We start from the raw sequence: 106,701 nt of genomic DNA, 5'->3' as shown, positions 1-106,701 counted from the left end.
GTAATCATCCATGAGAGATTACGGATTTTCACACAGCGACCGGATCGTTCAACCGATCATTTTTGTCTTAACTGATCGGCATTAGGCGCTGTTGCCGGGTTAATTTCATTGGATTTATCTAAAAGTAGTCAATTGCATCTATGCAGGGTATGGAGCACGCAACTTGCATAGCCTTTGGGCTTAATGTTTTAGCTCCCTCGCCGGCAGTAGGCCCGCGCGCACAGGAAACAGAATACCCATCCATTTTGAAAGCGGAATACATGATGGCTCTGTATTGCCAAGTACTATCAGAGCGGGTCTGGTCTCCACTTTGAGTTCCGATGCTGCAGAGAGGGATCATCGGCTGGGACATTCCTGAGGATGGGCCTATCCATTGAAGAACCTCTCCATCACTCGTGTCGTAGTTCTCGTAGGAAGGAAAATTATAACTATACCCCTTCCACATCACAGGTGGGTATTTGCTTGTGAAGGTGTTTTGTCCGGCGGCATTACGAATTACTAACCCGTATCCGGAAGCAGGCAACTCTGGAGAAAATCCGCACGAAACAATAACTATTTGCACGCCATTTACACTCCCACCAGAGGTTCCACCTGGCCCATATACCTCAATCCTGTTGTTGTCCCTGTTTAAATATAGTGACCTGTCACCCCCACTAAAGCGCACAAAGCATACATAAGATCCTTTACTTACAATGGATGAAGGAACACTCCAGCTTCCACTGATATTCACCACCGCACGATATGTAACAAATCCCAGCATCGTTGTATCATTCAGATTAAGGAAGTCAGAGCCATTTCTTATTCTGATGCCATACTGAGAGCTTCCCAGGGAAGCTCCTCCATCTACTGAAAACGTATCAACAAATCCGAATGCATTCTGTGATGTTTGCGCATCCTGATGCCCTCCTACATCAAACGTAAATACCCCCGACGAAGAAAGGCTGTAGCTTTTAACATAGAAAACCCGACTTGGACCGTTTATCCCGACAAACAATCTGACAAGATTCCTCGGAACTATAAGCTGTCTGGCACCAGGAGTAGGTTGTTTGACCTGCCTGGTTCTGTTCACTCCATTAAGCTCAAGATAGCCAAGGTATGAAATAAATCTCGATGAGCCATCAAGTATTATTTGCTTGCCACCATCATCAGGAGTTATTCGAATGCCGTAAACATCTGCCATCAGCTCAGTTTCCCTATGAAAGTCCTCTCAACTCCGCCTGTGTCATAGACGCCAAAGCCGTTGGAGTTCAGTCGTGATCCGCCTCCAATTCCACCGTTCCCGTTCAGTTCAAATGAACCATCATTGTTCATAATTGTTCCTGAACGTCCCGCAACATAGTTGGCGGAATACCACGAGCCAACCTTGGCAAGAGTTATGGATGCGTAGTTAATGAAGGCATCATTTATGAAAACCTGCCCATTTACCGTTGCGAATGCTAATTGATAGTTCCCAGCATTACTTCCTGTGTAAATCCCGAACTGATCTGCGTTAAATGCGAGAGTTGACTTGTATGAATTTCCGGATGGTTCAATCCCAATTGCCATGCCGGCCCCATAATAAACACCACTTCGGGTAACCCCCACCCTCAATGTATACGATGCTTTTGCAGTTCCATTATCGGTTACGGTTGCCGTCAGCTTTTCATTTACGGCAGCATTAAGATCGCCTATCTCTGCCTGAACCTGAGTTTCAAGCTGCGCCATAGCCTCTGACACTGTCGCAATAGTTGTCTTAACCACAACGATGTCAGACCTTACCTCTCCGTTTATTGCGAACTGGTGATCAACCGTAGCGTTGTTATCAAGCGCATTTTGAAGCATACCCTCAATATTGGTATCTATTGCGCCGGTCAGATTTTCGAATGTCTCAGAATTGCGAATAGCATCATCGATCAGTTCTATCATGCCGGGAATATCTGATGATGCCTGACCTGAAGCCTCGATAAATGGCGAAACACCAAAGGCATTTTTGGTGCGAACGTACATATAATAGGTCTTGTCAGCCTTGAGGCCATGCAGCGTCCACTGTGATGCCCTGCCGAGAAACTGAGCCTTATCCTCAACGGCTGAAATGCTGCTGGCTGGCACCTCGCCCGTGTACCAGAACTCAAAAGATGTGTCTGTTGTAGCGGTGACATTCATCACCGGCACTATGTCAGCGGAGAAGATGCCGGGCGTCCACTGAATGAAGGTCGGGGCTGATGGTGCGCCGATAACCAGGCTAACCTGCGTCTCAGCTCCCTTCATGCCGTTTTCATTGCGGCCGCGAACCCCAAGTGTATAGCTACCGGCATCCAGCCCGTAAAAGTCGTAGCGAAACTGATCTGTTTCGTACTGCGCTACAACCTTGCCGTCCAGGCTGTATACGTAGAGTTCGAAAACAATCTTTTTAGTCAGCGTCGCCGTTTCCCACGCCGCGGTGACCTGCACTGTTTCGCTGTTGACGTTGATGATGCGCAGGTTTTCGATATTGGGAACGCGATAGCCATTCAGCGTATCGTTTGGCGTTTCAAAGACAGCACCATCATCCACCACGGCCTGTTTATTGGGGTCGTGCAGCGTAGCTGAGATGCTGTAAACCGAATTGTTCTCATCTTCCGAAATGCCCATGATACGAAACAGCCGCGGCGCAACCTCCCCGGTTGTGATGACGAACACGGTGCCGTCACGAACCCACGAGGGCGTGGTTTTCAGCGTAATAACACGGCTGGCTACGCTGGCTATTTCATACTTAACAAATTTTCCATTTGAGCCCATCAGCGACATGCTGTCGCCGCCACCCACTAACTCTGACACGTCAGCGTCAACAGTGATGCTGCGGCCGGCATGAGACATGATGCGTCCGCCAAGGCGAGTAGCCGCATAGTTGTTGTCCATGACTTCAACCACGTCTCCGGGCATGAAGCGGATAGCTTCGCGCGCCATTTTGAACGTGATTTTCTTTGTCTCCCGCTTGCAGGTTTCCAGCATCCATTTGCCGGTTCTGAATGCCTGCCCGCGTGATGTAGAGCCAAATGCTTCAAGTGTCGTTTCGTTGTAGCCGTAGCGGTCAATCATCTCGTCGTCAGACACGTACTCCTTCACCTGAGACCACCCATTATTCGGGTCTGTCCATGAGACTATTACAGCGTTGAAGCGCTCAGAACGCTTCATAGAGCTATAGCTAAACAACCCATCTACCACGTTGGCGTTAGTAATTGAAGCGATCGGGTCCTGAGGGTTATCCAGCATCACAGAGAAGCGCATACCGTCCCAAAGCGCGATGCCGCGGAACATGCCTGCAATGTCATCCAGAAGGTCGCGCGCGCTCTTCTGCTCCGTTATATACGCATTCAGGGTAAAGCGCGGCTCTTTGCCGCCGTAGCCATCATCGACAAGCTGATCGCAAAACTGCGAAAGTACGTACAGGCTGCCATCGTCCACATCGATATAGCCTGCCCGCTTCGCCAGCCCATAACGGGTATTCTTCACCAGCGCACGGAACAGCCAGGCCGGGTTATTGGTCCATGCTGACTTAAATCCACCGGTCCAGATGCCGGAATAAGTCCGTGCGATCGGGTCGTAGTTATCCGGCACATCAACAATCAGGCCGCGCAGATGATAGGTGCGCGTGGGCGTGTCAGTGTACTGGTCGCGGTCAACCACACAGCCGGCAACCGCCGCATAGGGATACGACAGGTTGTCGTCAGTGATTTCGGTGTAGCTGTTCCAGACAGTGCCGTTATTAAGCAGATCGCTGTTACTGTCAGGCGTAACGCGGCGCAGGCGAATATCGAAAGGCTTGGTTTCAGGCGCGTCAAACAGGTGAGCTTCAAGATACTCACCAGACTGCTTTCCGGTAATTGTGACAGTCTTCTGAACCTGCCATGCACCATTACCCACGCGCGTCTCGATAACCATCGTCACAGAGGTTTCTTTCTGGTTTCCTTTGGTGTCCTGCTGTACGAGCGCTGAAACACCAATGTTCATGCGAATCCGATCAACATCGGTGTCAGTTACAGTGCGGACCAGCGGCGTGGCCTGGGTAACGTCAGTGTTAACCACGGTCGTTGCTTCGATCGTATTGAAGCCATTGATTGGCGTTTGCGTCGCCGTCCCCGGACGCCATGCTACGCTGACACCGTTGATGGTCGCATTGCCTGAAGAGTCGGTAACAGGCGTCTTGTTCAACATGAAAGAAGAAAGGTGGCTCTGGTCTACCGGTCCGTAGATCGGCCCTTCGCTGATAAGGTCAAGAACGCGGAGGAATTGCTTGGATTTGAGGTTGTCATCTAGAAGTTTAGGGGTGCTGCCACCGCCGCCGCCTGAGCCCATGCTGTCACCTTAGCTGATAGAAATATTCCAGTCCTGATTGTTCGTGGTATCGATGCCCAGGCTGATTACGTTTGAGCCAACCTCCATTTCCCCGAGCAATAACGGCACAGGCCTACCCTGCCCTATGCGGTTTTCTGCGCTGGTGAATGAGTTGTTGGTAATGGAATTGGTATCCTGGTCCGCTGATGACTTCGTTTTCATGTGCGATGTCATATAGAGCGAATACGCCACTGAGGCCACCGTGACGGCGACCATAATCCATACGGCTGCAACTGCAGAGATAGAGCCCTCAACTATGGGAACGAATAGCACCCGGGCGCCATCTTTAACGTGCCTGTTCATGTGGAGTTCGAGGGTATCAGCAGATACATCGCTTCCGTCGATGCGCATACGCAGCCGGGTTTGATAGAAGTCACGTTTGAATGCCGGGCACTGAGCCAGCAGCAGCCTTAAACCCTGCGCGGGCGTATCGACATTCAGAGAGATTTGGCGGAAATGTCGTCGTAAGGATCCGGCAAAACTAAATGTCAGCATGAACCCTCCGGAATGTGTGCTTCTTGTGATGTGCCAACTTTCCATTAACGCACCGATAGACAAGCGAGTCAGTGAACCCCTTGGCTCGGATATCCTTTGCACCTTTTAAGATGGTTACTTTGCCTGTTTTCATGCACGTGGCCACTACGTTGCCAATAAACCATCGGTGCTCTTCACCTGCTTTTAAATGCTTACCAGCTCGATTTAGGCCGGTAGAAAACGCGTGTCTTACATTTTCCTTAGGTGTAACCCATTCCAAATTCAGAGCGGAGTTATTCGATTTGACCCCATCGATGTGATTGACCTGCGGTTTCACATCAGCGCGAGTTATAAAAGCTTCAGCCACAAGGCGATGGACAAACTTCTTTGCTGCTTTGCCATAAATGCATAGCGTCACGTAGACGTATCCATCACTATCGACGTGCTGAGATAGGCACTTTTCTTTACCTGACCGCTTAACCAATCCCGCCGAAGAAACTTCATAAAACCCTTCATATCCCACTACTGGCAGCCAGGCCACCTTACTGTCCCTTTGCCATGAAATCGTCATATAAGCCTCTTAAATCAAGTTCACCGCTGCTTTCGTGTCTCCAGATGGAGTGAATGAGTGGAACGTGAATCTGGCGAAGTGGTTCGCGGCGGCTAAGCCGGCCGTGCACTTCGTGGTGCAGGATTGTGTTTTCCCCCAGCCAGATCATCGCGTGGCACGGGTCGCATTCCGGGAACGCACGGCGGATAATCACATCACCCGGCTGGATGTCATCGAAACCAACATCATGAAAGCCGTTAGCCGTCATGTTCTTCAGGTAGAGGTTTTCGCCACGCACCCACCAGCCGTTTGTCCGAACGAAGTCGGGCAAGTCAATGCCGCACAGATGATAGGCGTCGCGGAAGAGCGTGTAGCAGTCCATTTCACCGTGAACAAACCGGCGTCCAAGCAGGTGCGGTGCCGGGCGAAACTTTCGCAGCTTTCCGGCGCTGGCAAGCCACCAGTCTATGCCGGTCACCAGCTGGGCGGTGCGGTCAGCAGCTGAAAGCACCAGCTTCGCCTGCGGGTGTGAATGAAAAACGGCGGTGATTTCTCCCGCCGCTTCTGCTTCAAGCCAGTCTCTTTCGTCAATCCGGAAATTGCGCGCCGGGTAGGGATGCATGTTGCGGCATCGCCACAAACGATCGCCATCAATAATCAGCCCACACACCTCATCACTGGATGAGCCGGCATAAATCAGGCATTCGGATTCAATCATCAGGAAACCTTCGCTGAGCCGGGATAGCCGCCGTATGGCAGCGCGTTAGGCTTTGGAAAACGCATGCGGCAACCGCTGCGATGCTTTGAGCATTTGTCGCGCGACAGGTCGGATGTTGGATTATCTTTCTCGTCAGCGACCGGACCGCCTGAGTAGCCGCAGCCATCGCCGCGGTATACCCACTGGCACACATCCGCGAGAATGGTGCGCGCCGGGATGATGGCGTTATCACAGTCCACCGGCGTAGCAAGGTTGTAAGTGACCGTCTCAAACGTCTCTTCCGCCATTTCCTCAATGACGTATCGCGATACCGCCTCCATAGTCGGATCTGCTTCAGCGTTACCGTTCGGGAAGTTCACTGCATCCAGATGCTTAACCAGCACCTGCCGGCGCGTTACCACAGCACCAAGCGCATCATCAAAGTCATGGTTGATGCCCGTAATAAGGCCTGAAATGTTCGCAACCTTCATCGTCGGGCGCGAGTAAGTGCCCTCGGATTTAACTTCAAAGCCCTCTACGGCTATCGGATAAGCCGAGTAAGCGCGACCCTGCCAGATGACATCGTTGTAATAGCCGTTAGTACCAGCGTGGAAGCGGATCACATCGCCGCCGAAAGACTGCAGGTCTACTTCGAACAGGTCGAGCATCGCGCCAACACCGGCATCCACGCTTTCTATGATGAGTTCTGCTGGAATGTTTCGCATATTGCACCCATGAAAAAGGCCACCACGCGGCAGCCGAAGGATGATTACTGATCGAATATCAGGATGTTGCTGATTTACTGATAAGGATATGTTGAGTATTCAGCCCGTCCATGTTTGGGGCATGGGCGCTCATAGCAACGAGGGATGGCTGATTACCTCGGGAAGGAACGATATGAATACTGAACTTGGTGATTTACTTAACACCTATCAAAAGCAGATAACTGAAATCAGAACTCAGCAAATTGTTCAGGATACGCTGATAAAATCAATCATTAGCATAATGCCTGAAGAAATCAAAAGCCAAATACATAATCAGGTTAAAAATGCAATTGATGTGCAGCCTCGGGATGAGGGAGGTACAAAGCTTAAAACCATCGCCCAAGATTATCTTGAACGTGTTTTTCAAATAAAGTGACTGCTTTTTGTTGGCAGCGGGAGTATTCCGCTGCTTTTTTGAGGTCTGCGCCTAGCTTTTTACCTTTTTCAAAGTTTTTATTTAAACTCATGACTAACTCCATCCTTTTGATTGTTGTTGGCAGCTGACATAACTGCCTGCTCTGATGCCGCTATAAGTTGCTCTAGTTTCATATTTCTTTGCTATATTATCTCGGCACCTGCTCAAACGTCCCTGTTAGCTGATAAACGCTTCCGGTTTTCTGCATTGACCATGACCGGCATACATACAGCCCCTGAACGCCAGTATCAGATGGTGTCCAGTAGAACGACTCAACCGCCATGCGCGCCCTAAGAAACGCATCAGCAGCTTTAGCCACGTTTTGCCCGGCACATTTCGAATCGTCGTATCCGATGAACGTCAGCGAATATTTCCCCATAAGCGGGTTGATTCCTTTCACCTGACGTTGCTCATAGCCATCGCCCAACTTCACGACGGCTACATCAGGCGTGCGCTCGCCCGTGAATCCGGTTTGGGGGATCCATGTGAAAGTTTCTGGCATGGGATTTCCTGTTATTTGCGGGGGCCGAGGATTCCACCAGGTCGCGTCTGGTCTTTCATTTGATAGAGCGCAACCTGCTTCATCATGCCGGCCATTTTCTGCATGGTGGCGTCGTCGATGCCGTTGGTGGTCTGGATATGGAAATGCACTTCCTGATTAATAGCAGCGCCGCCACCCATCCCACTAAGGTCGCTATTACTGATAACCTTGCCGTTGTCTCCGGGAATCATGTACTGGCTACCATTACTGGCTTTAAAGATCTCAGGCTTGCCGCCCTCGCCCACACGATACATTGAGTTAGCGTTAACGGGGCCGCCGTGCTCGCGCATACCAGCCAGAGACATGGTCTGCGCTGCAGTCATTGCAGTTGAGTATCCAGCAAGGCCAGCAGCAGCAGCACCGCCAGAAGTTGCAATTGATGCAGCCATAGCCGCTGAGGAGAATGCGGCTAAAAGAGCCGCGGCTGAAGCTGCGCCAGTGGCCGTAGATGTCGCCAATGCCGCTGCTGCAGTTGCCTGATTAGCTGCTATAGCTGATTGTTGCGCAGCCTGACCCATGACTGCAGATTCAACCCACCTCACTCCCATCTCGACAAGACTACTGACCAGCCCGTTCAGCACAGCAGTTCCTAAGTTGGCAAAGGCTTCTGAAAGGCTTTGAGTACCGTTCAGCAGTCCTGTTATCGCATTTGTGGCTCCGCCACCGAGTGATTCAATCGCTGTTCCCAGCAGCTCGTTTGACTGATTCTGCGCTTTGTAGATTTGCCACTGTGCAGCAATGCGTTGCTGCTCATACTCTGTGTTGGCTGCATTACGTAGGGAAAGGCCTTGCTGTTCAGTGATGAGGCGCTGTTGTTCGAACTGCTGGATGAGAGCAAGTTTTTGCGCATTTTGGTTAGCTAATTGCTGAACTGGATCGACTGCGCCAACCGCCTCTTGCCCTGGCGATACTACTTGATCAGCCCGGATTTTAGCTATGTTAGCCTGATGCTGCTTTTCTAACTGTTCAGCAGTGGCGTCGGCCTGGTGCTGGGTAATTTTCTTGGCAGCTAAAGCCGTTTTCAGGTCTTCCAAATCTTGTTTATAGCTGGCATTTTCTCGCGTTTCAGGCAGAAGCTTTTCTGCTGCAGCCTGCGCTTTTATTGCGTTAGTAGTGTCCCATTTTTTCGCAGCGTACTGCCCTGCTAGCTGGATTTGCTGCTGTGTAGCGCCTTTTCCGAGAGACTGTTGCGCATTCAGGATTGCCTGTTCGCGGCTCAGCTTATTTGTTGATTCGGCTGAAATGTCTGCCTGCTGTTTTAAGTTGGCCAGCTTCTGCGCAATGCTTTCAGTCTGAGTTGAGCCTTTTTGTTGCTCAGACTTCAGTTTTTTCTGCGCTTCTGTGTTCCGGTAGGTTGCAGCTGCATCTTCCTGCATTTGCTTAACGTGCGGGTCATTATTTGCGAACCCGGAATCCTCAGCAGCGTATTGGGCCTGCAAGCGCGCTCTGGCCTCGCCCTGTAACTTTGACAATGCAAGGCTGCGTTCCGATTGCTTTATAAGGTTCTTCTGACCATCAGTTAAGTTATCTGTATTCTTTTTCAGCAGGTCTACATTGAACGCCGCATTTGCCGCTTCACGAGACAACGCAACGATCGGACCAAGCAATTCAGTAATTGCTTGCTGCCCCTCTTTTGTTGATGAAGTCATACCCTGCAGTTTCACGGCAAGCTCTTGAAGAGCCTGGGGTGATGGATTTTTGCTTAGGTCAGCTAACTGTTTAGCTAACTTAAAAGCTTCCTGATCGCTGATGCCTAGCTTAGATGATAGCGCGCCTACGGTATTAACAAAGGTCGACATCGTAGCTTGATTATTTACGCTGCTCTTACTCAGTTGCTCAAATGCTTCTTTGAAGTCTTCCGTTTTAATACCAGCTGCATCTAATGTTGTTGTCAGAAGTTTAACGCTTGCTGATCCCCCTGATAGCGCAGCTTTTGCTACATCTCCGAAGGAAAAGAATTCTGACGATGTATCGCTGATACTCTTACCAACTTTCGCCATGGCCTGATTGTATTCAAGCAAAACCTGGGTGCGCATGACTGTAGCAAGTTGTGAATTTGTCCGTGCTAGGTTTGCATACTGATTCGATAAAGCAGCAACGCCCGTCTGTGAGACCGTAATAACTTTATCCATGGAAGCGGCAGCATCCTTCAATGCATCCATAGCATTTTTGCCACCATTGAGAGAAGTGATAAGTGTACCTGCTACGACGGTACTTAGGGCAATAACCGCACCAACAATGGCTCCGCTGGGTCCGAAAGCTCCCGCCAATTGTGAACCCTGCTGGCTGAAGGCAACTAAAGCAGATTGACCGCCCTGCACCTGAACAATGAAATCTTGGACCTGATAACCAGCCTGTTGTATCTGCGATCGCCACGCTCCATGGCTTTTTGCACCCTGATCAGTGCTGTTTCGCATGTCAAAGAGCTTACCAGTCAAATCTCCAATCTTCTTTTTCTCTTCATCTGAAGCTGCTGAACCAGCTCGTAACTGCGCGGCAAGAATTGCCGCACTGCGGGCTCCGTTCTCTTGAGCTTCGTCGAGAATAGCAATCTGGTTACCTAAACCCTCAATAATTGATTCAGCGCGAGTAAATTCACCTGAAGCAGCTTTGGTATTACTGCCCGCAGAATGCATAGCATTTGCCATAGAATTCACTGAATCGATCAGTGTTTTCATGGCTGCGTTCATCTGAGTTAGCGTCATGCTGGCAGCGGTGGTATTCGTTGTGGATTGGGCTATTGCCGCAGCTACAGCAGAAACAGATGTGTTCAGTGTCTGCATAGAACTATCCATCGACTTCGCATGAGATGTGATTTGGTCGAGGTTAGATGCTGTAGATTTTGCCCCTCTTCCAAGTCCATCTATCGCTCTGCCAGTATTTTTTGCATTATCAGCCATATCGGATAAGGCAGACTCAGCAGCCTTTGTGCCAGAGAGAAGCGGAGCAATGTCGGCTCCCACCTCGTAATAAATTTCGCCAACTTTTTCAGACATCAGTTTCTCCAGGCGCAAAAAAACCCCGCCGGGGCGAGGTTATGTGATCAGTTTTGCTCTTAAATTTTAGATTTGCTGACCGCGTAAGATTCGACTTTGCCGTCATGTGTCTTAACTGTCAGCACCTTGGCATCCGCACCAAAAGCGCTTCCAATGCTATAGGTCCACATAAGCATCTCGTTGCCATCAGAATCAACGGTTGTCGTTGAGGGCTTTCCAAAATAGGAAATCACCTCCTGTTTGGTTGTCACACCCTTCTGCACATTAGCCAGCTTTGACTCATCGAAATTAGTGCCGGTGTAAACGCAGCCGGAAAGCAACACCGCAGCCACTGCACCCAAAATCAGCTTCTTCATATCCCTATCCCCATAAGTAACATTGGGCAAATCGTAGCATGGAGTGGGTGCAAGGTGGTGCAAACATCACACCCTGCCGGTTGCTCTCGCATGCTCGATCACGATATTTTGTCTTCACTGCTATCAACAACATGGAGAACTCATGCCAACCGTCAACAAACGCATCCAGCTTCAGTGCGCGCTCGACAATCTGGACGACGCCCAGGTAGAGATTGTTCAGCTCAAGATGGTGATAGGGTTAATCATCTCCAAGCTGCCGCCAGAGCAGAGAGAAGATATCATTTTTGAGCTGCGTGACTTCGGCCTGAGCAACAGCGCCCAAGAGTTCACTCAGTTCGTGGTTGAGTGAGAATTGGTCAGCGAATGGATATTGCAACCTCTCAAAAAGTGAAGTATCCACGAATAGCCAGATACCAGCCGTTCACGGTTGGTTCCAGCTGCATAATCCAGAAGCCAAGGGCTATCATGGCCAAACCCGCGCAAGTGTGGAGAAGCATGTTAAGCCAATACACTTCGTACCTGTCACTTCTGTGAACATGTTCTCGCCGGGATGTACCTTTGAATCGTAATGTGTAGACGCCTCGATGCAGAAAGAATGCGGCTTCAGTGAGAGTAATGATGCCACAGGCAAAAATGATAATGACAAGTATCCAGTCTTTAACGTCCATGATTTTCCCAGCAGGTCTCGCCTACCAACATTTTACGCCAACTGTATGCAAAACCATAAGCACTGATCATCTGTCAGGATGGGCGATAAAGCAAAGCCAGGTTAGGATAATTCCTAATCTGTCGCAGTGTAAACACAACTACCACAGATAGCCCTTTCTTAGCCCTAACAAGAGAACGCAAATAGTCTTTAAATGAGATAATATTATGGAAAATATTCAGAGTCTTGCAGAAGAGCAACCGCAAATGATTGAAAATAATAAAAAATATCTAGTATGGAACAATAAGGGTGGTGTTGGTAAAACGTTTCTGACATACAACCTTGCAATAGAATATGCGACTCTACACCCTGAAGAAGACGTTGTAGTAATCGACGCTTGTCCACAGTCCAATGTTTCAGAAATAATTCTTGGCGGCAATGGCACAGGTGAAGAAAACCTGAATTCTTTAAGAGATAAAAATGCCACTATCGCTGGATACATTAAGGAAAGATTCAGTCGATCACCGTTAAGTCGCATGGGCAATGAATCATCATATTTTGTTAAGGCCGCATCTGTAAACTCTAAAATGCCAGCAAATCTTTACCTTCTCCCGGGTGATGTAGATCTTGACATATGCTCTAGACTTATATCGCACATTGGGTCATCACCCGTAAAAGAGGCGTGGAAGAAAAGTCGCTCATTACTTGTCGACCTTATCGCTTCTTTCGAAGCAGACAAGGCCATATCAGAGAGACCTAAAACGTTCTTTATCGACTGTAACCCTAGCTTTGCAAGCTACACGGAGTTAGGTGTAGTTGCTTCAAACCGTATCATAATTCCTTGCACAGCTGATGCAGCTTCCATCCGTGGCATTAAGAACTTGGTTAAGCTTATCTTTGGGGTTTCAATAGATAACTCTGAACAAGATGAGATGTTCTTAGACTTCAATAAAGAAGCTAATCAGAACCAAATTTCACTTCCGAAATTGCATATTTTTGTTCAAAACAGATCTCGCTCAAATGAGAGCGATGCAGCGAAAGCCTTTAAATCTCATGCAGAAGAGATCAGAAGAATGACAACTGACCTTCTTACAGCGCATCCTAACCTTTTTACATCCGAGCAAATTGCTGAAAGAGTCATGAATGTCAAAGACGGAAATACTCTAGCGGCAATTATTAACCATGAGGGCTGCCCTCTCAGTAAACTTCAACATAAAAGCTATACGATTTATGGTATGGCGACCCAAGCGAACCGAGCACAAATTGAAGCTTTAGAAGCTGATGTTAACGGAGTGGTTGGCTGTTTATAAACAAACCGGCTACGGCCGGTTTTCTTTCACACTTTAGCCATTTTACTGGCCTTCTTAGCTAGATAATCCTCAGCCACAGCGTCATACTCTTCTTTGGTGAAGCCCTTCTGCTCGGGAAACTTCGCCGCCAGCAGCATCTGAAACTCCGTCATGGTCAGCTTTTCCGCCTCCTCGCGACTCATGCCGAGGTACGTACGCGCTGCGTTGATGTACTCGAAGGCATTGAATTCAGATGACGCCTGGCCGCCTTCATGGCGCTGCAGTTTCCTCACCTTTGCCTTGCCGATGATTCCATGCTGGATGAGTGACTGTGCGATAAGCACCATGTCACTGACTGGCATCAAGCCTTTCCGGTAGACGAATAGCCACTTGCCGGACTTTCCCGGTCTCAGCTCGCCAATCAAGGTGCTGATATCTTCATCGCAGCACGCCGCCAGCACATTCATAGCAGCGTATACAGCCTGCTTACTGGACTGCGGCCGGATCAGATAGCTTGCCAGCCAGGTTGGAATACCGCCAAAAGCCGCGACAGAGCGCCTCACCAGTGATGATTGCTCATCATTATGCAGGTCGTAAAATGCCTGAACTATCTCCTGCGGGTCGCCGATTCGCATCATGTTTGCGAATGATGGCCTGAAGAAATAGTCATCCTCACCCACTGTAATCAGGCATTCGCCTATCTCTTTTGCTGGGGCCATAGTTTCTCCAGAATCATTATCAAGGGCAGTCGCAACCGCCCTTTGTAATGGCTACGAGCCCGTCACTGTAACTGCGCAGGTAGCGGTGTATCCGCCATCAGTCGAAGTGAAGGTGATCGTCGCGGTGCCTGCGGCCACGGCAGTAACCAGGCCAGTGCTGCTTACCGTCGCCTTCGTTGCGTCTGATGTCGTCCATGTCCCGGTGCGATCGGTTGCATCGGTCGGCTGCACTGCGCCTGTCAGCTGACGAGTAGCGCCAACAGCAAGACTTGCAGTCGCTGGGGTCACGGTTACGCCAGTAGCAGGTACGGTTTCTTCAGTGTCGATAACCTGAATGGTGCTGGCATCGCCTACTTTGAACTCGGTGGTAAAGGTAACGATGTCATTAGTGCCGCCATCTGAACTAAGCGCCGTAACCACCATGTAGCCGATGAAGGTAATTTCGCCATACTCCATGCGCACCCAGATACCAGGCTGGCGACGCGCTTTTAGCTCACCTGCAAAGTATTTGATGAACCGGCCAACACCATACTGGTCCAGTTTGCCCTTTTTGCGCACTTCACCTTCAAAGCTGATGGTGAAATCTGAGTTTGTGATGATGCTTTCGACGAAGCCGCCGCCATCATCCGCGTCTGATGTAACTGTATTGGGCGAGAAGTCCCATCCTTTACTGGTGCCGGCGGCCAGTGCTTTCCATTCCGACTCCTGCGGCAGCACATCACTGCAGCCATCGGCTACTTCAAGCACAACCGCGCCACCGAACAAACGTTCGTTGCTGTTCTGGCAATCTGCCATGGGTAATTCCTCTTTGACGTTAATTAATCGCCGTGGGTGGCGACGAACTGAAGCCGATAGACAAGCCTGCCTTCGGTTGTGAGAACTGGCGCGGGGATGCCGCCGAGATTTTGCAGATAGCCGATGCAGTTGTCAGACATGGGGTTTTGCTGGACGTGTTCGATAATGGCCTGCACTGCTTCATCAACAGCTGCATTACCACCTTTGGCCCCGATGACATCAACGAGAACGTAATACTCAGCGCCAAGCTGGTTTTGCACTGCGCTGCCGCCATTCGGCCTGAACACCAGATACTTATCCGTTGCGGTGCCAGTATCGTTCCAAACGAGCAACTGCGTCTTAAACCCATCAGTCAGGCCGGCATCGGACAGATAATTGCGCACCCGCGTATGCATTGGGGGATTCAAAGCGCCATCTCCTTAGCGATAGCCGCGGTAATCGCCTCGCGCGAATCCTCAAATCCTTTCGTCAGAAATTCTTTTTGCGCCGTAGCGCGCCGGAAGTTCTGCGGGATGTTGGGGTCATGCACATAAACCGCATAATTGGCTGAATAGCCAACGCGGCCGGTAAGCCGGCTGCCGTTAACGCTCAGCTCGCGGTACTGGCTGTTAATCAGGGTAGACGTGTCGATTGGCGTGTAGAGCGCCGACTGTGATGAGCCGATAATCAACGCGCTTTGCAGTGCACGCACCGCTTTGCGCCCCTGAATATCCCCGATGAGCGCATCAAGATTACGCCTGGCCTGCTGGATGCCTCTGACTTTAACGCCCATGACTATACTCCGGTGATTATCGCGTAATCGTCTGCCGTGCGCTCAAAGGTGTCAGCGTAACGAATGGCCTGCATTACCTCATCAGCGCCGGCAGCAAGCGGGTCGGGGTTGGTAGATACACCAATCAGCAGGTAATCGCCGGTATCGGCCAGCGCATACTCTGTCCAGACGGTATTTTTCACCACCCTTTCCCCGCCGATATCAGCAAGACGTTTTGAAAGTCCGCCCTGATAGTCACAGGCAATAACGACAGGCGCTCCAAACACCGGATCGCCATAATCATTTGTTTCGCCTGAGCGCTTCCAGATGGTTGCCTGAGCGGTGTAAGACCAGCTGGCTAATGATGACATGTCATGGCCTCCAGCTGATTACAGTGGGCTTTTCAGCAGCAATGCGCGGACAGGTAATTACCCACTCACCGCTGCTGTTCACGTAGCCAGTCGTCTGCCGGCCGGTTGAAGTTTTCAGCCACACGCGGTCGAATGATTTGGGTGGTGTTGATGGAGACTGCCATTTCATTTTCGGCTCCCACACATGTACCCGCCTTTGCCAATCCAGATTCCTGCAAAGGCTTTCTGTCCTGGCTCAGGAGGTATCAACGCCGTTGCGCAGCCGAACTTATCCAGTCCGCGAAGCAGTGATAGCGAACCAGACCAGCGATCGGCAAAAGACTGATAGCGGAAAGACCTCGACGCACCAGATGGGGCTGACTGAGAGCTGATATAACGATCGCCCTGCCCCAGCCCCATCAGTCCTAACAGATACATCTGGATAAGAAGCGCCGTTGCCGCGGGGTAATGCGCGTCCAGGCATTCCTGAATGCTGTTTGCCTGCTCAACCAGTGCGTCAATAATGAAGTCAGGTAGCGCGATGCCAACAGACTCCAGATATTCTTTGGCCTGAGCCGTGGTTATCATGCGCACCTCAACAATCAGCCCTCCGCAGAGGGCATAAAAAAACCGCCATCGCGGCGGCTGTTATTCGGCAGGGAAAAGCTTCTCTAACTCGCCGTCTGGCAAAAGCTCTGCCAGCTTGTCAGCGCCGAGATTGCCTTTGTACTCGATGCCGAGTTCGTCGAGGCGTTTGGTGATCGCTGCTTTGCGCGCCTGTTTATCGGTGCTGGCATCAGGTGTCGCTGGAACCAGTTCAGCAGCAGCTTTATCCGAAAGCTTACGAACATGGGATTTCAGCGCCGGGTGAACCTTATCCAGTTGCACAACATCGCCCACTGCCACACCGTGCCACGGCTTAATTACTTCGTATTTCTCAGCCATGATTACTCCTTAAGCCAGATTGGCGCCGTAGACCACACCGGACAGGCCTTCGCCGTCCTTTTTAATCTGCAGGCCTTCAGCAGACATGATCTGGTTGTTGTAGTTGCTTTGTGGCATTGGGCGCGGAAGCGGAACAATACCGACAGCCATACCAATGAGCGGCGAAATGACGTCCTGACGGCGTTCATAGGCAAGGAATTCATTGCCGGTAAGCGCGTAAGTCATCTGGATAGATTCAGCCGGAATGAACTTAGCGATCGCATCCAGCACAGTGCCGCTCATCAGGGCATTGGTGCCACCGTTTACGTCAATGAGATATGGTTTTGAAAGGTTCGCCATGATTTCAGCGCTCAGCCAAAGCTTGCTGTAACGTGTAACTTTGTTACGACGAGCGTTGATGCCAAATGCACCAGTTGGGCCAAAGAACGCCAACGCTTGCGCCGGTGTTGCAGTGGTAAGGTCGATATTTGCACCACCCGCACCGCTTCCAAGATTGATCTTGGTCGTGTTGCGGTGATTTTTCATGCCCTGGGCTTTGTAGCCATCAACTGAAATAGAAGCATCGCCGTTCAGGTAGTAATTTACACGGCGCTTGTGAAACTTGCGCATCTTCGCACCCTGCGCATCTAGCAACATGTCGATGCCAACGGTGCTCAGGCCAGCGGCATGACGCCAGTTGACGCCGTAACCGGCAGTGAAAACCGGAATCGGGTCACCATCACTACCATAATCAGTGTGGTCGAAAGAGTATGGAGCCTGACCATCGATGCTGATCGACACGTCATCTGCGATGTCGCCAGATACGTTATAAAGCTTCGCGGTTTTGCCAATAGGCAGGATGGTTTGAACGGCCATCAGATCGTTGACGATTTCCATACCAATTTCTTGATCGCGCATCTGAATGACTTGGCGGTCAAGCTCTGCCCAAAACTCACGTGCAAAGCCGCCGACGGCATTCGCCGCCAGCATTTCAGGCGTCATACTGGAACGGTAAGCATTAACCATCATGTCGTGCTGCACGTTCCAGATGTTGCGGTTTGCCCAAAGCTCATTCCAGTGCCCGCGCAGTCGGCTGTTAGCAGCCAGTGTTTCAGCGGTAAAATACATTCTTATTCTCCTGATTAAGCGCCAGAGGCCGCGGCAACAGTGCCGACGCGCATACGTACGCGGATAAAATCGGTAGTGCTGGCGGCAATAGTCGCGTCATCCTGGCTGTAGCCGATAACCGAGTCGGTATCAGCAGTTGCCTTAGTGAACTGACCATTTGTGCCCAGCTTGATCGGGTCATCTTTGGCATAGGTGCCCGGCACGCAAAGCAGAGCCAGCTCGCGGCCTTCTTCTACGTAGTTACCCACGGCGGAATCACCGGCCGGCACAGCATCGGTGATGTTCAGGCCCTGATGGTATGCAACGTCGATGATGTAGAGACGACCAGCCAGCGCTGTAGCCTGCGCAAACTCATTGTCGTCGTTGATGACAGCCGCGGTGCCTGGCTGCAGAGCTGCTGCAGTAACGCGGGTTTCGGTCTTGTACAGAGACTGACCGTCGATGTTTACGCGACGATAACGTGCCATTAAGCAGCACCTCCAAAGTAAGCGGCCGGATCAGGTGCGCCGGTCACGGGTGGATTTTTGGCAGAGTTAGTGCCCAGCGGGGCCGCTTCACCGAGCGACTTAAACATCGCTTCCAGCGCTTCACCCTGCAGTGCGTTAGCCACGATTTCACCGTGCACCGCGGCAATAGCATCACGCTTGGTTTTCTCTTCTGCGCGAGAGTTAGCGGTAATGGTTTCAGACAGCTTGTCCTGGTTCGCCTGCAGCGCATCAACCTTGTCAGAGAGCGGCTTGATTGCCTTCTCGGTATTGGTCGCCACAGCCTCGCTAACCATGCTGCCGATCTGTTCCAGTTCTTCTTTGGTTAAAGGCATGTCGCCCTCCGTTTGGTGGTTTGTTGCAGGGGCATCCTGCGTTGTAAAAAGGGATTTAACTTTGTTGGCCACGATGGCTACCCATGACTCCTGACGGGTAACTTGTGCGCCGGCATCGTCAAAGGTGATTTTTCCGCCATCAGCGCTATAGCCATAAACCTGTGCGTCGCCGCCATTGCGGATTACGATCGCCTGCGAGTCAGTGAAGTCAGCAATCCACGCGTAATCGTCTGGTCCGGTTGCAAACTTGTCCCGGGCTGCCTGCTCTAGCCGGCGCTCGCGTCCGCGGTAGGACTCTCCAACCAGCGCGCCAGAATTACCCTTCAGCGATTGAGCCTGGTCAGCGTTAACCATGAGGCCGACGCCCTGCTCTGGCTGTGCAGCGCCGACCTCATGCAGCAGGATGGCGTCATGGTCCATTGCGTTAATCTTTGCGACCCACTCGATTCCCTGCGCCTGCTGCTCGGCGCTGGCTTCCAGCTGGTCTAGGAATACGGCAACGCTGGTATGAATCGGCGGAACATCTTCGCCGCGCTCTATAGCCGCCACGCGCTCTAGAAGCTCACGCCCGCCGGCGCTCTGATTGGCAACAGTGGTATCTACCCACTTTTCCGCATAGACGCGGTTGCCAGACTTCTTGACGTTGCGGTTCCATGCGCCGATGTGCCCGGCGTTGATACCCTCCGGGGAAAAAGCAGAAACAAATTTGCCGTCTACAGTGGGATGACCGAGTGGTGCCAGCGTGCCTTCCAGCCCCTGATAGTGAGCGTCTATTTCCGATTCCGGATACAGGCCGCCGTTCATCACAACGTTCGCCGGCAGGGTGTAACTTGGCAGCACCAGATGCGGGCGCCCGTTGTACGTTTCGCGACGAATAGCCTGACTGTTCACCTTCGTGGTGACATTGACCTGCATAGTCATGGTTATCTCTCGATTAAGCCGCGTGCTTGTGCCCGCAGCAGTGATGTGATTTGTTGGCAGCCATGCGCTTGCCCCATGTCCGGGCAAATTCTTTCCTGGCTATGTCGATTACAGATGAATTAAGTGGTGCGCCCTTCTCATCAACCAGAACGGTGACCTGAGCGCATTTGCAGTTGATAGCGTTGCCGTTGATGCTGTACCAGTCTCGTACCTCTTCCGAGGTGTAGAGCTTGCCGTGGCGCAGAGCGTGTGTCTGGCGCGTCGTGGGGCTAAGTGCTGAAAGGTGCAGCAGCATGACGTTAAGGCCGAGGTCATCACTCGCTGAGTCATGTTCATCCCAGCGAGCACGGCGAAGAGCGGTCGTTATCTCGGTCCGGGCAATGCGGGTAGCGCGCCCTTGTTCGATCCCGATCTGGTCACGAATACGTCGGGCCACTTCTTTCGGGTTTTGCCCCCGACCGATGCCGTCAGTCAGTACCCGTGACAGGTTCTGCTTAACATCAGCCGACAATCCTTTCATCTCTTCAAACGTGCGCGCCCTGACCAGCACCAGCCGATTCTGGTAGGCATCACTGAGAAGGATGTCCTGCACGCTTCCGCGATAAGCCTCATAGGCTGCCGACTGCTGAGCAAGGTTGGCAAATTCCTGCGCCGTGCCGCGCTGATACGACGGTGACACGTAATCCTGAAACAGCCACGGATTGAACTCTCCGCCCTGCAGCAGGATTTCATCCACGAGCGAATCGCCATTCTGCAACAGCATCGAAAGCAAGGTTGGGTCTAACTGGAAGGTGTAACGCTGGTTAACTGCAGGTTCTGCCGGGATGCGGTTGAGTAGTTCGATATAACGTGCGCTGATTTTCTTGAGGCGCTTGGCGTAATCGCGCATGGCACCGCGTTCAAGCCGGTCTACGCCGGTGGGGTCGAGTTTATTGGCCGGCAGTATCGCTGGCTTCGGCTTCCTCTTCAGTTTCGCCATCTTCCTCACCCTCCGGTAGTGGCTCACTGCCACCTGGCTCATATCCTGCAGCTACACGTATCTCATCGACCGTAAACACCTGCTCACCGGATGCCAGAGATGTCTGGTTGATGTTGCTCATCTTCACCGCGCTATCCAGCTTGTCAGATGGTGACTGCTCGTTGAGCTCATCCCAGACGATGCTGAACTTAACCACCGGCTTGATAATCTGCAGGTAGGTTAGCCTGTCGACCATGTCCTCAGCATCGAACGACAGGTCGCCGCGGCGTGACTGGCAGCGGCCGTTGAAGTAAATCTGGTCTTCCGTACTGGCGCGCTCACCTGACTGATTTCCGACGATGATTCGCGAGGGGATGTCTACAGAAGCACTGAATGTCTTCAGGTTTACGTCATAGGTCGGGGACGGGTCAGCAACCGCTGATACCAGCGGAGTAACAGTCGCGCCCTGCGTTGTCAGCGTGGTGTCATTGCCTCGGTTAACTTCTACCGCCACCTCATCAAACCGGGCCTGCAGTTCACTGGCGCTTACGCCATACAGCGAGGCCAGATTGTTAAAGTCGATTTCTTTGTCGAAGTTAATATTGAGCTGTCGCGCGGCGTTCTTCAGGAAAGACTCACCCGAACCCCCTTCGACTTTCTCCAGGCTAACGCAGGCGTTATAGCCGGGCTCAAGGAAGCCGATAGCATCATCAGACATGTCGCCGATAATCAGCACGCGGTCAGGATGGATGTTGCGTTGCGCCGTGCTACCATCAGAAAGCGACTCGGTGTACTGCCACATGGTGATGACGCCGGCATTGTCGCGACTGCCAACCTTCAGCGCACTGGCCCATACCGGTGAAAGTTTTTGTAGCGCCTTGCCTTTAACGACTGGCTGATCCCATGTTTTGCTGTCTTTGATGTGCAGCAGGATGCCAGCCCAGCGACCAACCAATCGACGCTTGTCAGCTTCGGCAAATGCTCGCCAGAAGCGATGGGTGAATACCTGATTGCTGGCTTTCTCCCAAGCAGTCAGGTCGCGCGATTCGTCTGACTGCTCACCCTCAATCACCTGCGGGTTAGTTTTCCAGCAGTTAGAAACCAGTTTGTTTACCGCGCCGTATGCAATGCCGCCGCGACGATACAGCTTATGCAGGTCGTCGAACGTCAGGTCATCTTTAAAGCCGTATTCGCACCATGCGCTCTCACGTTTAGCATCCAGCCCCATGCCGGGGTTGATAAGCATGGCGCGCGCACGGGCAAGCCTGACGTCATTCAGCGCGTGATTGACGGCTAGCATTAATTTGTCAGTCATGGTTTGTCCGTCGGTGGGTTATCTGCCTTGCAGGCGTTTCGGAATAATCATGCCCATTGGTTGAGCGCCACCCAATTCAGTGAGTGCGTAAACCATGGCATCGAGGCGATCGGGAGACTTTTTGGCAGTAGCTGGTACGTACTCCATTAACTGGTTTTCCAGTACATAGAGATTTCCACGGTTAGCCACTCGGCCTTGCTCATAGAGCGCGGATATTGGTTCAGCGCGGGCATACTTACCTTTGCTGGCATGAACACGAATAACGCGGCCCTTAAAGCCAGCATTACGCAAAGTTTCCTCTGCCATATCTCCGCCCTGGTTGGTTTCGATTACGATCGCATCGGCTTCATGCTCCTCGTAGGCAAACATAGTCTTTTTCGCCCAGCCAGCTGGTGAGAACTTGCCGCTATAATCCGCGTCCACAGTAAATTGCTTCTTATCGCCAGCCCCATAAGCGCTGGCAACAATAATCCCCGATTCATCGCTTTCTTCACTGTTGGTGGCCTGCGGGTCAATTGCGACGACTGTACGCACTTTCTCATGCTTGATATTGAGAGCATGTGACGCGCTGATCATCGCCTCAGTCCACAGCGCCCCTTCCGCATTGAAACGACGAGGCTTCTGCATGTACTGCGCTTCAGCTGTACGCCGGTGCGAGAACAGCGATACTCGATGCGTTTCGTTGTGCTTGAAGGGCCACAGCCAGCCATCAGGTAAGCCATGGTCGATCGGAATGGCGTGAGTGTTGTCCGGATACTGCTCTGAATAGCTCTGCGTGTTGTCTATCAGCACTGGCAGATTCAGGTGGTGCCACTTCTCACCGCTGCCGCCCCGGAGCAGATAGCCGCTCAAGTCGTAGTAGTGGATGCGCTGCATAATCACGATCATCGGCGTTGTTTCTATAGCCAGACGTGATTTGATGGTTTCGTTGAAGCGATTATTGACGCCATCGCGCACCGTTTCGCTGTAGGCATCGTCCGGCTTTACCGGGTCATCGATAATCAATGCACCCTGCCAGCCGGGCTCCATGTGTCCGGCACGAAAACCAGTTACCTGACCCGCTGCTGATGAAGCATAAACACCGCCGCCAAATTCGTTCCACCACATCGCCTTGCTGTCTGCGTCATCGCGCAATTCCATGGGCCACATGCTCTGATATGACTTCGACTTAATCATGCCGCGAGCGGTTGAGGAGTTCAGCAGTGCGAGGTTATGTGAATAGGACAGATGCATGAAGCGGGCGCGGTTGTTCAGGGCCAGCCCTCGCCCCATCATGTTGATGGTCGCCAACTCTGTTTTTGTGTAGCCAGGCGGAACGTTGATGATCAGCCGGTTGATCTCGCCAGCGATAACGCGATCGAGCGTCTGCTGTATGACTTTGTGGTGAGGTGCGACAATCATCTTGCCGCCAGTGCGCTGCTTAAAGAAGTATCTGGCGTAATACAGGCCATCCTCTTCACATTCTAAGCGGCGCGCATAGTTCTTCTGCTCAGCAGTCGTCATCCTCCAGCATCTCCCGCCGCGCAGCTTTGTATTCGTCTTTAGTCAGCGCCGTCACCTCAATTGGCCCACCGTTCTTACCGGTATGCTCATGGGCAGCTTGCTCTTTGAACGCCATAACGCTGATATGCTTTCCTAGTAGCTCGAGATTTTTTACCTTATCCGGCCACTTGATCTTCTTGAGGATATTCTCCATTGTCGTTTCATCAAAGTTGGTGACAGTGGTAAGGATATCCAGTCCACTCAGCGTGGTGCGCCAGACCTTCGGCCATTCGCTAACCATCTTCAGGCCGCCGTCATCTTTGAGGATGTCGAGCACGTCCATTTCGTCAATCTCAACCAGGCGACGCAACACGTAATCTGCGTTTACCTCTACCCTTTCGTTGCGCTCTGATTTAAGGTCAATGATGCGTTGCGCAATGTCAGGTTTTGACAGGTTTTCAGATCCGGTACGGTTTGCAGTCTTATCGCTGTACCCCGCCCGAATGGCCGCTTGCGTGGCGTTCAAATCGATGAGGTACTCGCGACAGAACATTTCTTGTTTGTCGGTGAGTGCCATTGCATTCCTTAAGGATATTGAATGTTAATTGATGGGCGCCCGAAATCAAAAAAGTCATTAATAACATGCTTTTGCGCACCTCCACTGATGTCCGCGCTAACATTTCTTTTTCATTTCTGGCAGAAAGCCGCTGAAACCCATAAAGAATACTGATAGTATCTTAAATGCGTGAGATCAATAGAGAAACGGTTTATGAACCCAAATTATTACTGGAGAAGCTTTCTAAAAGGCCTGTTTTATTATGTTATTGAAATGGCCGTATGGTTCATAGGTGGTAATTTTAATTATCAGCAGAATTTGTATTTCGTGCTTTTCGCAACGTTTAGCCTTTTTCTCTTTCCATTTGCCAAATATGTTCTCAAAGAAATGGCCATCTCAGTACTTGGCGAAAGATTTGTGACTAAGTGGATGTTTGGTGATGATGTTGGCACCCCAAAGATGACCGCGCTGCTTTCTTTGGTATGTATGATTCTTGCGATCCCGCTGGGATTAGGATGCCTCATCTACCATAGTCTATTCGGTAGAAAGGCACCCTATAGTTAAACCCTTACAAACTTGTGATGAAGTCGTTTACTTTTTTCATTAGGGCGTCATCAACCAGTGAAGAAGTAATTGCCGACAATAGCGCAAAACCAAAGATACCAAGCGGTGTAGCAGTCATAGCGGCAAAGGTGAACACTACCAGAGCTGTAGCCACTTTGCCTGCTGCAATAGCTTCCGCTTTATTAATCACCGCTCCCCATTGACCACTCTCTAAAGCTTTACGAATCTCATTTACCAAATCGCCGTAAGTGATTGCATCACTCACAAGGCCAAGTGATTTGCTATAAGCAAGCAGTCGGCTCGACATGATACTTTGGTCAAGCGAGGCTAAAGCGTTTGAAATTGCCTGACGGTCAGAAGCAGACATCTTAGCGTAGAGCCCCGCCCTTGACTGCTCGAACGCAGCTAAAGCTTGGTCATAATTTCGAATGGTTTTTCCAACCGCATTATTAGCCAGCTCATTAGCCATCTGACCAGCACGAGCACCGAACTTTGCAGTGAGGTCTTTAGTAAAATCAATCGTCATCTGAATGGACGATTGGTATTGCATAAATACCCTTACCAAATCAATAGCGCGTGGAATATGCTGTTTAACAATTTGGTCGGGCCTTTGACTTGTTCCGTGATAATATCCGCTCAAAGCACCAGTCAGAGAATTAGAATCTTTGTTTTTTACTGTGACGCGAATTGTTAAAGTAGGAAATCTAACATCGTACGCCTCAACCGAAGCATTTGCCTGAGGTCGATAGGTGATTGTTGGGTTAGTCTCCTTAACATTTACATTTCGTCCAGCTGCCCGGAATGTGGTGTCATTACCACCGTTCCCACTACTGGTTTTTAATTTATCACCTGTAATTGCTTGAGGACCAGTGCCTACAGCATGGGTTCCCTCAAAGGTCATTTCAACATTGCCGATGGTTTCTGTAATTGAACCGCTTCCCCACACCACGTTAACCGCACCAGCACCGCCACCAGAATTGCCACCACCATTGCCACCGCCGTTACCACGGGGGCTCTCTGAGCCTGGGTTAGACGATGGGCCATTTACTGTCATTGAACCTTGATCATTTGTTCCGCTCATACAATTCCTCTTTGACGTAAAATTCACCAAGAAAACACTGTATAAATAAACAGTGTTATTGAATTGTATAGCCCACACTTTACTTCTGCAATACTGTATAAGGTATTTATTTATATGATTTTTTCGGAATCATTGAGTTCACACGATCCAATAAAAAACCGCCCGAAGGCGGCTTATTTTTTATTCATTACTGCTTTTACCAAGTATATAGCCATCAATTTCTTCAACCTTCACTCGAAGAAATGCATTGTTCATGTCGGACATCCGTCCTGATCCATTATTCTGCGCAACATTCTTTAGGTGTAGAAAATTATTAGGAATTACATAACCATCTTGATCTTCATGCTTTTTGTAGAAAATATCTGCTGTTCCATTAAAGTAATTAGCAATAGATTCTACTAAAGATCCCTCTTGGTAAGAGCCAAAAGACTTAACTAAGCTTTCGTAGTAGGTTTTACCACTGATTATATCACCTGAAATCCACACGCCTTTTACCAGCAAAGTTATCCCCATTTCTACTCCATGAGAATTTGCTATATCTACGAAAAAAAGCAAATCAGCGTCACGGGGCTTGACTGACATTACCGCATCTAACTTTTTTTCATTTTCCATAACCGACTCCATTTCGCAAATGAAGCCATACAATATCCCTAAGATTATTCTTAGTGAAGTAAAATTAATCACTCCAGATTCACAGCGTGGCTAACCGCTATACCTTGTCGGAAAGATTCATCATCGGGCGCACTCTCAAATGCGCCCCGTGATGGTCACTTCGGCAGGCCCGGGATAGTGATTTGCCCATGCTGGTCGATTCGCTCGATTCGTGCCAGCAGTTGAGGTTTCTTCACTCTTCCCCAGCGGTTCAGTAATCGACCTGACATACTCGCCACGTCTTTCTCTTTCATGAACTCAAGCACAGCAGCGTTTCGCTCTGCCTCAAGGTTTGCGACCCCCTGACGAATCATGTCGGTCATCCAGTTGAAAGCGGCGATGTAAGCTTCTTTGAATGCCATTGCAGCCTTGCCGGTAAAGCTGAATACCAGCATCGTCCAGCCATCTCTGGTCATCTGGTAGAAAGGCTGCGGCTTACCGTTCTGTAACTCATTGTTTTCATGGCAAAGCGTAAAATTGCGCTCTGCAAACTCAGTTGAGCATTGACTGATAACGGCGCGAGTTTTGCGCAGCACGTCTTTATGATCTTTCCCAAACGCCAGCGCCACCTTGAAAGTATCAGTTGATGACTCTGCGCCGGTCAGGAATACCAGCTCACGAAAATCCATGCCATTGACTACTGTTGGATATATCATTGCGTTTACCTTTTAGAAAGTGAGCCTGTTCGCACAGAAAAGCCGCCCGAGAGAGGTCGCCACCTATAACGGCAATTCTCAGGCTCGCTTACTGAAAGACTCTCGTTGAGATGCGCTGCGACGCGCGGAGGGTTACTGCAGACGTAAAAAAAGCCACACCATTTCTGGCGCAGCTTTCAATCTTCACAGCTTAAATTATTTTTTGCGGACCGCGTGAGTACTACTTGAGGCACTGCTCTCTGATGTACTGCTGCAGGCCATCTATTTGCTTTCCGGCGAGCTCGATTCTGCTTCTGAGGGTGAAATAATCCCGTTCAGCGGAGTCAGTAAGTCCGGGGCTGGCTGCATCATCCACGCCGGTGGGGGTGGCGGATTGCTTCGTACAGGTCGCGTTGAGCTGCAGCCGGAGCTTGCCAGAAGCAACATCACGCTGAAGCTGATCGATAGTTGCCTGAGCACTGGCTAACTCCTTTGTGTATTTCGCATCAAGAGCAGCAACTGCACGCTGTCGCACCGTCATATCGTCGATGGTCGCATTGGCCAGTTTTAGATCGCCTGTCGCCTTGTCGCGCTGGGCCTTGTAGTCAATGGCATTGCCGCGGTAATACAGAGCAAATCCGCCGGCAGTGATAATGCCTATCAGCAGGCACAACATTAGAGCTGCGATGGCTTTAGATGTCATTTGGGCCATCCGCCAGGCAGAGTGAGCGCTCCATGTCGCGACGGTTCTGCAGCCCTTTCCACTTCATGCCGCCGGCATAGACCCATCGGCGCATTTCTTCACACGCGCCAGCCTGGTCACCGGAGTTAAGCCGCTTAAGCAGCGTCGATTTGGAAAAAGCAGAAGTGCCGACGTTGTAGGTGAAGCTGTAGAGAGCCGCGCGCTGGTATTCGTTCAGCTGAACTTTCACCAGGCCGTCGACCGCTTTCTTGACTGGCTGCAGATCCTGCATGAGCAGTCGGTCGCATTCTCTGTCGGTGTACTTCTTACCCTTAATGATATCGGTACCGGTGTGTCCATCGCAGACAGTCCACACGCCAGCGACATCTTTATAGGGCTCGTATACCCTGCCCTCTACGCCATCTTTACCGCCGAGGAATACCGTGGCGATCGCAATAGCGCCACCGCCCGCAACAGCTATCAGCTTATTGCGAAGGTTGCTGGAAATCGCCATGGACTAATCCTCATCGATGACAGGCGGCTCGGGCCAGCGCTGAAGCGCCTTAATCTGCGCGAGCGTAGCCTTACGCTTGTAATACCAGTTGATACAGAGCGTAATCAGCGCGACCACAATACCGGCCAGCACGCCAACAGCACTCCATTCATCGGGACTTAGTTTGGTTAGCAAACCATTGGCTATTGTCCCGGCAGATGCGCCGTATGCTGCGCCTGAAGCCAGTTTGCTCATATCAATCGCCATACACACCTCCCATTAGGTCGGTGCCGTCTGTAGTCGTAAGAAAAGTGCGCACATCCCGACACAGCAATGAGGGTCTGAATTAGTTTTGGGATGGCGCAAAAAGAAAAGGCCAGCTCTATAGCTGACCTTTGAATAATCTCGAGCACCCTAAAGCGCCTAGATATGTGATTTGATTGTGGAGCGACAGCACGGGGAGCATCGAACTCACCATCTGCTTCTACTTCTTGCAATATCCGCAGCAGCCGTTTTACTCGGTTAAACTACGATACTGTTCTCCACAGACTCAAAGATTACTAATTGTTCATTTTAACTTCAAGGTGCGTTCTGTGGAGAATCCTGAGGCATTCGAACCGAGGTCGCTTGGTTCGAAGCGAGAGATTCTTGGCCGTTATACAAATGAGCCTGAACGAAAAGGCCACTATCAATGCAGCGCCTAGTAAATCTTTATCTGCGGTGCCGGGTGCCTCCCGGTGAGATAGCAAACCCGAAAAAGTCCATCCCGTGCGACATATCAAGCTTTATGCTTATCCGGATTCCACCCCTCCGCATAGGGGGATTCACCGCATTAAGCCCATTATAATTAATAGGAATATTCTTAAGCAATAGCGTGTATAGCGCATCAGCCAGATCGCAGAAAAACAAAAGCCCCAATTTTAATGGGGCTTTCGGCCTGACATGATGAGAGGAATGATTGGACCGTTGAACAGATCACGCCAGGCGATAAATTTTTTATAAAAACAGTTTTGCCTTGTCAAGACCCTGCAAAAACCGATTCTTAAAAACAAAAAAGCCCTCGCAGCTGGTGAGGCCGCAGGGCTTTTTGATTATCACAAAGTGATGGAATTTGTTACCTGCTCAGTTCGCTTTTACGCCCCGAGCTTACGTGAAATATGCCAGGTAACATGCCCTTTGTCTTTAGCTATTTGTGCTCTATTTCTATTTAAGTAGCTAAATTAGGAATCTTCTTCTCCATTTCTCGCTTAATTGCGTAAAACATTTCTCCTTCGAGGATATCCAGCGCCCATTCTGTTCTGTTACGCCCCTCTTTGGTGCTCAAGCCGGTGTGGTAAATCAGGCATGAAGCAATATTTTGCGCGCTCTTGCGTTTGCAGTAGCGTAATCTGGCCATGTTGCGAATCGGATTATCGCGGCCAAACGTTTTCACCATGACGGCCTCAACGAAAGCAGCATCATCAGATTCTTTGGCGAGAGCGATGATGTTGCTTGTTGAGGTTTGAGGCATCAGCAGGTCACGTGCTTTGCGGAATAACTCCTCCCCGCGCAGACCTTCACAGTGAAGCTCTGACACGATTTTCTCAATCTGCTTACCCTTCTGTTCGCTCCATTCGCAGCGCATCATCAGGCGGCCAATGACATTCACCTCGCCGCGGTCATAATCTTCACCGCCGAGGTGCTGGCCCCACAAGGTGAGCAGGTGCCGAATCCATGCCTGTTGCGATCGGTTAATAGTTTTCCATCCTGTGCCGAAAAGCCGGCGCATATCCGCAGCGCTACGAACACCGGCAAGCCTGACGATTTGCTGAAAGTCTCGTTCAATGCGCATGTTTCATCCCCATGATTTTTGCTGTGTGCTTGATGATTCGGTAATCGACCGGGAAGGTATTGCGCGTTCTATACATACGTAGCCTGAGCCACTTCTCTCTGAGGTAATCGGTCATGCTGCCCCCATCTCTGTAATGATGATTTCCAGCCTGCCGCCTTTGACCACTTCGCAGCGAACCATGCGCACGTCATCAATCAGGCTGTCGTCTGCTATGACGCCTGAATGGGTGAGCGAGTCGAGTGGTGCTTTGAAGAGGTTGTCGAGGTCACGCCGGGCGCGTGTAGGTGGATATGCGAGAATTTTTACTTTTAGCCGGCCGGCCAGTTGGTATTGCTGATTTGCTTCGGTGATTTGCTGAGTTACTGCTGCTGTGTATTCCCTTCCCTTTATGCTTTTAATCTTTCGCCCGCGGAACACTGAGAAGAGATGGTTGTTACCGGGTGGCCATGGTAGCTCGATTCGATATTCGTTCATCGCTTCACCTTTCCCTCCCGGAGTAATTCGCTTTGCGTCCTGATTACCCCTTCCAGGTGAGCAATGCGCGCTTCAGTGACATCGCAGCGCCGGGTGCGCCTGTCAATCTCATCATGACAAGCCGAACATGCCCATGCGCCAAACAGGTCGTCTGGCTTCATTCCAGTACCGCAAATTCCAACCATTCGATAGTGCGCCAGAACGACCGTCTCCGGGTTGCCGTTGCAGATTCCCGGCAGCCGAACCTGACATTCTCTGCCGCGGGCTTCATTTCGTAGCCTACCCATGTGTCAGCTCCTTCTGTTGCTCGTTTTCGTGCTGGAAGTCGTGGCCGTCGATTGGCATTAACCAATGGGCCGGACATAGACAGTAGTCATCAAGGACCTTTCCATTACCAAGCGTCACAAAAATCCTTTCGTTATGTATTAACCAGCGCCCTTTTCGTGCATTGCGCATCCTAAATCCTGTTGGGAGCGCTATCGATTCTTCGGGGCTTACGTATCGCAAGGTGTCAACCTGAAGCCGTAAAAGCTCTGTTGGCCCGGCAATAAAAATTGCGTTACCACCTGCTTTTAACTCAGCCATCATCTTCTCCTGTCATGTCGTACGCCGGATCGGCTAGCAGCCAGAAGTCGAGTCACTCGCTGCAGGCATATACTTCCGATGGCTTGAGAGCCATTCCACAGCCAGCGTACGCCAAAGCAGACGGCTCGCCAGCGCCAGTAGGCTGATTTGATTGCAAGTTTTTTTTCATGCTCTTCCCACTCCAGATCGCATTGGCATTCTTCGCAGCTAATTGAGTACCAGTATTTATCTTCACTGGTGAGGATGGTGTGGCAGCGAATGCAGCGCTCATTAGGCATTCTGTTTATCCTTAATTTTTTGGTATTCCGAGTCATGCGGGACGGTCAAGGCTAAACCGAACTGCGCACACCAATGCTCAACCTGATTTAGAAAGAAGTGCATCTCTCCTGTATCGAGGCTGGATGTGTGGCGTGGTTCGTAGGTGGTGGACTTGTCGCCGGTCACGAAGTCGGTATAGGTAACTTCTTCACAGCCGAGGTAAGTGCGCTTCAGGTTGCGCTTCACCCATTCTGGCGTTGCGTCAGAGCGGCCGGATTTGATGAGGTATTCGCTGATTTCACCAAACCACATATGGATAAGGCTGTTTTGTGAGAGGCTTCGTTTTTCTTTCCACGGCTTGAGGGTAAGTCGGTAGCATTCGCCAGATTCGAGCAGATTAAGGATTTGTTGCCCAATGGCGGTGAGGTTAGATTTATGTAGGCGTATGCCCTCTTTGGGTATTTGCATTAGCGTAACCTCGTTCTGTTTCCCTTTTAAACTCAGAGTCGACTATCAGGTCATGGGCTTCGCGGGCTAGTAGGTCAATGGCGCGAAGATGAGACTGGAATTTCTCGGGCGTCAGACCCTCAACCTTTGCCAGATTGATAATCGATTCGGTCAGGTTGCGAGCCTGCCGCAGTAACGGCGTTTCGATGTAGAGCTGAATAACTTGTGTCATGATGCACTCCGTTTCGCCTTCAGTGTGGCACGCAGCAGAGCCACACCTTCAAGTGCCTTTGCGCTGGATGATGGGATGGATAGCTTGAGCAGCTGCTTGCGCGGCTCGGGGATCTGCTCGCCGACCTCAATACGCTGGGACATTTTGCGAAGCTCTGAACGACACTTCACACGTAGCTCTGACTCGCTGAGGTTATAGTCGCGCATCATGCTGTAGAGGCCTGTGACCATCCAGTATTCAGCGTTGCTCTGCCAGGGGTATTGTTCTGCTGACGCATAGTCACCGCGTTTGGCGCAGTACGTCATGACAAGCGAATACAGCGAGTCTTCATCCGGCAGGCCTGCAGCCAGGGATGCGCCCTTCTTGCACCAAGCGATAAATTCACCAGGCGATGGCAGGAACGGTGAACCGCTGGCGCGCGCCTCTCGCATGCCGGCCGAAAGCTGCTGCCGGTTATGGATGCCGTTCTCAGCAAAGGCGGCGACCCACTGTCGCTTTGCTGCTGCTTCATCGCTCGGGTTCTTCCAGGCTGTGCTGACCGATGCCGGGAATACCTGCTTCAGGTTGGAGAACAGCGCGTCTACCAGCCTTTCCACGTCTTCGTGAACTCCACGGTCAACCGGCTGCGGGCCGTCTCCTGCTATGCGAGCCAGAGCGCCAGCATCACGGTTATGAACTGCTGATACGAGATTTCTCATAGGAATTCATTCTCCCAGGATTCGCGGCTGTTCCAGTGCTTGGCGGGTTGCTGTGGCACGGTCTGCCGGTTTCGCCCTGGCTGACTCATCTGCGCCCGGAGCGTGTCCCACTTGGCGCGGAGTTTTGCAGGGCTGAGGATATTGGTCTGCCAGAAGTGATCGGCGTTAGCCCACTTGAAGGTTTCGCAGATATCGTGATGCGTTGCCTCAAGGGCTCCTCTCATCAGGCGGATGTCGTTAGCCCAAGCGGGCCAGTTGGGTTGTTTTGCAGTCGGGGTGACCATCTGCACTTTGCTGAATATCCACTCTGCAGCCTTAAGGTCATCCGCAGTTCCCCACTTATCGCCTCTCGGTGAATGGGTTGCTGCCTCAGTACGAATATGCGGAAGGTTCTTCAGGGTGAGGTCGGAGGATTCGCCAGAATTCTCTGACGTATGTTTAATGTCTTTCTTGTCTTTTGTAATAGTGTCTTTTGTGTGTCCCTGTTTTGGTGACACCTCTGTCACCGCTTTGGTGACACTTTTTGTCACTGATTTGGTGACAGTGACACCGTCTTGGTGACACTCTGGAATTTTCCAGTCAGCGAGGTTCTTGTTTGGGCCGATTAACATGCCCTCCCGGACAAGAACACACATCTGAATTAATTCGTTTTTTGCCTTGTTCACCTTCTGTCTTGGCAGTCTGGTGAGTTGGCTAATCTGGCTGTCAGCAATGCGATCCATCTTTTTGTTGAAGCCGTATGTTTTCCGGCAAACAGCATGCGCAACCTTCGCCTGATTCCTGGTCAAGTTGGCCCCTATCAGCTCTTCGTACAGCTCGTTTGCCAGACGAGTATATCCATCGTCTGTGTCTGCCACGCGTTGCTCCACGGCCCTGAGAGCGGGCCTGATTGGTGTTACGTTTGATAGGGCAAGGCTCATGTTGCCTCCCCGTGCTCTGTTGTATCACCCAGCACCCAGCGCAATGCAGCGGCATAATCGCCGGTAGCTTCAGCCAGGGCTTTCGTGATTTCTCTGCGAGTCTTCATGCGTGGCTTGTCTGTGCCCATAACCTGGCGCTGCCTGCGGGATTTTTCATGCCCTGTGGCACCTTCTCCTGCCAACTGCAGTTGCGCTACTTTTTCACGCTGCTCATCGGGAGGGAGGTCGGCCAGCTGGCGCGCGGTGGTGGCATTGATAACACCCGACTCGACTGCTTGCTGAACCGCCTGGGTACATTCCAGAAGAGCCAAAGTGTCACGGACGGTTTTAACCGTGCACCCGAACATCAGCGCAAGGTCTTCTTCGTCATGCCCGCGGTCGAGATGACCGGACATTTTCTTGGCCCGGCCAAGAGGCGTATCAGCCTGCCGGATCTCGTTCTCGCTGTCGCGATAACCAGACATTCGAACGGCAGATCCACGTTTAACGACGCCAGGAACCTGTAGTGGCTCTTTGCCCTCGGCCAGCAATCTGATATTCGCTTCAAGGGTATGACGAACCCGCTGGCGACCTGCGACAACACAGGTCAGTCCCGTTTCGGGATCTTTCCACACCATGATCGGCTGAAGAACGCCGTATTCCATAATGTTCAGCACCATCGACTCTTCGAGTGGAAGGTGAATGCGTTCATCGTAAAGTGGATGAGATATATCGGTGATGAGATGCAGTGATTCCGGCACAAACATCAGCAAGTTTGTCTGGCCGCTAGCGCCGTATGCATCTTTTGAAGATTTAGCCATGGGCTGCGGCCCCTTTTATTGAAATTACTGTGTATTTGGACATATAATTACCCCTGTGATTTGATCCAGTCATTTCGCATCAGGCCTCAAAGCTGTTAGCGCAGCTCGGGGCTTTTTCTTTGGTGAGAATGTTCGCCACCTGTCTGGCTAAGTGCGCCATCTCGTCATCGACGACACCCCATTCCAGCACCGCAAGCAGCATTGAGAACTTCGGCAGCCAGTCGCGTTTCCAGCGGCTTATCTGCGCTTTATCGACGCCCATTGCAGCGGCAGTCTTCTCTGTGCCAATCAGTGCGATCTTGTTGAGTAAGGCGCTTTCAATTCTCATCGCCTCGTTGCGTTTGTTTGCGCGTTCCATTTCGTAGAATTCCTTTGTTGAATAAGTAATTGCGCGACAGCCGTATGGCGGTCACGTAGTTGAATCGTTTGTTTGATTTGCTCGCTTTTCAGCGACGTAGGACTGTATGTCCGTTTTTAGAGAGCGGTTAATAATCAAGCAGCGAGAAGATTTTTACGGCTTAAATCCAATAAATCCTTAGCCTGAATTTTCCCGTTGGAAATCTCTTGAATTGTTAATGCGTATTGTGTTTTCCCAAAAAATTCTGTCTTGGGGAGAAATCCGTTTTTAAGCCACTTATAGACGGCCCTTTCACTGACTCCGCAAGCCTTAGCTACTTCGGGAATGCCGATAAATTTGATCGGCTCATCTAGGTTATGCATGGGCCTTCCTCTTTCGTACTTTCAGTACGCATATTAGATGAACTGAAAGTTTTTGCAACTGGTTTACTATCGTACTCATGGTTCAAAGAGATAAATTGCGCGAAGAATTTTCCAAGAGGCTGGCGCAGGCCTCACGCCGTGCAAAGTTAGATGAGCATGGTCGTGGAATAGCCATCGCAAGAGCGCTTGGCGTCACATCTAAAGCAGTCAGCAAATGGTTCAATGCTGAGGCTATGCCACGGCAAGATAAAATGAATGAGCTTGCTAATTATCTGGATGTGAGTCCCTTTTGGTTACAGCATGGTGCTGTTGGTCTGCATGCCGACTCTTTAAAGAGTAAATATGAGGGCGAAAAGTCCAACGACGATAATAAAGGGATTGCTACAAACATCTCTAACCCAATCCCCTACTCCCGTGGAGTGCGATATCCAGTCTTGAGTAGGGTGCAGGCCGGCGCGTGGGCTGAAGCGTGCGAACCCTATACTCTTAAAGATATCGACTTATGGCTTGAGTCTGACGCGCATACACAAGGCGATGCGTTCTGGCTTGAAGTTGAAGGCGATTCAATGACCGCCCCCATGGGTCTCAGTATTCCTGAAGGTACGTTTGTACTGTTTGATACCGGGCGCGAAGCAGTGAATGGAAGCTTGGTTGTGGCAAAACTCACTGACGACAACGAAGCTACTTTCAAGAAGCTCATCATCGACGGCAGCCAAAAGTATCTCAAAGGCCTAAACCCACAATGGCCGATGGTACCGGTTAATGGAAACTGCAAGGTAATAGGTGTAGCGATCGAGACGAAGATGCGGCTTGTTTAAGGCTCGACAGCAGGAGGAGACTTTTAGCTAAGGAGATGGCATGTCAGTTTTTGCGAAGATAGCGATTCCAATGTTCTGCATTGCGTTCGCGATGTTCTATTTAGCACGCAAGAAGCGGGACAAAAATTACCTTATACCTGGATTTGTTCTATTCTCTGCTGGATTAGTGAATGCTGTAATCGCGATTACTTTATGAGCAATAAACTAGCGCTACTATTCATGCGAGAACGACTAAACCTTAGTCCTTGGGAGCCGACACCCATTGAGGGTCTTCGCCGAATCGCAGATAAATGCAGGCGGGACGAAATCGCAGAGATACACATCAGATTACGGTATTTTCAGGCAGAGAGAGAGATGACGCCCGAATGGGATGGCGACACTCAGGACGACATCTGGAAAACTAGTCATGAACTCCGTCAGATACTCAAGCTGATACCTAAAAACTAAGAGCCCGCCAGCGAGCGGGCTTTCTTATGCATGAAATTATTTCTCTAGTAAATTCAACCCCATAAACCAAATGTACGATATTTGATTAATATTTCGTACCTATGGTACTTGATTTAATCGTACTTTAGGTTCAATATCATCCGTATCAGCAGGACGCTGGCGCAATACGAAACGGATAGCACGCTCTTTTTACAACGGTGACGGATCACCTACGTGGCTGAAAAGCCAGTTAGTACCAAAGCGTGAGTTTTGGGATGGGGAATTGCAGCCCACCGAGGCAAGCCGAAGATAAGCACCGGCAACCATCGCCAAAATTCACTCAGGAGGTATCTATGACACGCAGAACTCAATTCACTGGTTCAGCTGCAGGTCGTCGCCGGGAACGTCGTGCGCACCTCCAGAGCGAAGTCAGCAGCAGTTCAGAGGTAATGCACCGCCCTATTCCAAATCGTGTGGCGCTGCAGTGCAAACGACCAGCAGCAGATCGCGTTGTGAAAGCAGTCGACACAGAGACCGAGTATCATAAGCAGATTCTGGCGGGTGCGGCGAAGTATGTGGGAGGAGATATTGAAAGCGGGGTTTGTATGCCAAAAGTATTTCTTTATCAGGCTGGTTTTAGGAGCAGTAGAAAGGATTCAGTGCACACCACTAAATGAAGAAAGAGTTCGGGAGGGGTCGCCACCCCTTATTCTCCCTTACGATCTATTTAAGCGAATACCTGATAGATAAGCCAAGCAAACATCACTAGGTGATAGATAGCCTGTAAAAGCATAATCGTCATGTTTAACCCCTTTAGTTAGGGGCAAGGTCTTTCCAGTGACCCATCCGGTATAACTCGCGCTGGAAACCCTCCTTCCAGAGGAATTGCCAAGTGAAGGTCGAAGTGTTGGCCACCCCGCGAGCTATACTTTCTTCGAGTTCGCTGTTTTAACTATTAAGTTAAAACTGTTGACTTCGAATAAAGGCATACGGACGTTTCTTCACCGCATTCCAAAGGACATACAAACAATACCAGAATAATCCTATTTGTAAATATCTATTCGCCAAGTGCAGTTTCTTATCGGCTATCGCAAATCAAAAGACATCGTAACGGCACGTTAACCAAACACGCCCTTGACAGACGGTGTCTTTGTCATCTTGAACTCATTCTTACATTGGGGGCAGTAATGAATAAAAAATCCACCTGCTGTTGTCCTTTGTACGCTAGGTTGAAGTATCGATATTATCTTATTGCTGTAGCAATGAGCGCAAAGGTAGTGAGGTTTAACAACCTCATCGGAAGTAAGCTTAGAGCGATACACTGTCGATCCACCTTCCGTGGTGTGAAGATCGTAATTCTCGGCCTTCACAGCAAACATCTCGATTTTTGCCTTTTCTTCTCGAAGATTCACTGTGACCTCTCTCTCGGACTGATAAAGGCCAGAGAGTTCCGCATTGAGCATCTGAAGGGCGGTGATTTTTTCTGACAACTCACCAGCAGCCTTATTAATGATTGATTGGTCATGGCTTTCTTTGATCACTTTCAACAATTCGAATGCCTGCCTAGCAGCAGCAACACCAGACATAATGTCCATATTTGATATCTCAACACTGTAGGGGTGCTGAAATATTACAACGATTCTCGCTGTAGGGGTATGGCGCGAACCACCTCGCCTGATGTGGTTAAAAGCGGGCACAAATCAATCAACGTAGCCCGCGCAACATCAGCGCCTAGTCTGCGTGAGAAGCATGAGAGTGGCAGTGCATGTTTGCCAGACGTAGCGAAATACGCAGCTGGCTATCGCAAATCAAAAGGCATCATAACGGCGAGGTAATCAATATGGCACTTGACCACGGCATGTTAAATGTCCCGCTGGATAAGCGCGGCAACTTCCATAAGGAACTGGACGAGCATCTGGCAGCAGAGAAGCGCCGCAAAGAGGATGAGACATTCGTCAGGAAGACGGCCTTCAACGATGCCAAGTCACAGGCGCAGCATCTTTACCTGAAGCTGGATAACGACCTGGTGAAAGCCGAAGCTAAACGCCGCGGCATGAAGCTGAGCGAGTTCAGGGAAGTTCTGAAAGACATCAGAGACTTCAGGCCAAAGCAGGCGCCAGTAGCGTTTGCACCATTCATCACGGCTGCCTAACCCGCAGCCTTTTTTATTGGCTGTTCACCCAGCGTGGACGCAGCAGAGATTAAGAGAGGTGAGTATGGAAGGATTTAAGGGTACGCCTGGGCCGTGGACTGCTGTCGAAAAATACGCAGATGAGCCACTAAACGTAGTTGATAGCAACGGATTCAAGGTCGTCTCAGCTGAGAGATTTGCCATCTTGGATGGTTGGGATGAGCAAGGCTTTCCCCATTGGGGGGAAGACGGTGGCCATAGAGAACTGCCTGCCGAGGAATGCGTTGCGAACTCCAGATTGATAGCCGCAGCACCCGAGCTTCTTGAGGCGCTTCAGTGCCTGAAGCGAGAGCTTGTCCTATCCGATGTGGACCTTGCTTATATCGAGTCGCATTTCAGACCTCATATTGACAGAGCTCGTGCCGCCATTGCCAAGGCGCTGGGCCAGTAACAGCTGACAGCACTCACTTGCGCCGGCAGCGCTCAGAACACTTCTTCACTTCATCCCAGCACTTTTCCCACTTCTTTCGCCATGTGAAAGGCCGTCCACAAACGGTGCAGACCTTTGTTGGGAGTTCGCTTTTCTTCATGACGCACCTGAGGGGGAGAGTGATGTGGAGAGATTATTTTAGCTGATACAGCAGCGCAATGCCTTCACTGAGGGCATTTCGGTGCTAGTCACCACCGCTTAAGAGTCGAGCCCTTGAGCAACAAAGAGAACGTTACATCCCTTAAGCCCGGCGCAATGCTGGGCTCTTTTTTTCAACACCGACCAATTAACCAATTTCAGGAGTTACCCATGCAATTCGCAACTGCTGGGGCTGCCCATCTGGGTAGCTCCTCATTAAACACATCTGTATCAAACCAGTTCGCTTTCAAATTAACCGGCGCTGACGTTATGCACTGGCAGCCAAAGAGTCGCTTACAGCAGCTGTGGGAGCGTCTCGTTCAGGTCGTATCACAGCCGGGGAATCCTCAATGAGCCAGCGGCAGGTTAAGCAATACCAGCGCAATCAGGATGAAGCTGACCGGCAGAAGATGCTGGAGAAAACGAAGGATTTCACATTCATCAACCTGATGCTGAAGGCTATCGGCATGGGAGAGCGCAAATGAACGACATGACGCCAGAAGTTGAGATGCAGATAAGCAAGTTCGCCAGGTTGTCATACGTCGCCAGCGCGCTGATGTACCGCAAGTCAGGCGATCGCATGCGCATGAAGATAGAGCTGAACATGGCTAAGTGCGAAAAGCTGAAACAGAAATATTTCATCGGGCCATGCCCGTTCTGAGGTTTTTATGGAAACAAAAAAGGTTTATCAGGCGATCAGCGCAGTTGCGAAAGAAATGGCTGAGAAAGGTATCAGCAAGGATCGAAAAAACGTCCAGCAGGGATTCCAGTTTCGGGGCATAGACCAGGTTTATAACGCGCTGGCTCCAGCGCTGGCTAAGAATGGCCTGGTCATTCTTCCGCGCATCACAGAGCGCACGGTAACTGAGCGAGCCACGCAAAAAGGCGGCGTGTTGTTTTACGTTGTGGTTAAGGCTGAGTTCGATTTCGTTGCCACAGAAGACGGTAGCGTTCACACCGTTACGACATATGGTGAAGCCATGGATAGCGGCGACAAGGCCACCAACAAAGCCATGTCCATCGCCTATAAGTACGCAGCGTTTCAGGCGTTCTGCATCCCAACGGAAGAAACTGCAGTTGATCCAGATGCTGAAGTTCACCATGTGGCACCACAACCAAAATCCAAACCTGCACCTGATGCAGCGCTGATCGCATTCACTGAAGCAGCGATGAAGAAGGCAACACTGGAAGAACTGAAGCAGGCATTCGCTAAAGCGTGGCAGATGCTCGACGGAACACCAGAGCAGGCCAAAGCGAAGGAAGTCTACGAAATCAGGAAATCAGAACTGGAAGGAGCAGCAGCATAATGCCCATCAATACGATCACAATCTCAGGCAATGTCGGGAAAGACGCTGTGTTGCGCGTCACCCCAAACGGTAAGCACATTGCCACCTTCTCACTCCCAGCTAAATCAGGCTTTGGCGAGAATGAAAAAACATCATGGCTGCAGTGCAAGATGTTCGGCGCTATGGCTGAGAAGCTTCATCAGAGCATCTTAAAAGGCGCAAAGGTAACGGTAACTGGTTCATTCGTGAACGAGGAGTGGACGCGTGACGATGGCACTAAGGCATCATCACCGACCATCCTGGTTAGCGACATAGACCTGCCCCCGCGCAATCAGGGAAACGCACCATCGAATCAGCCGCAACCTCGTGGGCAATCTACCGCGCCTGACCAGTACGATCCGGATATCCCATTCTGATTTAACCCACCAATAAGGCCACCACTATGACATCACCGGTAAATCCGGCGCCTTTCGCACGCCTGAATGCAGCCGATGCGGAGATAGCCAGAAGGAAGCAGGAAGTGCTGAGTGGCGTCATGGCGGCCTTAGCAGCACACAAAGAGGGAAAGGATCACCCTCGCCTGCTCACGCCAGCAAGGAAGGCAGAGCTGAAGGAAATTGACCGGCTCCGGCGTATAGCGATGGAAACGTCGAAGATGCCGCCGCTACCGCGAATCATCGTCACCCGACCGGTTGATGAATGGCGCGATTACACAACAGAACGTCGCGGCCGTTTTGGTGCCGTGATTCAGGAATGACGCTGGCATTTACCCGGTCGGCATTGAATAAGGGGATTCATAGATGAGCAATTACTACGTGTCAGGATGCAAAGGTCAGGATGATGACATTGTCACCTGCGATGATAGCGAAGCGGAGTTCTGGACTATTTACCGTCGAGATTCAATGGGATTGAGTCAGGGACTGGTAGATTTCACATTCAGGGAAGACGCTGAAGCAGCAATGAAAGTTTACGAAGAGCGTGAGGCGCTGCAGCAGCAACTCAGCGCCACCACTAACTCCCTAACCAACGCACAGGAAGCGCTTAAATCAGCAGGGATTGAATCTGATACGGTGCAGGCGGGAGTGATGGAACTGGTGAGCAGGATGAATCAGGTAGTGGCTAAAGGAAAGGAATTGGCCGAAGAGGCAGCTTATGTATATGGGAAATATAACGACGAAATGGCGCCTGATATGGTTTGCGATGGGCAGACAATTCAGGAGTTTTTTGACGTAGCCAACAGCACCAAAACAACTGACACTTGCCTGAACGCGGTGCGGGCGGAAGGTGCTGACAAGGTTGCAGAATACCATTTCGTCAGAATCGACGCGCTTAAAGAAGTGAGCCGGCAAGGCTACCTGTTCCATAAGGCGGCCTATTCTGATGCTGTCAGCGTGGCAAACCTTCTCCGCGCCGGCAATGCTGGTAAGGATGGCAGCCATGAATAATTTCCCGGCTATGACTGAGGCGCAGCGGCAGGAGCTGATTGAACGACTGCTTCATTTTCGCAAAGACATTCAAGTCGCACGCGATGCCAACATGCAAACCGAGGCAGACGAGAGCGATGATTTGATTGCGCAAATCGCCCTCGCGACTCTTACGGCGGAGCCGGTTGCTGTTTTGTACTCATCTGGTGAAGTTTTAACAAAGGAAGAGTGCGCAGACCAAAGAGTGTTTGAGATTTGTTGTCGCGTCGAAACACCACTCTTTCCCTCCCCGCCAGCGCCGGTGCTGCGGGCGCCGGATGGGTGGAAGCTAGTACCTGAAAATGCTACCGGACAGATGGTTAGCGCATGGCGAGATGCAATCCATAACAACGCAAGTATTGAAGGTGCATTTTTTAGAATGGTAGATGCTGCACCACTCCCACCACCACCGGAGGCCAGCAATGAGCAATGAAATCAGCAACGAGCGGCTGGAGATGATTTCCAAGTACGACACCTTCGTGTCGCTTGGGGGGGCGGAGGCAATGGCGAAGGAGCTGCTGGCGCTGCGTAAAATCCGAGATGGTTGGAAGCTGGTGCCGGTTGAGCCGACCAAAGAAATGCTGGAAGAAATATGGCTGGATGAGCGCTTTAAAGAGGTAGCGATGAAGCGTAGATATCAGGCATTGTTAGCCGCAGCGCCGGAGCCACCATGCTAATCGGCTTCGTACTCATCCTCTCATCAGGCTTTCCCGTCTCTGAGCGCATATGGGAGACAAAGGAAGCCTGCGAATCCATCAAAGAGCGAATACTGCAGCGCCGGCCAATGGCGCAGCTTGAGTGCTCACCTGTTTACCGATAGCCGCGATATACTCCGTTCAGGAGGAATCGCCATGTCACGAAAACCTATAAATTTATTTTTGATGTATGCATTAACGTTGTTGCCAGTTTCTTTTGCGTACTCGTTTGTCATCCGCGACGCCAAAAATAATTTGGATTGTGAATTCTCAGTGAATGAGTATGGTTTCGCTCAGTCCGAAGAAGCGGCCCCTAAGGGTTCAGGTCTATGTTGGAGAAAGGAAATTGTGGACAAAGCGGACCAATATGTTAAGGAGAACAGGTTGCAATATGTAAAGCCCAAATCAAATTTCGACATTGCAGTTGATATGGCAAGGGCTTGTAATTTAGGTGGCGAAGGTTCCGTAACAGGAGATTATCGCGAGTCAGCCAATAAATACCTGGATATAATTTCAAGATACTCCGGGAATTATGACGCAATTACAAAGCTTAATCAGGCCTACGATTATGGTAGGCTCAGCGCCAAATCCCCCAGGGATTGCGCAAATTACGTAATGGGAAAATAGATAATTCGCAATTGAACAGACCTCGCTACGGCGGGGTTTTTTATTGCCTAAAATCTGGAGAATCACTATGTGTGCAGACCCTATTGATGATGCAGCAGAGCTGGAACTACTCAACACGCAAATCGCACTGGCGAATCGGGAGAAGCCTGAGCCGCGGTCGCCGGTATGTCGGAACGCAGACTGCGGCCAGCCATCGCTGGAAGGTAGCAGTTACTGCTGTCGTGAGTGCTGCGAGGACCATGCCCGGGAGCTGTGGGCGCAGCGACACAGAAAGGTGGCATGACGCCTGCAACAGAAAACGCGTTAAGGGCCGTAGCGCGTAAGTGCAGAACGGAAATACTTGCAGCCATTGATGGCAAGCCCAAATCAGAACACGACCGAATCATCACCATCCTTCTTGATAAGTACGCCAAAACAATCAACTGCCTGCCGCCTAATACGTTCCGGCCTAAAGCCTGGCTGGTTCATTACGTGCGTCAGATTGAAAAGGAGATGCGACAGTGAAAGAAATTCCTTCACGTCAAATGGCTGTGGTTGGCACGAATAAAGAGACCGGCGAGCAGGTGTATTTCCGCTCAGCATATTACGCGCCGGGCTTTCATCGGTCCGGAATTAAAGAAGCAATCAGTGGCCGCGCTAAATCACATCGCGGCTATACATGGCGTTATGCAACAAAGAAAGAGCGCGAGCAGCACGCCAGCCACTAATCCCCCACACCATTAACCTTTATCGCGCTCTGCGTGAGGAGTTGTTATGTCTGATTTGGCAATGAAAGTTTTGGAATGGCAATCAAAGGGCCATGTGGGAGTCAGCTCTGCAACCATGGCCTCCATTGCGCTGGGAATGAAAAAGAACTTCTATCACTCTCATTTTGTCGCGCCATCTGACCCTGCTGACCTTAATAGGTGCATGAAGCTGGTTCAGTTCATCCCTGAGATAAAAGACAGCTTTCCGCTAATAGCTTCGGAATGCCCTCGATTTGCTCCCATCATCCAGCATTGGGATGAGCTAACGCGCTTGCTTAGGAAAGAGCTTAAGAGGACTGACAAGCGCGCACCTGAAACCTACGCCCGCATGAAAGAGCTGCTGGAGCGATGAGCACCCTCCCGACCCTGTCACCAGGCGATATCACACTGTGGATCGCCTTTTTTATTGCCCTGATTATTGCGTGGCGATGGCCGCCAAAGGAGTAGAGATGAGTCTTGATGTAATGCCCATTTCAGCATACTGCCAAACCACTGGTGAATCCGAGGAAGCCATTAACAAACGGATACAAAGGAAGGTCTGGAAGATGGGTGTGCACGTATTAAAAGTGGACGGCGTCCGGGAGCGATGGATTGATACAGAAGAGGTGAACCGATGGGCAAGAAGCAGCAAGGATCCGCTTTACCGCGCGGAATAACGATTCGGCGCCATAAGGCTGGAGAAACGCTACAGCTGACATTCACGCTTAATGGCGTTCTGTGCAGGGAGCCGTTATCAGGAATGGAAGTGAATGCGAGAAACATTAAGTATGCCGAGCGGTATCTGGGAGAGATTCAGAACCGCATCGCATCGGGGGATTTTAACTACCAGCAATACTTCCCCCGATCGAAAAAGGCCACTCTGTTTGGTCATCAGAAAAAGAAAAAAACGGTAAAGGACTACCTGGAGGAATATCTGGTTATCAGCGAGAACCGGAACTTGTCACCATCAACATTAGACGGATATCGCAAGTGTCTGCGGGCCCTGAAAGCGCTTCATAAAATTCACGTTACGGAGTTAACGCCGGCAGCGCTCAAAGGATGGGTGTCTAACCAGAAGACGAAGCTGAAGACCATCAGAAACCGGCTGTCGTTTTTGCGAAGCGCCATTCATGAAGCGGTGACGGATGGGCTAATCAGTGATAACCCTGTCGCTCATATCAGCGCAGCGCGTTATTTCTCGGTGGAGCATGGGAACACCGAAGAGTACGAAGTTGATCCGTTTACGCCTTCTGAAATCAGCATTATCTATATGCACTGCCACTTCCCCCAGTGGAAGGCAACTTTTCAGTTTGCTTTCAACACAGGCGTGCGCCCTTCTGAGCTCTGCGCTTTGCGGTGGCGGGATATAGACTTTGAGAAGAAAACGGCCTTTGTTCAGAACGCCGTAGTGGAAGGAGTGGAGAAATCTACGAAGACGCGCGCCGGCACAAGAAAGATAGATTTGAACGAAGAGGCGATTGCTGCCCTGAATATTCAGAAGCAGTTTACGCAGCTGAAGAGCGAATTCGTTTTCGAAGACCCGCGCACCGGAGAGCCATGGGCTGGTTCTGACGCTATCAGACAAAAGGCGTGGCGCATCATCATGCGTGATTCAAAGCTCAGGTATCGAAACCCGTATCAGACACGTCACACCTTCGCAACGATGCACATCAGCTCAGGGGCCAACCTTTTCTGGCTATGCAAGCAAATGGGGCATAAAGGCCCGGATATGTTGTTCAGAAACTACGGCTCATACCTGGTTGATTACGATGGGCACCTGTCGAGGCCGACGATCAAAACCGGCAGCGAATAACGGAGTAATTTGCAGAAAAATGCACGTGTAGTGCACGTGGAAAAGGATCCTTTTATGAAAACATTTAATATCAGTTATTTACGAACAAATAGACGCGGGTTCGAATCCCCCCCTCACCGCCATCATTTATATAAAAGTGCCCAGTTAATAGCTGGGCATTTTTATTTGTATATTCTCCCGACCTGGGGGGGATGAGAATCCCCGATTGGGGGTTCGACAACTGGCGCATGCCAGTTGGACAGCGGAGCCTGCGACGCTGCCCGCAGGGTGAGCGAAGCGAATCAATCCCCCCCTCACCGCCATCATTTATATAAAAGTGCCCAGTTAATAGCTGGGCATTTTTATTTGTATATTCTCCAGGCGTGGGGGGATGAGAATCCCCGATTGGGGGTTCGACAACTGGCGCATGCCAGTTGGACAGCGGAGCCTGCGACGCTGCCCGCAGGGTGAGCGAAGCGAATCAATCCCCTCTACCATTTGTAACAAGACTTCAGGCGGACGAAACCGTTTGTGAATTGATTACAGAAACACAGACCTACAAAATCAGCAAAAAAATGCACGTTAAATGCACGTGCACTTTGATGCCATGAAAGCCTCTGACTATCGACAGAAGCTTTTCATTTTTATTCTCCTTGCAGCACCGACTCCGCGATCTGGCGACCCCGCTACCTCATTTGATGCCACAATACATCACAAATCTGCCCACCAACTCTGCACACTCACCGCTTTTGTGCCACAGGACGCATAATCGAAAGATCCCCTTTCGCTGCAATATCGCGTGGGCAGCGGACCGTGTACTCTTACCGGAAATTCTGCAGGGTATCCTTTTCATCCACTGATGATGTCTTTGAATTAAGAGGGAATGCGCTATGACCAGACTGAAAAAGCACCGGCCTTGTTCCGGCCACTCTTTTCGCTGTCTAATGAGGCGGACGAACCATTGCCTGACGGGAGAGCATTAACATGGCCGTTCAGTCAAACGTATCCCATATTCTTAACGAACTCGCGCACAACGCCCGGCAGATAGACGAGAGCCAGGCGCAGGCATTGATCGCACATATTCGCAGCGCGAAACACATTTTCCTGCAGGGTGCCGGGCGCAGCGGTATTGCTATCCGCGCGTTCGCTAACCGTCTGTTGCATTTGGGTTTCTCTGTCAGCATGGTCGGTGAAATCTCGTCACCCCACTCCAGACCTGGCGATTTATTGATTATTGGTTCTGGCAGTGGCGAAACCGCGAGCCTGAAAGCGCTGGCGCTGAACGCCGTTGAGCGCGGTGTCGATGTGGCGCTGATTACCCTGAAAGCAGATTCAGGCATCGGCAGACTGGCCAAATGCGTGTTGGTGTTACCCGGCACCGTTAAAACCGATAACGCACGCAGCGCCGAACGATTCTCGCAGCCAATGGGCTCGGCCTTTGAGCAGCTTTGCTTCATCACCTGTGACGCCATGGTGCTTGAAATCATGCATCAGTGCGGTGAAACCAGCGAGAGCATGTTCAGCCGCCATGCGGATTTCGAATAACAGCATAACGCTTTTCCCGAACGTCGCTGATTTATACCCGGCAAATCTGACACCGAAACCCTGTGTGGTGATACGGTATCGCCGCTGATACGGGTGTGCAGGTTAGATAAGTTATTCTGTTTATATTTAAGCGTAATTGATTTCCCTGATGCCGGACTCAGTTATTGATGTGGATAAGGCCACGCATGATCGAGGCCGGTTGATGACAGGATGCCTGTGACGGCCAGCCAGGCGATCACCAGCGTGAAGACAATAATTGCTGTAATTTCAATTGATTTAATCCAATGACGCTTAGCCATAAATACCCCTTCTCAGTTCAGGTGTTTGTACACGCTTCTCTGAAGATAAGATGTTACCGGTAAAGCGCAAGCGTTGAACACATCATGAAACATAAAGCACAGCTTATTGATTATTTGCGGCGCGAAAATTTGGCATAGCCGTTTGCCAGTCTGCTGGCGTACCGGTGCATCCGGGTTTTTCGTGGGGTGAGTGATATTATCCTTCAGACGCTGCGTGCACCGGGCTGACCGCATCCGTTGCCGCTAACCCATTTTTGTGACGCACAATATCCGCCATGATTGCCAGCGCGATTTCCGCCGGGGTTTTGCTGCCGATATCCAGCCCAACCGGTGCGTGAATGCGCTGCAACTGCGCCGGCGTCAGCTCCGCAATCGCGCTCAGGCGCGCTTTGCGTTTTGCGCTGTTGCGCTGCGAGCCCATCGCACCGAGATAAAATGCCGGCAGATTGACCGCTTCCATCATGGTGAGATCATCAATACGCGCATCATGCGTCAGCGAGAGGATCGCCGTGGCGACATGACAGCCCTCGCGTTCCAGATACACTGCCGGAAACTGCTGCACCAGTTTGACGTCCGGCGCCAGTTCGGCCGCCATATTGCTCAGCACCTCTTCACGGTGTTCACAGACGATGGTTTCGAATCCCAGCGCCAGCGCGAAGTTGGCACAGTAAACGGCGACGCTGGAGAGTCCGGCAAGGATCAGGCGCGGCGCGGCACTCAGGGTCAGAACGATTTCGCTGTCAGTGACCTGGGTACGGGTGCGCCGGGTATAAGGCGCCGGTTCGAGCGCGTGACACGGCTGCGGCAGCGTCAGGCGTTTGGTGATGGCTCGCGCGCCGGTCAGCGCATCCTCCAGCTGCTGTAAGTAGCGCAGCGTGGCGGCACCTGCAGGCAACCATTCGACCAGAATATCCAGTACGCCGCCGCACGGCAGCGCGCGGTCAGGCGTGTCGCCCCCCTCACCGTAACGCACCCGTTGACTGGCGGCAGAGAACGCCTGCTGCTGAACGCGGGTGATAAAATTCTCCTCGACGCAGCCGCCGGAAAGGGAACCGCTATAGCGCCCATCGGCGCGAATCACCATCATCGCGCCCGGCGGGCGCGGCGATGAGCCGTATGTGCTGAGCACGGTACACAGCCACACCGGCTGCGCTTCCGCCCACTGCTGCGCCATCCTTACCACCTGCACATCAAGAGAGTGCATGACTTTCTCCGCTCATCGTTTCCGCCCTTTTTCTTCCCGTAAGCATAGCAATGAAAAACCCGGCCGCAGCCGGGTTGAGATTAGCTATTTTTTCAAGGTTAACTGTAAGCATGCAGCGTGCGCTGGCACAGTGCCGAGCGAACGCAGTCGTCTTTACCGAAACGCACCACGCCAATCATCTCATCCTCTTCGAAGCGCGCCAGCGCATCGGCAAGGCCAGATTTGACGCTGACGGGCAGGTCGCACTGGGTAATATCACCGTTGACAATCACGGTGACGTTTTCGCCCAGGCGGGTCAGGAACATCTTCATCTGCGCAGCGGTGACGTTTTGCGCCTCATCCAGAATCACCACCGCATTCTCAAAGGTACGTCCGCGCATATAAGCGAAGGGCGCGATCTCTACCTTGGCGATTTCGGGTCGCAGGCAGTACTGCATAAAGGAAGCGCCGAGACGTTTAACCAGAACGTCGTAAACCGGTCGGAAATAGGGGGCGAATTTCTCGGAGATGTCTCCTGGCAGGAAACCGAGATCTTCATCCGCCTGTAAAACCGGGCGCGTCACAATGATCCTTTCGATGTCCTTATTGATCAGGGCCTCGGCTGCTTTCGCAGCGCTGATCCAGGTTTTACCGCAGCCGGCTTCACCGGTCGCGAATATCAGCTGTTTCGTTTCTATGGCGTTAAGATAGTGCGCCTGAGCATCGTTTCTGGCCTCAATTGGTGACCGGTCACGCACATCGCGCGCCATGCCAATTGCATCCAGCCCACCCATCTGCACCAGCGAAGTGACCGATTCTTCTTCACGCTGACGATGACTGCGAGAGTCACTGCGAAGCACTCGGCGGGCTTCACGACGCGCTTTGATCACTGCTTTCTGTCTTCCCATAGTGGCACCTTACAGTTGGTTTCATTTATCGCGGCGGATCACCCGCGGCGATGATTTGAACGCTTTAGAGGTTTTGTTGGCTTCCTTGTAAGCCGTATCGAGCCAGTGAGAAAAGTGTGCAACAACGCCGAAACGCTGCCGCGCACCGGTAAACATCGGAAAAGAATTCGAAGGCGATTAAAGAAAAGTGAAGAGGATTCTCACGCGGGAGGCAATCCCCCGCAGCGTACTGCGCTAGCTGAAGTGTATTTAACTGTCCGTATAAGGACCGGGCCATGCGCGAACTCCAGTGGACTTAGCCACACAACTGACGACGCTATGACTAAAGTTCATCATATTTCCGCCGATTTGCAACAATATTTTTACTTTACGGCAAAGAAAACCCGCGTGGCGCTGCATCAGCCCGGTGCGCTTAAATTAAATTAATATTAATATTCAGCAGGATAGGTAATTCAGCACTTAACAAACTGTTTCAGAAAATTCGGACATCACAGCGAGACAGGAGAAATTTAAGACGGGCTTAACAGCAGCGCCTGGCACCGCGAACGGCGGACAAGCGCTGTACATTAATTAATCAGGCTTCGAGCAACGGCTGCCCCAGATAATGATTTTTGTCCGCCACACCGGGCAAAACAAAAAAGTATCCGCCGCCGATGGGACGAATATATTCTTCCAGCGCTTCGCCGTTGAGTCGTTTCTGCACGGTAATAAAGCCTTTGCTTAAATCGTGCTGATAACAGACGAACAGCAGCCCCATATCCAGCTGCCCTGCCCCGGTAATCCCCGAGGAATAGCTGTAGCCGCGCCGCAGCATCAGGCTGCTGTCGGTTTGCGGCGTGCGCGGATTGGCGAGCCGGATATGCGCATCCAGTGCGATAATCTCGCCGTCCGGATCGCGGGCATAATCCGGCACGTCGTGCTCATGCTGCATCCCCAGCGGTGCGCCGGACAGCTTCTCACGACCAAAAATGGTTTGCTGCTCGCCCAGCGGCGTGCGGTCCCACATTTCAACGTGAAAACGGATGATGCGCACCGCCTGATAGCTGCCGCCGTGCGTCCACGCCGGTTCCTGCTGTTCTGGTGTCACCCACAGCAGCTGGTCCATCAACTGCGCATTGTGGGTATCCGGATTGGCGGTGCCATCTTTGAAACCCAGCAGGTTAATCGGCGTTTCGCGCCCTTTGCTGCGTGCAGCGTGATCGGCGATAAAGCCGTCGCGCCGCCAGCGCACCGCCAGCAGATCCGGCGTGTGCTTAATGATATCGCGCAGCGCGTGAATCACCGTATCCTGAGTATTGGCGCAGATCTGAATCAGCAGGTCGCCATGACACTGTGCGGCGTCGAGCGAATCGTTGGGAAAGCGTGTCATCGTCTGCAGCTGGCTGGGTTTATGCGCGGCCAGCCCGAAGCGCTCGTCGAACAGTGAATCACCCACCGACAGCGTCAGGGTCAGGTTATCGGGCGCAATGTCCGCACCCAGGATGCCGGAGTCGAGCGGCGGCAGCTGCGGATTGGGCACCGCCGGCGCCGGTCCGCCCTGGGTGAGAAAGGCAAAGCGCTGCGTCAGCAGCCGCAGCAGGCGTTCCAGTTCGGCTTTATCACTGGCCAGCACATCAAACGCCACCAGCATCATAGATGCCTGCTGCGGCGTCAGGATGCCGGCCTGATGAGCGCCGTAAAACGGTTGCGCCTGCTGGCGCGCGTCGGGTGCAACCGTGCCGGGTGAGAAACTCTCTGCCGCGCTGGCGGCATGGAACGGACAGCCGCCGCCCAGTGCCGCCGCGCCACCCAGCATGCCCAATCCCTGTAACAGACGACGACGCGACGGTTGCGCCGCGTCATTTTTTTTACTCATGATTAATCAAGACCTAAAGTGCCGCGCAGCAGGGAGAGATCTTCCGCCAGCGTGGTGATGGGCCCTTTCAGCGCATTACGGTCGCTGGTGGTCAGCTTTTCATAGGAGGCAAAACCGTCTTTGGTACGGTATTTGCTGAGAATGCCATCCACCTTCTTAAAGTTCGCGTCCACTTTCGCCAGCAGCTGCGGATTGGCTTTTTGCAGCAGAGGACGCAGCAGATCAACGATTTTCTGTGCGCCGTCGATGTTGGCCTGAAAATCGGACAGATCGGTACGGCTGTAGCGATCTTCCTCACCGGAGATTTTGCTGGACGCCACCTCTTCAATCAGGCCCGCCGCGCCACCAACCACTTTCGCCGGCGGGAAGGCCAGCTCGCTGACGCGGGTTTGCAGATCCTGCACATCCTTATACAGCTGGTCAGCAAATGCGTCCGCGCCTTTGGTGGTGTTGTCGGCGAACAGCAGTTTTTCCAGCCGGTGGAAGCCGGTAAATTTCGGGTCTTCCGCTTTTTTCTCGAAGTCATCTTCACGCGCGTCAATACTGCCGTCGAGGTCAGAGAACAGTTCGGCAATCGGCTCGATGCGCTCATAGTGCACACGCGTCGGCGCATACAGCGCTTTGGCTTTTTCCACGTCACCGGCTTTTACCGCGTCGGTAAAGGCTTTGGTGCCGGCCACCAGCGCGCTCACTTCTGCCATCACATAGACTTTGTAATCGGCAATCGGCCCGACCAGTTGCAGCACATCTGGCTTGCCGCTGCTGGCGGTTTTGCTGTCACCGCTGACCACCAGCTTACCTTTCGGATTGGTGAGCAGACCGCAGGTCATGTCATATTCACCCGCTTCCAGGTTGGCGGTGAGCTTCTGGCTGAAGCCAGGCGCGATGTTTTCGCGCTCTTCCACCACCATCACGCCTTTGAGGATTTCCCACTCCAGCGCTTTCTGGCTGTTGTTTTTGATGATGAACTGGGTTTTACCGGCCTGCACGTTGAGCGACATCGGCTCGCACTGCTTGTCAGTGACCGTCACCGTGACCTGCGGTACGGCAGCGGCAGAAGCGGCACCGGACAGCGCCAGCATGGAGAGCAACAGCGCCTTACGGCGGAAGCGAATCGTCATAGTCATATCCCTGTTACATGAAGGTACAGGCGCACGCGCGCCTGCGAAAAGTTAGCGCACCGACCGTGCGGCGCTGGGTGCCGGACGCGCCGGGAAGAAAAACAGCAGCAGCGCCGGGATCAGATAAATCAGCCATACCGCCACTTCGCTGACGCTCGGCGCTTCCTGATAACCCAGAATGCCTTCCAGCAGCGTGCCAAAGATCGAATGGGTCGAGAGCGTGTTGCTGAAGTCAAACGCGGTCGCCTGGAAGTGGTTCCACAGTCCCGCCTCGTGGAAGGCGCGGATCGCCCCCGCCGCCAGTCCGGCCGCCACCAGCAGGATGAACAGGCTGGTCCAGCGGAAGAAGTGCGCCATGTTAAGACGCACGCCGCCGTAGTAAATCAGCATGCCCAGCACGATGGCGGTCGCCAGACCCAGCACCGCGCCAATCGGTGGCGCATAGCCAACATCCTGGGTAAACGCCGCCAGCAGAAAGAACACCGACTCCAGCCCTTCCCGCGCCACGGCGAGGAACACCATCAGCACCAGCGGCAACCCGCTGCCGCCCGGCTTCTGCAGCGCCTGATCGACGGATTTTTCCAGCGTGGCTTTGATATTGCGCGACACCTTGCGCATCCAGAACACCATCGAGGTGAGGATCACCACGGCAATTACCGCCACGATGCCCTCGAACAGCTCCTGCTGTTTCTGCGGGAACTCACCGGTGGTTTCGTTGATGAAAATACCGAGCGCGAGGCACAACACCGCAGCAATAAACACGCCGGCCCACATCGCGGGGAACCACTGGCTGCGCTGCGTGCGTTTGAGATAGCTGGCAATCAGGCTGACGATGAGTGCTGCCTCGAGACCTTCGCGCAGCATAATGAGAAAGGGAACGAACATCACCAACCTCTTGAATGTTAAGGAGGGTAAGCCTTAGGTAAAAATACGTAAAGTGCGAACGATATCGATTATCATTATCGCGGATGAAAATACAAGTCACCGCGCGAAATTAATTTTGCTTTTGCGGGTCAGGGTACGATGCGGGAAAGTCAGAGCGGAGTGACAGATTAGGCGATAAATCGCGCGCAGAGGACGTGACACTAACAGTGCGGGGAGCACGGTACTCGCGCTCCCCGCTTTATTCAGGCCAACGCCGTTATTTGGTGTTGTATTCCGCTTCGGCAGCAATAAAACGCTGCTGCGCTTCAGCCGACGGTTCGCGACCGGCCAGGCTCACCACGACAATCGCGATGCTGGCGAACAGGAAGCCCGGGATGATTTCATACAGATTGAGCCAGGCGTACTGCTTCCAGATCAGCACCGTGGCGGCACCGATAATCATGCCGGCCAGCGCGCCGTTGCGCGTCATGCGCTTCCAGCACACACCGAACAGCACCACCGGACCGAATGCAGCACCAAAGCCTGCCCAGGCGTAGCTCACCAGGCCGAGCACGCGGTTCTCCGGGTTGGAGGCCAGCGCAATCGACACCAGCGCAATCACCAGCACCATTAAACGGCCAACCCACACCAGCTCTTTCTGGCTGGCATTTTTACGCAGGAAACCTTTATACAGGTCTTCGGTCAGCGCGCTCGAGCACACCAGCAGCTGACAGCTCAGGGTCGACATCACCGCCGCCAGAATGGCTGACAGCAGAATACCGGCGATCCACGGGTTGAACAGAATACGTGCCAGCTCGATAAACACGCGCTCGCCGTTTTCGCTCACGCCCGCCGCCTGATCCGGATGGTTCTGGAAATAGGCGATGCCGAAGAAGCCCACCGCGACGGCACCGGCCAGGCACAGGATCATCCAGGCCATGCCGATGCGGCGTGCGGTACGAATAGAGCGGTGCGAGTCTGCGGCCATGAAGCGCGCCAGAATATGCGGCTGGCCGAAGTAGCCGAGGCCCCAGCCGAGCAGTGAAATCACCGCCACGAAGTTCAGGCCCTTCAGCATATCGAGGTTTTCCAGGCTTTTCGCTTCAATCACGGCCAGCGAATCATCCAGGCCACCGACGGCGATAATCACAATCACCGGCGTCAGAATCAGGGCAAAAATCATCAGGCTGGCCTGTACGGTATCGGTCCAGCTCACCGCCAGGAAGCCACCCACCAGCGTATAAAGAATGGTTGCTGCCGCGCCAGCCCACAGCGCGGTTTCATAACTCATGCCGAAAGTGCTTTCAAACAGGCGCGCACCCGCCACGACGCCCGAGGCGCAGTAAATGGTGAAGAAGATCAGGATTACCAGTGCCGAGATGACGCGCAGAATTTTGCTGTGGTCTTCGAAGCGGCTGGTGAAAAAGTCTGGCAGGGTTAAGGCGTTATTGTGATGCTCGGTCTGCACGCGCAGGCGACCCGCAACAATTTTCCAGTTCAGCCACGCGCCAATCGTCAGGCCGATGGCAATCCAGCTCTCAGAGATCCCGGAGAGAAAAATCGCGCCCGGCAGTCCCATCAGCAGCCAGCCGCTCATGTCTGAGGCCCCGGCCGACAGCGCGGTCACCACGCTGCCCAGGCTGCGACCGCCCAGAATATAGTCGTCAAAGTTTTTGGTTGAGCGGTACGCGATAAAACCAATCAACACCATCCCGAGGATGTAAATGATAAATGTCACCAGCATCGGTGTACTTACTGTCATCTGTCTCTCCACTTATTATTTGATCTCTTAAGAGAAATCTTTTTTCCTGCGTTACCGGAACGGGATAACGTCAGAGCTTTACCGCATCCAGAGAAAGCGATTTCTCATAAGGCGCGGTATCCTGCCGCAAAGGTGCGACGCGCACAATGCATTTAACACAGCTGTTACCTGGGTTTCACCTGACTTTGCATTTTTCATGCTCACAGGTTGCGCCTGTTCACATTTTAAGTTGCACCTGATGTCAGCCAGGATGCGTTTTGTTGCGGTGGGTTGCAACTCTGGCGAGATTCTTGCAGCAAGTTCTGTGCCGCTTTTGCTGCGTTAACAAAAAAGCCGGTTAAAAACGTGCAACCGAGGTCACATTTAACACGGTTGCACAAAGTTGCAACATGAGTGATAGTGCAGCCCACGCTGAAGTTGATTCACACTTTGAGGACGAGGAAATCATGGGAACCACCACCATGGGGGTGAAGCTGGATGAAGCCACCCGCGATCGCATTAAACTGGCGGCGCAAAAGATTGACCGCACGCCGCACTGGCTGATCAAGCAGGCAATTTTTAACTATCTCGGCCAGCTGGAAGCGGGAGAAACGCTGGCGGAGATCCCGCTGCAGCTGAATGATGCCGCAGACGATGAGCGTGTGCCGGAAGAGAGCTTCCAGCCTTTCCTCGACTTCGCCGAACACATTTTGCCGCAGTCGGTCAGCCGCTCGGCCATCACCGCCGCGTGGCGTCGTCCGGAGACCGATGCGGTGCCGATGCTGCTGGAGCAGGCGCGTCTCCCTGCCCCGCTGGCAGAGAAAACCCACCAGCTGGCTTACAGCCTGGCGGACAAGCTACGGCACCAAAAAGGGGCAACCGGACGCGCCGGCATGGTGCAAAGTCTGCTGCAGGAGTTCTCGCTCTCGTCTCAGGAAGGCGTAGCGCTGATGTGTCTGGCGGAAGCGCTGCTGCGTATTCCTGACAAGCCCACCCGCGATGCGCTGATCCGCGATAAAATCAGCAACGGCAACTGGCAGTCCCATCTGGGCCGCAGCCCGTCGATGTTCGTCAACGCCGCCACCTGGGGCCTGCTGTTTACCGGGCGTCTGGTCTCCACGCACAATGAAGCCAACCTGTCTAAATCGCTCAACCGCATCATCGGCAAGAGCGGCGAACCGCTGATCCGCAAAGGCGTGGATATGGCGATGCGCCTGATGGGCGAACAGTTCGTCACCGGCGAAACCATCGCCGAGGCGCTGGCCAACGCGCGCAAGCTGGAAGAGAAAGGCTTCCGCTACTCGTATGACATGCTGGGCGAAGCGGCACTCACCGCCAGCGATGCCAAAGCCTATCTGATCTCCTATCAGCAGGCGATCCACGCTATTGGTAAAGCCTCCAACGGGCGCGGCATTTATGAAGGTCCGGGCATTTCCATCAAGCTGTCGGCGCTGCATCCGCGCTACAGCCGCGCGCAGTATGAGCGGGTGATGGAAGAGCTTTATCCGATCCTGAAATCGCTGACGCTGCTGGCGCGCTCGTATGACATCGGCATCAACATCGATGCCGAAGAAGCCGATCGCCTGGAGCTGTCGCTCGATCTGCTGGAAAAACTCTGTTTTGAGCCGGAGCTGGAAGGCTGGAACGGCATCGGTTTCGTGATTCAGGCTTATCAGAAGCGCTGTCCGTTTGTGATTGATGCGCTGGTGGATCTGGCGCAGCGCAGCCGCCGTCGTCTGATGATCCGTCTGGTGAAAGGCGCTTACTGGGATAGCGAAATCAAGCGCGCGCAGATGGAAGGCCTTGAAGGCTATCCGGTTTACACCCGCAAGGTGTACACCGACATCTCCTACCTCGCCTGCGCGCGTAAACTGCTGGCGGTGCCTAACCTGATTTATCCGCAGTTTGCTACCCACAACGCCCACACGCTGGCGGCGATCTATCAGCTGGCGGGCAACAACTACTATCCTGGCCAGTACGAGTTCCAGTGCCTGCACGGCATGGGCGAACCGCTGTACGAGCAGGTAGTGGGCAAAGTGGCCGATGGCAAGCTGAACCGGCCGTGCCGGATTTATGCGCCGGTCGGTACCCACGAAACGCTGCTGGCCTACCTGGTGCGTCGCCTGCTGGAAAACGGCGCCAATACCTCGTTCGTCAACCGCATCGCTGACAACACGCTGCCGATTGACGAGCTGGTGGCCGATCCGGTGGCTGCAGTGGAAAAAATGGGTGTCGCAGAAGGCGCCATTGGCCTGCCGCATCCGAAGATCCCGCTGCCGCGCGATCTGTATGGCGACAAGCGTGTTAACTCTGCCGGTCTGGATCTGGCCAACGAACACCGCCTGGCGTCGCTCTCCAGCGCCCTGCTCTCCAGCGCCAGCCAGCCGTGGCAGGCTCAGCCGATCATTGATGGCGAGCTGGGCACCGGCAGCAGCCGCGCGGTGATCAACCCGGCTACGCCGGCGGATATCGTCGGCAGTGTGCGGGAAGCCACCCCTGAAGAGGTCTCCTGTGCGCTGGATGCCGCGGTGAATGCCGGACCGATCTGGTTCGCCACGCCGCCGCAGGAGCGCGCCGCGATCCTCGAACGTGCCGCTCAGGCGATGGAAGACCAGATGCAGCAGCTGATTGGTTTGCTGGTGCGTGAGGCGGGTAAAACCTACAACAACGCCATTGCCGAAGTGCGCGAAGCGGTAGACTTCCTCTACTACTACGCCGGCATGGTGCGTGACGATTTCGATAACGAAACCCATCGCCCGCTCGGTCCGGTAGTGTGCATCAGCCCGTGGAACTTCCCGCTGGCGATCTTCACCGGCCAGATTGCCGCCGCCCTGGCGGCTGGCAACAGCGTGCTGGCGAAACCCGCCGAGCAGACGCCGCTGATTGCCGCGCAGGCAGTGCAGATCATGCTGGATGCCGGCGTACCGGCCGGCGTGCTGCAACTGCTGCCCGGTCAGGGCGAAACGGTGGGTGCTCAGCTGACCGGCGACGAGCGGGTGCGCGGCGTGATGTTCACCGGCTCAACGGCGGTCGCCACCCTGCTGCAGCGCAACCTCGCTGGCCGCCTCGATCCGCAGGGTCGTCCGACGCCGCTGATCGCCGAAACCGGCGGCATGAACGCCATGATCGTCGACTCTTCGGCGCTGACCGAACAGGTGGTGGTGGATATCGTGGCGTCCGCGTTTGACAGCGCCGGTCAGCGCTGCTCGGCGCTGCGTCTGCTGTGCATCCAGGACGATGTGGCTGACCACACGCTGAAGATGCTGCGTGGTGCCATGGCCGAATGCCGCATGGGCAATCCGGAGCGTCTGTCGACCGACGTCGGTCCGGTGATCGACGCTGAAGCCAAAGCCAACATCGAGCGCCATATCCAGGCGATGCGCAATAAAGGCTTTACTGTGTATCAGGCGGTGCAGGAGCATCCGCAGGACAGCAAAGAGTGGCACAGCGGCACCTTTATCAAACCGACGCTGATTGAGCTCGACCAGGTCAGCGATCTGGATAAAGAGGTGTTCGGTCCGGTGCTGCACGTGGTGCGCTTTGCGCGCAACAACCTGCCGCAGCTGATTGAGCAGATCAACGCCTCGGGCTATGGCCTGACGCTCGGCGTGCATACCCGAATCGATGAAACCATTGCGCAGGTGACGGCCGGGGCGAAAGTCGGCAACCTGTACGTTAACCGTAACATGGTCGGCGCGGTGGTCGGCGTACAGCCGTTCGGCGGCGAAGGCCTGTCGGGCACCGGTCCGAAAGCCGGCGGTCCGCTCTATCTTTACCGCCTGCTGGCTCATCGTCCGGACGGTGCTCTGCGCATCACCTTTGATCGTCAGGATGCCGAACGGCCAGTGGACAGCAGCGTGCGCACTACGCTGCTGAGCGCGCATCAGGCATTGCAGAGCTGGGCACAGGATAAGCCGGAACTGCTGGCGCTATGTCAGCGTTACGATGCGCTGAGCCAGGCCGGAACCGTGCGACTGCTGCCAGGCCCGACCGGTGAGCGCAACACCTTTACGCTGCTGCCGCGCGATCGGGTGCTGTGTATCGCAGATAACCAGCAGGATGCGCTGATTCAGCTGGCGGCGGTCACCAGCGTCGGTAGCCAGGCACTGTGGCAGGATGACGAGCTGCACCGGACGCTGCGCCAGTCGCTGCCGGCTGCGGTGCAGGCGCGCATCACGCTGGCGAAAGATGTGCTGGCGGCGGAGTCTGATGCGGTGATCTATCACGGCGATGCCGATCAGCTGCGCAGCCTGTGCGAACAGATTGCCGCCCGCGAAGGCGCGATTGTGTCAGTGCAGGGCTTTGCCCGCGGCGAGACCAATCTGCTGCTGGAACGTCTGCTGATTGAGCGCTCGCTGAGCGTCAATACCGCGGCCGCCGGCGGCAACGCCAGCCTGATGACCATTGGTTAAATAAAGCAGGATCGCCATGGATGGCGTAATGGAGATCGGTGAAGGACACCGTAAGTTGCAATAAGGCCGTAGCGGCGCAATTCATTGTGCGATGAATCGCGCCGCTACGAAACGTTCCGTCGTTTTTGTACCACTTTAAACCTTACCTGCGAGCATCACGCCACCGACTTACTGCGTTTCAAACCAATCAGCGTCGGGAACACAAACAGCGACTGCCCCAGCCCACGGTTGGTCAGCGACCACACCGCCACCGAACACAGCGAACAGATGCCGACAATTGCCAGCGGATAGAAGCACGCCCACAGCAGTGCAAACCACGCCTGCTCAAACAGATGATGGCGCTGCGCAAACAGAATCGCCGACATGCCGAAGAACTCAATAAAAATGCGGTGGATAACGTAGATCTGCAGCGTGTTGCGGCCAATCCAGTTGAAGTAACGCATGCTGAAGTGCGCGTTGAGCCAGCGGCACGCCGCCACGCTCACCAGCACCGCGATGATGCACATGAACAGGCTCTTATCGAGGCCAAAAATCACGTGCAGACCGGACAGCGCCGCCAGCGCGGCCCACGGCAGAAGGTTCTCGCGGCGCAGCTGACTCAGGCGCAACATCAGCGGGCTCCAGAACGCGCCCAGCAGGAAGAACAGGAAATACTGCGCCACGCTCTGCGGTCCCCAGTAGGGAATGATCTTCTCCACCGCCAGATAATTCAGCACCACCGCCGCCACCAGCAGCGCCACTTTGTGCTGACGGAAGATTTTGGCGCACAGGAAGTAGATCGCCAGACCGTACAGGTACCACGAGGTGCTCATCGCCAGGAAGGTCAGCTTAAGGAACTCCAGCAGCGAACCGGCGTAAGCCGCGTTGAGGTTCTGCGAGATACGCTGGCCGGTGATTTCAGTCGAAATGCCGACAATCGACCACCACTGAATAAAGCCCCACAGCACATAGAGATAGAACAGATTGGTAATGCGGCTGGTAAACACCTGTTTCCACGGCCGGTTGAGAATGCCGTTGGTGGCAAGCAGGCCGGAGACGAAGAAAAAGGCGGGCATACGCAACGGTGATAACACCGTATTAAACTGCACCCATATTTCCGCCGGAATCCAGCCGGCGCTGAGATATTTAACCGTGCCTTCAAAGCCGGGTAATACGGTGTGGTACAGCACCACCAGCAATATGCACACCCCTTTCAGGGTATTCACCCATGCAATATCTTCTTTCCTGGCGTTATTCATATTTTTGACTCCTGCTGCGGTGTAGGTCTTAAAGGAGAAGAATGAAGAAACAGGCAGTGAAGCCTTTATGGTTATTCAACGATTATTCAACAAGCAGCAGGGGCTGACTCTAGCGAAACTCCTAAAACTTTTACGCTGGTCCTGATATAACAATACTTTACAGTACCAGAGATAAATTGACCGCCCGGCGGGTTAGCCGTGAATAGCTGTTATTTAAGCATTCATGGCATAATTTGACGGTGCGCCGCGCACGTATTGCCGCACGGAAATTAAGAACATTCCGCAGCGGAGTAAACCAGCATTAATTATATCGACGGGAAATAAATTTATTAATGCGTCAAAAAGGTAAGCGCGGTATTTAATATTTTGCTAGCGGGAAAATAATTCGGGCCAGCGAACCGGCCCGGAGAGATTATTGATTGAGAAACTTGTCGAGAAATTGCCGGGTGCGTGCCTGCTGCGGATTGCTGAACAGCGCTTTAGCCGGGCCCTGCTCCACAATACGCCCCTGATCCATAAAGATGGCGCGATCGGCGACGTCACGCGCGAAGCTCATCTCATGCGTAACGATCACCATAGTGCGTTTCTCCTGCGCCAGCGCGCGGATGGTGCTGAGCACCTCGCCCACCAGTTCAGGATCCAGCGCCGAGGTTGGCTCATCGAACAGAATCACCTGCGGACGCATCGCCAGCGCCCGGGCAATTGCGACGCGCTGCTGCTGACCGCCGGAAAGCCGGCGCGGGAAACTCTCTTCCTTACCGTGCAGACCGACCTTCTCCAGCAGCGTGCGTGCGCGCGCAATGGCTTCCGCCTTCGCTTCGCCTTTGACGATCACCGGCCCTTCAATGATGTTCTCCAGCACCGAACGGTGCGGGAACAGATTGAAGTTCTGGAACACAAAGCCGACCTGCTGGCGCAGTTGCCGCACTTTATCCTTCTGCTTATGCAGGCCGAGGCTTGCGTCGATGCTGATGTCACCGACTTTGACCTGGCCGCTTTCCGGCACTTCCAGCAGATTAATACTGCGCAGCAGCGTGGTTTTGCCCGAACCGCTCGGACCGATGATCGCCACCACTTCGCCGGGCGCGACATCGAGGTCGATACCGTGCAGCACCGTCTGGCCGTGAAACTGTTTCACCAGCTGACGGACTTCAATTGCACTCATCTTGCCTCCCGATCCTGACGATTGACGTGCGCTTCCAGCCGGTTTTGCAGCGCCGACAGCACCGTAGCCATCACCCAGTAAATCAGCGAAGCCGCCAGATACATGGTGAACACTTCCAGCGTGCGCGAGGTGATCAGCTGCGCCTGCCGGAACAGCTCCGGCACCTGAATGGTGGCCGCCAGCGAGGTATCTTTCACCAGGCTGATAAAGCTGTTACCGAGCGGCGGCAGCGCGGTGCGCGCCGCCTGCGGCAGAATAACGCGACGCAGCGTCTGCCACGGCGTCATGCCGATGCTGGCGGCCGCTTCCCACTGACCGCGCTCAATAGCCGCAATCGCGCCACGCAGCGATTCCGAGGCATAGGCCGCGGTGTTGAGCGACAAACCAATCATCGCCGACGGAATCGGGTCGAGCTCAATGCCAAACTGCGGCAGACCGTAGTAGATCATAAACAGCTGGGCGATCAGCGGCGTGCCGCGAAAGATCGACACATAGAAACGCGCCAGCCAGTTGACCGGCCAGAAGCGTGACAGGCGCATCAGTGCCAGCACGAAGCCGAGTATCAGGCCGAAGAACATCCCGCCGATACTCAGCTGCAGCGTGAACAGCGCGCCTTTCAGCAGAAAAGGTGCTGAATCCAGCACCAGCTGTAAACTTTCCTGCATTATTTCGTGACGTCCGCGCCGAACCACTTCTCAGACAGCTTGCTCAGCGAGCCATCTTTCTGCATGTCGGCAATCGCACCATCAATCGCTTTCAGCAGCGATTCATTGCCTTTGCGCAGCGCCACGCCCGCTTCCAGACGGGAGAACGCCGGGCCAGCCACCGCCATGGTATTGCCGGTTTTTTTCACCAGATCCAGCGCGGCTAAGCGGTCGACCAGAATGGCATCAACGCGGCCTGAACGCAGATCCTGATATTTGGTTGGGTCATCATCATAGGTACGGATATCCACGCCTTTGACGTTGTCGCGCAGCCACTGCTCATAGTTAGAACCGAGACCCACGCCGACTTTCTTGCCGGACAGATCTTCCGGTTTGGTGATGGAGCCCGCGTTCTTCTTCAGCGTCAGCGCCTGCACGCCGGAGATGGTGTACGGCGTGGAGAAGTCATACTTCTTCTTGCGCTCGTCGGAGATGGTCACCTGGTTGATCACCACGTCGATACGTTTGGAATCCAGCGAGGCCAGCATACCGTCCCATTTGGTCGGTTTGAGATCCGCTTTCACGCCGAGGTGTTTTGCCAGCTCCTGGGCAAACTCGACTTCAAAACCGGTCAGCTTGCCGTTTTCATCCTGGAAGCTGAACGGCGGATAGGTGCCTTCCAGCCCGACGCGCAGCTCACCTTTGCTCTTGACCTGCGCCAGCAAATCTTCTGCCGCAAAGCTTTTTACGTTCACGCCCGCCACCAGTGCGACCGCCATCATTCCCATCACCAGCTGGCGACGAATCGGAGAGAAAGCCATGTTTACCCCATTATTGTGATGTGTTGTGTGCTTATGGTTAATTAACGCTCATTTTGGGCGCGGCGCTTTATCTCGCAATAAAGGGTGCCGCTCCGGCATGTGCTCTTTGTAATAACCGCTGGATTATAAACCTTTTTTTGCTGCTGTCTCATACCGAAGGATGATAAGCAAATAACGCCGGTGCGCCGCCGGTATGCACAAACAGCAGCGGCCCTTCCCGGCGGAAACGGTTCTGGCTGATGCCATCGATCAGACCCGCCATCGCTTTGCCGGTGTAGACCGGGTCGAGCATAATGCCCTCCAGCCGCGCCAGCAGGCGCACCGCTTCCATGCCTTCGTCATTGGGTTCGCCGTAGCGCGGCGCAAAATAGTCATCCCACAGGGTTAGCGGCGCACGCGCTTCCAGCTCCAGCTGCTGTGCCAGCGCGCTGCGAATGCGCTCCACCACCGGCAGCTGCGCCTCAACCTTGCGCGACACCGTAACGCCCACCAGCTCGCTATTCGGCAGCAGCTGTTCCAGACCGATCGCCAGCCCGGCATGCGTCCCGGCACTGCCCGACGCCACCACCACCGCAGCGAAATCCACCACGCCTTCGCTTTGATGGGCAATCTCCTGCGCGCATTCGACGTAGCCGAGCGCGCCAAGCGCATTCGAGCCGCCCACCGGCACAATGTAAGGCCGGAAGCCCTGCGCTTCCAGCCGTTCTGCCTGCTCTGCCAGCTGCTGCGGCGGATTGTGCAGCGCATCAACCATCACGACCTCGACATCCATCAGGTCCAGCAGCAGGCGGTTGCCGTTGCTCAGGTAGTTGGCGGCGTCGGTGCCAATCGGGTTCTCCAGCAGCGCCACGCACTTCAGGCCCAGACGCGCCGCCACGGCTGCCGTCTGGCGCACGTGGTTGGACTGGATCGCGCCGGCGGTCAGCAGCACATCGGCGCCTTCACGCAGCGCATCGGCAGCGAGAAACTCCAGTTTACGCAGCTTGTTACCGCCCAGCGCCACCGGCGTGACGTCATCACGTTTAATAAAGATATCGCGTCCGAGGTAATCAGACAGGCGTGGCAAATGCTCTAACGGCGTCGGTGCGCCAAGCAGTTCAAGACGGGGAAACTGGTGCAGAAGATGTAAGGACAATGCAGCCTCCATTCGGGCAATGTGCAGTTATCCCTACAGTGTTGCAGAAGATGAGAAAAGTCGCATCCGGAATTGATCGCGACGCGCCCCGGTTGCTGGCATGCTCACCAGTAACCGGGGCTGAATCACCCTTAGCCGCGCTGCCAGCCTAAGAACTGGTCATATTTGCGCAGTGCAATACGGTAGTTATTGTTGCCCGCATCGGGCAGATCGTTTTGCAGACACTCATGCCAGCTGTTGCCCCGTAACCTTTCTGCCGGGAAATTTTTCGCTTTCAGCATGTCATCAAGACGACGCAGACGCACCACATATTCACGAATGGTACTGTGACTCATCTCGGTCTGCTCAAACAGATATTGTTTGAACGCCATGATATCGAAGTAATTCGGATGGGTATTACAAAAAATATCGCTGCAGAAACGGCACAGCGCCGTCAGTTCCGGCTGGAGTTTCATCCATACCTGATCGTCAATCATCTGGTCCATGCGTGCGATGGCCTCTTTATTGATGATCTGGCCGCGGAACACTAACGCCATACGGTCTAAAACTTTGCCACAGTGTGAACAGTTGCTTTGGCTGTGTTTGTAGTCTTTAAGGTAGCGACTTAACGGTCTGGCTTTAACTTTGGCTCCCATTGCTGAGTCCCCGGTTTTTTTATTTTTGGTTCCCCAGGAACTGAGTCTGTTAGCGCGCTCCCGTCAAACGGGCCCGCAGGCGTTTGATCGCCTGACTGTGCAACTGGCTGACGCGGGATTCCCCCACTTCCAGCACCGCGCCAATCTCTTTCAGGTTCAGTTCTTCCTGGTAGTACAGTGTGAGCACCAATTTTTCGCGTTCAGGCAACGCCTCAATCGCTTCAATCACGCGTTCACGCAGGTTTCCTTCCATTAACTGATGCAACGGGTTGGCTTCCTCATGCCCCTCCGTGACCAGTTCCGCACTGTCGCCGTGTTCTTCCCGATACTCGTCGTACGAGAAAAGCTGGCTGTTATTGGTATCCAGCAGAATCTGCCGGTACTCTTCCAGCGAAACATTCAACCGCTCAGCCACTTCCTGCTCGGTAGCCGCGCGCCCCAACGCTTGCTCTACCTGATGCATGGCGCCGGCCACCTCGCGCGCATTACGACGTACGCTGCGTGGTGCCCAGTCGCGGCTGCGCAGCTCATCCAGCATTGCGCCCCGGATACGCTGCACGGCGTAGGTGGTAAAGGCGGTGCCCTGCAGCGCGTCATAGCGCTCCACGGCATTCAGTAAGCCAATACCACCGGCCTGCAGCAGATCGTCAAGCTCAACGCTGGCTGGCAAACGCACCTGCAGGCGCAGCGCTTCATGCCGCACCAGAGGAACGTAGCGCTGCCAGAGCGAATGTTTATCCATCACGCCATCGGCGGTATAGAGATCGTTCACGTTGACTACCCTGCGTTAATAAAGTTATCGGCATGATTATCCAATTCTGTAGCGGTTTCGATTGGCAGAATAGGCAGGCAAAAGCGAGGTTATTTCAAATTTGTTATGGATGGCGGTGGATCGCACCGCCATTGTGCGCAGGTTCAGCGCAGATTACGCAGCCGCTGCCTTGTGCCAGGCGGGACGGCGTCCCACAGCGCACAGGTTTTGCCCTCAAGCGCCTGATAAAAAGGGCTAATGGACTCGTCGCATTCCAGCGCGGAATTAAACAGCACCTGACCGGTTTCTGCGTCAATGCTAATCATTTTGTTGATAAACAGCCGCTGCAGGTCGCTGCGCAGGAACAGGCCGTTGTCGACGCTGTTATCCGCCAGGAAGCCCTCTTCATTCTCCTGGGTGTCGATATGGCAGGCTTCCACCCACGGCCAGCTGTGGCGCTCGGTTAAGCGCGTGCCGGTAATAATGCAGCCACCATAGCGCGCCTTCACCGCCGCGCTGAACTCCGCCTGGCTGGCGCGCTGGAACACTTTCGCTTTGACGCGCCGCCCCACTTCAGTACCCGGCATCACCGCGCTGGGCATTTTCTGCTGTGGCGTGCTGAGCACCACTAAAAACTGGATCTTGCGCGACAGCGGGAAACACGGGTGCGCCTGCGGATCGAACAGCTGCCAGTACTCATCCTCTTCGGTCTGACGCATCAGCACCAGCTTGAAACCGCGGCTGTTGAGCAGGTTTTGCGCTTCCGCCGAGCGGGGATCGAGCATCGCGTAGACCCGGGTTTCGCCGATCACTTTCCAGCGTCCGCTTTTACGCGCTTCATCGTTACGACGAAAATAGAGAAACGCCTGCTGGTTTTTAAGGTAATGCTCGAAGCGGCGCAGGTAGTTTTTGCGCTCGTTATCGTCGGAGACGAACAGCAGATCCTCCAGCGGACTGTTCAGCTCCTCCTGCGCAAACAGCGCGCGGATCACCAGGTTGCGGTAGCTGGTTGACGGGCTGAGCAACCCGCGGGCGGTGAGTTCCTTCTCATCAGGATGCTGCTGCGCATAGCGCAGCGCGATCTCATCGAAGGTCAGTTGCTCACCCGGTAACAAGTCATAATTGAAGCGCATAGACACCCCAGAAACAGGAAAAATAGAGCTTAAAAATTGGAATGATTCTGAAGAGGGTTATCGGCAGTTCTGACCCAGGCTGTAACAGGATGGTTACTTTTTTGAGGTTATGATGCGCAAGGGGAAATCGTCTGCCGCACAACAGCCCAATTTGATTTAGCTCAGCAGGAATGCCCACCCGCTGCTTTTCTCTCCTTCCGCTTATCCCCGGCAATGCCCGCTTTTTTATCGGTTATTCGCGCCATCAATTATTCCTGCGCGCTCGTATGCTCACAGCATGACTCTGTGGAGAGCAGAGACGCGTAATAAGGAAGGCAATGATGAAAGGTATAGTGCTGGCGGGCGGGACAGGTTCCCGCCTGCATCCTGTAACCTGTGGCGTATCGAAGCAGCTGTTACCGGTTTATGACAAACCGATGATTTACTATCCACTTTCGGTGCTGATGCTGGCAGGCATTCGTGACATCCTGGTGATTACTACCGCTGAAGATCTGGCGGGATTCCAGCGTTTGCTGGGCGACGGCAGCCATTTCGGCGTCAATCTGCAGTTCGCGGTGCAGCCATCGCCCGATGGCCTGGCGCAGGCGTTTATCATCGGTGAGTCTTTTATTGCCGGTGAGCGCTGCGCATTAGTGCTGGGCGATAACATTTTCTTTGGGCAAAGCTTTGGTAAAAAGCTTGAAGACGTGGTCGCGCGGCCGCAGGGCGCTACGGTATTTGGTTATCAGGTGATGGATCCCGAGCGCTTCGGCGTGGTGGAGTTTGATAAGCAATTCCGCGCGCTTTCCATTGAAGAAAAACCGCCACAGCCAAAATCGAACTATGCCGTCACCGGCCTCTATTTTTACGATAAAAACGTCTGCGCCATGGCGCGGGAAGTTCGCCCTTCTCCCCGCGGCGAGCTGGAAATTACCACCCTCAATCAGATGTATCTCGACGATGGGTTGCTCAACGTCGAAGTGCTGGGACGTGGCTTTGCCTGGCTCGACACCGGTACCCACGAGAGCTTACTCGAAGCGTCACACTTCATTCATACCATTGAAAAGCGCCAGGGCTTCAAAATTGCCTGTCTGGAAGAGATCGCCTGGCGCAAGCGCTGGATCGGCAGCGAGTCGCTGCTGCAGCGCGCCGCCTATCTCGGCAAAACGCAGTATGGTCACTATCTGAAGATGCTGGTGGAGGAGTGAGATGGAGGTCATCACCACGAAAATTGCTGATGTAAAAATTATCCAGCCTAAAGTGTTTGGCGATGCCCGCGGCTTCTTCCTCGAAACCTTTGAGAAGCGGCGTTATCAGCAACTGCTGGATATCGACCTGGATTTTGTGCAGGACAACTACTCCCGTTCGGCGCGTAACGTGCTGCGCGGGCTGCATTTTCAGAAAACCCAGCCGCAAGGCAAACTGGTGCGCGTGGTACGCGGCGCGGTGTTTGACGTTGCCGTCGATATCCGTGCGGATTCGCCCACCTTTGGCCAATGGACCGGGCTGGAGCTGTCTGAAGAGAACAAAACCCAGCTGTGGATCCCACCGGGTCTGGCACATGGTTTTGTGGTGCTCTCCGAGGTCGCTGACTTCGAATACAAATGTACTGATTACTACAACCCACAGGATGAAGCCTGCCTGATGTGGAATGACGCTGAAATTGCGGTGCAATGGCCGGTAGCGACGCCTCTGCTATCGGTAAAAGATCAACAAGGACTCTCCCTGCAGGAGTTAGTGCAATGCGCGTTTTGTTAACCGGTGCTTATGGCCAGCTTGGCCGTTGTTTACTGGATCGGGTGCCGGCAGAGTGGGTGCTGCTGGCCTGTGGCTCTGCCGAGTTAGATATTACCGACCGCCCGGCGGTGGAACGGGTGGTGAAGAAATTCCGTCCCGATGTGATCATCAATGCCGCCGCGTATACCGCGGTCGATAAGGCAGAAACCGACCGTATCCGCGCCATGAAGGTCAACGCCATCGGCCCGGAAAATCTCGCCATCGCCGCTCACCAGCAGGGCACCCGCTTGATTCATCTCTCCACCGATTATGTGTTTGATGGCAGTAAAAAAACGCCTTATACCGAAAGCGATCTGCCCTGCCCGATTAATTTCTACGGACTGAGCAAATGGGAGGGTGAGAAACGTGTATTCTCCGTGCTGCCGGACGCCGTAGTGATTCGCACCTCATGGGTGTTCAGTGAGTACGGTGCAAACTTTGTCAAAACCATGCTGCGGCTGGCAGAAACCCGCAGCGAAATCAGCGTGGTGAACGATCAGTCCGGCTGCCCGACCTATGCCGGCGATCTGGCACAGGCGATTATCACCCTGGCATCCCGTGCGGAAGCCGCCGGCGTTTATCACTACTGTGGCGATGTGGCGGTCAGCTGGTGCGAATTCGCCCAGGCGATTTTTGTGGCCGCGCAGCGGGATGTGCTGGTGAAAGGGATTGGCAGTGCGCAATATCCGATGGCAGCGGCAAGGCCGGTAAACAGCGTAATGAACACCGCGCGGATAGCGGCGCTGGGGGTTGAGGCATCGGACTGGCAAAATAAACTTACCGCGGATTTTTTTCCGCAGAGTGAAAGTTCAGCTATCGCCTGATAACACGATAGCTGATTTGCTTCATGCATAAAAAAACCCGGATTAAACCGGGTTTTTTATTCACTTAATCAGGCAACCAGAGCTTTGCCCACTGCCTTAACGGTTCGCCCGTCAACAGCCAGTCACTTCTTACTGCCTCGCGCAGCGCATCACCCATAAGCCAGGACGTATCACGATCGTTCAGGTGCATTTCGATGGCTTCAATCCAGTCTTTGTAACGGTTACGTACTAAAGTCACTGGCAGGTTATAGCGATAACACTCAACGTCGCTTGCAATGACTGGAAAACCACAGGCGCCATATTCAAGCAGACGTAAATTACTCTTACAGCGGTTAAATAAATTATCTTCAACCGGCGCTAACGCCAGATCCAGATTTAATGATGCGAGTTTTTCTGGGTAGTCTTTAATCTCAACGCCCTGATGATATTCGTGAATATATGGACGCAATTTAGCTGGACACATGCCGAAGAATACCCACTCCACTCGATCCGAAAGAGTCTTTACCACATCATAAATCATTTCCAGATCGCCTGTATGGCTTGAGCCTCCTGCCCAACCCACCCGCGGTTTTTTACTTTGCCCTCGCAAACTAGTCAGGTTGCCCCATGTAGCTGGCGGAAGTCGGTTTTCCACCACTCTGATATCAGCATGAGCGCCTGAAAACGCATCTGCCAGCGCTGAGGTAGAAACGATGAAACGATCTACCAAACTGAGACTTTTACGAATCGACTTCAAAATATCTTTAGGCATATGTTCACGATGAATGCTCTTCATCGGTAAATTAGGTAAGTAGTCGTCAAGCTCGAAAACTTTAAAAATGTCAGGTAACACCTTCAATCGATTTAACCACTCATGCGATTCAGGAGTGATCTGCCTTTGCAACACTATACTGTCCGGTGCATAACGGGCAAGTTCCGAAGCATGTTGCATTACATCCGTTAATCTGCCCTCAACCAGCCCTTCTGAGATCATTGCATTCAGTGGCTGAATGATTCTATATTGACCACATCCGGTAAAATCCGCCATTAATGCGGTAATTACAGGCATTGGTTTCCATGAGAGCGGCCGCCAGGTTAAAGCATCACCTTGCTCAAGTTCAAAACCATTACCATTGAGTGAAAGATTAGCGTTGTATGCAGGATCATTTGCAATTAATGGCATCCAGCGGCGATAAAAAGCATCCTGCTCATCAGTAAATCTGCGGATCTTTTTTTCCTGCGTTGTTTTATCGACTCGCTTTTGGCTCACGCTACCTTCATGCATTACCACAGCGTGAGGTGTCCATACGGTTAAATATCCAGATTCACGTACTTTTAAACATAGATCAACATCGTTATATGAAACCTTAAAGTCTTCTTCGTTGAGTCCACCTACTTCTCTGTAAATTTCTGCACGAATCATCAGACACGCAGCCGTAACAGCGGCGTAGTTTTGGTCAACCAACAGGCGGCGCATATAACCAGGTGCGTCTGCAGCTTCACCAATAAAAGGATGCTCAGCTGGACCACGTAAACCGAGAATTACACCAGCATGCTGTACACGACCATCAGGATAAAGTAATTTGGCCCCAACGATCCCAACTTCGGGCCGTTGTGCGTGATTCAACAGCTCGTCTAACCAGTTTTCATTGATTATTGCTGTATCATTATTGAGTAAAACCAAATACTCACCACGGGCTTCACGAGCTGCAAAATTATTTATGGCCGAGTAGTTGAAGGGGTGGGGATAACTAAGTACTCTTATGCGTTTCGGATCAATTTCAGCTAATCCGGCCAGCCACTGCTGCGCTTCAGCGGTTTCACTGTTATTATCTACGACAATAATTTCGTAGTTTTTATAATGCGTCTTTTCTAAAAGAGAAGTGACACACGTGATGAGTACTGGCAATTGATCTTTAGTAGGAATGATAATTGAAACCAGCGGCTGATTTGCGTGTTCGTAGCGAAGGCTATATAAACCAGGCCATGTGTTTTTCACCCAACCTTTTGTGTATCCACGCCTGTGCAAATGCTTCTGAAGAATATCCCGATACTCTGGTTCGTCAGTTAATAAAAAACTTTCAGAAATAACCAGAGGTTCTGGCAGATGACCAATACTATTGATACCATATTGCTCGACCAGACGAACAATAAGTTCGAACTCAGATGCTTTACGGTAGGCTGGGTCAAATCCACCCACATTCAACAGCACATTTCGATTATAAAGCCAGTGTTTTGCCATTTCCGCAGGGTGGCTTAGTAACAAATCAAGATTGAAGTCAGGCCGAAATGATGAGCCTGTCACCTCACCAGATTGATGATAAAGCTCATCAGCATAAACTGCAGCACATCCTTTCGCATCAGGCAGGGCGAACGACATTTGCAATAAACCACTGCTAGTCAAAATAGAGCCTGCTTTAAGAATGAGAACCCAGTCAACTGTAGCTTCTGACAAATGTTGATTAACAAGCTCAAACTCATTCAGATCGCTATTCTTCAGATTCTCAATGGAGGTAAAATCAATTAAATTTGCATTGATCAGCACTGGATGAATTATTAATCCTGGTGTGGCATTTTTCTCCAGGCTATCTAGTGTGACATTAATACTTTCATTATCTGCTTCTCTGGCAAGCACATATACAACAACTTTATTAATTGAAATTGAAGACAGGTGATTTTCTATATAAGCAGACTGGACTTTCGTTATTTCCCGACTTTTTAACCAGTCATCAAGGTTCTTGTTAGCACGACTGCCACCTGAAAGATGCAAAGCACTACTCAGCGCCGCGAGCAAATTACATTCAATATAATTTCCTGGATGAGTAAGAGCAGATGCGCGCACTGTCTGGTTGGTGATATGATCGCCTTTGTACCAACCCAATTTCTCGATCATTAATGGAAATTGTTGGTAAGTTGTAGCCACAGCTTCCTGATCCGAAGCGGCCATCTGGCTGACTTGCTGTTCTGAGATACGGAATTGCGAAAGTGGTTCACTGAGAAAAGCAAAATTTCCTTTACTGAGTAAATTGACATAAATCGCCACATCCCCCAGATAACGCATGCGCTTTCCATTCAGAAAGAATAATTCATCTCCCAGATCTACTAAGTCCTGGTGGCGGCAAAGCACACATGAAGGTTCACCAATGAAATTGATGATATAATCACTAAGGAACGCGATTAAATCTCGCCCTTCAATGATAACATCTCCACGAAAAGGATATGCTGTGGCCATGATATCAGGAAGAACATCGCCTTGCTCATTGATCCTCTGGCGGCGCGAGGAAGCTAACACTATATCCGAAGAGGCAGTGAATGCTTTCATCAGTTTAGAAACGCAATCTTTACGTAAAATGTCGTCGTCATAAAGAAACTTGACATACTCACCGTTAGAAAGTGACAGGCAGCGTCTGACATTGCCAATTTCCTGTAATCTTTGCTCATTCTTATAATATGATATTTTTACAGGCGTAGTGTTTTGATATTTCCTGACAACGTTACTAATTAAATCGCTATCACTGTCATCGCAAACTATTATTTCAACCGCAGGATAATCTTGCTGCACAGCACTTTGCAAAGACAGTTCAAAGAAATCACCTTTATATGCTGGTATTATTATTGAAACCAGTTTATTCTCTTTCATCGCATCACCGCTTACTGAGGTTAAATATCAGCAGAAATTAATTACGTTTATAACGCAAACTTTTAAGGATAAATAAAGGCCGATTAAGAAACTCGCCTAAAGCATCGTCCCGCTGCAGATTGCCTTCATTGATCGACTCATAAACAACCTCTTTATCCGTCTTAACTTGAGCTACAGCAATACTCTCAATCTGCCAAAACCCTTCAATTCCTTCAGTGATAAACTCAATCAACTCTTTTTTTGTACCTGTTGTAAAAAGTGGAAGTTTACTATCACCGCGCCAGTTAAACCCTAACTGAAAAATCAATGTTTCACAGCTTTCAGATACCTTATTTAGCTGTTCAATTATTTTATGCCTGGCATTATTTTTTGAAACGGATGCATCACCATAGTCATCGCCAACATGGTGTAAAACGTTTAGAAGCAAGCCAACATCGGCTCTTAGTGAGGAGTCTGAAAACTCATAATAACTATTGTTAACTGTAATTACTTCTTGGTATCCCAGTAAATTTGCAGCTTGCTTCACAAAGTCGGCATGGTTTTTATTGCCTTCATAACAGATTAAATGCGCCGCGCCTAAACTGAGAAACGAGAGTGAGAAAAAACCCAGGTTACATCCAATATCAAATATCACCTTGTCTTTGATTTTTATTTTATTTTTAATATAATCCAGGCGTGCCTCTTCGGAACGAGAACCTGGATTATAATCAACATGACCAAGCCTAATACGTAGCTCTTCAGGCAATACCTGGTACAGCGCATGTTTGCCAGAACTGGATTCTGACTTCAATCTGTCTTTAATTTCATCGATTAAATTATTATTCATTGCGCTTCACCCACTTAAAAACATTTAATTTATTGAAATAATACATGGAAAAGTTTTTTCTCAACTCCAGAAAAAAAAGACGCCAGGTATCCCTATGAAGATAGATGTCTCTTGGTATAGATTTTAAAATAAAAAACAGAGAAGATTCATTCAGTGAAAAATAGTCCCTTACCTTTCCACCTTTGACCCATGTCTCAATTAATCCGTTAAGCCACAAATAGTTACTGGTATTTTTATTTTCTTTTTTCGAATTAACAAGATTATCTACAGGCGACATGCCTTGCTGGATAGCAAGCTGAAAAGGTCCCCACAAGCGAGGATTTGCTTCAATTACCCAACTCTTGCCTTCACTAATCATAATTTCAACCATTACCAATCCGTAGAAATCTACGCTAGTAAATGCATCAATAATCCGTTGTTCAAAAAGAAGATCAGGACAATCGCAAGCTTGGGCAGCAATCATTGATTTACCATTCGCCTGCTGCAATAAGTTTCGCTGGTAGCAAATCTGAGCCGTACCATCCTTGTTAACTCTCATCAGAAAGTAATAGCTGGCACCGTCTATATATTTTTGATAGAAATAATCGCTCTTATTTTTTATTTTCTGATGTTTACTAAGGCCACAATTATCTAAAATTAATTCCGGATACAATTTTTCACCAGATTGCTGGGAAAATTCCCGTAGCGGCTTGGCAACGAATGGGATATCCAACTCGCAGGGATCATTAATCTGTTTTGGAGCTTCCAGTCCAAAACTCTCCAGCAGAGCGATAAAAGACGACTTGTTAGAAATTAACATATAAGTCTCCTCATCGCATAGATCACTATGAAGTCCTGTAGTGATAAACCGTTGACGAAAATTCAAATAAATACGATTAATTGACTCAGCCGTCGGCAACAACATTAATTTATCAGTTGGAAATTTCTTTGTTATTTCTTTTACGCAATGTAGCATATCCTCTATATCTAATTCATCTTGCTTTCTGATTGCATGGATATATCGACGATAACTTGTGCTGGTCACTTTATCGCCAGCGGGACGTGAAATTATGGAGAATCTAATTTTATTACTTATAAAATAGCGGCAAGAGGCAATTATAGCCCTCTCATTAGCGCCGCTAAAAATAACATATCTTGTGTAGTTTTTGGTCGTCATGCTGCTTTAACCTGACCAGCAGCCAGAATTACCTGAATAATGTCATCCTGCTCTTGCTCACTCAATGTTGGATAGATCGGCAGACAGAGCACCTTTCTTGAAATAGCCATAGCATTAGGCAAGTTTTCCACAGCTGAGGAGCTATAATTCTTATACATTGGAAATTCTGAAATTAACGGGTAGAAATACCGACGTACATATATTCCCTGTTTTTTAAATTGTTGATATAACTCATCCCTTGTCATTGGGAAAAGAGTATCGTCAATAAAAATTGCGCAATATGCATAATTCCATTCAAGGTTTTCGGATAGATGGCTAAAAGAGACGCCTTGAATGCCTGATAGTGCATTAACATATTTTTGAAATATTTCAGCCCGACACTGAAAAGCATTATCCACATGTTTCAGCTGCAATAATCCAAATGCAGCCTGTACCTCGTTCATTTTACCATTGATTCCTGCAGCGACAACTGTCGTCTCATCTGCGAATCCAAAGTTCTTGAGGTAATCAATACGACGTTTTATTTTTTCATTTGGACAAATAATCGCCCCACCTTCAAATGTATTAAATACTTTTGTAGCATGAAAGCTTAAAATGGACAGATCACCATGCAGTAATACACTTTCATTTTCTCGTTTCACGGCGAAAGCATGTGCAGCATCGTAAATTACCTTCAGACCATACTTATCGGCGATTTCCTGGATGGCATCAACATCACAGGGTATGCCATAGCAATGAACTGGCATGATTGCTGTAGTTTGAGGCGTAATCGCTGCTTCAATTTTAGCAGGATCAAGATTGCAGCTGATCGGATCAATATCTACAAATACCGGCTTAATATCGTTCCATAATAAAGAATGCGATGTCGCCACAAAGGAGTACGGGGTTGTGATGACTTCGCCGGTGATACGCAATGCCTGTAATGCTGTCACAAGAGCAAGCGTTCCGTTAGCAAACAAGCTCAGGTGCTGCACGCCGAGATAATCAGCCAGTGCCTGCTCAAGTTGTTGATGAAAAGGGCCACCATTGGTAAGTCGTTTGCTCTGCCAGATATCTTCCAGATAGGGGATAAACTCATCAAGCGGTGGCAATAGTGGACTGGTCACCATTAGATTGTTATTCATACCCTCTCCTGCATAACGTTCATTGAATAGACAAAACCATATCGGTTAAGTCTACTCAGGAGTTTCGTATGCAATCGCAGTATAAGCGCTATAAAACCTTCTCATTCCCGGTTATTACTATTTGTAAAAAAAAGCCCTGCCAATGGCAGGGCTTTGAAATAAGCGGCAATATTAACGCAGCAGAGACAGCATGGTCTGTGGCACCTGGTTGGCCTGCGCCAGTACCGAAGAACCTGCCTGCTGCAGGATCTGCGCGCGCGACATGTTTGATACTTCTGTCGCGTAATCAGAATCCTGAATACGGCTGCGCGCAGCTGACAGGTTGTTAACGGTATTGTTCAGGTTGGTGATGGTTGACTCGAAGCGGTTCTGTGAGGCACCCAGCAGGCTGCGCTGTGCGTCTACTGATTTGATCGCGTCATCGATATCGGCCAGTGGCGTCGAGCCAGCTGCTGTACCCGATGCACCGCCGGTAACCTTGCCCTTGAGAACATCAAAACCGACAGCTTCTGTAGCACGTGCAGTTCCATTGACAGTGTCACCCGTACCCATGCTACGGGTATTCAGTGCAGTACCGCCAGTGACTCCAGTCTTAGCGAGGTTGAACTTGTCGCTTGAGCTGATCGTAATGGAGATGGTCTCGGCGTCTTTTGAACCCACCTGGAAGCTATAATCTTTGGTGCCAGAACCGGTGTTCAGCACTTTGATGCCGTTGAAGTCGGTCTGCGACGTTACGCGGTTGATCTCTTCCATACGCTGGTTAACTTCAGCCTGGATGGAGTCGATGTCTGAGGCAGAGTTCGAGCTGTTCTGCGCCTGTACGGTCAGGTCACGCACACGCTGCAGGTTGTTGTTGATCTCGGACAGCGCGCCTTCAGCGGTCTGTGCCAGAGAGATACCGTCGTTGGCGTTACGGGCAGCAACGGTCAGGCCGTTGATGTTAGAGGTGAAGCGGTTAGCAATCGCCTGACCTGCAGCATCATCTTTAGCGCTGTTGATGCGCAGGCCGGAAGACAGGCGCTCAATCGCCGTGCCCAGGGAAGACTGAGATTTGTTCAGGTTGTTCTGGGTGACCAGTGACAAGGTGTTAGTATTAATTACTGCCATAATATTTTTCCTTCAACAGATAGTGGATGCAGGCTCGATCAAGCCTGAGGCAATCACGCCGTCGTGAAAATTTATCGGCAGGAGGCGAACAACCTTTAATGATGATTTTATTAAAATTACGACTGAATTTTTGAATGCTGGCAAAGTAAACACTTTGAAAAAAAAAGCTCCCAATTGGGAGCTTTTTGACTGTACGCGTAATTAACGTAACAGAGACAGCATGGTTTGTGGTACCTGGTTGGCCTGCGCCAGCACAGAAGAACCTGCCTGCTGCAGGATCTGCGCGCGCGACATGTTCGACACTTCTGTCGCGTAGTCAGAATCCTGAATACGGCTGCGCGCAGCTGACAGGTTGTTCACGGTATTGTTCAGGTTGGTGATGGTCGACTCAAAGCGGTTCTGTGAGGCACCCAGCAGGCTGCGCTGCGAGTCAACAGATTTGATCGCTGCATCGATGTCTGCCAGTGGCGTGGTACCAGAAGCGGCGCCAGATGCACCACCGGTCACTTTACCTTTCAGTACGTCAAAACCAATTGCAGCAGTTGTACGTGCAGAACCATTGACTAAATCTGTTCCGGAAGCCATGGCGCGGGTGTTAAGAGCAGTGCCCGTACCGGTGCCCGCTTTCGCCAGGTTATAACCATCACTGGAACTAATGGTGATAGCGATGGTTTCAGCATCTTTAGAGCCAACCTGGAAACTGTAATCTTTGGAACCAGAACCGGTGTTCAGTACTTTGATACCGTTGAAGTCAGTTTGCGCAGTGACGCGGTTGATCTCTTCCATACGCTGGTTAACTTCAGCCTGGATGGAGTCGATGTCTGAAGCCGAGTTGGAGCTGTTCTGCGCCTGCACGGTCAGGTCACGCACACGCTGCAGGTTGTTGTTGATCTCGGACAACGCGCCTTCAGCGGTCTGTGCCAGAGAGATACCGTCGTTGGCGTTACGGGCAGCAACAGTCAGGCCGTTGATGTTAGAGGTGAAGCGGTTAGCAATCGCCTGACCTGCAGCATCATCTTTAGCGCTGTTGATGCGCAGGCCGGAAGACAGGCGCTCAATCGCCGTGCCCAGAGAAGACTGAGATTTGTTCAGGTTGTTCTGGGTAACCAGCGATAATGTATTGGTATTAATCACTGCCATAGCAAATATCCTTTATTAAGTAAGTGGATTCAGCCCTTCAGGCCTGCGGTTACTCACCGTATAAAAGTTATCGACACCATCCGGGAAAACTTCACTATCTTTAATAAAAGAATGCCAAAGAATTTAAAAATTAATCCAGACATATGAATAGAAGATTAAGCTGAATAAAAGCCAAGAACAACGGCCAAAAAAAACGGAGCACATTGGCTCCGTTTTTTATGGTGCTGGCGATTAGCGCAGCAATGACAGCATGGTCTGTGGTACCTGGTTGGCCTGAGCCAGCACCGAGGAACCTGCCTGCTGCAGGATCTGCGCGCGCGACATGTTCGACACTTCGGTCGCGTAGTCAGAATCCTGAATACGGCTGCGCGCAGCTGAGAGGTTGTTCACCGTGTTATTCAGGTTGGTAATGGTAGATTCAAAGCGGTTCTGCGAGGCACCCAGCAGGCTGCGCTGTGAATCGACAGATTTGATGGCAGCATCAATATCAGCCAGCGGTGTTGTGCCGGCTGCGGTACCAGAAGCACTTACAGAGCCTTTAAGTACGTCAAAACCTACTGCCTGAGTTGCACGAGCAGTACCGTTAACTGTATCGCCAGTGCCCATAGTACGGGTGTTCAGTGCAGTACCAGTAGCCCCTGCTTTCGCCAGGTTATAACCGTTACTTGAGCTAATAGTAATGGAGATAGTCTCGGCGTCTTTTGAACCCACCTGGAAGCTGTAATCTTTAGAACCAGAACCGGTGTTCAGTACTTTGATACCGTTGAAATCAGTTTGTGCAGTAACGCGGTTGATCTCTTCCATACGCTGGTTAACTTCAGCCTGGATGGAGTCGATGTCTGAAGCCGAGTTGGAGCTGTTCTGCGCCTGCACGGTCAGGTCACGCACACGCTGCAGGTTGTTGTTGATCTCGGACAGCGCGCCTTCAGCAGTCTGTGCCAGAGAGATACCGTCGTTGGCGTTACGGGCAGCAACAGTCAGGCCGTTGATGTTAGAGGTGAAGCGGTTAGCAATCGCCTGACCTGCAGCATCATCTTTAGCGCTGTTGATGCGCAGGCCGGAAGACAGGCGCTCAATCGCCGTGCCCAGGGAAGACTGAGATTTGTTCAGGTTGTTCTGGGTAACCAGAGACAGGGTATTCGTATTAATAACGGCCATGATGATGTCCTGTATTCTAAAAGTGGGTTTCAATCGGGCTTATGGCCCGAGGCCAATTAGCTTGTTATGGTTATCGTCGACCCGGATAAAAACCTTAGCTTTTTTTTAAAGGCCAGAAACACGCCACGATTTCGACCCTATTTGGCTTATTGTTTTTTTTCACCTTCTCTAATATTCCTTACAACGCTGCCGATACTCTCTCCAGTGATCGTCAACCCTAAGGATTCCAACATGGCAAGTGTAAGCAACCTCAATGCCGGTAACAGCCTCGGCTTAAGCGATTTGTATGACCAGCTTCAAACCGCTGAACAAGCGAACCTGACGCCAATTACGCAGCAGCAAACGTCTTATAAAGCAAAATTAACGGCCTGGGGTGTGGTACAAACTGCACTGGCAAAAGTGCAAACGGCCGCAGCGGCCTTAAAAGATACCTCTGCTATTGCCTCAACCAAAGTCAGCAGCACCAACACTGCGTTCACCGCCACGCTGGCCAATGACGCGGCAGCCGGTAACTTTTCGGTTGAAGTTACCCAACTGGCTAAAGCGCAGTCGCTGCTGTCGAAAAGCGCGACCAGTAAAGATGGCGATTTAGGCGATTCCAGCCTCGCCTCGCGCACTATCACCATTACGCAACCGGGTCAGAAAGACCCAATGACCATCACGCTGAGCAAAGATCAAACCAGCCTGACAGACATTAAAGATGCGATTAACAAACAGCAGGGCAGCGTTACCGCCAGTATCATCAAATCCGATGACAATACCTATTATCTGGCGCTGACCTCGCGTGATACCGGCACCACCAACGAGATGACGGTTTCTACCGATGACAGCGCCCTGGCGCAGTACATTGGTTTTACTAAAGGTGGCAGCAGCAATGGCATGACAGAGCAGGTAACCGCTGCCGACGCCAAACTGAGCATCAACGGCGTCGCCATCACCCGCAGCAGCAACACCATTACTGATGCGCCGGAAGGCGTCACGCTGAACCTGACCAAAACCAATACCGGCAGCCCGGAGACCTTATCAGTCACCAAGGATAATGCGCCGATGATCGCTGCGGTGCAGGCCTATGTTGATGCGTATAACTCGCTGCAAACCACCATTAGTAACCAGACGAAGTACACTGCCGTAGATCAGGGCAGTACGTCCCAGGATACCAGTAATGGCGATCTGCTGGGCGACGGCACGCTGCGTAACATTCAGACCAGCCTGCGCTCCAAGCTGTCCACCAGTGCCCAGAGCGGCGGCAGTATTTCACTGCTTTCTCAGATTGGTATCACTCAGGATATTAACGGCAAGCTGACCGTCGACAGCACCAAACTGAATAAAGCGCTGGATGAAAAATCCGCAGATGTCGTGACGTTCCTGTCAGGTGACGGTAAAACGACTGGCTTCGCAACGCAGACCAGTAACTATCTCGACCAGATCCTGGGCACTGATGGTTCAGTGCAAAACGCCACAGACGGTATCAACAAGACACTGAAGAAATTGTCTGATGATTACGACCGTGTGAATGCTCAGATTACCGCCACTATGGCGCGCTACAAAACCCAGTTCACGAATCTGAATACGCTGGTCTCATCCATGACGCAAACCCAGAACTATCTGACGCAGCAGTTTGCGGCGATGAGCAGTTAACAGGAGTTAAAAATGTACGCAAAATCTGGAACGCAGGCCTACGCACAGGTCGGTCTGGAGAGTGCCGTGTTAAGTGCCAGCCCACACCAGCTGGTAGTTTTGCTATTTGATGGCGCACTCAGCGCCATGAAAAAAGCTACTATTTTGATGGAACAGGGCGACATTCCCGGTAAAGGCCAGGCACTTTCCAAAGCCATCAATATTATTACCAACGGCTTACGCGCAGGATTAAATCATGAGGTGGGCGGTGAACTCTCCGCAAACCTCGACAACCTGTATGACTACATGACACGACGTTTGCTTGAAGCTAACCTGCGTAATGATGCAGAGGCCATTGTCGAGGTTGAAGGATTACTCACCAATATCGCCGATGCATGGAAGCAAATTGGTCCTCATCACGTACAGGAATCTTACTGATGATGGCACCTGGCGATGTGTTGCAGGGATATCAGCAGTTACTGAAGTTAAGTAGCACTATGCTGAATCAGGCGCGGGAAGGACTGTGGGATGATCTGGTGGCGAATGAAAGTACTTATGTCCGCAACGTCGAGAGCATGGCACGTAATCAGGATCCGGGTGCACTCCCTGCGGCCCTGCGTGTGCAAATTCGCGCACTGATTAAACAGATACTGGATAATGAAGTCTTGATGAAGACGTTACTGGCTGAGCGCATGGATGAACTGCGATCGCTGGTACAAACAACGTCGCAACAACAAAAAGTCACCTCAGCCTATGGCCGCTTTTCTAACAAGGTACTCTACCCGGGGAACCTTTAATCCACAGATTGCGCGGGTAACGGCACTGTGGCCTTACCCGCGCAATCGGATTATTTCTCTGCCGTGACCGGCCTGAGAATCTGCGGCTCAATATCCTGAATCACCGCGTCGCCAGGACGCTTTGCCACTTCGTCCAGCGCCTGCTGGCACTCGACGGTTGGGCGATCCACTTTACGCAGCGTCAGGCCATCGTAGTGCAGCTCACCGTTCTCCAGCGAGAGCGGCATCACACGCGCCTGACGGTTAACGTTAACCCAGTCATCATCCAGGCGCGTCAGCTTGCCCGGTTTGGCAATCACCCGCTGCCACTGGCGGCAGTCAAGGGTAGCGCCATCAGCGCTGACGATCAGGCTGGCCATGGCCTCGCTGCTGATCAGCTTGCTCTGCGGTCCCATCGTCTGCCAGTTACCCTGCAGCTCCAGCGGTGCCGGGGTTTTTACCGCTTCGTCATAACTGTTGATTTGCGCACAGCCGCTCAGCGCCAGCGCGGCCAGTACCATCCACTTTTTCATCTTCGGTCCCTACACTCGCATCAATGGCGGCTACGTTATAATGTTTTCCCGGCGTGACGCAAGGTATCTGCGGTGGAATCCCCCTTCTCTTTCTCCGGCGCCCTCAAGCTGTTCAACTCTTCGCCGATAACCTGATGTGAAGTCTAAAGCACCTGCACCCATAACAATATTGACGACTTACTCACCCTGGTTTCGGAGAACGCTGTTATGCGATTGACCCTTCGCGCACGTCTGGCTGCGATTGTCAGCCTGCTGTGCCTGTTACTGATTATTGCTGCCGTCTGGGGAATTATCGGCCTGCGCGCTGCCGATCAGCGCGCGCAAAATGCCTATCAGAACGAGCTGCTCCCGCTGCAATACTCTTCACGCCTGTACCGCATGGTGCAGGAGCAATCCGCTACCCTGTTCGATGCGCTGCGCTACTGGACCGACAGCAGTGAAGTAGAAAAACGCCTGGCGCGCATTGCGCAGTACGGTCAGCAAATCAACGCCGATCGCCATACCTGGCAGCAGCTGGCGTTTGATGCGCAGACCAAACCGCTGAGCCAGCGCTTCCTGACCCATCTCGACGGCTGGCAGGGTGCGCTGCATGAAGCCGGTGAGCTGCTGAAAGGCGGTAACCCGTCCGCCGCACTGGTGGTCATCGAAACCCGCCTGCGCAGCGGCAGCCAGTTGCTGCAGCAGGACATTGACCAGCTGGATACGCTGATGCGGCAGCATGCGCAGACGGCCTGGCAACAGGGCAACCGCGACTACCTGCTGGCACGCAATAGCCTGATCGCCATCCTGCTGTTGGGTCTGAGTCTGGCGCTGGTCTCCGGCTGGCTGCTGTTCCGCTCGATTAACCGTTCCATCGCCCAGGCGCGCGAACTGGCGGATGCCATTGCCGGCGGCGAGCTCAATCACCGTATCGGTACGGTAACGCGCGATGAGATGGGGGAACTGATGCAGGCGCTGCTGCGCATGGATGTGCGGCTGGCGGAGATCGTGCGCGAGGTGGGCGAAAGTGCCCATGCACTGAGCGATGCGGCACGGCAGATGGCGGATGGCAACGACGATCTGTCGGAGCGCACCCACGCGCAGGCCAGTTCGCTGGAGCAGACTGCGGCCAGTATGGAGCAGATGACCGCCACGGTGAAACACAACGCGGACAACGCCGCACAGGCCAACGAGCTGGCAAGCGATGTGCGCCATCAGGCCGAGCGCGGCAGCGGTGTACTGCGCGACGCGGTGAGTGCGATGGAGGAGATTGAATCCTCCAGCAAGCGCATCGCGGATATCAACCGCGTAATTGATGAAATCGCCTTCCAGACCAACCTGCTGGCGCTCAATGCGGCGGTGGAAGCGGCGCGCGCCGGGGAACAGGGACGCGGCTTCGCGGTGGTGGCGTCAGAGGTGCGACAGCTGGCGCAGCGTTCGGCCGGTGCTGCACAGGAGATCAAAGCGCTGATCGATGCCAGCGTGGGTAAAGTCGAAGCCGGCAGCGCGCTGGTGCAGCGCTCTGGCGAGATGCTCAACGACATCAATCACGGCGTGGCGCGCATGGTGGATATCGTTGGCGAGATCGCCGTGGCCAGCCGCCAGCAATCGAGCGGTATTGAGCAGGTAAACACCGCAGTAATCCAGATGGATGGCGCTACTCAGCAGAATGCGTCGCTGGTGCAGCAGGCCAGCGCGGCCAGCCAGACGGTGAGCCAGCATGCCGGTTTGCTGGTGGAAAAAATGGCGTTCTTCCGCCTGCAGCAGCCATAAGGAGCCGCCATGAAGCGTACCATAATCGCGCTGCTGGCCGCGCTGCCGCTGCTCAGCCAGGCCGCCACCACGCTCAATATCGCCACCATTGCCAATGGTGACATGACTATCATGCAGCAGCTGTCGAGCCGTTATGAACAGCAGCATCCGGACGTGAAACTGCAGTGGCACGTGATGGATGATGGTGCCCTGCGCCAGGCGGTGCTGGCAGCCATGAACAGCGGTGACGCAAAATTTGATGTGATTACCGTGGGTACCTATGAAGCGCCGCTGTGGGGTAAAAAAGGCTGGCTGGCGCCGCTCAATAACCTGCCGCCAGAGTATGACAGAGACGATCTGCTGACGCCGGTGCGCAAAGCACTGTCCTGGCAGCAAACGCTGTACGCGCTACCGTTTTACGGGGAAAGCAGCATGACCTATTACCGCAAAGATCTGTTTGCGGCAAAAGGGCTGACCATGCCGGACGATCCCGACTGGACCGACATCAAAAATTTCGCGGCGAAACTCACCGATCCTCAGCACGGTATCTATGGCCTGTGCCTGCGCGGCCAGCCCGGCTGGGGCGATAACGTGGCCCTGCTCACCACCATGGCCAACGCCTATGGTGCGCAGTGGTTTGACGATCGCTGGCAGCCGACGCTGAATTCGCCAGAGTGGCGTGAGGTATTGACCGATTATCTGGCGATGGTGAAACAGGACGGTCCGCCGGATACGGCCAGCAATAGCTTTGGCCAGATCCTGCGTCTTACCGCGCAGGGCAAATGCGCGATGTGGATCGACAGTACCGTCGCCGCCGGGCTGCTGATTAACCCGCAGATCTCGCTGGTAGCGGACAAGCTGGCGTTTGCGCCGGCGCCGGGCGGCATTACGCGCAACGGCTCGCACTGGCTGTGGTCGTGGGCGCTGGCAGTACCGGCTAACTCACCGCAGCGCGCCGCCGCCGTGGACTTCATCAGCTGGGCGACCTCGCGGCAGTATATTCAGCAGGTTGCGGATACCGTCGGCTGGGGAGCGGTGCCACCCGGCAGCCGCAACTCCACCTACCAGCAGCCAAACTATCAGCGCCTGGCGCCTTACGCCGCTCAGGTGCGCAGCGCGATTGAATCCGCCACCGTCGATCAACCGACATTGAACACCGTACCTTACACCGGTGTGCAGTACGTCAGTATTGCTGGCTTTGATCAGATGGGTAACGCCGTCGGGCAGAATCTGGCGGCACTGCTGCAGGGCAAGCTGACGGTGGACCAAACGCTGGAAAAAAATCAGCAGGACGTGACGCGCCTGCAAGCCGCACAGCAGTAAACATTCGGGGTTCCTGACAAGTCGCCGTGTGCGGGTTACACTAACGCGCAATTTGACCGGCAGGAACCCTCCAATGAAAACCCCTGAAGAGTATTACGCCCTGGCCCGCAGCCTGTTTTTCACCGCCCACCCTGATTTTCAGTCCGCGCTGGATGAACTGAGTGAGAGTGATGCGCGCGCCGCCAATATGTCCCTGCGTGAACTGCGCGCCTGGCACGCCGAGCGCATCTATGCCGCGTTTCTGCGGCAGAAGAAGCTCGACGGCATGCTGTTCTCCATCCAGCTGGCGGAACCGGATAAAGCGGTTGCTGCACAAGCGATTGAAACCTATCTAAAATCTCACGCGGGAGCACTGGGTATGACGTGGGAAGAGTTCTGTATTAAGAACGAGTTATAAGCGATGTACTGATAAAAAGGCGATCGGAGAGAAATTTCCGGGGAAAAAGTTGTACAAGATGGGAAAAGTTGTATAACTTAACACTCACGACGACTGTCGTCGATTGTCCTTGAACGAAAGGTGCTATTGCACCGCCTCTGGAGGTGTTGCTGGATTTCCACCTCCAGAGGTTCGATTTTTTGCGTGCGCCCTCTGCTTTTGCCCGCTTTACTCCCCTGTCGTTGCATCTTTACGCCGCGCTGTTTCACCCGTATGAAAATAATTGCCGCCCTGCCGCTTGTCACTGGTTTTATTTACAGTAATATGACGCTCCCACTTTGATTACTGGAATGCCCTGATGTTTGTGGAGCTGATTTACGACAAGCGCAACGTAGCCGGTTTACCGGGCGCGCGCGAAATGATTTTGCAGGAGCTGGAGAAACGCGTGCAGCGCGTCTTTCCGGATCTGGAGGTGCGGGTTAAGCCGATGGAGCGAAACGCCATCGAAACCGATATGAGTAAAAACGACAAGGCGACAATTGCGCGTATTGTTGAAGAGATGTTCGATGAAGCCGAGATGTGGCTGGTGGCCGATTAGGCCACCAGCTGCCGCGCTTAGCTTTCCTGCTCGCTGTGATTGATGGCGATTTCCAGATCCTGAATCGCCTGATCGATATCATCCAGCAGCTGTCCCTGCTTGTTGATCAGCGCATCAAAACGCGTGGCGTACTCTTTATCCTTGTACTCCCCGGCATCAAAGGCCAGCCAGTGGCTGGAAAGCGTCTCAGTGTTGGTCTGCGCATAGTGACGCATCTCTTTTAGCTGTGAGGTGACATCACGCAGGTAGTCAGTTTTGGTTTTGATTGCCTCTGTATCACTCATGCTATTTTCCTTTTTGCTGATAAAGCCAGTTAAAATAACGCCTGAGCAATTAAAGTTAGCAGATAATAGCGAAGCCGCCTGCAGAATTATCCGAAGTATGTAGCCGCAGGGAAAAGGGACATCCCGGTCCCTTTGTTGTGCCCGTTTGAATTACAGATACTTCTTCGCCAGCGCAATCAGTTCATCCTTCGCGGCGCTGCCCAGCTTCAGCACGCCCTGTTCAACAAAGCTGAAAGCCTGGACAAAGTCCTTCACCCCGGCGCTGATATCCTGCGCCACCGCATCGCTGGCGGCGGTCGCAGCCACCGGCGCGTCGGGGACAGCAACCGGTGCGGCGGTCTGCGCGTTGCGCACGCCAGGCGTGGCGGCCGCCGAGGCGCCTGCGCTGGCCGAGCCGTTCGCCAGCGTATCCTGCGTTGCCAGCTGCTGATCGAGATCGACCGGAGCATCCGCATGAAACGGTTGCTCAGCGCTGGCGGGCGCTGCCGGTTGCGCAGCTGGCGTTGCGGCTGCCGGCGGCGTTGCTGGCTGGGCAACGCTATCAGCTGCGCTGTTAGCGGCAGCCGGCGCGCTGGCCGTTTCGTTGGCAAAACTCTCCAGCGGTGACAATGCCTGTTGCGCCGCAGCGCTGGTTGGGTTGATGACAGTTTGATCGCTCATAATTTTCTCCTTATTGCTAAATAAAGACCGCAGTTGCTGCAAACGGACTGCGATCCGCTCGGTAATACGCATCTGGTCCTCCTTAGCGCCGCGGCTGTGGCGCGGTTTGCTGCCCGGCCGGCGGCGTGGAGGGCGTTGAGGTGTGGCTGGCGCTGCGCGGCGGCTGAGCATCCAGCTTTTTCTGCAGCTCAACCAGTTGGCTGGTCAGTTCGGCGACCTTTGCTTCGCGTCGATCGGAGATTGCCCGGTACTGCTGGCGAATCTCCTCCACGCGCCGGTTGGCGTCGTTATTGACGTAAAGAAACAGAATGGTCATCGCCACACACAGCAGCGATAACAGCATCAGCAGGCCACCCAGCATCAAATGACGGCGGTGGCTTCGCACCAGCAGTTCACTGTTTATCTGCACCATCGCGGTTCTCCTCCAGAGTGGTGATCAATTGATTTATCTGGCTGCGAAACTTATCGCTGTGCTCGGCTTCGGTGGTCGCCAGCAGGATACCGAGTGCGTTCTTGATCAAACGCAGATCGGTCTCCAGCGATGAGATACGCCGCAGGTTTTTGTCGTGACGGATGCGCAGTTCATCGTTTTCCTGGCGCATCAGCGCATGGCTCTCCTTGAGAAGCAGCACCTGCTCTTTGTAGCTGGTGATGATCTCGCCGCCCGCGCGATTGCTGGTGACGATAGACGCGATCCCCGCCATCAGGGGTTTCCAGAACACCGCTGCCGCGCCACCGCCAAGCAGCAGTGCGCCTACGCTGGTGACCAAACTACTCTCCATGCCCTACCTCTCTCACCTGGCGAGGGTTAGCCGGACACCCCGCTGACCTCCCTCGCCAGTATCACGGCCAGCGGCATATTTAAGTTTACTTTAAATAATGATTTTAAGTATACTTAAGTCAAGCCTGGAGGAGTTGTCAAGATGATGAAAAAAGAATCTGGTGGTGAGCGCATTCGCCAGCGCCGTAAGGCACTGAAATTAACGCAGCAGGCACTGGCCAATGGCATTGGCGTGTCGCACGTTGCGGTTTCGCAGTGGGAGAAAGAAGAGACGGTGCCGCGTGGTGAGCATCTGCTGCGGCTGGCGGAGTTGCTGCAGTGTAGCGCGGCGTGGATTATTGATGGCGACGGCCAGCCGTTTGCCAGTACGCACGCTTCCCCCGCTCTCACTGCCGTGCCGCTGGTCACGCTGGTGCAGGCCGCGGACTGGCTGGATGAGCAGCGACTGCAGTGGCAGCAGCAGGCCGTCCGCTTTCTTTACAGTGACGAAGCACTGAGCGACAGTGCGCTGGCGGTAACGCTGGAAGATGACGCCATGAACCCGGCGTATCGCGCCGGCGACCGGTTGATCTTTGATCCGCAACGCGTGCCCCAGCCGGGCGATGTGGTGCTGGCACGGGTAGACGACGTCGCGATGGTGCGAATTATTCGGATGCACGACGAGCAAATTTTCTCGTTACGGCCGCTGAACGAAGATTTTCCCGTGCAGCAGAGTCAGAAAAGTACGCTGGAACTGATTGGCACGCTGGTGGAAATGCGGCGGCGCGGCAGCCGCTGAAGCAGCAAAAAACCCGCCACGCGGCGGGTCAAATCCAACAAAAGACTACGGCAAAAATCACAACGTGTCGGTGAGATGATCGACGACCACCCTTCCCTCGGGATCGGTTTGCGTTATACGGTAACTGACGCGGTAAGAGCGGCGGTTACTCAGTTTATCGAACAGCGCCACGCTGCCCTTGTGCTCACCGTTGGCACCGACAATATGCCATTCGGTGACATCTTCCTGTCCCCGGTTATGCAGGCGTAACAAGCTCTGCTCAACTAAACGATCGCTTTCATCAATCTTCAAATAATCACGCAACATCTTTATCACCTCCGGTTAACCCGGCTAACGATACGCTTTTCATTTATCCTTTCAATCGAATTTATTTATCGTTCACGCCGCTGGCCAGCGGTTGAGTAAAAATTCCCCCTGCCGTGCCCCGCCAGCCGCTTCGGTTAAGTGGAATTTAATAAAATAGTTAACGATTACGCGTCTAAGCGCTGGACAGATCCTGCCGTCTGGCTGTTAATGTAAGGCAAAATAACGATAGCGCCGGACAATCTCATGCTGACTACCATCCTTTACCGCAGCCATCTCTATGATCACGTTCCCATCAAAACGCTGGAGGATATGGTTGGCAAAGCCAATAAGAAAAACGAAGTTTCAGATGTCACCGGCATTCTGTTATTTGATGGACGGCATTTCTTCCAGCTGCTTGAAGGACCCGATCAGGCCGTTCAGGGCATTTACGACCGTATCTGCCGCGACGCCCGCCATCACAATCTGGTGGAGCTGATGCATGACTTCGCGCCAGCCCGGCGCTTTGGTAACGTCGGAATGGAGCTGTTTGACCTGCGCGAGCACGACAAATCCAGCGTACTGCAGGCGGTGCTGGATAAAGGCACGTCGCGTTACCAGCTGACCTATGACGACCGTGCACTGCAGTTCCTGCGCACCTTCGTTGAGGCGCGGGAAAAAGAGAACTATTTCGAGATCCCGCCGGCCAATACCTGGGAATTTATTACTGATGCGGAAAGCCAGCGTCAGCTGGAGAGTCTGCAACACTATGTACAGGATTGCCGGTTTGCGTTTCAGCCGATTGTTGATCCCTTCTCGCGGCGTATTAAGGCCTATGAAGCGCTGATTCGCACACCGGACGGCGGTTCACCGCAGGAGTACTTCTCTGCGTTTGGCGGTGATGCGATTTACCATGCTGATATTCAGTCCAAAAGTCTGGCCTTCAACCTGGCGAAAAATCTCGGCCTCGGCGAGCAGACGCTGACCATCAATCTGCTGCCAATGTCACTGGTCACCGTCCCGAATGCGGTGGATTTCCTGCTGCAGGAAATCGCGGCCAACGGTCTGGTACCGGAGCAGATCGTGGTGGAAGTGACGGAGAATGAAATCATCTCGCGTGCTGAAGAATTTACGGCAGAAGTAAGAAAACTTAAGGCGGCCGGTATCAGCCTGGCGCTGGATGACTTTGGTGCCGGGTTTGCGGGGTTGTCGCTGCTGTCTAAATTCCAGCCGGATAAGATCAAAATCGATCGGGAAATCATCAGTGACGTGCACAAAAGCGGCCCAAAACAGGCGATTGTGCATGCCATTATTAAGTGCTGCGCTTCGCTGGAGATCGCGGTGATTGCTGAAGGCGTGGAGAAAGCAGAGGAGTGGATGTGGCTGGAAGCGGTCGGTGTCAGTCAATTCCAGGGCTATCTGTTTGCCCGTCCGCAGTTTAATGGTTTTCCGGCAGTGGCCTGGCCGGAGATCAAGTAACTGCACACGCTGACCGCCGTAATTACGGCGGTCACAGGCTTAACACTCAGTCTCACGCGCCGGTTCTTCCAGCCGTTCACTCAGCACTACGTACTTCATCATCTCAAAGGTACGCTGCGTCATTGGCACCGCGCTGCACGGGCGAAACCAGCCAAACTGCTTCTGGTACAGCCACACTTCCGGATAGCGCTCGCCATCTTTAATCCAGTAATAACCATCATTCATAGGTTTGCCCAGCGGCCTGAGCCGCGAATCAGACATTCATGCGTGCCCGATAAAGTGATACGCCCTCTGGCGTAATGAGTAACCCTGCTTGCATGAAAGCTTACTCCAGCTAAATACTGTAGCAGAGAATAGAGGCAATTGTGCATTTCACGCTGGGCTTATTCAGGCAGGAAACGAGACGCGAAGAGAATAAATGCCCCTAAGCTAAGGGGCGAAACAAACAGGCAACTAAACGTCCGTGTTTCGGCAATGGAGTGGAGTACGACAGACACAGGTTTCAGGAAGCGATATCGTCAGGCGTGCGCTGAACAATAAGTTCCAGTGCCTGGCGATAAATATCCAGCTGAACCACGTCATGTTCAGACTCTAATCGCTCCAGCAGCGCCAGAATAATATCTTTATTGCTCACGCGCAGTTTCACCGCCGCCAGCTGTTTGTAAATCAGCGCGATGACCTCTTTTTCACTGGCATATTCTGAGCCGGCGTGCTGAAAATATTCTGACAATTGAGACTCTGCTGACGTCGATGCATTCTGTTTCATAACAAGCCTCATCGGGTGAGCTGCAGTGAAAACTACAGCGATTAATCGGTTACTCAGGTTAATTTTTGATTCAGCACAGGTAAAAAAGCAGCCTCTGAAAGTGGAAATCCACAACACCTTCAGAGGCGATGCAAAGCATCATTCGTTACGTGTGACTGACTGCCACAAGCGAGAAGTTATACAAAGATGGAAAACTTGTACAACAATTTAGTTAGCATTTCGTGTGGTCAGAGGAGATTTGCACAATAATTTCGCCATTCCCTTCAACAATAAATCACCATTTTCGCAGGAAAAATCATGCAGTTAACCTGAATAAAATATCAGGCGCTGTGCTAAGCCTCTCTTTCTGCTCAACAAAATTATTTTTACTCCTTGCTGACGCGTGCACTTCTATACAGCCCCCGTAAACTTGTACAACTTTGCAAAACTGTACAATTTAGCCGTTCTGCGTGTAGAGTGTGAAAACGATTACGGCCGCCAGAAACGGCCACCGATCAGCTAAAATTCATCACAACAAAACCCCTGCTGGAGAGAAAGATGAAACAACACGAAACCAACAAGGAGCGTAAAAACGAGGGCGAGGTACACAAGGGTTTACCGGAAGCCGCGCCGCATGCAGGTAATGCTTATGAGGAAGATGATCATCCAGCCCATGATGATGCTCGTGAGCACGGCGAAATCCCGCGTACACGCGATGACAGTCAGGATGACAAAAAAGATCCTTATCAGGATCAGTAAAATACCTTCGATGATATCTGGACCGACCCACCGGATGTTATTTTCGTGGCCGCTGACTGCTGGCGTTAATAAGCGAAGCGGCAACCGAGATTGATCATTGAGTTTAATTAAGACATTATTTTGCGGAAATTAGAGAAGGCGTGCCTTCATTCATTTCTGGAGAGCACTGATGGATACGGGTTTTTACTGGGTAGGCAGCAGCACAACTGAGCCTGAGGTATGGTACTGGGATGCTGGACGCGGTTTTTATCGCCCGATGGAGCCGATACCGCTTTCTCTGCCTCGTTTTAAATCTGCCGGTTTTAAACTTCTCAGTGGCAAACTGATGCCACCGGAAGAGGTGCAATCTGCTTAGGTTTTCGTCTGCAGGTGAGAATATTGTCAGTTACGCTGTTAAGCGCAGCGTAGCTGAACTATATTCCTGTGAGGAGGACATGATAATGCAGGAAGGATTTTATTGGGTGCAGCGCGGCGCAGAACAGCCAGAAGTCTGGTTTTTCTCAACCAGTGGAGAAGGTGCCTGGTTTGAACCCACCAAAAACGATGCCATCAGCAAGCAACGCTTCGCTGAACAGGGCTACAGGACGATCAGCGAACAACTGTCACTGCCCTGACCCTGACGAAACCGCCTCTCTCAGGCGGTTTTTTATTGCGCGCCGCTAAACCTGCATGCTTATGATTTCCCCTACGGATTTGTAGGGTTAAGTTGTTTTAGGTTGCTATAGGCTGTAACAGAGACATACCGCAAGTCACGAAGTACCCACAAGGTCGTTTTACGGTGATTTGCGGTATTTTTTTGTGCTTCATATGTGCTACCACTCAGATTATCGGCCGGTTATCCTCCCGCGCCGATATCACTCCCCATGTCTGCACGCCAATGATCGTAATCTCTTCCAGCGCCTCTCCCTCGAACGTTTCTCCATCCTCGCAGGTGATGTAATCGCGACCCAGCATGCCAAGCTGGCAGATGCCGAAAGCCACAAAGTAGATTGTGTCACCCACCTTTGGCCGCACTGACCTGTCGATAATCGCCACGCCATCGCACGTCGGAACGTGGAGCGTTTCAGACGGACGCGAGGTGATCAGCACCGGACCACCGGCAGGTCGGAAACTTTTGTGGTATATGCCGGCGAAAGCATCTCGCGCTTCATCGCCCACGTGTTCTGTATACCCTGCCCTGCGAACCATAGATTCCCCTTCCCGCTCAGGTTAAGACCATCCATCACGCGCATCAGCGCTTCGCTGTTGGCCTGTGGTTTGTTTTCATCAAACAGATTCAGCTGCGACACGCCTTCGCTGTAGAAATCGCCCAGCATCACGCCAGCCTTCATGTAGCGGTGTCCTTCAAGCCAGATGCGATCGAGCGCTTCAGTGGCTACCCGGATGATGTCGCGCGTGTCGTTGGTTGGCGTGAGCACCTTGCCGGTCGACTGGTTGCCGTAGAAAACTTCACCCACGGCGTGAGGGCTGGTCCGGACGAACACGGCTATCTGCGTGCAATACTGGCGCTCTCCGCGCAGCTTACTTGCAGCCCGCGCGGCGAAGGTGCATATGGCTTCGCGCATGTCGTCGTATTTGGTTATCCGGGAGCCGAATGAACGGGAGCAGACGATCTGCTGTTTGGTGGGCGCGAACTCTTCCAGCTGTAGGCATGGCTCACCGCGCAGCTCTCTGACGGTTCTCTCCAGCACAACGTTGAAGTGTTTACGGATGGTGTAGGTGCTTTGCTCTGACAGGTCTTTTGCGGTCATGATGCCCATGGCGTTCAGCTTCTTACTGATGCGCCGGCCGACGCCCCATACATCCTCCACCGGCACCAGCGACATAAGCTTGCGCTGACGGTCGATGTTCGACAGGTCCAGCACGCCGCCGATCTTCGTCCACTTCTTGGCTGCATGGTTAGCGGTGAACAGTGGAGCGAGCTTAGTGGGGAGCGGAAGCTGAACGGCATGACTAATGCTTTTGGCTCAACGGGGAGTAGCTGGATGGTTGTCGGCTTAGTTGCCATGCTGCCATCAGATGACTTGTGCTCGATTTCCTGTCTGACTTTGTCGCCGTACTTCTTCGGATTATTCATTCGGGTCAACGCCCACTAGCGCGTATCGATAAGCAGACGAGTTTTTGCGACAGCTGCTGATTCCTCAGCCACCTCATCGGCAGTGTCGAATATTTCTTCGAAAATTGCGTTTGCCCGAGTATCCGTGGCCTTTGCGTATTGGTCTCGAAAGTCTTCATGCTGAGCCAACAAGCGGAATACGGTCGCCTTTCCGGACATACCTGATCGCTCAAAGACTTTGCGCAGGCTTTCACCATCAGCAAGCAGTGAACAGATATCAGCAGCCACCTCTGGTAGATAATCAGAAGTGCGGCCAGTTTTAGCTTTGGTCGCCATAAATTTTCCTTTAATTTTTTTTCGATTCGATCAATATTGCCTGCAGAGCTTTTTGGAAGCTGCGAAGGTGACGTCATTCAGACTGTGAAAAATGTAATAACGGTAGGGCTGCTTTGGTGGCCTTTGATCCCAAAAACACTATCCATGATGAATGTAACAATCCGAGCAAGGAGTAACGCCATGAAGAAATCAATTCAGATGTGCCAAGCTGTGTACCGCAAGGTTTTCCACCAAACAAATGATGTGACAATGAATGACGTCTTACTTTTTACGCTTGGTTGTGGGGCTGCGTTCCTACTTCCAAAAAGCTCTACCTTGTCATAATTTTGATTCCCTCTTTACACCATTTTTTACTCTGCGTTCAAATCGATGAGGTACTCGCGACAGAACATTTCTTGTTTGTCGGTAAGTGCCTTATATTATTCCTTGATGATATGGAAATTGTGAGATGGCAGAAATATCAATTGACGCAACATGCCCGCATTGCTTAAAGGAAAATGCTTATATGCAATTTATCAAGCAAGCTATCCTTGAGCCTTATAAGCATTCTCTGGTTTTTCAATGCCAATCATGTTTTAAACTTATGGTTGCGGAAGTACTATCAAATGAGGCCGGCGGTCCATCCGTCATAGCGCATCACTCCATTTATCCGATAGTTGTTAACAGAAACGATAGAACCTCCGTTCTTGCAACTTATCCTGAAGTAAAATCTTTTGTTGCACCTTCATCTACGCCAGAAAGGGCGTCTAAATTTTTCATGGAGTCCAAGGAAGATTTTTCAAGGGGCAGGTATGAAACTAGCGCCATGAACTGCCGCAAAGTTATTGATATAGCCACTAAGCACTTACATCTTGGTAATGAAGACAAGCTTGTACGTCGCATTTCTGCCCTTCGCGAGCAGGGTCTTATAACTCAAGAAATGGCTGACTGGGCTCACATAGTTCGAATTGATACAAATGGCGCCGTACATTCAGATGAAGAGTTCAGCCAAGATGAGGTTGATCAACTAATTAAGTTTACTGAGGTTTTTCTAACTTACGCATTTACATTACCAGCGTTAGTCCGGGATAAGCGAGAAGTGCCGTGAAGGTAATTCCATCGTTGGTTTTGACATGTTGACCTTATGCCTTGCAATCCCTTTAAGCATCAATAATAGGCACGTACTCCGTCTTAAGCACGTCATCCGGCGCTAGGTATACCTAAGCGCCATATCAACATCAATAAAAAACCGCCCGTAGGCGGTCTTGTTAATCAATAGGCTTTAGCGGTGGACTTGCTGCCTCAATTTCCTTTTTTACCTCAAAGGATGATAGCGGCTCAGTAGATGCGATCATGTACCTATCACCATTTTCTAAAGAAAACTCTTTGATAAAGTATGTGTCGTTCAATGGGGTTGTTACTTCTGCTTTTGTTTCGCGTGTGTAGAACTTACCTATACGCTTGTCTGCCTTGACTGGTAACTCAATGCTTCCATGGCTAAGAGGCCCTAGCCATACCTCTCCATGGCGCAAACCGCCAAGAACGAGATACTCGATAAATTTTGCATCGCTCATGCTCAATCCCTTTGTTTAGGAGGAGCATCAAATATGTCATGAAATCATCACAGGGCGCACTCGCAAATGCGCCTGTGATGAAGATTTTTTGGCAACTAATGACCCCTAAAGGTTGTTTCTTATCTTCCGATAACTACTCTAACAACGGAGGTGATCATGATAATCAAATGCCCCAAATGCAGTTCAGAGAATGTAGATAAAAAGAATTACGCCACTAAAGGCTTAGCAGCAATCGGAGGGCTTGCTGCTGGTTTAGCTGTAGGAGCGAAAGCTTTTGATGCAGTTTCTGATGACTCAGGAACTGATGGTTCGCTTCTAACTGCATCACGCTTTGTGATCACTGGTGGTGTTATTGGTGCGGCTATAGGAGCGGCTGTTGGCGGAGTAACTGCCGGAGCTATGTTAGGATCGCAGATTGACGATAAAATTATGGATAATTATATCTGCCTAAAATGTGATTATACATTCTCGAAATCCTGATTACTTCAAGTACTGTTCTTTGATGTACTGCTGCAGCGCAGCTATTTTTGCCCCGTCGTCTTTGATTCCGGCTCGGATACCGAGAAGGTTTCGTCCAGCAACTTGAGAGAGTTCGACGATGGTTCCATCGTCCACGCTGGCGGGCTGGGTGGCCTGCTTTGGACAGGTGCCGGCGACGAGCACCCGACCATCGCGATCAAGCTTGCGCTGCAAAGCATTATTTTCAGCTTTTGCACTGGCTAACTCCTTTGTGTATTCCGCATCGTGAGCGGCAACGTCACGCTGGCTTACAGTCACATCATCAATGTTCTGCTGACGCTCTGTCGCCAGTGATTCGGCTTTGATGTATTTGCCGTGGTAATAGCCAGCCAGCTTTGCCAGGGCGACGACAAAGAGAATCAGCGCAGCCGTTGCAATCACCTTCCAGTTATCAGCAATCCACTTCATCATTCACCTGCCGGCGCTGCCTGGATGATTACGGTGCCGGGGTCTTTAGCGCACTTCTGCACTGCGCTTGAGTCGATGGCAATTGAGCATTCCCCGTGCTGCGCAGGAACTCATTTTCCTTCTGCAACGAATTGAATCGCGCTTCAGCTATTGAGCGCCGGCGGCTTTCTTCATCGAGCGTTGCAGCTAGGCTATCAAGTCGCTTCGTGATTGGTCCGAGGCCTTCAGCAAAGATCATGTTGTGCTCGTTCGCCAGGATGAACTGCTCACGCAGGCGGGAGTTGCGTTCGGTCAGGTTGGCATTGTCATACCAGAGCTTGCCGATGAAGCTAATAATGATTACTGAGAAAATTGCCGGGATGAACCGGCGATAGCGGGCCATTCTTGCTTTACCTGTCATAGGAGTATCTGCAAAGCACAGTCAGTACGCGTACGGCGATCTGCCAGGCCATTTCAGCCGCCATTAATCACACGAGTCAGTCCGGTTACGTCGCTCTGGTCAGCGTGCTGGTTGCAGTTATTGGCTTTCCAGAACCAGCCTGCGGAACGGGCAGCGTTAGCATCCTGAAGAACCAGATCGGGTTATCCAGCAGCGGGAGTTTCAGTGCTTTGCCGCACGCTTAGTAATTGACGCGAAAAATTACCTGTATAAGCCCACGGACACGATACTTCCAGCCGTCACCATTGAGGTTGTTCCAGTATCTTCCGCCGTAAACGAGATTGGCGCTCGCTACCTGACGCTCTTCAGACAATGAAGCGGCATCGGGCTGGCGGCCAAACTGTTCTCGCTGTGCAGCAGTTAAGCGCGCATCAAAAATCTTCAGGCCTTACACGATGTAATTGAGGTTTTCAGACACTCGCGTGAATCCGGCGGATTCTGTGCCGATCTGCGCTATGAAGTGTGCCTGGCGCTTTGGCGTATTAATGCCGAATTCTTTCATGGTTGCCAGTAAATGTGGAAACCACTTATCGGCCAGTGCATCACTGATGCCTGCGGCCTTCTTAAACTGGTCACGATTCATCATTGTGGCACTCTTGCATCACCTGAAGCTTTTTGCAGGAAGCGCTTTTCCATTGCTTTGATAAGCGATGAGCCGGGCCAGCCAGCCATACCGCAGATTGCGCCGGTCACTTCCTGAGGCCAGTTCCAGTATGTCGCCAGTAGCATCATCTGAAAGCCAGCGAACACGGATACAATTAACTGAAAACAGAGTGTGCGCTAGCTGAATGAGTCGCCGCTCAGAACCTTATAGGCATAGGCTGCAACCGAGCCGAGCACTGTCATGCCCAGAGCGATCAGCGCGGCAATTAAGGCAGGATCGGATTTGTAAGGCATACATTTAATATCTCCCTCCCCCCCGCATAGTGGACTTGTCAAAATAGGAGCCGTCTAAATATTAAACAGTATATGCTCGGTTAAGCTTCATCTTGTCGAGAGAGAAGCCCCGCCTTGCGCCGTTGGGTAGCCGAAGAAATAATCCGCCTAAGTGCGAATTTTTTGTTCAGAAAAGTCGCGCACTGCCACACAGCATCACGGGTGAGATTTGATTGATTAGCAGGGACGAAAACGAAAAAGGCACCGCCGAAGCAGTGCCATGTAATTAAATTGACTGTTTTACAAGATTATTTCCACAAGGGCCAAAATAGATTCAGCAGCTTGACTGGAATAGTTAAAATTGGTGATTTTCTAGACCGGATGTATCTCAGCGTTGCCCTTAACTCTTCTACATTTGCATCGTTATAGCTTGGGCTTTGAATCCACCTAGGAATTAGCAGCTCAACAATCCTCTCCGAACGAGGAAAATATTTTCTAAAAAATCTCATCTCATAGACTGCATTCAATTGGAAATCGACGTAAACCTCCCCGTCTTAACCCTTATTGAGTTGGTCTACAATCAACTGGTAGCGCTCAAATTGCTTCTGCTCTTTTTCGGCAAGAATTTTCTGAAAAAATGTCAATGCAGTCCAAAAACCGCCAAGCACTAAACCAAGCGCAGCCCCAATGATGGGGATGGATTTCTCTGGATTTTTTAATGCCCAATCAATTATCGCTTCCATGACGATCCCACAACATTACAAATGGTATCTAAATTACATAATAATTAGATTAAGGCAACAAAAAGCGCCTTCGGCTGGTAACCTTGGCGCTTTCAATCACGCACTTGTGATGGAACTGCTCTGCGTTTGCCCACGATTCTTCAATCTCCAGCTTACTGACGAGCTGGTCAAAGAATGGCTTTCCCTTTCTCAGCAAGACCTTACCTCATCAAACCTGCATGCTCATGATCTCGCTGTAGGCATTCACCAGCTTGTTACGCACCTGAATCCCCATCTGCATCGAAATCGACGATTTCTGCAGATCGACCATCACATCATTCAACTGGATGCCCGGTTTACCCAGCTCAAAATCCTGCGCCTGACTGCGCGCAGCGGTCTGGGTGGCGCTGATTTTATCCAGCGCGGCTTTCATGGTGGCACCAAAATCGAGCTGACTGGCGGACTCGGTCGGTTTGCCACTGGCCTGCAGTGACGTCAGCTGCAGCTGCTGCAGTACGCCATCTATTGCCTGAATTGACATTGCCTGTACCTCATAGATGAAGGGTTCTTTTTTTCACGGAGGAAAAGTTAACACACTGTCAATAGGACAAAGGCGCTAAATGACTGCAAAAAACCCGGCTTATCCAGCCATCGAAGTGACACGATTCATCAAATAATGCCAGGCATTAGATTGGAATTTCATTTTTTCCCCTACCCCGTCGGCCAGCAACACGGCATCAACGGGCGGGGATGCGTATCAGGGAGTCAGTTTTGTCACCTACATACACCCGGTCAATTATGTCAGGCAGGAATTGGTCATGAATGCGAGTGCAGCCGCCACACAGGATACAGCAAAGAAAGGCTTTAATGACCTTCTCGCCCGCCTGCGCGCAAATCCGCGTATTCCATTAATCGTTGCTGCCGCGGCCGCTATCGCCGTGGTTCTGGCGCTGGTGCTGTGGGCCAAAGCGCCCGACTATCGCGTTCTCTATAACAACCTCTCTGATGAGGATGGCGGCGCGATTGTTACCCAGCTCACCCAGATGAACATCCCTTACCAGTTCGCTGAAAACGGCGGCGCCCTGATGGTGCCCGCCGATAAAGTGCATGAGCTGCGTCTGCGCCTTGCCCAGCAGGGACTGCCGAAAGGGGGTTCAGTAGGCTTTGAGCTGATGGATAAAGAGAAGTTTGGTATCAGCCAGTTCAGTGAGCAGATTAACTACCAGCGTGCGCTGGAAGGTGAGCTGGCGCGCACCATCGAAACGCTCGGACCGGTGAAGAGCGCGCGCGTGCATCTGGCGATGCCAAAACCGACGCTGTTCGTGCGCGAGCAAAAATCCCCGTCTGCCTCAGTAACGCTGAACCTGCAACCGGGCCGTGCGCTGGATGAAGGCCAGATTCAGGCGATTCAGCACATGGTCTCCAGCAGCGTGGCCGGTCTGCCACCAGGCAATGTGACCGTGGTCGATCAGGCGGGTCGCCTGCTGACGCGCTCTGACAGCGAAGGCCGCGATCTGAACGATGCCCAGCTGAAATATGCCTCCGAAGTGGAAGCACGCTATCAGCAGCGCATTGAAGCCATTCTGAATCCGATTCTCGGTCAGGGTAATGTGCATGCGCAGGTGACCGCGCAGATTAACTTTGACCGCAGCGAGCAGACGGACGAGAAGTATCAGCCGAATGCGAACCCGAATAACACAGCGATTCGCTCACGCCAGACCAGCACCAGCGATCAGAACGGCAGCCCGTATCCGGGCGGCGTGCCGGGTGCGCTCTCAAATCAGCCTGCGCCGGCTAATACCGCGCCGGTCACCAACCCGCAGCAGCAGAACAATAACAACGCTAACGGTCAGCAGAACAACAACAACGCGCAGAATGCCGGCACCTCGACCAGCACCGCGCAGAGCAGCGGCCCGAGCAGCTCCAGCCGCAACGACACGGTGAACTACGAGCTGGATCGCACCATTCGTCACACCAAACTCAACGTCGGTGACGTGCAGCGCCTGTCAGTCGCCGTGGTGGTCAACTACCGCGATGACGGCAAAGGCAAAGCGGTGGCGCTGAACGATCAGCAGATCAAGCAGATTGAAGATCTGACCCGCGAAGCGATGGGCTATTCGCAAACGCGTGGCGACAGCGTCAACGTGGTGAACTCGCAGTTCAACACCACCGAGCCAACCGGCGGCGACCTGCCCTTCTGGCAGCAGCAGTCGTTCTTTGATCAGCTGATGACCGCCGGTCGCTGGCTGCTGGTGGCACTGGTTGCCTTCATCCTCTACCGCAAAATGGTGCGTCCGCAGCTGCTGCGTAAACGTGAAGCCGAGAAAGCCGCCGCCGAAGCCGCCGCTGCCCGTGCTGCCGCGCGTGAAGAAGAAGCCGCTTACAGCGTCCAGATCAATAAAGACGAGCTGGACCAGGAGCGCAAATCTAACAACCGCATGAGCGCCGAGGTGATGAGCCAGCGCATCCGCGATATGTCTGAAAACGATCCGCGCGTTGTGGCGCTGGTTATCCGCGAATGGATGAGTAACGAACTATGAGTCTGACCGGTACTGAAAAGAGCGCCATTCTGATGATGACCATTGGCGAAGAGCGTGCGGCGGAGGTGTTCAAACACCTCAACCAGCGTGAGGTGCAGCACCTCAGCGCCGCGATGGCCAGCATGAAACAGATTTCGCACAAGCAGCTGACCGAAGTGCTGCGCGAGTTCGAAACCGATGCTGAACAGTTTGCTGCGCTGAGCCTCAACTCCAACGACTACCTGCGTTCGGTGTTGATCAAAGCGCTGGGCGAAGAGCGCGCCTCCAGCCTGCTGGAGGACATCCTCGAAACGCGCGAAACCACCAGCGGCATGGAAACCCTCAACTTTATGGAACCGCAGGCGGCGGCGGATCTGATCCGCGACGAGCACCCGCAGATTATCGCCACCATTCTGGTGCACCTGAAGCGCGGCCAGGCGGCGGATATTCTGGCGCTGTTCGACGAGCGTCTGCGCCACGATGTGATGCTGCGTATCGCCACCTTCGGCGGCGTACAGCCGGCGGCGCTGGCGGAGCTGACCGAAGTGCTCAACGGCCTGCTGGATGGCACCAACCTCAAGCGCGCGAAGATGGGCGGCGTGAGAACCGCAGCGGAAATCATCAACCTGATGAAAACCCAGCAGGAAGAAGCGGTTATCGAAGCGGTTCGCGACTTCGATGGCGAGCTGGCACAGAAGATTATCGACGAGATGTTCCTGTTCGAAAACCTGGTGGAAGTGGACGACCGCAGCATCCAGCGCCTGCTGCAGGAAGTGGAGTCCGAGCAGCTGCTGATTGCCCTGAAAGGCGCCGAGCAGCCGCTGCGCGAGAAATTCCTCAAAAACATGTCGGCGCGCGCCGCCGATATCCTGCGCGACGATCTCGCCAACCGTGGCCCGGTGCGGATGTCCGCGGTGGAGAACGAACAGAAAGCAATCCTGCTTATCGTGCGCCGTCTGGCGGAAGCAGGCGAGATGGTAATTGGTGGTGGCGAGGAAACCTATGTCTGATGCCTTTTCCGCCCGTGCATGGCAGCGCTGGCAGCCTGATGATTTAGGCGCGCCGCAGCCGCCTGAGCCTGAACTGCTGCTGGCAGAGGAGCCGGACAGCGACCTCGTGCTGAGCGAGGAAGATGAACAGCAGCAGCTGGAACGTCTGCAGCAGCAGATGCGTAAAGATGCCCAGACGCAGGGCTACAGCGAAGGTTATCAGAAAGGCTTCGCCGAAGCGCAGCAAAACGGCTATGACGCCGGGTTCCAGCAGGGACTGGCCGATGCCCAGCAGCAGCAGGCGCCGTTACAGGCGCGTATGCAGCAGCTGGTCACCGAGTTCCATCATACGCTGGAAGCGCTGGATAGCGTGATTGCGTCGCGCCTGATGCAGCTGGCGCTGGAAGCGGCGCGCACGGTGATTGGCCAGGCGACGCAGGTGGATGGCAGCGCCCTGCTGCGCCAGATCCAGCAGCTGATTCAGCAGGAGCCAATGTTCAGCGGCAAACCGCAGCTGCGCGTGCACCCGGACGATCTGCAGCGCGTTGAGCAGACGCTGGGCCCAACGCTCGATTTACACGGCTGGCGGTTGCTGGCCGACAGTTCGCTGCATCCCGGCGGCTGTAAACTCAGCGCCGAAGACGGCGATCTGGATGCCAGCGTCGCCACGCGCTGGCAGGAGCTGTGCCGTCTGGCGGCACCGGGAGCATTCTGATGACGTCACGCCTTTCGCGCTGGCTGGGCGCGCTCGACAGTTTTGAAGACCGCATCAGTCAGGTGCAGACGGTGCGCCGCTATGGCCGCCTGACGCGCGCTACCGGTCTGGTGCTGGAAGCCACTGGCCTGCAGCTGCCGCTGGGCGCCACCTGCATTATTGAGCGCCACGACAACGGCACAATTACCGAAGTGGAAAGCGAAGTGGTCGGCTTCAACGGACAGAAACTGTTTCTGATGCCGCTGGAAGAGGTCGACGGCATTCTGCCCGGCGCGCGCGTGTATGCCCGCGTGCACGGCGATCACAGCGGTAAACAGCTGCTGCTGGGGCCGGAGCTACTCGGCCGCGTGCTGGACGGCAGCGGCAAACCGCTGGATGGCCTGCCCGCGCCGGAAACCGGCTACCGCGCGCCGCTGATCACCGCGCCGTTCAACCCGCTGCAGCGTACGCCGATCCACGATGTGCTGGATACCGGCGTGCGGGCGATCAACGCCCTGCTCACCGTGGGCCGCGGCCAGCGTATGGGTCTGTTTGCCGGCTCCGGCGTGGGGAAATCAGTGCTGCTCGGCATGATGGCGCGTTACACCAAAGCCGACGTCATCGTGGTGGGCCTGATTGGTGAACGTGGCCGCGAAGTTAAAGAGTTTATCGAGAACATTCTTGGCGCCGAAGGGCGCGCGCGCTCGGTGGTGATCGCCGCGCCGGCCGACGTTTCGCCGCTGTTGCGTATGCAGGGAGCCGCTTATGCCACGCGCATCGCCGAAGATTTCCGCGATCGCGGTCAGCACGTGCTGCTGATTATGGACTCCCTCACCCGCTACGCCATGGCGCAGCGTGAGATCGCGCTGGCGATCGGCGAGCCGCCGGCCACCAAAGGCTATCCGCCTTCGGTGTTCGCGAAGCTGCCGGCGCTGGTAGAACGCGCCGGCAACGGCATTCACGGCGGCGGTTCAATCACCGCGTTCTATACCGTACTGACCGAAGGCGACGACCAGCAGGACCCGATTGCCGACTCGGCGCGCGCCATTCTCGACGGCCACATCGTACTGTCGCGTCGCCTGGCGGAGGCCGGTCACTATCCGGCCATTGATATTGAAGCGTCGATCAGCCGTGCCATGACCTCGCTGATTGATGAAACCCACTATGCGCGCGTGCGCCAGTTCAAGCAGTTGCTCTCCAGCTTTCAGCGTAACCGCGATCTGGTGAGCGTCGGCGCTTATGCCGCAGGCAGCGATCCGATGCTGGACCGGGCCATTAAGCTCTATCCGCAGATGGAAGCTTTCCTGCAGCAGGGCATTTTTGAACGCAGCGATTATGACGATGCCTGCCTGCACCTGCAGGCGATGTTCGGCTAACGCCGCCCGACTTGAGGTAACGCGATGAAGACAGCCAATGCGATTGATACGCTGCGCGACCTGGCGGAGCAGGATTTGGAACAGGCGGTGATCCACCTCGGCGACATGCGTCGCGGTCAGCAGCAGGCCGATCAGCAGCTCAGCATGCTGCTCGATTACCAGGATGAGTACCGTAATAAGCTCAATCAGGATATGTCCGGCGGCATCGCCAGCACGCGCTGGAGCAATTATCACCAGTTTATTCAGACGCTGGAAAAAGCCATCGAACAGCATCGCCAGCAGCTTAATCAGTGGAACCAGCGGCTGGAACAGGCGCTGAGCAACTGGCGTGAAAAGCATAAGAAGCTGAATGCCTATCAGACGCTGATTACCCGCGCGGAAGAGAACGCATTACGACAGGAAAGCCGTCTCGATCAGAAACGGATGGATGAATTTGCCCAACGGGCCGCATTGAGGAAAGGCGAATGAACACGCTGCCAACACTGCTGACACAGCTTGCTAAAACCGGCAAAGCACAACCTTCATCGGCAGTGGACAATCTGTCCGCTGCTGACACCCTGCCGCAGGGATTTATTACTGAGCTGGGCAACCGCCTGCTGACGCTGGTTAAGCAGCAGGGAAATGGCGCGCAATCCGCTGATCTGGCGGCAGAAATTGACGCGAAAAACGTCACAAAAGCGTCATTAAGCGCCCTGCTGCAGGCACTGGACAAACCAGAGGCGTTAAACGCACTTTTACAGCCGGAAAACACTAAAGCCGGACTGAAATCAGCCGATGATAATGACAAGCGCGCAGCAAGTTCGTTAACTGCCAGCGACTTACAGAATGTGCAGGCGCTGTTTGCCATGTTGCCAGCGGTGGTCGAAAACCGCAGCAGCCCGCCAGCGGATAACAGCACCGCGCTGGAAACCCGGGGTGAGGCGCGCACCAGCTTAAACGCTGCGTTACTTAACAGTTCGCTGCAAAGTGCGCTGAAAGAGGAACAGGCGAAGCCGGATGGCCAGCAATCTAAAGGCGGCAATGCGCTGACCAGCCTGACCGGTGTCAGCCATAGCCCGGTGCAGAGCGCGGCCGCCAGCGGCACGCCGGCCAGCAACAGCGGTATGACGCTGGATGAGAGTTTTCAGCAGGTGCTGAGCACGCTGAGTAAACCGGAAGAGCGGCGCGAGATGCTCAGCAGCCATGACAGCAGCGCGCCGGCCATCAGCAGCCCGCTGAGCAGTACCAGTCCGCTGGTCAGCACCACGGCCAGCACCAGCACCGCGCCTTCCACGCCGATGCTGAATGCGCAGCTGGGCAGCAACGAGTGGCAGCAGGCGCTGAGCCAGCAGATTGTGATGTTCAGCCGTAACGGCCAGCAGAACGCCGAGTTACGTCTGCATCCGGAAGACCTCGGCGCGATACAGATCAGCCTGACGCTGGATAAAGATCAGGCACAGTTAACAATGGTTTCCAGCCACAGCCATGTGAGGGCCGCGCTGGAAGCGGCGCTCCCACAGCTGCGTACGGCGCTGGCGGAGAGCGGTATTAACCTGGGACAGAGTAATGTCAACAGCGACGCCTTCGCACAGGGCCAGAGTTATCAGGGCCAGCAGGAAGGACGTCGCGACGGCCAGTACGGCAGCTTTACCCTCTCCCAGGACAGTGACAACGAGATAACGCCTATTGCCGTCCCGGCAGCCCTCCAGGCGCGCGCGACCGGCAACGGCGCTGTCGATATCTTTGCCTGACAGCGACTAAACGCTGAAGGTAAGCGTAAAACCCGCGTCTTTTCTTCCCATTGTTTGACTTAAGACGCGGGATAATCTGTCCAGGCAAGCCGAGAGGCTTGCCCATAATTCACAGGAAGTAACTGCAAACATGTCTGATAA

128 protein-coding genes, 1 other RNA gene and 5 pseudogenes (1 of these 134 only partly in view) are annotated in these 106,701 nt (G+C 52.6%); 50 read left to right on the top strand and 84 right to left on the bottom strand.

The annotated features are described in order from the left end of the window. Positions 1–118 precede the first annotated feature (118 nt). The 6 genes from AC6I7J_RS08520 to AC6I7J_RS08495 are packed head-to-tail and all read right to left on the bottom strand — an operon-like array spanning position 119 to position 6,799. Complete coding sequence (locus AC6I7J_RS08520; RefSeq protein WP_498007155.1) at positions 119–1,180, bottom strand: DUF6453 family protein; 1,062 nt, start codon at positions 1,178–1,180, stop codon at positions 119–121. Beyond that, a complete protein-coding gene (locus tag AC6I7J_RS08515) occupies positions 1,180–4,314 on the bottom strand; it encodes a TipJ family phage tail tip protein (protein ID WP_498007154.1) in 3,135 nt (1,044 codons plus the stop codon). Before AC6I7J_RS08515 ends, AC6I7J_RS08520 begins: the two co-directional genes overlap by 1 nt. A 9-nt stretch (positions 4,315–4,323) precedes the next feature. Continuing rightward, positions 4,324–4,848 carry a tail assembly protein gene (locus tag AC6I7J_RS08510; RefSeq protein WP_498007153.1) on the bottom strand — a complete coding sequence of 175 codons (525 nt, stop codon included), beginning with the start codon at positions 4,846–4,848 and terminating at the stop codon, positions 4,324–4,326. Next, positions 4,835–5,398, bottom strand: a complete 564-nt coding sequence (locus AC6I7J_RS08505) for an NUMOD4 motif-containing HNH endonuclease (RefSeq protein ID WP_498007152.1) — start codon at positions 5,396–5,398, stop codon at positions 4,835–4,837. Before AC6I7J_RS08505 ends, AC6I7J_RS08510 begins: the two co-directional genes overlap by 14 nt. Further along, on the bottom strand, positions 5,370–6,095 hold the full coding sequence (locus tag AC6I7J_RS08500; protein WP_498007151.1) for a C40 family peptidase: 726 nt from the start codon (positions 6,093–6,095) through the stop codon (positions 5,370–5,372). The genes AC6I7J_RS08505 and AC6I7J_RS08500 overlap by 29 nt, the downstream gene beginning before the upstream one ends. After that, complete coding sequence (locus AC6I7J_RS08495; RefSeq protein ID WP_498007150.1) at positions 6,095–6,799, bottom strand: phage minor tail protein L; 705 nt, start codon at positions 6,797–6,799, stop codon at positions 6,095–6,097. Before AC6I7J_RS08495 ends, AC6I7J_RS08500 begins: the two co-directional genes overlap by 1 nt. 172 nt (positions 6,800–6,971) lie before the next feature. Here AC6I7J_RS08495 and AC6I7J_RS08490 point away from each other — a divergent pair, with 172 nt between their 5' ends. Next, a complete protein-coding gene (locus AC6I7J_RS08490; protein WP_498007149.1) occupies positions 6,972–7,214 on the top strand; it encodes a hypothetical protein in 243 nt (80 codons plus the stop codon). Positions 7,215–7,401: 187 nt separating this feature from the next. Here AC6I7J_RS08490 and AC6I7J_RS08485 read toward each other — a convergent pair whose 3' ends face one another. The 3 genes from AC6I7J_RS08485 to AC6I7J_RS08475 are packed head-to-tail and all read right to left on the bottom strand — an operon-like array spanning position 7,402 to position 11,146. After that, on the bottom strand, positions 7,402–7,755 hold the full coding sequence (locus tag AC6I7J_RS08485) for a phage tail protein (protein WP_283342538.1): 354 nt from the start codon (positions 7,753–7,755) through the stop codon (positions 7,402–7,404). 11 nt (positions 7,756–7,766) lie between these two features. Next, positions 7,767–10,790, bottom strand: a complete 3,024-nt coding sequence (locus AC6I7J_RS08480; protein WP_498007148.1) for a tail protein (tape measure) — start codon at positions 10,788–10,790, stop codon at positions 7,767–7,769. Positions 10,791–10,849: 59 nt separating this feature from the next. Then, positions 10,850–11,146, bottom strand: coding sequence for a lipoprotein (locus tag AC6I7J_RS08475; RefSeq protein ID WP_141495676.1), 297 nt, complete (start codon positions 11,144–11,146; stop codon positions 10,850–10,852). 142 nt (positions 11,147–11,288) lie between these two features. Here AC6I7J_RS08475 and AC6I7J_RS08470 point away from each other — a divergent pair, with 142 nt between their 5' ends. Both AC6I7J_RS08470 and AC6I7J_RS08465 read left to right on the top strand, forming a co-directional pair. Then, positions 11,289–11,495 carry a hypothetical protein gene (locus tag AC6I7J_RS08470; protein ID WP_260641468.1) on the top strand — a complete coding sequence of 69 codons (207 nt, stop codon included), beginning with the start codon at positions 11,289–11,291 and terminating at the stop codon, positions 11,493–11,495. A gap of 524 nt (positions 11,496–12,019) precedes the next feature. Further along, complete coding sequence (locus AC6I7J_RS08465; protein WP_498007147.1) at positions 12,020–13,102, top strand: ParA family protein; 1,083 nt, start codon at positions 12,020–12,022, stop codon at positions 13,100–13,102. Positions 13,103–13,128: 26 nt separating this feature from the next. Here the strand turns inward: AC6I7J_RS08465 and AC6I7J_RS08460 are convergent, their stop codons facing one another. The 14 genes from AC6I7J_RS08460 to AC6I7J_RS08395 form a co-directional block, all read right to left on the bottom strand. Continuing rightward, positions 13,129–13,800, bottom strand: coding sequence for a DUF6246 family protein (locus tag AC6I7J_RS08460; protein WP_498007146.1), 672 nt, complete (start codon positions 13,798–13,800; stop codon positions 13,129–13,131). A 51-nt stretch (positions 13,801–13,851) separates the two neighbouring features. Further along, complete coding sequence (locus tag AC6I7J_RS08455) at positions 13,852–14,595, bottom strand: Ig-like domain-containing protein (RefSeq protein ID WP_498007145.1); 744 nt, start codon at positions 14,593–14,595, stop codon at positions 13,852–13,854. A gap of 23 nt (positions 14,596–14,618) precedes the next feature. Next, complete coding sequence (locus AC6I7J_RS08450) at positions 14,619–15,002, bottom strand: phage tail termination protein (RefSeq protein WP_498007144.1); 384 nt, start codon at positions 15,000–15,002, stop codon at positions 14,619–14,621. Then, complete coding sequence (locus AC6I7J_RS08445; RefSeq protein WP_498007143.1) at positions 14,999–15,367, bottom strand: HK97 gp10 family phage protein; 369 nt, start codon at positions 15,365–15,367, stop codon at positions 14,999–15,001. Before AC6I7J_RS08445 ends, AC6I7J_RS08450 begins: the two co-directional genes overlap by 4 nt. 2 nt (positions 15,368–15,369) lie before the next feature. Continuing rightward, complete coding sequence (locus AC6I7J_RS08440) at positions 15,370–15,717, bottom strand: hypothetical protein (protein WP_498007142.1); 348 nt, start codon at positions 15,715–15,717, stop codon at positions 15,370–15,372. A gap of 165 nt (positions 15,718–15,882) precedes the next feature. Next, on the bottom strand, positions 15,883–16,284 hold the full coding sequence (locus AC6I7J_RS08435; RefSeq protein ID WP_498007141.1) for a DUF7370 family protein: 402 nt from the start codon (positions 16,282–16,284) through the stop codon (positions 15,883–15,885). Positions 16,285–16,344: 60 nt separating this feature from the next. Continuing rightward, the gene (locus AC6I7J_RS08430; RefSeq protein ID WP_288444779.1) at positions 16,345–16,641 is read right to left on the bottom strand and encodes a hypothetical protein; all 297 of its coding nucleotides are present in this window, start codon (positions 16,639–16,641) and stop codon (positions 16,345–16,347) included. A gap of 9 nt (positions 16,642–16,650) precedes the next feature. Further along, positions 16,651–17,748 (bottom strand): major capsid protein, encoded by a 1,098-nt coding sequence (locus AC6I7J_RS08425; protein ID WP_498007140.1) that lies wholly within the window; start codon positions 17,746–17,748, stop codon positions 16,651–16,653. Positions 17,749–17,762: 14 nt separating this feature from the next. After that, on the bottom strand, positions 17,763–18,215 hold the full coding sequence (locus AC6I7J_RS08420; protein WP_498007139.1) for a gp53 minor capsid family protein: 453 nt from the start codon (positions 18,213–18,215) through the stop codon (positions 17,763–17,765). Next, on the bottom strand, positions 18,215–19,489 hold the full coding sequence (locus AC6I7J_RS08415) for a hypothetical protein (RefSeq protein WP_498007138.1): 1,275 nt from the start codon (positions 19,487–19,489) through the stop codon (positions 18,215–18,217). Before AC6I7J_RS08415 ends, AC6I7J_RS08420 begins: the two co-directional genes overlap by 1 nt. A 13-nt stretch (positions 19,490–19,502) precedes the next feature. Continuing rightward, positions 19,503–20,468, bottom strand: coding sequence for a phage minor head protein (locus tag AC6I7J_RS08410; RefSeq protein WP_498007137.1), 966 nt, complete (start codon positions 20,466–20,468; stop codon positions 19,503–19,505). Further along, complete coding sequence (locus tag AC6I7J_RS08405) at positions 20,419–21,762, bottom strand: anti-CBASS protein Acb1 family protein (RefSeq protein WP_498007136.1); 1,344 nt, start codon at positions 21,760–21,762, stop codon at positions 20,419–20,421. The genes AC6I7J_RS08410 and AC6I7J_RS08405 overlap by 50 nt, the downstream gene beginning before the upstream one ends. 18 nt (positions 21,763–21,780) lie before the next feature. Continuing rightward, on the bottom strand, positions 21,781–23,265 hold the full coding sequence (locus AC6I7J_RS08400; RefSeq protein ID WP_498007135.1) for a phage terminase large subunit family protein: 1,485 nt from the start codon (positions 23,263–23,265) through the stop codon (positions 21,781–21,783). Continuing rightward, positions 23,252–23,821 (bottom strand): terminase small subunit, encoded by a 570-nt coding sequence (locus AC6I7J_RS08395; protein WP_498007134.1) that lies wholly within the window; start codon positions 23,819–23,821, stop codon positions 23,252–23,254. The genes AC6I7J_RS08400 and AC6I7J_RS08395 overlap by 14 nt, the downstream gene beginning before the upstream one ends. 192 nt (positions 23,822–24,013) lie before the next feature. Here AC6I7J_RS08395 and AC6I7J_RS08390 point away from each other — a divergent pair, with 192 nt between their 5' ends. Beyond that, complete coding sequence (locus AC6I7J_RS08390) at positions 24,014–24,364, top strand: colicin E1 family microcin immunity protein (protein WP_498007133.1); 351 nt, start codon at positions 24,014–24,016, stop codon at positions 24,362–24,364. A 4-nt stretch (positions 24,365–24,368) separates the two neighbouring features. Here the strand turns inward: AC6I7J_RS08390 and AC6I7J_RS08385 are convergent, their stop codons facing one another. The 18 genes from AC6I7J_RS08385 to AC6I7J_RS08300 form a co-directional block, all read right to left on the bottom strand. Continuing rightward, positions 24,369–25,445: a colicin-like pore-forming protein gene (locus AC6I7J_RS08385; RefSeq protein WP_498007132.1), complete on the bottom strand. Its 1,077-nt coding sequence runs from the start codon at positions 25,443–25,445 to the stop codon at positions 24,369–24,371. A gap of 180 nt (positions 25,446–25,625) precedes the next feature. Then, entirely contained in the window at positions 25,626–26,057 is a 432-nt protein-coding gene (locus AC6I7J_RS08380) for a GvpU-like protein (RefSeq protein ID WP_498007131.1), read from the bottom strand. 155 nt (positions 26,058–26,212) lie between these two features. Continuing rightward, complete coding sequence (locus tag AC6I7J_RS08375; protein ID WP_498007130.1) at positions 26,213–26,752, bottom strand: Rha family transcriptional regulator; 540 nt, start codon at positions 26,750–26,752, stop codon at positions 26,213–26,215. Between the two features lie 220 nt (positions 26,753–26,972). Further along, positions 26,973–27,434, bottom strand: coding sequence for a lysis protein (locus AC6I7J_RS08370; protein ID WP_498007129.1), 462 nt, complete (start codon positions 27,432–27,434; stop codon positions 26,973–26,975). Continuing rightward, positions 27,424–27,927, bottom strand: coding sequence for a lysozyme (locus tag AC6I7J_RS08365; protein ID WP_082678661.1), 504 nt, complete (start codon positions 27,925–27,927; stop codon positions 27,424–27,426). Before AC6I7J_RS08365 ends, AC6I7J_RS08370 begins: the two co-directional genes overlap by 11 nt. A 3-nt stretch (positions 27,928–27,930) precedes the next feature. Continuing rightward, the gene (locus tag AC6I7J_RS08360; RefSeq protein ID WP_059010141.1) at positions 27,931–28,173 is read right to left on the bottom strand and encodes a phage holin; all 243 of its coding nucleotides are present in this window, start codon (positions 28,171–28,173) and stop codon (positions 27,931–27,933) included. A 940-nt stretch (positions 28,174–29,113) separates the two neighbouring features. Further along, a complete protein-coding gene (locus AC6I7J_RS08355; RefSeq protein ID WP_498007128.1) occupies positions 29,114–29,737 on the bottom strand; it encodes a hypothetical protein in 624 nt (207 codons plus the stop codon). Next, a complete protein-coding gene (locus AC6I7J_RS08350) occupies positions 29,727–29,813 on the bottom strand; it encodes a hypothetical protein (protein WP_497999286.1) in 87 nt (28 codons plus the stop codon). The genes AC6I7J_RS08355 and AC6I7J_RS08350 overlap by 11 nt, the downstream gene beginning before the upstream one ends. Positions 29,814–29,848: 35 nt before the next feature. Continuing rightward, positions 29,849–30,211, bottom strand: coding sequence for a RusA family crossover junction endodeoxyribonuclease (locus AC6I7J_RS08345; protein WP_498007127.1), 363 nt, complete (start codon positions 30,209–30,211; stop codon positions 29,849–29,851). After that, the gene (locus AC6I7J_RS08340; RefSeq protein ID WP_498007126.1) at positions 30,208–30,498 is read right to left on the bottom strand and encodes a DUF1364 domain-containing protein; all 291 of its coding nucleotides are present in this window, start codon (positions 30,496–30,498) and stop codon (positions 30,208–30,210) included. The genes AC6I7J_RS08345 and AC6I7J_RS08340 overlap by 4 nt, the downstream gene beginning before the upstream one ends. Then, positions 30,491–30,799: a hypothetical protein gene (locus AC6I7J_RS08335; protein ID WP_498007125.1), complete on the bottom strand. Its 309-nt coding sequence runs from the start codon at positions 30,797–30,799 to the stop codon at positions 30,491–30,493. The genes AC6I7J_RS08340 and AC6I7J_RS08335 overlap by 8 nt, the downstream gene beginning before the upstream one ends. Before the next feature lie 267 nt (positions 30,800–31,066). Continuing rightward, positions 31,067–31,522, bottom strand: coding sequence for a YbcN family protein (locus AC6I7J_RS08330; RefSeq protein WP_498007124.1), 456 nt, complete (start codon positions 31,520–31,522; stop codon positions 31,067–31,069). Beyond that, positions 31,488–31,733 (bottom strand): hypothetical protein, encoded by a 246-nt coding sequence (locus AC6I7J_RS08325; RefSeq protein ID WP_498007123.1) that lies wholly within the window; start codon positions 31,731–31,733, stop codon positions 31,488–31,490. The genes AC6I7J_RS08330 and AC6I7J_RS08325 overlap by 35 nt, the downstream gene beginning before the upstream one ends. Next, positions 31,730–32,431 carry a replication protein P gene (locus AC6I7J_RS08320; protein WP_498007122.1) on the bottom strand — a complete coding sequence of 234 codons (702 nt, stop codon included), beginning with the start codon at positions 32,429–32,431 and terminating at the stop codon, positions 31,730–31,732. The genes AC6I7J_RS08325 and AC6I7J_RS08320 overlap by 4 nt, the downstream gene beginning before the upstream one ends. Continuing rightward, positions 32,428–33,351 carry a replication protein gene (locus AC6I7J_RS08315; RefSeq protein WP_498007121.1) on the bottom strand — a complete coding sequence of 308 codons (924 nt, stop codon included), beginning with the start codon at positions 33,349–33,351 and terminating at the stop codon, positions 32,428–32,430. The genes AC6I7J_RS08320 and AC6I7J_RS08315 overlap by 4 nt, the downstream gene beginning before the upstream one ends. Then, positions 33,348–34,151 (bottom strand): ParB/RepB/Spo0J family partition protein, encoded by an 804-nt coding sequence (locus tag AC6I7J_RS08310; protein ID WP_498007120.1) that lies wholly within the window; start codon positions 34,149–34,151, stop codon positions 33,348–33,350. Before AC6I7J_RS08310 ends, AC6I7J_RS08315 begins: the two co-directional genes overlap by 4 nt. Positions 34,152–34,230: 79 nt before the next feature. After that, positions 34,231–34,509, bottom strand: a complete 279-nt coding sequence (locus AC6I7J_RS08305) for a CII family transcriptional regulator (protein WP_282954525.1) — start codon at positions 34,507–34,509, stop codon at positions 34,231–34,233. A 134-nt stretch (positions 34,510–34,643) separates the two neighbouring features. Continuing rightward, positions 34,644–34,871 carry a helix-turn-helix domain-containing protein gene (locus tag AC6I7J_RS08300; RefSeq protein ID WP_136546063.1) on the bottom strand — a complete coding sequence of 76 codons (228 nt, stop codon included), beginning with the start codon at positions 34,869–34,871 and terminating at the stop codon, positions 34,644–34,646. Positions 34,872–34,948: 77 nt separating this feature from the next. Here AC6I7J_RS08300 and AC6I7J_RS08295 point away from each other — a divergent pair, with 77 nt between their 5' ends. Further along, positions 34,949–35,689, top strand: a complete 741-nt coding sequence (locus tag AC6I7J_RS08295; RefSeq protein WP_498007119.1) for a LexA family protein — start codon at positions 34,949–34,951, stop codon at positions 35,687–35,689. A 779-nt stretch (positions 35,690–36,468) separates the two neighbouring features. After that, positions 36,469–36,792, top strand: a complete 324-nt coding sequence (locus AC6I7J_RS08290; protein ID WP_498007118.1) for a transcriptional antitermination N peptide — start codon at positions 36,469–36,471, stop codon at positions 36,790–36,792. Between the two features lie 441 nt (positions 36,793–37,233). On the opposite strand, the gene AC6I7J_RS08285 is transcribed toward AC6I7J_RS08290, so the two are convergent. Continuing rightward, positions 37,234–37,710 carry a hypothetical protein gene (locus tag AC6I7J_RS08285; protein ID WP_498007117.1) on the bottom strand — a complete coding sequence of 159 codons (477 nt, stop codon included), beginning with the start codon at positions 37,708–37,710 and terminating at the stop codon, positions 37,234–37,236. A gap of 60 nt (positions 37,711–37,770) precedes the next feature. Between AC6I7J_RS08285 and AC6I7J_RS08280 the strand changes: the two genes are divergently transcribed. From AC6I7J_RS08280 to AC6I7J_RS08270, 3 genes are all read left to right on the top strand, one after another. Next, entirely contained in the window at positions 37,771–37,950 is a 180-nt protein-coding gene (locus AC6I7J_RS08280) for a transcriptional antitermination N peptide (RefSeq protein WP_498007116.1), read from the top strand. Positions 37,951–37,955: 5 nt separating this feature from the next. Continuing rightward, on the top strand, positions 37,956–38,267 hold the full coding sequence (locus AC6I7J_RS08275) for a hypothetical protein (RefSeq protein WP_498007115.1): 312 nt from the start codon (positions 37,956–37,958) through the stop codon (positions 38,265–38,267). Between the two features lie 64 nt (positions 38,268–38,331). After that, complete coding sequence (locus AC6I7J_RS08270; protein WP_498007114.1) at positions 38,332–38,697, top strand: XkdD/Y8K6 family phage-associated protein; 366 nt, start codon at positions 38,332–38,334, stop codon at positions 38,695–38,697. Positions 38,698–38,710: 13 nt separating this feature from the next. On the opposite strand, the gene AC6I7J_RS08265 is transcribed toward AC6I7J_RS08270, so the two are convergent. Further along, on the bottom strand, positions 38,711–38,836 hold the full coding sequence (locus tag AC6I7J_RS08265) for a DUF2256 domain-containing protein (protein WP_262264182.1): 126 nt from the start codon (positions 38,834–38,836) through the stop codon (positions 38,711–38,713). Between the two features lie 388 nt (positions 38,837–39,224). On the opposite strand from AC6I7J_RS08265, the gene AC6I7J_RS08260 reads away from it, so the two are divergent. The 16 genes from AC6I7J_RS08260 (at position 39,225) to hxlB (ending at position 47,007) form a co-directional block, all read left to right on the top strand. Further along, positions 39,225–39,359 (top strand): hypothetical protein, encoded by a 135-nt coding sequence (locus tag AC6I7J_RS08260; protein WP_498007113.1) that lies wholly within the window; start codon positions 39,225–39,227, stop codon positions 39,357–39,359. Beyond that, complete coding sequence (locus AC6I7J_RS08255) at positions 39,356–39,535, top strand: hypothetical protein (RefSeq protein WP_498007112.1); 180 nt, start codon at positions 39,356–39,358, stop codon at positions 39,533–39,535. Before AC6I7J_RS08260 ends, AC6I7J_RS08255 begins: the two co-directional genes overlap by 4 nt. Before the next feature lie 7 nt (positions 39,536–39,542). Next, positions 39,543–40,181, top strand: coding sequence for an ERF family protein (locus AC6I7J_RS08250; protein ID WP_498007111.1), 639 nt, complete (start codon positions 39,543–39,545; stop codon positions 40,179–40,181). After that, positions 40,181–40,576, top strand: a complete 396-nt coding sequence (locus AC6I7J_RS08245) for a single-stranded DNA-binding protein (RefSeq protein ID WP_498007110.1) — start codon at positions 40,181–40,183, stop codon at positions 40,574–40,576. Before AC6I7J_RS08250 ends, AC6I7J_RS08245 begins: the two co-directional genes overlap by 1 nt. Positions 40,577–40,602: 26 nt before the next feature. Continuing rightward, a complete protein-coding gene (locus AC6I7J_RS08240) occupies positions 40,603–40,917 on the top strand; it encodes a hypothetical protein (RefSeq protein WP_498007109.1) in 315 nt (104 codons plus the stop codon). A gap of 43 nt (positions 40,918–40,960) precedes the next feature. Next, on the top strand, positions 40,961–41,605 hold the full coding sequence (locus AC6I7J_RS08235; RefSeq protein ID WP_498007108.1) for a hypothetical protein: 645 nt from the start codon (positions 40,961–40,963) through the stop codon (positions 41,603–41,605). Continuing rightward, entirely contained in the window at positions 41,598–42,056 is a 459-nt protein-coding gene (locus AC6I7J_RS08230; protein ID WP_498007107.1) for a hypothetical protein, read from the top strand. Before AC6I7J_RS08235 ends, AC6I7J_RS08230 begins: the two co-directional genes overlap by 8 nt. Beyond that, the gene (locus AC6I7J_RS08225) at positions 42,046–42,300 is read left to right on the top strand and encodes a hypothetical protein (protein WP_498007106.1); all 255 of its coding nucleotides are present in this window, start codon (positions 42,046–42,048) and stop codon (positions 42,298–42,300) included. Before AC6I7J_RS08230 ends, AC6I7J_RS08225 begins: the two co-directional genes overlap by 11 nt. Before the next feature lie 174 nt (positions 42,301–42,474). Beyond that, on the top strand, positions 42,475–42,945 hold the full coding sequence (locus AC6I7J_RS08220; RefSeq protein WP_498007105.1) for a hypothetical protein: 471 nt from the start codon (positions 42,475–42,477) through the stop codon (positions 42,943–42,945). Between the two features lie 279 nt (positions 42,946–43,224). Then, positions 43,225–43,449, top strand: a complete 225-nt coding sequence (locus AC6I7J_RS08215) for a hypothetical protein (RefSeq protein WP_498007104.1) — start codon at positions 43,225–43,227, stop codon at positions 43,447–43,449. Further along, a complete protein-coding gene (locus AC6I7J_RS08210) occupies positions 43,446–43,652 on the top strand; it encodes a hypothetical protein (RefSeq protein ID WP_498007103.1) in 207 nt (68 codons plus the stop codon). The genes AC6I7J_RS08215 and AC6I7J_RS08210 overlap by 4 nt, the downstream gene beginning before the upstream one ends. Before the next feature lie 46 nt (positions 43,653–43,698). Then, complete coding sequence (locus AC6I7J_RS08205) at positions 43,699–44,043, top strand: hypothetical protein (protein WP_498007102.1); 345 nt, start codon at positions 43,699–43,701, stop codon at positions 44,041–44,043. A 97-nt stretch (positions 44,044–44,140) separates the two neighbouring features. Next, complete coding sequence (locus AC6I7J_RS08200; protein WP_349844384.1) at positions 44,141–44,347, top strand: excisionase; 207 nt, start codon at positions 44,141–44,143, stop codon at positions 44,345–44,347. Then, a complete protein-coding gene (locus tag AC6I7J_RS08195) occupies positions 44,305–45,483 on the top strand; it encodes an Arm DNA-binding domain-containing protein (RefSeq protein ID WP_498007101.1) in 1,179 nt (392 codons plus the stop codon). The genes AC6I7J_RS08200 and AC6I7J_RS08195 overlap by 43 nt, the downstream gene beginning before the upstream one ends. A 170-nt stretch (positions 45,484–45,653) precedes the next feature. Next, positions 45,654–45,785: non-coding RNA, RtT sRNA (locus tag AC6I7J_RS08190), on the top strand. A gap of 661 nt (positions 45,786–46,446) precedes the next feature. Then, positions 46,447–47,007, top strand: a complete 561-nt coding sequence (gene hxlB / locus AC6I7J_RS08185) for a 6-phospho-3-hexuloisomerase (RefSeq protein ID WP_498007100.1) — start codon at positions 46,447–46,449, stop codon at positions 47,005–47,007. 161 nt (positions 47,008–47,168) lie between these two features. Here hxlB and AC6I7J_RS08180 read toward each other — a convergent pair whose 3' ends face one another. The 7 genes from AC6I7J_RS08180 to putP form a co-directional block, all read right to left on the bottom strand. Further along, complete coding sequence (locus AC6I7J_RS08180) at positions 47,169–47,306, bottom strand: hypothetical protein (protein WP_264239912.1); 138 nt, start codon at positions 47,304–47,306, stop codon at positions 47,169–47,171. A 196-nt stretch (positions 47,307–47,502) separates the two neighbouring features. Continuing rightward, positions 47,503–48,510 carry an XdhC family protein gene (locus AC6I7J_RS08175; RefSeq protein WP_498007099.1) on the bottom strand — a complete coding sequence of 336 codons (1,008 nt, stop codon included), beginning with the start codon at positions 48,508–48,510 and terminating at the stop codon, positions 47,503–47,505. A gap of 98 nt (positions 48,511–48,608) precedes the next feature. Next, the gene (phoH, locus tag AC6I7J_RS08170) at positions 48,609–49,397 is read right to left on the bottom strand and encodes a phosphate starvation-inducible protein PhoH (RefSeq protein ID WP_127834262.1); all 789 of its coding nucleotides are present in this window, start codon (positions 49,395–49,397) and stop codon (positions 48,609–48,611) included. 574 nt (positions 49,398–49,971) lie between these two features. Then, positions 49,972–51,252: an iron uptake transporter deferrochelatase/peroxidase subunit gene (gene efeB / locus AC6I7J_RS08165; protein ID WP_136547027.1), complete on the bottom strand. Its 1,281-nt coding sequence runs from the start codon at positions 51,250–51,252 to the stop codon at positions 49,972–49,974. Positions 51,253–51,254: 2 nt separating this feature from the next. Continuing rightward, entirely contained in the window at positions 51,255–52,373 is a 1,119-nt protein-coding gene (efeO, locus tag AC6I7J_RS08160) for an iron uptake system protein EfeO (RefSeq protein ID WP_104093194.1), read from the bottom strand. A gap of 51 nt (positions 52,374–52,424) precedes the next feature. After that, positions 52,425–53,258, bottom strand: a complete 834-nt coding sequence (gene efeU / locus AC6I7J_RS08155; RefSeq protein ID WP_058757424.1) for an iron uptake transporter permease EfeU — start codon at positions 53,256–53,258, stop codon at positions 52,425–52,427. A gap of 256 nt (positions 53,259–53,514) precedes the next feature. Next, a complete protein-coding gene (putP, locus tag AC6I7J_RS08150) occupies positions 53,515–54,999 on the bottom strand; it encodes a sodium/proline symporter PutP (RefSeq protein ID WP_058780697.1) in 1,485 nt (494 codons plus the stop codon). A gap of 446 nt (positions 55,000–55,445) precedes the next feature. Between putP and putA the strand changes: the two genes are divergently transcribed. Continuing rightward, a complete protein-coding gene (gene putA, locus AC6I7J_RS08145) occupies positions 55,446–59,390 on the top strand; it encodes a trifunctional transcriptional regulator/proline dehydrogenase/L-glutamate gamma-semialdehyde dehydrogenase (protein WP_498007217.1) in 3,945 nt (1,314 codons plus the stop codon). A 155-nt stretch (positions 59,391–59,545) separates the two neighbouring features. On the opposite strand, the gene AC6I7J_RS08140 is transcribed toward putA, so the two are convergent. The 8 genes from AC6I7J_RS08140 to AC6I7J_RS08105 form a co-directional block, all read right to left on the bottom strand. Then, complete coding sequence (locus AC6I7J_RS08140; RefSeq protein WP_058774543.1) at positions 59,546–60,628, bottom strand: acyltransferase family protein; 1,083 nt, start codon at positions 60,626–60,628, stop codon at positions 59,546–59,548. A gap of 412 nt (positions 60,629–61,040) precedes the next feature. After that, positions 61,041–61,793, bottom strand: a complete 753-nt coding sequence (gene tcyN, locus AC6I7J_RS08135) for an L-cystine ABC transporter ATP-binding protein TcyN (RefSeq protein WP_021509905.1) — start codon at positions 61,791–61,793, stop codon at positions 61,041–61,043. Further along, a complete protein-coding gene (tcyL, locus tag AC6I7J_RS08130; RefSeq protein WP_058757420.1) occupies positions 61,790–62,458 on the bottom strand; it encodes a cystine ABC transporter permease in 669 nt (222 codons plus the stop codon). Before tcyL ends, tcyN begins: the two co-directional genes overlap by 4 nt. After that, on the bottom strand, positions 62,458–63,258 hold the full coding sequence (tcyJ, locus tag AC6I7J_RS08125; RefSeq protein WP_021509903.1) for a cystine ABC transporter substrate-binding protein: 801 nt from the start codon (positions 63,256–63,258) through the stop codon (positions 62,458–62,460). Before tcyJ ends, tcyL begins: the two co-directional genes overlap by 1 nt. A 148-nt stretch (positions 63,259–63,406) precedes the next feature. After that, positions 63,407–64,393 carry a D-cysteine desulfhydrase gene (locus AC6I7J_RS08120; RefSeq protein ID WP_222951916.1) on the bottom strand — a complete coding sequence of 329 codons (987 nt, stop codon included), beginning with the start codon at positions 64,391–64,393 and terminating at the stop codon, positions 63,407–63,409. Positions 64,394–64,524: 131 nt separating this feature from the next. Beyond that, a complete protein-coding gene (fliZ, locus tag AC6I7J_RS08115; protein WP_031280184.1) occupies positions 64,525–65,028 on the bottom strand; it encodes a flagella biosynthesis regulatory protein FliZ in 504 nt (167 codons plus the stop codon). 49 nt (positions 65,029–65,077) lie between these two features. Next, positions 65,078–65,800 (bottom strand): RNA polymerase sigma factor FliA, encoded by a 723-nt coding sequence (locus tag AC6I7J_RS08110; RefSeq protein WP_021509900.1) that lies wholly within the window; start codon positions 65,798–65,800, stop codon positions 65,078–65,080. 143 nt (positions 65,801–65,943) lie between these two features. Then, positions 65,944–66,912, bottom strand: coding sequence for an HNH endonuclease signature motif containing protein (locus AC6I7J_RS08105; RefSeq protein WP_150057836.1), 969 nt, complete (start codon positions 66,910–66,912; stop codon positions 65,944–65,946). A gap of 320 nt (positions 66,913–67,232) precedes the next feature. Here AC6I7J_RS08105 and rfbA point away from each other — a divergent pair, with 320 nt between their 5' ends. From rfbA to rfbD, 3 genes are read left to right on the top strand one after another with little or no spacing between them, the layout of a single operon-like run. Further along, positions 67,233–68,099, top strand: a complete 867-nt coding sequence (gene rfbA / locus AC6I7J_RS08100) for a glucose-1-phosphate thymidylyltransferase RfbA (protein ID WP_021509898.1) — start codon at positions 67,233–67,235, stop codon at positions 68,097–68,099. 1 nt (position 68,100) lies between these two features. Further along, entirely contained in the window at positions 68,101–68,649 is a 549-nt protein-coding gene (gene rfbC / locus AC6I7J_RS08095) for a dTDP-4-dehydrorhamnose 3,5-epimerase (RefSeq protein ID WP_021509897.1), read from the top strand. Next, positions 68,634–69,491, top strand: coding sequence for a dTDP-4-dehydrorhamnose reductase (rfbD, locus tag AC6I7J_RS08090; RefSeq protein ID WP_136545837.1), 858 nt, complete (start codon positions 68,634–68,636; stop codon positions 69,489–69,491). The genes rfbC and rfbD overlap by 16 nt, the downstream gene beginning before the upstream one ends. 64 nt (positions 69,492–69,555) lie before the next feature. Here rfbD and AC6I7J_RS08085 read toward each other — a convergent pair whose 3' ends face one another. The 7 genes from AC6I7J_RS08085 to AC6I7J_RS08055 form a co-directional block, all read right to left on the bottom strand. Beyond that, positions 69,556–73,110, bottom strand: a complete 3,555-nt coding sequence (locus AC6I7J_RS08085) for a glycosyltransferase (RefSeq protein ID WP_136545835.1) — start codon at positions 73,108–73,110, stop codon at positions 69,556–69,558. Between the two features lie 37 nt (positions 73,111–73,147). Continuing rightward, complete coding sequence (locus AC6I7J_RS08080; protein ID WP_136545833.1) at positions 73,148–73,936, bottom strand: class I SAM-dependent methyltransferase; 789 nt, start codon at positions 73,934–73,936, stop codon at positions 73,148–73,150. Beyond that, entirely contained in the window at positions 73,929–75,092 is a 1,164-nt protein-coding gene (locus AC6I7J_RS08075; RefSeq protein ID WP_498007098.1) for an ATP-grasp domain-containing protein, read from the bottom strand. The genes AC6I7J_RS08080 and AC6I7J_RS08075 overlap by 8 nt, the downstream gene beginning before the upstream one ends. Next, the gene (locus AC6I7J_RS08070; RefSeq protein ID WP_136548190.1) at positions 75,089–76,216 is read right to left on the bottom strand and encodes a DegT/DnrJ/EryC1/StrS family aminotransferase; all 1,128 of its coding nucleotides are present in this window, start codon (positions 76,214–76,216) and stop codon (positions 75,089–75,091) included. Before AC6I7J_RS08070 ends, AC6I7J_RS08075 begins: the two co-directional genes overlap by 4 nt. Positions 76,217–76,387: 171 nt before the next feature. After that, positions 76,388–77,323, bottom strand: coding sequence for a flagellin N-terminal helical domain-containing protein (locus AC6I7J_RS08065; RefSeq protein ID WP_125310805.1), 936 nt, complete (start codon positions 77,321–77,323; stop codon positions 76,388–76,390). A gap of 201 nt (positions 77,324–77,524) precedes the next feature. Continuing rightward, positions 77,525–78,463 carry a flagellin N-terminal helical domain-containing protein gene (locus tag AC6I7J_RS08060; protein ID WP_132462258.1) on the bottom strand — a complete coding sequence of 313 codons (939 nt, stop codon included), beginning with the start codon at positions 78,461–78,463 and terminating at the stop codon, positions 77,525–77,527. A gap of 231 nt (positions 78,464–78,694) precedes the next feature. Then, positions 78,695–79,621: a flagellin N-terminal helical domain-containing protein gene (locus AC6I7J_RS08055; RefSeq protein WP_125311389.1), complete on the bottom strand. Its 927-nt coding sequence runs from the start codon at positions 79,619–79,621 to the stop codon at positions 78,695–78,697. 231 nt (positions 79,622–79,852) lie between these two features. On the opposite strand from AC6I7J_RS08055, the gene fliD reads away from it, so the two are divergent. Genes fliD through fliT form a run of 3 tightly spaced genes read left to right on the top strand, consistent with a single transcriptional unit; the run spans position 79,853 to position 82,035 of the window. Further along, entirely contained in the window at positions 79,853–81,259 is a 1,407-nt protein-coding gene (fliD, locus tag AC6I7J_RS08050; protein ID WP_125311391.1) for a flagellar filament capping protein FliD, read from the top strand. Positions 81,260–81,271: 12 nt separating this feature from the next. After that, the gene (gene fliS, locus AC6I7J_RS08045) at positions 81,272–81,676 is read left to right on the top strand and encodes a flagellar export chaperone FliS (protein ID WP_125311393.1); all 405 of its coding nucleotides are present in this window, start codon (positions 81,272–81,274) and stop codon (positions 81,674–81,676) included. After that, the gene (fliT, locus tag AC6I7J_RS08040; RefSeq protein ID WP_136547999.1) at positions 81,676–82,035 is read left to right on the top strand and encodes a flagellar protein FliT; all 360 of its coding nucleotides are present in this window, start codon (positions 81,676–81,678) and stop codon (positions 82,033–82,035) included. The genes fliS and fliT overlap by 1 nt, the downstream gene beginning before the upstream one ends. A gap of 50 nt (positions 82,036–82,085) precedes the next feature. Here fliT and yedD read toward each other — a convergent pair whose 3' ends face one another. Next, complete coding sequence (yedD, locus tag AC6I7J_RS08035; protein ID WP_104188863.1) at positions 82,086–82,547, bottom strand: lipoprotein YedD; 462 nt, start codon at positions 82,545–82,547, stop codon at positions 82,086–82,088. Between the two features lie 207 nt (positions 82,548–82,754). Between yedD and AC6I7J_RS08030 the strand changes: the two genes are divergently transcribed. From AC6I7J_RS08030 to AC6I7J_RS08015, 4 genes are all read left to right on the top strand, one after another. Then, positions 82,755–84,299, top strand: a complete 1,545-nt coding sequence (locus tag AC6I7J_RS08030; protein WP_498007097.1) for a methyl-accepting chemotaxis protein — start codon at positions 82,755–82,757, stop codon at positions 84,297–84,299. Positions 84,300–84,308: 9 nt separating this feature from the next. Continuing rightward, a complete protein-coding gene (locus AC6I7J_RS08025) occupies positions 84,309–85,601 on the top strand; it encodes an ABC transporter substrate-binding protein (RefSeq protein WP_498007096.1) in 1,293 nt (430 codons plus the stop codon). Positions 85,602–85,674: 73 nt separating this feature from the next. Then, positions 85,675–85,998, top strand: coding sequence for a DUF6388 family protein (locus tag AC6I7J_RS08020; protein ID WP_498007095.1), 324 nt, complete (start codon positions 85,675–85,677; stop codon positions 85,996–85,998). A gap of 337 nt (positions 85,999–86,335) precedes the next feature. Beyond that, positions 86,336–86,575: a DinI-like family protein gene (locus AC6I7J_RS08015; RefSeq protein WP_021509882.1), complete on the top strand. Its 240-nt coding sequence runs from the start codon at positions 86,336–86,338 to the stop codon at positions 86,573–86,575. Positions 86,576–86,592: 17 nt separating this feature from the next. Here the strand turns inward: AC6I7J_RS08015 and AC6I7J_RS08010 are convergent, their stop codons facing one another. The 4 genes from AC6I7J_RS08010 to AC6I7J_RS07995 all read right to left on the bottom strand — a co-directional run bounded on the left by AC6I7J_RS08010 (position 86,593) and on the right by AC6I7J_RS07995 (position 88,301). After that, the gene (locus tag AC6I7J_RS08010) at positions 86,593–86,859 is read right to left on the bottom strand and encodes a hypothetical protein (protein ID WP_021509881.1); all 267 of its coding nucleotides are present in this window, start codon (positions 86,857–86,859) and stop codon (positions 86,593–86,595) included. Positions 86,860–87,009: 150 nt separating this feature from the next. Next, complete coding sequence (locus tag AC6I7J_RS08005) at positions 87,010–87,519, bottom strand: hypothetical protein (protein WP_278428227.1); 510 nt, start codon at positions 87,517–87,519, stop codon at positions 87,010–87,012. An 82-nt stretch (positions 87,520–87,601) separates the two neighbouring features. Beyond that, the gene (locus AC6I7J_RS08000) at positions 87,602–87,931 is read right to left on the bottom strand and encodes a hypothetical protein (protein WP_127834273.1); all 330 of its coding nucleotides are present in this window, start codon (positions 87,929–87,931) and stop codon (positions 87,602–87,604) included. Next, on the bottom strand, positions 87,912–88,301 hold the full coding sequence (locus AC6I7J_RS07995; protein WP_031280179.1) for a hypothetical protein: 390 nt from the start codon (positions 88,299–88,301) through the stop codon (positions 87,912–87,914). Before AC6I7J_RS07995 ends, AC6I7J_RS08000 begins: the two co-directional genes overlap by 20 nt. A 141-nt stretch (positions 88,302–88,442) precedes the next feature. Here AC6I7J_RS07995 and AC6I7J_RS07990 point away from each other — a divergent pair, with 141 nt between their 5' ends. Continuing rightward, positions 88,443–89,078 (top strand): S24 family peptidase, encoded by a 636-nt coding sequence (locus tag AC6I7J_RS07990; RefSeq protein WP_132462250.1) that lies wholly within the window; start codon positions 88,443–88,445, stop codon positions 89,076–89,078. A 57-nt stretch (positions 89,079–89,135) separates the two neighbouring features. On the opposite strand, the gene AC6I7J_RS07985 is transcribed toward AC6I7J_RS07990, so the two are convergent. Further along, positions 89,136–89,384 carry a hypothetical protein gene (locus AC6I7J_RS07985; RefSeq protein WP_211726884.1) on the bottom strand — a complete coding sequence of 83 codons (249 nt, stop codon included), beginning with the start codon at positions 89,382–89,384 and terminating at the stop codon, positions 89,136–89,138. A 243-nt stretch (positions 89,385–89,627) separates the two neighbouring features. On the opposite strand from AC6I7J_RS07985, the gene AC6I7J_RS07980 reads away from it, so the two are divergent. Then, positions 89,628–90,839: a diguanylate phosphodiesterase gene (locus AC6I7J_RS07980; RefSeq protein WP_498007094.1), complete on the top strand. Its 1,212-nt coding sequence runs from the start codon at positions 89,628–89,630 to the stop codon at positions 90,837–90,839. Positions 90,840–90,878: 39 nt separating this feature from the next. On the opposite strand, the gene AC6I7J_RS07975 is transcribed toward AC6I7J_RS07980, so the two are convergent. Both AC6I7J_RS07975 and AC6I7J_RS07970 read right to left on the bottom strand, forming a co-directional pair. Further along, complete coding sequence (locus tag AC6I7J_RS07975; protein WP_104188855.1) at positions 90,879–91,064, bottom strand: hypothetical protein; 186 nt, start codon at positions 91,062–91,064, stop codon at positions 90,879–90,881. Between the two features lie 277 nt (positions 91,065–91,341). Then, positions 91,342–91,605 carry a biofilm/acid-resistance regulator YmgB/AriR gene (locus tag AC6I7J_RS07970; protein ID WP_058757399.1) on the bottom strand — a complete coding sequence of 88 codons (264 nt, stop codon included), beginning with the start codon at positions 91,603–91,605 and terminating at the stop codon, positions 91,342–91,344. Between the two features lie 537 nt (positions 91,606–92,142). On the opposite strand from AC6I7J_RS07970, the gene AC6I7J_RS07965 reads away from it, so the two are divergent. The 3 genes from AC6I7J_RS07965 to AC6I7J_RS07955 all read left to right on the top strand — a co-directional run bounded on the left by AC6I7J_RS07965 (position 92,143) and on the right by AC6I7J_RS07955 (position 92,957). Beyond that, positions 92,143–92,343 carry a hypothetical protein gene (locus AC6I7J_RS07965; RefSeq protein ID WP_058757398.1) on the top strand — a complete coding sequence of 67 codons (201 nt, stop codon included), beginning with the start codon at positions 92,143–92,145 and terminating at the stop codon, positions 92,341–92,343. 169 nt (positions 92,344–92,512) lie between these two features. Further along, the gene (locus AC6I7J_RS07960; RefSeq protein WP_058785645.1) at positions 92,513–92,698 is read left to right on the top strand and encodes a hypothetical protein; all 186 of its coding nucleotides are present in this window, start codon (positions 92,513–92,515) and stop codon (positions 92,696–92,698) included. A gap of 85 nt (positions 92,699–92,783) precedes the next feature. After that, positions 92,784–92,957, top strand: a complete 174-nt coding sequence (locus tag AC6I7J_RS07955) for a hypothetical protein (protein ID WP_498007093.1) — start codon at positions 92,784–92,786, stop codon at positions 92,955–92,957. A 205-nt stretch (positions 92,958–93,162) separates the two neighbouring features. Here the strand turns inward: AC6I7J_RS07955 and AC6I7J_RS07950 are convergent, their stop codons facing one another. The 4 genes and pseudogenes from AC6I7J_RS07950 to AC6I7J_RS07935 form a co-directional block, all read right to left on the bottom strand. Next, positions 93,163–93,432, bottom strand: a complete 270-nt coding sequence (locus AC6I7J_RS07950) for a hypothetical protein (protein ID WP_498007092.1) — start codon at positions 93,430–93,432, stop codon at positions 93,163–93,165. Next, positions 93,426–94,247 (bottom strand): annotated as a pseudogene (umuC, locus tag AC6I7J_RS07945) (translesion error-prone DNA polymerase V subunit UmuC); the annotation flags it as partial. The gene AC6I7J_RS07950 and the pseudogene umuC, both read right to left, overlap by 7 nt. A 119-nt stretch (positions 94,248–94,366) precedes the next feature. Next, a pseudogene (locus AC6I7J_RS07940) lies at positions 94,367–94,735 on the bottom strand (terminase small subunit-like protein); the annotation flags it as partial. A gap of 350 nt (positions 94,736–95,085) precedes the next feature. Beyond that, positions 95,086–95,145: pseudogene (locus AC6I7J_RS07935) on the bottom strand (terminase small subunit); the annotation flags it as partial. A 38-nt stretch (positions 95,146–95,183) separates the two neighbouring features. Here AC6I7J_RS07935 and AC6I7J_RS07930 point away from each other — a divergent pair. Beyond that, a complete protein-coding gene (locus AC6I7J_RS07930; RefSeq protein WP_498007091.1) occupies positions 95,184–95,822 on the top strand; it encodes a DUF4145 domain-containing protein in 639 nt (212 codons plus the stop codon). Positions 95,823–95,982: 160 nt separating this feature from the next. Here the strand turns inward: AC6I7J_RS07930 and AC6I7J_RS07925 are convergent, their stop codons facing one another. After that, positions 95,983–96,288, bottom strand: coding sequence for a hypothetical protein (locus AC6I7J_RS07925; protein ID WP_498007090.1), 306 nt, complete (start codon positions 96,286–96,288; stop codon positions 95,983–95,985). A gap of 156 nt (positions 96,289–96,444) precedes the next feature. Between AC6I7J_RS07925 and AC6I7J_RS07920 the strand changes: the two genes are divergently transcribed. Continuing rightward, a complete protein-coding gene (locus AC6I7J_RS07920; RefSeq protein ID WP_498007089.1) occupies positions 96,445–96,768 on the top strand; it encodes a hypothetical protein in 324 nt (107 codons plus the stop codon). Here AC6I7J_RS07920 and AC6I7J_RS07915 read toward each other — a convergent pair whose 3' ends face one another. The 6 genes and pseudogenes from AC6I7J_RS07915 to fliE form a co-directional block, all read right to left on the bottom strand. Then, entirely contained in the window at positions 96,769–97,218 is a 450-nt protein-coding gene (locus AC6I7J_RS07915; RefSeq protein ID WP_498007088.1) for a lysis system i-spanin subunit Rz, read from the bottom strand. 25 nt (positions 97,219–97,243) lie between these two features. After that, positions 97,244–97,615, bottom strand: coding sequence for a hypothetical protein (locus AC6I7J_RS07910; RefSeq protein WP_498007087.1), 372 nt, complete (start codon positions 97,613–97,615; stop codon positions 97,244–97,246). A gap of 53 nt (positions 97,616–97,668) precedes the next feature. After that, positions 97,669–98,237, bottom strand: a pseudogene (locus AC6I7J_RS07905) (glycoside hydrolase family 19 protein). Further along, positions 98,237–98,416: pseudogene (locus AC6I7J_RS07900) on the bottom strand (phage holin family protein); the annotation flags it as partial. The pseudogenes AC6I7J_RS07905 and AC6I7J_RS07900, both read right to left, overlap by 1 nt. A 668-nt stretch (positions 98,417–99,084) precedes the next feature. Continuing rightward, a complete protein-coding gene (locus AC6I7J_RS07895; RefSeq protein WP_498007086.1) occupies positions 99,085–99,273 on the bottom strand; it encodes a hypothetical protein in 189 nt (62 codons plus the stop codon). A gap of 208 nt (positions 99,274–99,481) precedes the next feature. After that, positions 99,482–99,793, bottom strand: a complete 312-nt coding sequence (fliE, locus tag AC6I7J_RS07890) for a flagellar hook-basal body complex protein FliE (RefSeq protein WP_021509871.1) — start codon at positions 99,791–99,793, stop codon at positions 99,482–99,484. Between the two features lie 277 nt (positions 99,794–100,070). Between fliE and fliF the strand changes: the two genes are divergently transcribed. From fliF to fliL, 7 genes are all read left to right on the top strand, one after another. Next, positions 100,071–101,792: a flagellar basal-body MS-ring/collar protein FliF gene (gene fliF / locus AC6I7J_RS07885; protein ID WP_058771155.1), complete on the top strand. Its 1,722-nt coding sequence runs from the start codon at positions 100,071–100,073 to the stop codon at positions 101,790–101,792. Beyond that, positions 101,789–102,781, top strand: coding sequence for a flagellar motor switch protein FliG (gene fliG, locus AC6I7J_RS07880; protein WP_021509869.1), 993 nt, complete (start codon positions 101,789–101,791; stop codon positions 102,779–102,781). The genes fliF and fliG overlap by 4 nt, the downstream gene beginning before the upstream one ends. Continuing rightward, positions 102,774–103,475, top strand: coding sequence for a flagellar assembly protein FliH (gene fliH / locus AC6I7J_RS07875; protein WP_498007085.1), 702 nt, complete (start codon positions 102,774–102,776; stop codon positions 103,473–103,475). The genes fliG and fliH overlap by 8 nt, the downstream gene beginning before the upstream one ends. Next, positions 103,475–104,830 (top strand): flagellar protein export ATPase FliI, encoded by a 1,356-nt coding sequence (gene fliI, locus AC6I7J_RS07870; protein WP_021509867.1) that lies wholly within the window; start codon positions 103,475–103,477, stop codon positions 104,828–104,830. Before fliH ends, fliI begins: the two co-directional genes overlap by 1 nt. A 24-nt stretch (positions 104,831–104,854) precedes the next feature. Then, a complete protein-coding gene (gene fliJ / locus AC6I7J_RS07865; protein ID WP_021509866.1) occupies positions 104,855–105,298 on the top strand; it encodes a flagellar export protein FliJ in 444 nt (147 codons plus the stop codon). Further along, positions 105,295–106,560 (top strand): flagellar hook-length control protein FliK, encoded by a 1,266-nt coding sequence (locus tag AC6I7J_RS07860; RefSeq protein WP_498007084.1) that lies wholly within the window; start codon positions 105,295–105,297, stop codon positions 106,558–106,560. Before fliJ ends, AC6I7J_RS07860 begins: the two co-directional genes overlap by 4 nt. Positions 106,561–106,690: 130 nt before the next feature. Then, on the top strand, positions 106,691–106,701 hold the start of the coding sequence (gene fliL / locus AC6I7J_RS07855; protein ID WP_021509864.1) for a flagellar basal body-associated protein FliL. It continues 475 nt past the right edge of the window; the window shows 11 of its 486 coding nt (coding positions 1–11); it begins with the start codon at positions 106,691–106,693; the stop codon falls past the right edge of the window.

The organism is Type-C symbiont of Plautia stali, from assembly GCF_059730935.1.
This window is presented reverse-complemented; position numbering and strand designations above follow the sequence as displayed.

What these genes read in the sequence shown, in the direction of transcription:
- AC6I7J_RS08370 (WP_498007129.1), bottom strand. Translation starts at nt 27,434, where the DNA reads ATGACATCTAAAGCCATCGCAGCTCTAATGTTGTGCCTGCTGATAGGC.
- AC6I7J_RS08325 (WP_498007123.1), bottom strand. Translation starts at nt 31,733, where the DNA reads ATGACACAAGTTATTCAGCTCTACATCGAAACGCCGTTACTGCGGCAG.
- AC6I7J_RS07975 (WP_104188855.1), bottom strand. Translation starts at nt 91,064, where the DNA reads ATGAATGATGGTTATTACTGGATTAAAGATGGCGAGCGCTATCCGGAA.
- AC6I7J_RS08390 (WP_498007133.1), top strand. Translation starts at nt 24,014, where the DNA reads ATGAACCCAAATTATTACTGGAGAAGCTTTCTAAAAGGCCTGTTTTAT.
- AC6I7J_RS07920 (WP_498007089.1), top strand. Translation starts at nt 96,445, where the DNA reads ATGATAATCAAATGCCCCAAATGCAGTTCAGAGAATGTAGATAAAAAG.
- AC6I7J_RS08200 (WP_349844384.1), top strand. Translation starts at nt 44,141, where the DNA reads ATGAGTCTTGATGTAATGCCCATTTCAGCATACTGCCAAACCACTGGT.
- hxlB (WP_498007100.1), top strand. Translation starts at nt 46,447, where the DNA reads ATGGCCGTTCAGTCAAACGTATCCCATATTCTTAACGAACTCGCGCAC.
- AC6I7J_RS08445 (WP_498007143.1), bottom strand. Translation starts at nt 15,367, where the DNA reads ATGGGCGTTAAAGTCAGAGGCATCCAGCAGGCCAGGCGTAATCTTGAT.
- AC6I7J_RS08240 (WP_498007109.1), top strand. Translation starts at nt 40,603, where the DNA reads ATGACATCACCGGTAAATCCGGCGCCTTTCGCACGCCTGAATGCAGCC.
- AC6I7J_RS08075 (WP_498007098.1), bottom strand. Translation starts at nt 75,092, where the DNA reads ATGACGACCAAAAACTACACAAGATATGTTATTTTTAGCGGCGCTAAT.
- yedD (WP_104188863.1), bottom strand. Translation starts at nt 82,547, where the DNA reads ATGAAAAAGTGGATGGTACTGGCCGCGCTGGCGCTGAGCGGCTGTGCG.
- efeB (WP_136547027.1), bottom strand. Translation starts at nt 51,252, where the DNA reads ATGAGTAAAAAAAATGACGCGGCGCAACCGTCGCGTCGTCGTCTGTTA.
- AC6I7J_RS08010 (WP_021509881.1), bottom strand. Translation starts at nt 86,859, where the DNA reads ATGAGTGATACAGAGGCAATCAAAACCAAAACTGACTACCTGCGTGAT.
- AC6I7J_RS08175 (WP_498007099.1), bottom strand. Translation starts at nt 48,510, where the DNA reads ATGCACTCTCTTGATGTGCAGGTGGTAAGGATGGCGCAGCAGTGGGCG.
- tcyJ (WP_021509903.1), bottom strand. Translation starts at nt 63,258, where the DNA reads ATGGCTTTCTCTCCGATTCGTCGCCAGCTGGTGATGGGAATGATGGCG.
- AC6I7J_RS08405 (WP_498007136.1), bottom strand. Translation starts at nt 21,762, where the DNA reads ATGACTGACAAATTAATGCTAGCCGTCAATCACGCGCTGAATGACGTC.
- AC6I7J_RS08400 (WP_498007135.1), bottom strand. Translation starts at nt 23,265, where the DNA reads ATGACGACTGCTGAGCAGAAGAACTATGCGCGCCGCTTAGAATGTGAA.
- fliF (WP_058771155.1), top strand. Translation starts at nt 100,071, where the DNA reads ATGAATGCGAGTGCAGCCGCCACACAGGATACAGCAAAGAAAGGCTTT.
- AC6I7J_RS08340 (WP_498007126.1), bottom strand. Translation starts at nt 30,498, where the DNA reads ATGGGTAGGCTACGAAATGAAGCCCGCGGCAGAGAATGTCAGGTTCGG.
- AC6I7J_RS08345 (WP_498007127.1), bottom strand. Translation starts at nt 30,211, where the DNA reads ATGAACGAATATCGAATCGAGCTACCATGGCCACCCGGTAACAACCAT.
- AC6I7J_RS08230 (WP_498007107.1), top strand. Translation starts at nt 41,598, where the DNA reads ATGAATAATTTCCCGGCTATGACTGAGGCGCAGCGGCAGGAGCTGATT.
- efeU (WP_058757424.1), bottom strand. Translation starts at nt 53,258, where the DNA reads ATGTTCGTTCCCTTTCTCATTATGCTGCGCGAAGGTCTCGAGGCAGCA.
- AC6I7J_RS08365 (WP_082678661.1), bottom strand. Translation starts at nt 27,927, where the DNA reads ATGGCGATTTCCAGCAACCTTCGCAATAAGCTGATAGCTGTTGCGGGC.
- AC6I7J_RS07915 (WP_498007088.1), bottom strand. Translation starts at nt 97,218, where the DNA reads ATGATGAAGTGGATTGCTGATAACTGGAAGGTGATTGCAACGGCTGCG.
- AC6I7J_RS08225 (WP_498007106.1), top strand. Translation starts at nt 42,046, where the DNA reads ATGAGCAATGAAATCAGCAACGAGCGGCTGGAGATGATTTCCAAGTAC.
- rfbC (WP_021509897.1), top strand. Translation starts at nt 68,101, where the DNA reads ATGGAGGTCATCACCACGAAAATTGCTGATGTAAAAATTATCCAGCCT.
- fliS (WP_125311393.1), top strand. Translation starts at nt 81,272, where the DNA reads ATGTACGCAAAATCTGGAACGCAGGCCTACGCACAGGTCGGTCTGGAG.
- AC6I7J_RS08465 (WP_498007147.1), top strand. Translation starts at nt 12,020, where the DNA reads ATGGAAAATATTCAGAGTCTTGCAGAAGAGCAACCGCAAATGATTGAA.
- AC6I7J_RS07860 (WP_498007084.1), top strand. Translation starts at nt 105,295, where the DNA reads ATGAACACGCTGCCAACACTGCTGACACAGCTTGCTAAAACCGGCAAA.
- AC6I7J_RS08520 (WP_498007155.1), bottom strand. Translation starts at nt 1,180, where the DNA reads ATGGCAGATGTTTACGGCATTCGAATAACTCCTGATGATGGTGGCAAG.
- AC6I7J_RS08350 (WP_497999286.1), bottom strand. Translation starts at nt 29,813, where the DNA reads ATGTATAGAACGCGCAATACCTTCCCGGTCGATTACCGAATCATCAAG.
- fliJ (WP_021509866.1), top strand. Translation starts at nt 104,855, where the DNA reads ATGAAGACAGCCAATGCGATTGATACGCTGCGCGACCTGGCGGAGCAG.
- AC6I7J_RS07955 (WP_498007093.1), top strand. Translation starts at nt 92,784, where the DNA reads ATGCAGGAAGGATTTTATTGGGTGCAGCGCGGCGCAGAACAGCCAGAA.
- AC6I7J_RS07930 (WP_498007091.1), top strand. Translation starts at nt 95,184, where the DNA reads ATGGCAGAAATATCAATTGACGCAACATGCCCGCATTGCTTAAAGGAA.
- AC6I7J_RS08490 (WP_498007149.1), top strand. Translation starts at nt 6,972, where the DNA reads ATGAATACTGAACTTGGTGATTTACTTAACACCTATCAAAAGCAGATA.
- AC6I7J_RS07895 (WP_498007086.1), bottom strand. Translation starts at nt 99,273, where the DNA reads ATGGAAGCGATAATTGATTGGGCATTAAAAAATCCAGAGAAATCCATC.
- AC6I7J_RS08305 (WP_282954525.1), bottom strand. Translation starts at nt 34,509, where the DNA reads ATGGAACGCGCAAACAAACGCAACGAGGCGATGAGAATTGAAAGCGCC.
- rfbD (WP_136545837.1), top strand. Translation starts at nt 68,634, where the DNA reads ATGCGCGTTTTGTTAACCGGTGCTTATGGCCAGCTTGGCCGTTGTTTA.
- AC6I7J_RS08180 (WP_264239912.1), bottom strand. Translation starts at nt 47,306, where the DNA reads ATGGCTAAGCGTCATTGGATTAAATCAATTGAAATTACAGCAATTATT.
- AC6I7J_RS08205 (WP_498007102.1), top strand. Translation starts at nt 43,699, where the DNA reads ATGTCTGATTTGGCAATGAAAGTTTTGGAATGGCAATCAAAGGGCCAT.
- AC6I7J_RS08295 (WP_498007119.1), top strand. Translation starts at nt 34,949, where the DNA reads ATGGTTCAAAGAGATAAATTGCGCGAAGAATTTTCCAAGAGGCTGGCG.
- AC6I7J_RS08355 (WP_498007128.1), bottom strand. Translation starts at nt 29,737, where the DNA reads ATGCGCATTGAACGAGACTTTCAGCAAATCGTCAGGCTTGCCGGTGTT.
- AC6I7J_RS07980 (WP_498007094.1), top strand. Translation starts at nt 89,628, where the DNA reads ATGCTGACTACCATCCTTTACCGCAGCCATCTCTATGATCACGTTCCC.
- fliE (WP_021509871.1), bottom strand. Translation starts at nt 99,793, where the DNA reads ATGTCAATTCAGGCAATAGATGGCGTACTGCAGCAGCTGCAGCTGACG.
- AC6I7J_RS08330 (WP_498007124.1), bottom strand. Translation starts at nt 31,522, where the DNA reads ATGCAAATACCCAAAGAGGGCATACGCCTACATAAATCTAACCTCACC.
- AC6I7J_RS08195 (WP_498007101.1), top strand. Translation starts at nt 44,305, where the DNA reads ATGGGCAAGAAGCAGCAAGGATCCGCTTTACCGCGCGGAATAACGATT.
- AC6I7J_RS08385 (WP_498007132.1), bottom strand. Translation starts at nt 25,445, where the DNA reads ATGAGCGGAACAAATGATCAAGGTTCAATGACAGTAAATGGCCCATCG.
- AC6I7J_RS08440 (WP_498007142.1), bottom strand. Translation starts at nt 15,717, where the DNA reads ATGTCATCATTAGCCAGCTGGTCTTACACCGCTCAGGCAACCATCTGG.
- AC6I7J_RS08255 (WP_498007112.1), top strand. Translation starts at nt 39,356, where the DNA reads ATGAACGACATGACGCCAGAAGTTGAGATGCAGATAAGCAAGTTCGCC.
- AC6I7J_RS08055 (WP_125311389.1), bottom strand. Translation starts at nt 79,621, where the DNA reads ATGGCCGTTATTAATACGAATACCCTGTCTCTGGTTACCCAGAACAAC.
- AC6I7J_RS08395 (WP_498007134.1), bottom strand. Translation starts at nt 23,821, where the DNA reads ATGGCACTCACCGACAAACAAGAAATGTTCTGTCGCGAGTACCTCATC.
- AC6I7J_RS08270 (WP_498007114.1), top strand. Translation starts at nt 38,332, where the DNA reads ATGGAAGGATTTAAGGGTACGCCTGGGCCGTGGACTGCTGTCGAAAAA.
- AC6I7J_RS08020 (WP_498007095.1), top strand. Translation starts at nt 85,675, where the DNA reads ATGAAAACCCCTGAAGAGTATTACGCCCTGGCCCGCAGCCTGTTTTTC.
- AC6I7J_RS08480 (WP_498007148.1), bottom strand. Translation starts at nt 10,790, where the DNA reads ATGTCTGAAAAAGTTGGCGAAATTTATTACGAGGTGGGAGCCGACATT.
- AC6I7J_RS08505 (WP_498007152.1), bottom strand. Translation starts at nt 5,398, where the DNA reads ATGACGATTTCATGGCAAAGGGACAGTAAGGTGGCCTGGCTGCCAGTA.
- AC6I7J_RS08375 (WP_498007130.1), bottom strand. Translation starts at nt 26,752, where the DNA reads ATGATATATCCAACAGTAGTCAATGGCATGGATTTTCGTGAGCTGGTA.
- AC6I7J_RS08245 (WP_498007110.1), top strand. Translation starts at nt 40,181, where the DNA reads ATGCCCATCAATACGATCACAATCTCAGGCAATGTCGGGAAAGACGCT.
- AC6I7J_RS08485 (WP_283342538.1), bottom strand. Translation starts at nt 7,755, where the DNA reads ATGCCAGAAACTTTCACATGGATCCCCCAAACCGGATTCACGGGCGAG.
- AC6I7J_RS08285 (WP_498007117.1), bottom strand. Translation starts at nt 37,710, where the DNA reads ATGGACATTATGTCTGGTGTTGCTGCTGCTAGGCAGGCATTCGAATTG.
- fliI (WP_021509867.1), top strand. Translation starts at nt 103,475, where the DNA reads ATGACGTCACGCCTTTCGCGCTGGCTGGGCGCGCTCGACAGTTTTGAA.
- AC6I7J_RS08300 (WP_136546063.1), bottom strand. Translation starts at nt 34,871, where the DNA reads ATGCATAACCTAGATGAGCCGATCAAATTTATCGGCATTCCCGAAGTA.
- AC6I7J_RS08250 (WP_498007111.1), top strand. Translation starts at nt 39,543, where the DNA reads ATGGAAACAAAAAAGGTTTATCAGGCGATCAGCGCAGTTGCGAAAGAA.
- phoH (WP_127834262.1), bottom strand. Translation starts at nt 49,397, where the DNA reads ATGGGAAGACAGAAAGCAGTGATCAAAGCGCGTCGTGAAGCCCGCCGA.
- AC6I7J_RS08470 (WP_260641468.1), top strand. Translation starts at nt 11,289, where the DNA reads ATGCCAACCGTCAACAAACGCATCCAGCTTCAGTGCGCGCTCGACAAT.
- AC6I7J_RS08000 (WP_127834273.1), bottom strand. Translation starts at nt 87,931, where the DNA reads ATGGTGCAGATAAACAGTGAACTGCTGGTGCGAAGCCACCGCCGTCAT.
- AC6I7J_RS07995 (WP_031280179.1), bottom strand. Translation starts at nt 88,301, where the DNA reads ATGGAGAGTAGTTTGGTCACCAGCGTAGGCGCACTGCTGCTTGGCGGT.
- AC6I7J_RS08510 (WP_498007153.1), bottom strand. Translation starts at nt 4,848, where the DNA reads ATGCTGACATTTAGTTTTGCCGGATCCTTACGACGACATTTCCGCCAA.
- AC6I7J_RS08065 (WP_125310805.1), bottom strand. Translation starts at nt 77,323, where the DNA reads ATGGCAGTAATTAATACTAACACCTTGTCACTGGTCACCCAGAACAAC.
- rfbA (WP_021509898.1), top strand. Translation starts at nt 67,233, where the DNA reads ATGAAAGGTATAGTGCTGGCGGGCGGGACAGGTTCCCGCCTGCATCCT.
- AC6I7J_RS08415 (WP_498007138.1), bottom strand. Translation starts at nt 19,489, where the DNA reads ATGACTATGCAGGTCAATGTCACCACGAAGGTGAACAGTCAGGCTATT.
- AC6I7J_RS08380 (WP_498007131.1), bottom strand. Translation starts at nt 26,057, where the DNA reads ATGGAAAATGAAAAAAAGTTAGATGCGGTAATGTCAGTCAAGCCCCGT.
- AC6I7J_RS08220 (WP_498007105.1), top strand. Translation starts at nt 42,475, where the DNA reads ATGTCACGAAAACCTATAAATTTATTTTTGATGTATGCATTAACGTTG.
- AC6I7J_RS08310 (WP_498007120.1), bottom strand. Translation starts at nt 34,151, where the DNA reads ATGGCTAAATCTTCAAAAGATGCATACGGCGCTAGCGGCCAGACAAAC.
- tcyN (WP_021509905.1), bottom strand. Translation starts at nt 61,793, where the DNA reads ATGAGTGCAATTGAAGTCCGTCAGCTGGTGAAACAGTTTCACGGCCAG.
- fliD (WP_125311391.1), top strand. Translation starts at nt 79,853, where the DNA reads ATGGCAAGTGTAAGCAACCTCAATGCCGGTAACAGCCTCGGCTTAAGC.
- putA (WP_498007217.1), top strand. Translation starts at nt 55,446, where the DNA reads ATGGGAACCACCACCATGGGGGTGAAGCTGGATGAAGCCACCCGCGAT.
- AC6I7J_RS08475 (WP_141495676.1), bottom strand. Translation starts at nt 11,146, where the DNA reads ATGAAGAAGCTGATTTTGGGTGCAGTGGCTGCGGTGTTGCTTTCCGGC.
- AC6I7J_RS07965 (WP_058757398.1), top strand. Translation starts at nt 92,143, where the DNA reads ATGAAACAACACGAAACCAACAAGGAGCGTAAAAACGAGGGCGAGGTA.
- AC6I7J_RS08435 (WP_498007141.1), bottom strand. Translation starts at nt 16,284, where the DNA reads ATGATAACCACGGCTCAGGCCAAAGAATATCTGGAGTCTGTTGGCATC.
- AC6I7J_RS08140 (WP_058774543.1), bottom strand. Translation starts at nt 60,628, where the DNA reads ATGAATAACGCCAGGAAAGAAGATATTGCATGGGTGAATACCCTGAAA.
- AC6I7J_RS08315 (WP_498007121.1), bottom strand. Translation starts at nt 33,351, where the DNA reads ATGAGCCTTGCCCTATCAAACGTAACACCAATCAGGCCCGCTCTCAGG.
- fliG (WP_021509869.1), top strand. Translation starts at nt 101,789, where the DNA reads ATGAGTCTGACCGGTACTGAAAAGAGCGCCATTCTGATGATGACCATT.
- AC6I7J_RS08460 (WP_498007146.1), bottom strand. Translation starts at nt 13,800, where the DNA reads ATGGCCCCAGCAAAAGAGATAGGCGAATGCCTGATTACAGTGGGTGAG.
- AC6I7J_RS08235 (WP_498007108.1), top strand. Translation starts at nt 40,961, where the DNA reads ATGAGCAATTACTACGTGTCAGGATGCAAAGGTCAGGATGATGACATT.
- AC6I7J_RS08290 (WP_498007118.1), top strand. Translation starts at nt 36,469, where the DNA reads ATGACACGCAGAACTCAATTCACTGGTTCAGCTGCAGGTCGTCGCCGG.
- AC6I7J_RS08425 (WP_498007140.1), bottom strand. Translation starts at nt 17,748, where the DNA reads ATGTATTTTACCGCTGAAACACTGGCTGCTAACAGCCGACTGCGCGGG.
- AC6I7J_RS08030 (WP_498007097.1), top strand. Translation starts at nt 82,755, where the DNA reads ATGCGATTGACCCTTCGCGCACGTCTGGCTGCGATTGTCAGCCTGCTG.
- AC6I7J_RS07985 (WP_211726884.1), bottom strand. Translation starts at nt 89,384, where the DNA reads ATGTTGCGTGATTATTTGAAGATTGATGAAAGCGATCGTTTAGTTGAG.
- AC6I7J_RS08105 (WP_150057836.1), bottom strand. Translation starts at nt 66,912, where the DNA reads ATGCGCTTCAATTATGACTTGTTACCGGGTGAGCAACTGACCTTCGAT.
- AC6I7J_RS08005 (WP_278428227.1), bottom strand. Translation starts at nt 87,519, where the DNA reads ATGAGCGATCAAACTGTCATCAACCCAACCAGCGCTGCGGCGCAACAG.
- AC6I7J_RS08265 (WP_262264182.1), bottom strand. Translation starts at nt 38,836, where the DNA reads ATGAAGAAAAGCGAACTCCCAACAAAGGTCTGCACCGTTTGTGGACGG.
- AC6I7J_RS08335 (WP_498007125.1), bottom strand. Translation starts at nt 30,799, where the DNA reads ATGATGGCTGAGTTAAAAGCAGGTGGTAACGCAATTTTTATTGCCGGG.
- fliZ (WP_031280184.1), bottom strand. Translation starts at nt 65,028, where the DNA reads ATGGGAGCCAAAGTTAAAGCCAGACCGTTAAGTCGCTACCTTAAAGAC.
- AC6I7J_RS08410 (WP_498007137.1), bottom strand. Translation starts at nt 20,468, where the DNA reads ATGGCGAAACTGAAGAGGAAGCCGAAGCCAGCGATACTGCCGGCCAAT.
- tcyL (WP_058757420.1), bottom strand. Translation starts at nt 62,458, where the DNA reads ATGCAGGAAAGTTTACAGCTGGTGCTGGATTCAGCACCTTTTCTGCTG.
- AC6I7J_RS08070 (WP_136548190.1), bottom strand. Translation starts at nt 76,216, where the DNA reads ATGAATAACAATCTAATGGTGACCAGTCCACTATTGCCACCGCTTGAT.
- AC6I7J_RS08280 (WP_498007116.1), top strand. Translation starts at nt 37,771, where the DNA reads ATGGCGCGAACCACCTCGCCTGATGTGGTTAAAAGCGGGCACAAATCA.
- AC6I7J_RS07970 (WP_058757399.1), bottom strand. Translation starts at nt 91,605, where the DNA reads ATGAAACAGAATGCATCGACGTCAGCAGAGTCTCAATTGTCAGAATAT.
- AC6I7J_RS08085 (WP_136545835.1), bottom strand. Translation starts at nt 73,110, where the DNA reads ATGAAAGAGAATAAACTGGTTTCAATAATAATACCAGCATATAAAGGT.
- efeO (WP_104093194.1), bottom strand. Translation starts at nt 52,373, where the DNA reads ATGACGATTCGCTTCCGCCGTAAGGCGCTGTTGCTCTCCATGCTGGCG.
- AC6I7J_RS07925 (WP_498007090.1), bottom strand. Translation starts at nt 96,288, where the DNA reads ATGAGCGATGCAAAATTTATCGAGTATCTCGTTCTTGGCGGTTTGCGC.
- AC6I7J_RS08080 (WP_136545833.1), bottom strand. Translation starts at nt 73,936, where the DNA reads ATGAATAATAATTTAATCGATGAAATTAAAGACAGATTGAAGTCAGAA.
- AC6I7J_RS08060 (WP_132462258.1), bottom strand. Translation starts at nt 78,463, where the DNA reads ATGGCAGTGATTAATACCAATACATTATCGCTGGTTACCCAGAACAAC.
- AC6I7J_RS07990 (WP_132462250.1), top strand. Translation starts at nt 88,443, where the DNA reads ATGATGAAAAAAGAATCTGGTGGTGAGCGCATTCGCCAGCGCCGTAAG.
- AC6I7J_RS08430 (WP_288444779.1), bottom strand. Translation starts at nt 16,641, where the DNA reads ATGGCTGAGAAATACGAAGTAATTAAGCCGTGGCACGGTGTGGCAGTG.
- AC6I7J_RS08495 (WP_498007150.1), bottom strand. Translation starts at nt 6,799, where the DNA reads ATGCGAAACATTCCAGCAGAACTCATCATAGAAAGCGTGGATGCCGGT.
- fliT (WP_136547999.1), top strand. Translation starts at nt 81,676, where the DNA reads ATGATGGCACCTGGCGATGTGTTGCAGGGATATCAGCAGTTACTGAAG.
- AC6I7J_RS07960 (WP_058785645.1), top strand. Translation starts at nt 92,513, where the DNA reads ATGGATACGGGTTTTTACTGGGTAGGCAGCAGCACAACTGAGCCTGAG.
- fliH (WP_498007085.1), top strand. Translation starts at nt 102,774, where the DNA reads ATGTCTGATGCCTTTTCCGCCCGTGCATGGCAGCGCTGGCAGCCTGAT.
- AC6I7J_RS08260 (WP_498007113.1), top strand. Translation starts at nt 39,225, where the DNA reads ATGAGCCAGCGGCAGGTTAAGCAATACCAGCGCAATCAGGATGAAGCT.
- AC6I7J_RS08320 (WP_498007122.1), bottom strand. Translation starts at nt 32,431, where the DNA reads ATGAGAAATCTCGTATCAGCAGTTCATAACCGTGATGCTGGCGCTCTG.
- AC6I7J_RS07910 (WP_498007087.1), bottom strand. Translation starts at nt 97,615, where the DNA reads ATGACAGGTAAAGCAAGAATGGCCCGCTATCGCCGGTTCATCCCGGCA.
- AC6I7J_RS08015 (WP_021509882.1), top strand. Translation starts at nt 86,336, where the DNA reads ATGTTTGTGGAGCTGATTTACGACAAGCGCAACGTAGCCGGTTTACCG.
- putP (WP_058780697.1), bottom strand. Translation starts at nt 54,999, where the DNA reads ATGACAGTAAGTACACCGATGCTGGTGACATTTATCATTTACATCCTC.
- AC6I7J_RS08515 (WP_498007154.1), bottom strand. Translation starts at nt 4,314, where the DNA reads ATGGGCTCAGGCGGCGGCGGTGGCAGCACCCCTAAACTTCTAGATGAC.
- AC6I7J_RS08215 (WP_498007104.1), top strand. Translation starts at nt 43,225, where the DNA reads ATGACGCCTGCAACAGAAAACGCGTTAAGGGCCGTAGCGCGTAAGTGC.
- AC6I7J_RS08360 (WP_059010141.1), bottom strand. Translation starts at nt 28,173, where the DNA reads ATGGCGATTGATATGAGCAAACTGGCTTCAGGCGCAGCATACGGCGCA.
- AC6I7J_RS08025 (WP_498007096.1), top strand. Translation starts at nt 84,309, where the DNA reads ATGAAGCGTACCATAATCGCGCTGCTGGCCGCGCTGCCGCTGCTCAGC.
- AC6I7J_RS08500 (WP_498007151.1), bottom strand. Translation starts at nt 6,095, where the DNA reads ATGATTGAATCCGAATGCCTGATTTATGCCGGCTCATCCAGTGATGAG.
- AC6I7J_RS08455 (WP_498007145.1), bottom strand. Translation starts at nt 14,595, where the DNA reads ATGGCAGATTGCCAGAACAGCAACGAACGTTTGTTCGGTGGCGCGGTT.
- AC6I7J_RS08420 (WP_498007139.1), bottom strand. Translation starts at nt 18,215, where the DNA reads ATGGCACGTTATCGTCGCGTAAACATCGACGGTCAGTCTCTGTACAAG.
- AC6I7J_RS08275 (WP_498007115.1), top strand. Translation starts at nt 37,956, where the DNA reads ATGGCACTTGACCACGGCATGTTAAATGTCCCGCTGGATAAGCGCGGC.